The 93420-nt window shown below is 42.1% G+C and carries 77 protein-coding genes, 1 tRNA gene and 1 riboswitch (1 of these 79 cut by a window edge); of the genes, 45 read left to right on the forward strand and 33 right to left on the reverse strand.

The window, feature by feature from the left end; all coding sequences use genetic code 11:
- From U5J89_RS09850 to U5J89_RS09870, 5 genes are all read left to right on the forward strand, one after another.
- Positions 1–2755, forward strand: partial view of an efflux RND transporter permease subunit gene (locus U5J89_RS09850; RefSeq protein WP_322575454.1) — the 3' portion only. Its footprint begins 1019 nt before the window's first position; only the last 2755 of its 3774 coding nucleotides appear in the window; the start codon falls outside the window, past its left edge; the stop codon is at positions 2753–2755.
- A 28-nt stretch (positions 2756–2783) separates the two neighbouring features.
- Positions 2784–4193, forward strand: coding sequence for a TolC family protein (locus U5J89_RS09855; RefSeq protein ID WP_322575455.1), 1410 nt, complete (start codon positions 2784–2786; stop codon positions 4191–4193).
- A 68-nt stretch (positions 4194–4261) separates the two neighbouring features.
- Entirely contained in the window at positions 4262–6103 is a 1842-nt protein-coding gene (locus tag U5J89_RS09860; RefSeq protein WP_322575456.1) for an efflux RND transporter periplasmic adaptor subunit, read from the forward strand.
- 19 nt (positions 6104–6122) lie between these two features.
- A complete protein-coding gene (locus U5J89_RS09865; RefSeq protein WP_322575457.1) occupies positions 6123–8135 on the forward strand; it encodes a copper-translocating P-type ATPase in 2013 nt (670 codons plus the stop codon).
- A gap of 201 nt (positions 8136–8336) precedes the next feature.
- Positions 8337–8822: a DUF4168 domain-containing protein gene (locus U5J89_RS09870; RefSeq protein WP_322575458.1), complete on the forward strand. Its 486-nt coding sequence runs from the start codon at positions 8337–8339 to the stop codon at positions 8820–8822.
- A gap of 56 nt (positions 8823–8878) precedes the next feature.
- Here the strand turns inward: U5J89_RS09870 and U5J89_RS09875 are convergent, their stop codons facing one another.
- Positions 8879–9487 (reverse strand): DNA-3-methyladenine glycosylase, encoded by a 609-nt coding sequence (locus U5J89_RS09875; protein WP_322575459.1) that lies wholly within the window; start codon positions 9485–9487, stop codon positions 8879–8881.
- Between the two features lie 2 nt (positions 9488–9489).
- Positions 9490–10395, reverse strand: a complete 906-nt coding sequence (locus tag U5J89_RS09880) for a YihY/virulence factor BrkB family protein (protein ID WP_322575460.1) — start codon at positions 10393–10395, stop codon at positions 9490–9492.
- Between the two features lie 130 nt (positions 10396–10525).
- Between U5J89_RS09880 and mutS the strand changes: the two genes are divergently transcribed.
- The gene (mutS, locus tag U5J89_RS09885) at positions 10526–13210 is read left to right on the forward strand and encodes a DNA mismatch repair protein MutS (protein WP_322575461.1); all 2685 of its coding nucleotides are present in this window, start codon (positions 10526–10528) and stop codon (positions 13208–13210) included.
- Here mutS and U5J89_RS09890 read toward each other — a convergent pair.
- From U5J89_RS09890 to U5J89_RS09900, 3 genes are read right to left on the reverse strand one after another with little or no spacing between them, the layout of a single operon-like run.
- Entirely contained in the window at positions 13207–14520 is a 1314-nt protein-coding gene (locus U5J89_RS09890) for a M48 family metalloprotease (RefSeq protein ID WP_322575462.1), read from the reverse strand. The two genes, mutS and U5J89_RS09890, sit on opposite strands and share 4 nt — an antisense overlap.
- A gap of 8 nt (positions 14521–14528) precedes the next feature.
- Positions 14529–15314, reverse strand: a complete 786-nt coding sequence (locus tag U5J89_RS09895; protein WP_322575463.1) for an adenylate/guanylate cyclase domain-containing protein — start codon at positions 15312–15314, stop codon at positions 14529–14531.
- Positions 15274–16626: a CHASE2 domain-containing protein gene (locus U5J89_RS09900; protein WP_322575464.1), complete on the reverse strand. Its 1353-nt coding sequence runs from the start codon at positions 16624–16626 to the stop codon at positions 15274–15276. Before U5J89_RS09900 ends, U5J89_RS09895 begins: the two co-directional genes overlap by 41 nt.
- A 300-nt stretch (positions 16627–16926) precedes the next feature.
- Between U5J89_RS09900 and U5J89_RS09905 the strand changes: the two genes are divergently transcribed.
- The 10 genes from U5J89_RS09905 (at position 16927) to U5J89_RS09950 (ending at position 30137) form a co-directional block, all read left to right on the forward strand.
- Positions 16927–17412 (forward strand): GbsR/MarR family transcriptional regulator, encoded by a 486-nt coding sequence (locus U5J89_RS09905; RefSeq protein WP_322575465.1) that lies wholly within the window; start codon positions 16927–16929, stop codon positions 17410–17412.
- Between the two features lie 55 nt (positions 17413–17467).
- Positions 17468–18424 carry an alpha/beta fold hydrolase gene (locus tag U5J89_RS09910; RefSeq protein WP_322575466.1) on the forward strand — a complete coding sequence of 319 codons (957 nt, stop codon included), beginning with the start codon at positions 17468–17470 and terminating at the stop codon, positions 18422–18424.
- Between the two features lie 3 nt (positions 18425–18427).
- On the forward strand, positions 18428–19171 hold the full coding sequence (gene fabG, locus U5J89_RS09915; RefSeq protein WP_322575467.1) for a 3-oxoacyl-ACP reductase FabG: 744 nt from the start codon (positions 18428–18430) through the stop codon (positions 19169–19171).
- On the forward strand, positions 19171–20160 hold the full coding sequence (locus U5J89_RS09920; RefSeq protein ID WP_322575468.1) for a ketoacyl-ACP synthase III: 990 nt from the start codon (positions 19171–19173) through the stop codon (positions 20158–20160). Before fabG ends, U5J89_RS09920 begins: the two co-directional genes overlap by 1 nt.
- A gap of 171 nt (positions 20161–20331) precedes the next feature.
- A complete protein-coding gene (locus tag U5J89_RS09925; RefSeq protein ID WP_322575469.1) occupies positions 20332–21882 on the forward strand; it encodes a sodium/pantothenate symporter in 1551 nt (516 codons plus the stop codon).
- A 3-nt stretch (positions 21883–21885) separates the two neighbouring features.
- Positions 21886–23376, forward strand: coding sequence for a long-chain fatty acid--CoA ligase (locus U5J89_RS09930; RefSeq protein ID WP_322575470.1), 1491 nt, complete (start codon positions 21886–21888; stop codon positions 23374–23376).
- A complete protein-coding gene (locus U5J89_RS09935; protein ID WP_322575471.1) occupies positions 23369–24463 on the forward strand; it encodes an alpha/beta hydrolase in 1095 nt (364 codons plus the stop codon). The genes U5J89_RS09930 and U5J89_RS09935 overlap by 8 nt, the downstream gene beginning before the upstream one ends.
- A gap of 93 nt (positions 24464–24556) precedes the next feature.
- The gene (locus tag U5J89_RS09940; protein WP_322575472.1) at positions 24557–27031 is read left to right on the forward strand and encodes a TonB-dependent receptor; all 2475 of its coding nucleotides are present in this window, start codon (positions 24557–24559) and stop codon (positions 27029–27031) included.
- Between the two features lie 133 nt (positions 27032–27164).
- The gene (locus tag U5J89_RS09945) at positions 27165–28058 is read left to right on the forward strand and encodes a GntR family transcriptional regulator (protein ID WP_322575473.1); all 894 of its coding nucleotides are present in this window, start codon (positions 27165–27167) and stop codon (positions 28056–28058) included.
- Positions 28059–28154: 96 nt separating this feature from the next.
- Positions 28155–30137 carry a DEAD/DEAH box helicase gene (locus tag U5J89_RS09950; RefSeq protein WP_322575474.1) on the forward strand — a complete coding sequence of 661 codons (1983 nt, stop codon included), beginning with the start codon at positions 28155–28157 and terminating at the stop codon, positions 30135–30137.
- Positions 30138–30877: 740 nt separating this feature from the next.
- Here the strand turns inward: U5J89_RS09950 and mnmD are convergent.
- Both mnmD and U5J89_RS09960 read right to left on the reverse strand, forming a co-directional pair.
- Positions 30878–31657, reverse strand: a complete 780-nt coding sequence (mnmD, locus tag U5J89_RS09955; RefSeq protein WP_322575475.1) for a tRNA (5-methylaminomethyl-2-thiouridine)(34)-methyltransferase MnmD — start codon at positions 31655–31657, stop codon at positions 30878–30880.
- Positions 31657–32964 (reverse strand): DUF4097 family beta strand repeat-containing protein, encoded by a 1308-nt coding sequence (locus tag U5J89_RS09960; protein ID WP_322575476.1) that lies wholly within the window; start codon positions 32962–32964, stop codon positions 31657–31659. Before U5J89_RS09960 ends, mnmD begins: the two co-directional genes overlap by 1 nt.
- A 147-nt stretch (positions 32965–33111) precedes the next feature.
- Between U5J89_RS09960 and U5J89_RS09965 the strand changes: the two genes are divergently transcribed.
- The 7 genes from U5J89_RS09965 to U5J89_RS09995 all read left to right on the forward strand — a co-directional run bounded on the left by U5J89_RS09965 (position 33112) and on the right by U5J89_RS09995 (position 40270).
- Positions 33112–34308 carry an amidohydrolase gene (locus U5J89_RS09965; protein WP_322575477.1) on the forward strand — a complete coding sequence of 399 codons (1197 nt, stop codon included), beginning with the start codon at positions 33112–33114 and terminating at the stop codon, positions 34306–34308.
- A 444-nt stretch (positions 34309–34752) separates the two neighbouring features.
- Positions 34753–35850, forward strand: a complete 1098-nt coding sequence (locus U5J89_RS09970) for an FAD-dependent oxidoreductase (RefSeq protein WP_322575478.1) — start codon at positions 34753–34755, stop codon at positions 35848–35850.
- Between the two features lie 192 nt (positions 35851–36042).
- Positions 36043–37011 (forward strand): isoaspartyl peptidase/L-asparaginase family protein, encoded by a 969-nt coding sequence (locus U5J89_RS09975; RefSeq protein ID WP_416208513.1) that lies wholly within the window; start codon positions 36043–36045, stop codon positions 37009–37011.
- Positions 37012–37170: 159 nt separating this feature from the next.
- The gene (locus U5J89_RS09980; protein ID WP_322575480.1) at positions 37171–37386 is read left to right on the forward strand and encodes a hypothetical protein; all 216 of its coding nucleotides are present in this window, start codon (positions 37171–37173) and stop codon (positions 37384–37386) included.
- Positions 37387–37402: 16 nt separating this feature from the next.
- Positions 37403–37921 (forward strand): hypothetical protein, encoded by a 519-nt coding sequence (locus U5J89_RS09985; protein WP_322575481.1) that lies wholly within the window; start codon positions 37403–37405, stop codon positions 37919–37921.
- On the forward strand, positions 37918–39594 hold the full coding sequence (locus U5J89_RS09990) for a b(o/a)3-type cytochrome-c oxidase subunit 1 (protein WP_322575482.1): 1677 nt from the start codon (positions 37918–37920) through the stop codon (positions 39592–39594). Before U5J89_RS09985 ends, U5J89_RS09990 begins: the two co-directional genes overlap by 4 nt.
- A gap of 115 nt (positions 39595–39709) precedes the next feature.
- Positions 39710–40270, forward strand: coding sequence for a hypothetical protein (locus U5J89_RS09995; RefSeq protein ID WP_322575483.1), 561 nt, complete (start codon positions 39710–39712; stop codon positions 40268–40270).
- Here the strand turns inward: U5J89_RS09995 and U5J89_RS10000 are convergent.
- Together U5J89_RS10000 and U5J89_RS10005 are read right to left on the reverse strand one after the other, a co-directional pair.
- Complete coding sequence (locus U5J89_RS10000; protein WP_322575484.1) at positions 40261–42627, reverse strand: cation-translocating P-type ATPase; 2367 nt, start codon at positions 42625–42627, stop codon at positions 40261–40263. The genes U5J89_RS09995 and U5J89_RS10000 overlap by 10 nt on opposite strands.
- A gap of 15 nt (positions 42628–42642) precedes the next feature.
- Positions 42643–43281: a CoA pyrophosphatase gene (locus U5J89_RS10005; RefSeq protein WP_322575485.1), complete on the reverse strand. Its 639-nt coding sequence runs from the start codon at positions 43279–43281 to the stop codon at positions 42643–42645.
- Positions 43282–43681: 400 nt separating this feature from the next.
- Here U5J89_RS10005 and U5J89_RS10010 point away from each other — a divergent pair, with 400 nt between their 5' ends.
- The 3 genes from U5J89_RS10010 (at position 43682) to rdgB (ending at position 46698) form a co-directional block, all read left to right on the forward strand.
- The gene (locus U5J89_RS10010; RefSeq protein WP_322575486.1) at positions 43682–44929 is read left to right on the forward strand and encodes a S8 family peptidase; all 1248 of its coding nucleotides are present in this window, start codon (positions 43682–43684) and stop codon (positions 44927–44929) included.
- 149 nt (positions 44930–45078) lie between these two features.
- On the forward strand, positions 45079–46083 hold the full coding sequence (locus tag U5J89_RS10015; RefSeq protein ID WP_322575487.1) for an adenosine kinase: 1005 nt from the start codon (positions 45079–45081) through the stop codon (positions 46081–46083).
- Positions 46084–46698 (forward strand): RdgB/HAM1 family non-canonical purine NTP pyrophosphatase, encoded by a 615-nt coding sequence (rdgB, locus tag U5J89_RS10020; RefSeq protein ID WP_322575488.1) that lies wholly within the window; start codon positions 46084–46086, stop codon positions 46696–46698.
- A gap of 6 nt (positions 46699–46704) precedes the next feature.
- Here the strand turns inward: rdgB and U5J89_RS10025 are convergent, their stop codons facing one another.
- Positions 46705–47898, reverse strand: a complete 1194-nt coding sequence (locus tag U5J89_RS10025) for an anhydro-N-acetylmuramic acid kinase (protein WP_322575489.1) — start codon at positions 47896–47898, stop codon at positions 46705–46707.
- A gap of 188 nt (positions 47899–48086) precedes the next feature.
- Here U5J89_RS10025 and U5J89_RS10030 point away from each other — a divergent pair, with 188 nt between their 5' ends.
- Complete coding sequence (locus U5J89_RS10030) at positions 48087–49631, forward strand: sodium:solute symporter (RefSeq protein ID WP_322575490.1); 1545 nt, start codon at positions 48087–48089, stop codon at positions 49629–49631.
- A gap of 63 nt (positions 49632–49694) precedes the next feature.
- On the opposite strand, the gene U5J89_RS10035 is transcribed toward U5J89_RS10030, so the two are convergent.
- Positions 49695–50285 carry a transposase gene (locus tag U5J89_RS10035; RefSeq protein WP_322575491.1) on the reverse strand — a complete coding sequence of 197 codons (591 nt, stop codon included), beginning with the start codon at positions 50283–50285 and terminating at the stop codon, positions 49695–49697.
- Positions 50286–50395: 110 nt separating this feature from the next.
- Entirely contained in the window at positions 50396–54088 is a 3693-nt protein-coding gene (gene metH / locus U5J89_RS10040; protein ID WP_322575492.1) for a methionine synthase, read from the reverse strand.
- Positions 54089–54254: 166 nt separating this feature from the next.
- Here metH and U5J89_RS10045 point away from each other — a divergent pair, with 166 nt between their 5' ends.
- The 3 genes from U5J89_RS10045 to U5J89_RS10055 all read left to right on the forward strand — a co-directional run bounded on the left by U5J89_RS10045 (position 54255) and on the right by U5J89_RS10055 (position 57443).
- Entirely contained in the window at positions 54255–55226 is a 972-nt protein-coding gene (locus U5J89_RS10045) for a methylenetetrahydrofolate reductase (protein WP_322575493.1), read from the forward strand.
- A 107-nt stretch (positions 55227–55333) separates the two neighbouring features.
- Positions 55334–56461 carry a tetratricopeptide repeat protein gene (locus U5J89_RS10050; protein WP_322575494.1) on the forward strand — a complete coding sequence of 376 codons (1128 nt, stop codon included), beginning with the start codon at positions 55334–55336 and terminating at the stop codon, positions 56459–56461.
- Positions 56394–57443: a HAMP domain-containing sensor histidine kinase gene (locus U5J89_RS10055; protein ID WP_322575495.1), complete on the forward strand. Its 1050-nt coding sequence runs from the start codon at positions 56394–56396 to the stop codon at positions 57441–57443. Before U5J89_RS10050 ends, U5J89_RS10055 begins: the two co-directional genes overlap by 68 nt.
- An 85-nt stretch (positions 57444–57528) precedes the next feature.
- Here the strand turns inward: U5J89_RS10055 and yaaA are convergent, their stop codons facing one another.
- Both yaaA and U5J89_RS10065 read right to left on the reverse strand, forming a co-directional pair.
- Positions 57529–58290, reverse strand: a complete 762-nt coding sequence (gene yaaA, locus U5J89_RS10060) for a peroxide stress protein YaaA (protein ID WP_322575496.1) — start codon at positions 58288–58290, stop codon at positions 57529–57531.
- 108 nt (positions 58291–58398) lie between these two features.
- Positions 58399–58857, reverse strand: a complete 459-nt coding sequence (locus U5J89_RS10065) for a CHRD domain-containing protein (RefSeq protein ID WP_322575497.1) — start codon at positions 58855–58857, stop codon at positions 58399–58401.
- Between the two features lie 158 nt (positions 58858–59015).
- Here U5J89_RS10065 and U5J89_RS10070 point away from each other — a divergent pair, with 158 nt between their 5' ends.
- A complete protein-coding gene (locus U5J89_RS10070; RefSeq protein ID WP_322575498.1) occupies positions 59016–60029 on the forward strand; it encodes a LacI family DNA-binding transcriptional regulator in 1014 nt (337 codons plus the stop codon).
- Here U5J89_RS10070 and polX read toward each other — a convergent pair whose 3' ends face one another.
- Positions 60030–61796, reverse strand: a complete 1767-nt coding sequence (gene polX / locus U5J89_RS10075) for a DNA polymerase/3'-5' exonuclease PolX (RefSeq protein ID WP_322575499.1) — start codon at positions 61794–61796, stop codon at positions 60030–60032.
- Between the two features lie 144 nt (positions 61797–61940).
- On the opposite strand from polX, the gene U5J89_RS10080 reads away from it, so the two are divergent.
- The 6 genes from U5J89_RS10080 to U5J89_RS15990 all read left to right on the forward strand — a co-directional run bounded on the left by U5J89_RS10080 (position 61941) and on the right by U5J89_RS15990 (position 69130).
- Entirely contained in the window at positions 61941–62474 is a 534-nt protein-coding gene (locus U5J89_RS10080; protein WP_322575500.1) for a nuclear transport factor 2 family protein, read from the forward strand.
- A gap of 126 nt (positions 62475–62600) precedes the next feature.
- Complete coding sequence (locus tag U5J89_RS10085; RefSeq protein WP_322575501.1) at positions 62601–64001, forward strand: M14 metallopeptidase family protein; 1401 nt, start codon at positions 62601–62603, stop codon at positions 63999–64001.
- Positions 63979–65127: a hypothetical protein gene (locus U5J89_RS10090; protein WP_322575502.1), complete on the forward strand. Its 1149-nt coding sequence runs from the start codon at positions 63979–63981 to the stop codon at positions 65125–65127. The genes U5J89_RS10085 and U5J89_RS10090 overlap by 23 nt, the downstream gene beginning before the upstream one ends.
- A 557-nt stretch (positions 65128–65684) precedes the next feature.
- Positions 65685–66329 carry an energy transducer TonB gene (locus U5J89_RS10095; protein WP_322575503.1) on the forward strand — a complete coding sequence of 215 codons (645 nt, stop codon included), beginning with the start codon at positions 65685–65687 and terminating at the stop codon, positions 66327–66329.
- A gap of 200 nt (positions 66330–66529) precedes the next feature.
- Positions 66530–66625, forward strand: a riboswitch (TPP riboswitch).
- A 113-nt stretch (positions 66626–66738) separates the two neighbouring features.
- Positions 66739–68565, forward strand: a complete 1827-nt coding sequence (locus U5J89_RS10100; protein ID WP_416208514.1) for a TonB-dependent receptor — start codon at positions 66739–66741, stop codon at positions 68563–68565.
- Positions 68531–69130, forward strand: a complete 600-nt coding sequence (locus tag U5J89_RS15990; RefSeq protein ID WP_416208515.1) for a hypothetical protein — start codon at positions 68531–68533, stop codon at positions 69128–69130. Before U5J89_RS10100 ends, U5J89_RS15990 begins: the two co-directional genes overlap by 35 nt.
- A 69-nt stretch (positions 69131–69199) precedes the next feature.
- Here the strand turns inward: U5J89_RS15990 and U5J89_RS10105 are convergent, their stop codons facing one another.
- Positions 69200–70225 (reverse strand): DMT family transporter, encoded by a 1026-nt coding sequence (locus tag U5J89_RS10105; RefSeq protein ID WP_322575528.1) that lies wholly within the window; start codon positions 70223–70225, stop codon positions 69200–69202.
- A 3-nt stretch (positions 70226–70228) separates the two neighbouring features.
- On the reverse strand, positions 70229–70774 hold the full coding sequence (locus U5J89_RS10110) for a DUF2911 domain-containing protein (RefSeq protein ID WP_322575504.1): 546 nt from the start codon (positions 70772–70774) through the stop codon (positions 70229–70231).
- Positions 70775–71012: 238 nt separating this feature from the next.
- Here U5J89_RS10110 and U5J89_RS10115 point away from each other — a divergent pair, with 238 nt between their 5' ends.
- Positions 71013–71975 carry a PAS domain-containing protein gene (locus U5J89_RS10115; RefSeq protein WP_322575505.1) on the forward strand — a complete coding sequence of 321 codons (963 nt, stop codon included), beginning with the start codon at positions 71013–71015 and terminating at the stop codon, positions 71973–71975.
- The gene (locus tag U5J89_RS10120) at positions 71890–73752 is read left to right on the forward strand and encodes a PAS domain S-box protein (protein WP_322575506.1); all 1863 of its coding nucleotides are present in this window, start codon (positions 71890–71892) and stop codon (positions 73750–73752) included. The genes U5J89_RS10115 and U5J89_RS10120 overlap by 86 nt, the downstream gene beginning before the upstream one ends.
- A 36-nt stretch (positions 73753–73788) precedes the next feature.
- Here the strand turns inward: U5J89_RS10120 and msrA are convergent, their stop codons facing one another.
- Both msrA and U5J89_RS10130 read right to left on the reverse strand, forming a co-directional pair.
- Positions 73789–74463, reverse strand: a complete 675-nt coding sequence (gene msrA / locus U5J89_RS10125; protein WP_322575507.1) for a peptide-methionine (S)-S-oxide reductase MsrA — start codon at positions 74461–74463, stop codon at positions 73789–73791.
- An 80-nt stretch (positions 74464–74543) separates the two neighbouring features.
- A complete protein-coding gene (locus tag U5J89_RS10130; RefSeq protein WP_322575508.1) occupies positions 74544–74987 on the reverse strand; it encodes a DUF1801 domain-containing protein in 444 nt (147 codons plus the stop codon).
- A 298-nt stretch (positions 74988–75285) separates the two neighbouring features.
- Here U5J89_RS10130 and U5J89_RS10135 point away from each other — a divergent pair, with 298 nt between their 5' ends.
- Positions 75286–76287 carry an aldo/keto reductase gene (locus U5J89_RS10135; RefSeq protein WP_322575509.1) on the forward strand — a complete coding sequence of 334 codons (1002 nt, stop codon included), beginning with the start codon at positions 75286–75288 and terminating at the stop codon, positions 76285–76287.
- A gap of 50 nt (positions 76288–76337) precedes the next feature.
- Here U5J89_RS10135 and U5J89_RS10140 read toward each other — a convergent pair whose 3' ends face one another.
- The 5 genes from U5J89_RS10140 to U5J89_RS10160 form a co-directional block, all read right to left on the reverse strand.
- Entirely contained in the window at positions 76338–77123 is a 786-nt protein-coding gene (locus U5J89_RS10140; protein ID WP_322575510.1) for a M23 family metallopeptidase, read from the reverse strand.
- 296 nt (positions 77124–77419) lie between these two features.
- Positions 77420–79633, reverse strand: coding sequence for a patatin-like phospholipase family protein (locus U5J89_RS10145; protein WP_322575511.1), 2214 nt, complete (start codon positions 79631–79633; stop codon positions 77420–77422).
- 184 nt (positions 79634–79817) lie between these two features.
- Positions 79818–80612: a M23 family metallopeptidase gene (locus U5J89_RS10150; RefSeq protein WP_322575512.1), complete on the reverse strand. Its 795-nt coding sequence runs from the start codon at positions 80610–80612 to the stop codon at positions 79818–79820.
- Positions 80613–80693: 81 nt separating this feature from the next.
- Positions 80694–81032, reverse strand: coding sequence for a tRNA-binding protein (locus U5J89_RS10155; RefSeq protein WP_322575513.1), 339 nt, complete (start codon positions 81030–81032; stop codon positions 80694–80696).
- A gap of 7 nt (positions 81033–81039) precedes the next feature.
- Positions 81040–81489 (reverse strand): acyl-CoA thioesterase, encoded by a 450-nt coding sequence (locus U5J89_RS10160; RefSeq protein WP_322575514.1) that lies wholly within the window; start codon positions 81487–81489, stop codon positions 81040–81042.
- Between the two features lie 138 nt (positions 81490–81627).
- Between U5J89_RS10160 and U5J89_RS10165 the strand changes: the two genes are divergently transcribed.
- Positions 81628–82506, forward strand: coding sequence for a redoxin family protein (locus U5J89_RS10165; RefSeq protein WP_322575515.1), 879 nt, complete (start codon positions 81628–81630; stop codon positions 82504–82506).
- Between the two features lie 64 nt (positions 82507–82570).
- Here the strand turns inward: U5J89_RS10165 and U5J89_RS10170 are convergent, their stop codons facing one another.
- The 3 genes from U5J89_RS10170 to U5J89_RS10180 are packed head-to-tail and all read right to left on the reverse strand — an operon-like array spanning position 82571 to position 83656.
- Positions 82571–82795, reverse strand: a complete 225-nt coding sequence (locus U5J89_RS10170) for a GNAT family protein (protein WP_322575516.1) — start codon at positions 82793–82795, stop codon at positions 82571–82573.
- Entirely contained in the window at positions 82755–83120 is a 366-nt protein-coding gene (locus U5J89_RS10175; protein ID WP_322575517.1) for a GNAT family N-acetyltransferase, read from the reverse strand. The genes U5J89_RS10170 and U5J89_RS10175 overlap by 41 nt, the downstream gene beginning before the upstream one ends.
- A 56-nt stretch (positions 83121–83176) precedes the next feature.
- Complete coding sequence (locus U5J89_RS10180; RefSeq protein WP_322575518.1) at positions 83177–83656, reverse strand: hypothetical protein; 480 nt, start codon at positions 83654–83656, stop codon at positions 83177–83179.
- A 352-nt stretch (positions 83657–84008) separates the two neighbouring features.
- On the opposite strand from U5J89_RS10180, the gene U5J89_RS10185 reads away from it, so the two are divergent.
- From U5J89_RS10185 to U5J89_RS10200, 4 genes are all read left to right on the forward strand, one after another.
- Positions 84009–85238, forward strand: a complete 1230-nt coding sequence (locus U5J89_RS10185) for a site-specific integrase (protein ID WP_322575519.1) — start codon at positions 84009–84011, stop codon at positions 85236–85238.
- 424 nt (positions 85239–85662) lie between these two features.
- A complete protein-coding gene (locus U5J89_RS10190; protein ID WP_322575520.1) occupies positions 85663–86526 on the forward strand; it encodes a hypothetical protein in 864 nt (287 codons plus the stop codon).
- Positions 86527–86610: 84 nt separating this feature from the next.
- Positions 86611–86895 (forward strand): helix-turn-helix domain-containing protein, encoded by a 285-nt coding sequence (locus tag U5J89_RS10195; RefSeq protein ID WP_322575521.1) that lies wholly within the window; start codon positions 86611–86613, stop codon positions 86893–86895.
- A 24-nt stretch (positions 86896–86919) separates the two neighbouring features.
- Complete coding sequence (locus U5J89_RS10200; protein WP_322575522.1) at positions 86920–87804, forward strand: hypothetical protein; 885 nt, start codon at positions 86920–86922, stop codon at positions 87802–87804.
- 358 nt (positions 87805–88162) lie between these two features.
- On the opposite strand, the gene U5J89_RS10205 is transcribed toward U5J89_RS10200, so the two are convergent.
- The 6 genes from U5J89_RS10205 to U5J89_RS10230 all read right to left on the reverse strand — a co-directional run bounded on the left by U5J89_RS10205 (position 88163) and on the right by U5J89_RS10230 (position 93119).
- Positions 88163–88924, reverse strand: a complete 762-nt coding sequence (locus tag U5J89_RS10205; RefSeq protein ID WP_322575523.1) for a hypothetical protein — start codon at positions 88922–88924, stop codon at positions 88163–88165.
- Between the two features lie 198 nt (positions 88925–89122).
- Positions 89123–89680 carry a hypothetical protein gene (locus tag U5J89_RS10210; RefSeq protein ID WP_322575524.1) on the reverse strand — a complete coding sequence of 186 codons (558 nt, stop codon included), beginning with the start codon at positions 89678–89680 and terminating at the stop codon, positions 89123–89125.
- A gap of 475 nt (positions 89681–90155) precedes the next feature.
- Positions 90156–90674: a hypothetical protein gene (locus U5J89_RS10215; RefSeq protein WP_322575525.1), complete on the reverse strand. Its 519-nt coding sequence runs from the start codon at positions 90672–90674 to the stop codon at positions 90156–90158.
- A 312-nt stretch (positions 90675–90986) separates the two neighbouring features.
- Positions 90987–91502: a hypothetical protein gene (locus U5J89_RS10220; protein WP_322575526.1), complete on the reverse strand. Its 516-nt coding sequence runs from the start codon at positions 91500–91502 to the stop codon at positions 90987–90989.
- Positions 91503–91667: 165 nt separating this feature from the next.
- Positions 91668–92720, reverse strand: coding sequence for a sialidase family protein (locus tag U5J89_RS10225; protein ID WP_322575527.1), 1053 nt, complete (start codon positions 92718–92720; stop codon positions 91668–91670).
- Positions 92721–93034: 314 nt separating this feature from the next.
- A tRNA-Leu gene (locus tag U5J89_RS10230) sits at positions 93035–93119 on the reverse strand.
- Positions 93120–93420: the final 301 nt, after the last annotated feature.

Consider the following 93420-nt stretch of genomic DNA (forward strand, 5'->3'; position numbering starts at 1 on the left):
GGAATCAAAAGTTTCCATTGTCCCTTTTTATGATCGCAGTACGCTTATTCAGGAAACACTCGGTACCCTCGAGGAGGCACTTTCGCTGGAGGTATTGATCACCATTATTGTGATTGTGGTGATGGTGCTCAACCTGCGTACGTCGATTCTTATTTCGGGAATGCTTCCCGTGGCTGTACTGATGACCTTTATAGCTATGAAATTGGCCGGAGTGGATGCCAATATCGTATCCCTGTCAGGAATTGCCATAGCCATTGGTACCATTGTGGATATGGGGATTGTGCTTTCGGAGAATATGCTGCAGCATATGGATCGGGCCGACCCGGAAGAGTCGCTGCTGGAGGTTATATATCGGGCAACAAGCGAGGTTGCACATGCTATTATAACCGCGATCACCATGACGATCGTCAGTTTTCTCCCCGTTTTTACAATGGTGGCGGCTGAGGGCAAGCTTTTCCGTCCGCTGGCCTTTACTAAAACTTTTGCTCTGGTGGCAGCGATCATTATAGTGATTACGCTTATTCCACCATTCGCTCACTGGTTTTTCTCTATCAAAATTAAAAGACGTCCGTTTAAAATAGCCTGGAACGCACTGTTGGCAATCGGCGGACTGTTTGTTGTTGTGAATGTGATGACTTGGGCAGGGGTTGTTCTTATTGGTTTTGGATTGATCAACGGGGCGGCCCTGTTTGTTCGGGATGATCGATATCAAAAGTGGTTGCCTACCTTGAATATGAGTTTGATTGTAGTAGGGGTTGCTTGGCTGCTAACGAGCGAATGGCTGCCGTTGGGACCCGCCGTTTCATTTGCCGGCAACTTTATCACAGTGGCACTGTTGCTTACCGTCATCATGGGGAGCTTCTGGCTGGTAATCTATTATTATCGGCCCATTCTGGATTGGTGTTTAACGAATAAAAAGCTGTTTCTATCGATTCCAACGTCGCTGATCGTGTTGTCAATGGTTATTTGGCTGGGATTTTCGGGCGTATTCGGTTTTGTAGCCAGTGGTTTCAACACCGTTGGTCTCAATATTCAAGAAACGTCAGCATGGCAGGCGGCCGAGTCTACTTTCCCGGGGCTGGGCGAAGAGTTTATGCCGCCATTGGACGAAGGTTCCTATCTGTTGATGCCGACAACGATGCCCCATGCCGGCATTGAGGAGGCCAAAGATGTGATGCAGAAGTTGGATATGCGCGTTTCTTCTATTCCCGAGGTGGAAACAGTCGTAGGCAAGATGGGGCGCACCGAATCAGCCTTGGACCCGGCTCCCATCTCTATGTTTGAAAATATTATTACCTATAAAACGGAGTATAAAACCAACGAGAATGGGCATCGCATTCGATTTCGTACAGATTCTGAAGGAGCTTTTGTCCGAAATGAGAATGGAGAACTTATTCCCGATTCCGACGGACAGTATTACCGGCAGTGGCGTGATCATATTGAGTCACCCGATGATATTTGGGATGAAATTGTAAAAGCCGCTGATATTCCAGGTACAACTTCGGCGCCTAAACTGCAGCCAATACAAACGCGGCAGATTATGTTGCAGTCGGGAATGCGGGCACCGATGGGCATCAAGGTGAAGGGTCCGGATCTGCAGACCATCGAAGACTTTGGACTACGTTTGGAGGAGCAGCTTAAGGAGGTTCCGGGCATCAAGCCGTCGTCGGTTTTTGCGGATAGAATTGTCGGCAAGCCCTATCTGGAAATTGATGTCAATAGGGAAAAGATAGCCCGTTATGGTTTATCGATGCAGGATGTTCAGCATTACCTGGAGGTGGCCTTGGGAGGCATTCAGCTAACGAATACCGTAGAGGGACGAGAACGATATCCCGTGCGGGTTCGCTATGCCAGAGAGCAGCGCGATGATCCGGAGAAGATCAGGCGCATGCTGGTACCTACGGGTATGGGATCGCAGGTGCCGCTGGGACAGCTGGCAGAAATACGCTACCGGCAAGGTCCGCAGGTAATCAAAAGTGAAGATACTTTTTTAGTGGGCTATGTAATTTTTGACAGCATTGACTCGGTGGCGGAGGTCGATGCCGTTGAAAATGCGCAAAGTTATCTGAATGACCAGATCAACGCCGGGAAACTAACCGTACCGCCGGGGATCAGTTACGAGTTTGCCGGTAACTACGAAAATCAAGTGCGGGCATCAGAGCGGCTGGCTATTATCCTGCCGATTGCCCTGCTGCTAATTTTCCTGATCATCTACTTTCAATTTAAGTCGGTGCCAACCTCCATGATGATCTTCAGCAGTATTTTTGTGGCTTGGGCTGGTGGATTTATTCTCGTGTGGCTGTACGGTCAGGGCTGGTTTATGGATTTCAACATGTTTGGAACTAATATGCGTGAATTGTTTCAGATGGGTACCGTAAACCTGAGTATTGCCGTGTGGGTTGGTTTTATCGCCCTCTTTGGAATTGCCGCTGAGGGAGGTGTGGTCATGGCTACCTATCTGGATCAGGTGTTTGATCGCGATAATCCCGGCACATTGCAGGAGATAAAATCTGCCGTGGAAGAGGCCGCCGGCCGACGGATTCGTCCCACAATGATGACCACAGCTACAACCATATTGGCACTGATTCCCGTACTTACCTCCACCGGACGAGGCGCGGATATCATGGTGCCGATGGCGATTCCCAGTGTCGGGGGCATGTTCCTGCAAATTATTACGCTGTTTGTGGTGCCGGTGCTCTATGCCATGTGGCAAGAGTATAAGCTCCAGCATAAGCCAGAAAGAAGTGAGGTTTAACATGTTAATTAATAAGAAATTCAGACCCATGAAATTTTCGATGACTGAAATAAATAAGAAACCGTTCCGACGCAGAGCATCGGAACGAGATAAAGCAAGAAAGTACCCCTTCGAAGGTCGCCGACGCTTTATAGCTTTGGCGACGTGTCAGGGATTGAGAGAAATGATTGTACTTTTAGTAATGATGATTATCCCTTTGTTTGGGATGGCTCAGCAAGCAGATACCAGCAGCGTTCAAATTGAGCAGTATATGCAACAGGCTGCTCAAAACAATCCGGGACTTAAGGCAGAATACCGCCAATATTTGTCGGCATTGCAACAATCGCCGCAGGTTAGCACGCTGCCCGATCCTGAACTGTCATTCGGGTATTTTATCAATCCTATTGAGACCCGGATTGGGCCTCAGCAGGCTCGATTTGGAATCACGCAAATGTTTCCGTGGTTTGGTACGCTGGATGCTCGTGGCAATGCGGCAACACAGCAAGCAAAGGCTAAATTTGAAGCATTCCAGGACGTGCGAAATAAGCTGTTCTATGAGGTGCAGAAAAGCTGGTACAACCTTTATAAGATTGAGCAGGTTATCCGAATACTGGAGGAGAATATTGAGCTCCTGGATATTTTTGAATCGCTCGCGATGCAGGAATATGAGACCAACCAGGTTGGGCAGGCTGATGTGTTGCGGGTGCAAATCGAAAAAGAGGATCTGAAGTCGCGATTGGAGTTGCAAAAAGACAATCGACAGGTTGCCCTGCAGGAATTTAATGAACTGCTCAATCGTCAGTCCGATTCAAAGGTGGTAACTCCGGACAGTTTGCAAAAGAAGGTCCTGAAGATGTCGAAGAACGAATTGGAGCATGTGGCAATGCGACAAAATCCACAGTTGTCAAAAATCGATTTCGAAGCTTCGTCGGCGCGGAGTTCAATTAAAGCCGCTCAGAAAGAAGGCATGCCGAAGTTTGGGGTTGGTATCGACTATATGATAACCGGTGAACGAGATATGGCACTTACCGATAACGGTCAGGATGCGATTCTTGCTCGGATGGGTATCCAGATTCCCTTATATCGAAAGAAGTACCGAGCGAAGGAGAAGCAGGCGCAGATTCAACTGCGCTCAGTGCAGGATCGTCAGCAGGCAACCGAAAATCGACTGTTGACGCAGCTCAGCAAAGCATTGCGCAATTATAATGATGGGCAGCGTCGCTTGAATCTCTATAAGGATATTCAGATTCAGCGTACCCAGCAGACCATTGATATTTTGACTGAACAGTATGCGACTTCGGCAACGGATTTTGATGAGCTGTTGCGGCTCCAGCGTAAACTGCTGGATTATGAACTTGCACAGCAGCAGGCGCTTGTGGATCTGAATACGGCGGTTGCGCGCATTGAGTATCTGTACGGCAAGCATAACACGAATCCCAAAGAAATTGAATTGGAGTAAGGCGATTAAATGCATCGCAATGTTACTCACAAGGCAAGACTTATTACCAAATACTAAAATCTGAAATCATGAAATCACCTAACATTAATCAAATTGGAAGATCAGCAGGAATATTAGTTATCGGACTCCTGTTAGGATGGCTGTTTTTTGGCGGATCATCCGCCGATCAGCCGCAAAGCATGGATGAGCACGTTAAAGAAGCTCATACCAATGAGCAGGGCGAAGTGGTGTATACCTGCAGTATGCATCCCAGCGTAAGGCAATCGGAACCGGGCAATTGTCCCATTTGCGGGATGGAGCTTATTCCGGCCGATGAAGAAGGTTCCGAGCAGGGCTCCGAAGCAAGTAATTATGAGTTAAAAATGACCGAAGCTGCTGCCCGACTGGCGGAGGTTCAGACGACAGAAGTCATAAAAGATGTTGCAGTTAAGAAAGTTCGTATGCCCGGTAAAATTGCTGTTGACGAGCGACGCGTATCAAATGTGACAGCCCATTTTCCGGGTCGTATCACTCAGCTCTATGTGGATTACACCGGAGCACGGATTCAGAAAGGAGAGCGTTTGGCTTCGATCTATTCCCCGCAACTTTTGTCAGCCCAGCGAGAGCTTCTTGAAACGCGAAAGCACAAGAAGAGCAATCCTGCTCTGTATCAGTCCACGCGAAGAAAGCTGGAGCTTTGGGAGTTGCCTGAGGAAGAGATTCAAAAAATTGAGAACAGCGGCAAGGTTATCAATGAGCTTGATATTGTATCACCTGCCGAGGGGTATGTGCTAAAAAGAAATATCTCTGAGCAGGATCACGTGATGGAGGGTACGGTAATGTATGAAATCGCGAACCTTTCAAAGGTTTGGGTGACCTTTGAGGCTTATGAAAGTGATCTTGTCGGTTTGGCTGAAGGGAATAAGGTTACGTTTACGGTTGAAGCCTATCCCGGGGAAACATTTGAAGCCGAGATCACCTATATCGATCCCACTTTGGATCCGCAGTCGCGAACGGCCACCGTTCGTGCAGAGGCTGCTAATCCTGATAGACGATTGAAGCCACAGATGCTTGCAGAAGGTGTTGTGTCATCAGAAATTTCGGGTGGCAAAGAGCAGACGCTCATCCCAAAATCAGCGGTATTATGGACCGGTGAACGATCGGTGGTGTATGTATATAAGAGGGTGGATGGTCAGCCTGTTTTTGAATTTCGGGAGGTTGAGCTCGGGGCCCGTGTTGGAGATCAGTATGTCGTTAAATCCGGAGTAAAAGTCGGAGAAGAGGTGGTTACTAACGGCAATTTCAAAATTGACAGTGCTGCACAACTGGCGGGTAAAGCAAGCATGATGAATAGAAATCCCGATGGTACAAAACCGGCGGGACACAATCACGGATCGATGGAGGAGATGAATAGAAGTGGCGAATCGTCAGAGATGGACAACCAGAGTCATGAGGAAGCAACAACAGATACCAGCGATCACCAGCACTCCGAACATTTATCTGAACTCATTGATAACTATCTTGCAATGAAAGAAGCGTTAGCAAATGATCGTTTTAAGGAGGCCAAAAATCATCTCGAAGCATTTAAAAAAGAAGTGACAGAAAGCAAGGAGATGAATGAACATCCCGAGCATTCGGACATGCATCAAAAGCACCACGCTGCAATGGTTGAAGCGGTAAATAATGCCTCTGAAGCGAAAACAATTGATAAGCTCAGAGAATCATTTGCAGAAATATCGAATCAACTTGTGAAGGCTGTGGAAAATCAGGGATTTGATACCAAGGAGTTATATTGGCAATATTGTCCCATGGCACAAAACCAAGAGGGCGCATATTGGTTGGATGATAAAAAAGCAATATCGAATCCCTATATGGGACAGCAGATGCCGGGCTGTGGTAGTACTGAAAAGGTAATATCGAAAAGTAAATAAAAGGTAGACGGATAAGATTATGGAACAAGATCACGAGCATCATCAAGGCAATACCGGGAAATCTCAGGACGGGCACGGCCATCACGATCACCACAAACAGATGGCCAAAGATTTTAAGCGGCGGTTTTGGATATCGCTAATTGTTACGATTCCCATCCTTGCGCTTTCGCACATGATTCAGGGATTTCTGGGCCTTGGGGATAGCCTGCAATTTGAGGGCGATTTGTATATCTCATTTGTGCTGTCGTCGTTTGTGTTTTTCTATGGCGGCTGGCCTTTCCTTAAGGGATTATATGATGAATTGGGCAAAAAGGAGCCGGGTATGATGACGCTCATCGGTCTGGCAATTACCGTGGCGTATGTCTATAGCTCGGTGGTGGTTTTTGGCGTTGAGGGCGAAGTCTTTTTCTGGGAGCTGGCTACACTGGTGGATATCATGCTGGTGGGCCACTGGATAGAAATGCGCTCGGTGATGAGTGCTTCCCGTGCCCTCGAAGAGTTGGCAAAGCTGATGCCGGGAGAGGCGCATCGTATTACTGATGAAGGGGAAACGGAAGATATCCCTCTGGAAGAACTGGAGGTGGGTGATCAGGTATTAATAAAGCCCGGTGAAAAAGTACCGGCTGATGGCCATGTAGTAGAGGGAAGCTCGTCTGTGAATGAATCGCTGATGACAGGGGAATCCAAGCCGGTGTCAAAAAAAGAGGGCGATGAAGTGATCGGAGGATCGGTAAATGGTCAGGGATCGCTTACTATTAAAGTGGAGAAAACGGGCGATGATTCCTTTCTCTCTCAGGTCATTGAGTTGGTAAGACAGGCGCAGGAAAGTAAGTCACGCACCCAGGATCTGGCGAATCGTGCCGCTTTTTGGCTCACGCTTATTGCTTTGGGAGCCGGAGCATTGACCTTCTTTGGATGGACGTATTTTTCGTCGGAAAACTTCATTTTTGCCCTCGAGCGTACTGTTACTGTCATGGTGATTACCTGTCCACACGCCTTGGGATTAGCCGTACCTTTAGTTGTGGCGGTTTCAACGTCACTTGCTGCTCAAAATGGATTTTTAATTCGCAACCGTGCTGCATTTGAACAATCCCGCAGTGTTGATGCCCTTATTTTTGATAAGACAGGCACCCTTACGAAAGGGGAGTTCGGAGTTACCGATGTACTCACATTTAGTGATTTGTATAATGAAGAAGAGCTTTTAAAACTGGCGGCCTCTGTGGAACAAAACTCCGAGCATCCGCTGGCGGAGGGGATTTTAGAAGCCGTCGATGAAACGTATAATATTGAAAACTTTGATTCGATTACAGGCAAAGGCATCAAAGGAAAAGTAAACGGGAAGCAGGTATTTGTTGTAAGTCCCGGCTATGTAGAAGAGCAAAACATGCAATTGCCGAGGGAAAAGTACGAGAAGCTTTCTGAAGAAGGAAAAACTGTGGTGTTTGTTATTGTGGATGATGAGTTGAAAGGAGCTATAGCACTTGGCGATCAGATACGAGCAAGTTCGTACGAAGCCATCAAAAAGCTTAACGATATGGGAGTTCGCTGCATGATGCTTACCGGTGATAATAAACAGACTGCTGCATTTGTGGCAGATAAGCTGGGACTCGAAGAGTTTTTTGCCGAGGTGCTTCCTGAGGAAAAAGCCGATAAAATAAAAGAAGTGCAGGAGCGCGGGCTAAAAGTAGCGATGACGGGAGACGGGGTTAATGATGCACCGGCCTTGGCCCAGGCCGATGTGGGTATCGCTATTGGCGCGGGATCGGATGTAGCTGTAGAAACGGCGGATATTATTCTTACTGAAAGTGATCCAAATGATGTAGCTGCGGTGATTCAGCTGGCTAAATCGACCTATCGAAAAATGATCCAAAACCTATTTTGGGCTACGGGATACAATGCGTTTGCCATCCCATTAGCAGCGGGTGTATTGGTGAGTTATGGCATTATTTTGAGTCCGGCTGTTGGTGCGGTACTGATGTCGTTAAGTACCGTTATTGTGGCTATAAATGCCAGATTCTTATCACTTGAATAATTCTAAAGGTAAAAATTTAATTTAAATAGAATATCGTTCGAAAGTATGCGTTGCCAACATTCAAGCTCTTAACTATGGCTAAGGTATTTAGCTCAATATATGAGCTGATAGGTTATTTTAATTCGGAATAAATAATCTCTATCTTAACAGAGCTTAATTCAAAGCAAGATCTATTTAATTTTAAATCATTCAATAAAATTTATGAAGTTTTTTAAACAATCCGCGGCTTTTGTACTTGGTTTTCTTTTAATGGCCGGTTCGGTTTTTGCGCAAGGCAATCCCATGCAACAGAAAATGCAGCAAACGCAGGCAGACAGTATCACTAATGAAGAACTGAAAAAATTTGCTGCTGTTACCAGCGATGTAAATGCAAAAATTGACGAAAAGATTGACTCGTTGTTAGCTGACAAGGAAATGGATCCCAAGCGATTTCAAGAGATTATGATGAAGCAAAGAAATCCTCAATCTGATTCTGCGGATGTTACAGACCAAGAGCAGAAAACAATTGATGAAGTCCAGCCGAAATTGATGAAAGTTCAGCAAAAAGAAATCATGAACGCAATGGAGAAAAATGGACTCCAGCCACAGCGGTTTCAAGCTATTGTAAAGGCATTGCAATCAAATCCTGAGGTAGTTAAACGCTATCGTCAAATCACACAAGAACAGCAGCAAAGCGATCAGAACTAACGCTCTTTTTTGATAGTACATTTTAAAGCCTGTTTCGCTTAGCGAGGCAGGCTTTTCTATTTTTGGCTCACCCATTTACTTTCTTGGGGATAAAAACGCCACGGTAGCTTCGCATCTTCCCCGGCGTAATCCACCCCTACGCGTTCAGTTGCTACCAGAGAGGATGCAGAAAAACCTATCTCCCGATCTTCTATCCATATTTTATTTTCTGTAAGCGTTGTCCCATCCAATTCTGTAGTGATGCCCAGAGCTTGCGTTAATCTTCCCGGACCTGCGGTTAGTGAAGGGTTAATTTCTTGTTTACTGCGGCGGTGAAGCATTACATTTTTTCCATCGAGTGGCTGAATAGCACGAATAAGAACAGCATCAGCTTTACCTTCTACATTTGTCACTACATTAAACAGGTGATGGATACCGTAGCACAGGTAGATATAGGAAATACCACCTGCGCGATACATTGTTTCGGTTCGATCTGTTCGGGTGCCATTGTTGGCATGACATGCTTTATCACCTCGACCGCAGTAGGCTTCGGTTTCGGTGATAATTCCGCTGGTCAGGGGAGCATTATCAATTTGGGTGCACAATACCTTGCCGATAAGTTCTTGGGCTACGGATACCACATCTTGCCGCTGATAAAATGATAGTGAAAGCTTTGGATTGCTCATCCTTAGGAGATCGTCGTGTATGGGTTTTCCTGGCTACTCGTATCTTCCAGAAATACTTCTTGATATGATTTGGCGATAATGGTGGTAAAAACAAATAGGGCAGCTGAATAGAAAGCCCAAACGCCAATAATAACCAGAATAGTATATCCCTGATAAAAATAGCGATAGGAGCTTAGAGCATAATCCAGGTATAAACCTACTCCCATTTTAGCAACTTCGAAGAGGGCCGTATATACTACCGTTGCCAGCAAAGCTACTTGTGGCTTCATTCGTTTTTCGCTGATATATCGAAAGATGATGTAAAACAAGATAAGCGTAAACAGAATAGGAATCAGCAGATTGAGAAACTCATATACCCAACTAAGTTCAAAAACAATATCGGTGTATGGTAGCGAAAACTGATCGATTGATACCAGGGATACCAGCGAAATACCAAGGCTGAAAAACAGGAAAGCACCTCCCACTAATCCAAAAGTGAAAAAGTTATAAACCATTTCGAGAATGGGATGGCGCCGGTCTTCAAACTCATAGATATCAAAGACAACGTGTTTAAGGGTATGGAAAAAGCCCTGGGAGAAAAAGACCAATATAACAGTACCTACAATACCGAAGATACGTCGTGCTCCGATAAGGGGTTCGAGGAGCGTTTCAAGCGTTACGGCACCGCGAAATACATCACCACTGCGCGATTCGTAGGTAAAACTTGGAAATAGTTCATGCCCATAGCGCAATATTTCGGCAAAAGCTTTTTCGTAGGAAAGAATATAACCGATGATCGAAATCATCAGCAGTATAAATGGGATAGCACAAATAAAGATATTAAAGGTGATGGCAGATGCGTTAAAAAACACATCTTTCTTTTTTACCAATTTTACGATGAGCCGCCAGAAATCCTTATACTTCTGCACTGATCAGTGAAAACTAATTAATAAGATTGCGAAAGTTACACTGTTCGCTTTTGTTATGCTAACCTAATTTGGTCAAAAGTTATCGTACTTTACAAAATTAAATTTTAAGCACAAAAATAACTGCTTGTAAATGAGTACTAAATCCAAATCGCTAACCCCGCTGATGCGCCAGTATCACGAAATAAAGGAAGAACATGAGGGCGCTATATTGCTTTTTCGAGTGGGGGACTTTTATGAGTGCTTTGCTGATGATGCGGAACTGGTCAGTAAAGAATTGGGCATTACGCTTACGAAACGAAATAACGGGGGCGATCAGACCCCGATGGCGGGATTTCCTCATCATGCACTTGATACGTATCTGCCCAAATTGGTAAAGAAAGGATATCGGGTGGCGGTTTGTGAACAGGTTGAAAATCCGTCTGAGGCTAAGGAAGCAGGACGCAAGATTGTGAACCGGGAGGTGACCGAGATTACGACGCCCGGTGTAACGATGTCGGAAAAACTACTGGAACACAAGCGGAATAATTATGCTGCGGCCGTTTATTGGGACGGTAAAACAGCCGGTGCAGCTTTTGCAGATGTATCAACGGGAGAATTTTCGGTAAGTCAGGTTGCCAAAGATCGGCTCGATGACCTGATGCAGTCTATTGCTCCGGCGGAGTTGCTGTTGCCCCAGAATCTAAAGAACAATGTGCCCGAGTTTTTGCTCGATTATAACATGACCTTTATCGAGGAGTGGGTATACGAGGGCGATTATGGATATAATTTGTTGACGGATCATTTTGAGACACATTCACTCAAAGGTTTTGGCGTCGAGGATTTGGAGGTGGCCCATGTGGCGGCCGGTGCGCTGATGCATTATATACAGGAAACGCAGAAAGCCTCACTGGGTCATATCAAGCGGATTCAGAAGTTTGAGAGCAATGATTTTATGTCGCTTGACGGCTCGACGAAGCGAAACCTTGAGCTCACTACGACGATACAGGAAGGAGGGAGCAGCGAGGGTACGTTAATCTCCATTCTGGATGATACTGCTACGGCCATGGGAGGGCGAATGCTACGCAAATGGATCATGCGTCCGCTGAAGCAAATGAAGCCTATTCGTGCTCGATTGAATGCGGTAGAATCACTGAATGTAAATCACGATGTGCGGGATAAAGTGCGCGAAGAGCTTGAAAAGGTAGGTGACCTTGAGCGACTTATTTCGCGCATTTGTGTAGGACGTGCGAATCCCCGTGATTTGGTGAAGCTGAAAGACTCGCTGGCGCAGACCCCCATTCTTAAATCTCAGTTTAATCACCTCGATGAGTATCTGCTTAACGATATTCTGGAGCGCATGAAGCTGCTTATTGAGGTACAGGAAAAGATTGAAGAAGCTATTGCCGAAGAACCGCCTACCAGCTTGCGCGACGGGGATATTTTTAAGGATGGCTATAATGAGGAATTGGATGAACTTCGAAATATTGCACGCAATGGCAAGGACTACATTGCCGATATAAAAAATGAGCTAGCCGAGGAAACGGGTATTGATTCACTTAAAATCGGATATAATAAAGTGTATGGATATTACATTGAGGTAACGAATACCCATGCAGAGAAAGTACCTGAGCATTTTATTCGAAAACAAACGCTGGTGAATTCCGAGCGCTATATTACGCCTGATCTCAAGGAAGTTGAGGAGCGTATTTTGTCTTCCGAAGAACAGAGTAAAAGCCTGGAATATGATCTTTTTGAGGAGTTGCGTGTCGAGATTGCAGAATATGCCGAGGATATACAGCAGGTGGCGCAAGCGATAGCTGAGCTGGATTGCCTGCAGAGTTTTGCAGAGGTCGCCTACCATAATAATTACTGCAAGCCAGCCATTGCCGATGATCAAAAAATTGATATTACGAAAGGACGTCACCCGGTAGTGGAGAAAACGCTTCCGCCGGGAGATCCGTTTATCCCCAACGATATTCATGTTGAAAATGAGGATGAGCAGATCCTGATTATTACCGGTCCCAATATGGCGGGGAAGAGTATCATTTTACGTCAGACAGGGTTGATTGTGCTTTTGGCTCAAATCGGCTGCTTTGTCCCGGCCGAGGAAGCGCATATTGGTTTGGTGGATAAAATCTTTACCCGCGTGGGAGCATCGGATAACCTGGCGGCGGGCGAAAGTACCTTCCTCGTAGAGATGAATGAAGCGGCAAATATTCTCAATAACGCTACTCGAAATTCCTTGATTTTATTAGATGAGGTGGGACGTGGTACAAGCACTTTTGATGGGTTAAGTATTGCCTGGGCGCTGGCCGAGTATCTTCATAACCAACCGTCAGTAGCGGCTAAAACGCTATTTGCTACGCATTATCACGAGCTAAACGAGCTCGAAAATATGTACGATCATATTGTGAATTATAATGTGTCGGTGAAAGAGCACGACGATAAAGTGATTTTCTTGCGGAAACTGGTGCGCGGCGGGGCCGATCACAGCTATGGTATTCAAGTAGCTGATATGGCAGGCTTGCCTTCTATTGTGATTGAACGTGCCAAAGAAATTCTCTCGAATCTCGAAAGTCACAGCTTGGATCTTACTGATAGCAATGGTACGCTCGAAGAGGGGGCCAAGAAAAAGAAGGCTGCTGTTAAAAAAGCTGCTAAAGAGATGGAGAAACAGGATCAGATTACGCAGCCGTCGCTGTTTCAGGCGCAGCTCGATCCCAATACCGAACAACTCATTGATAAGCTTGAAGCCTGCGATCCAAACCGAATGACACCTATCGAATCGTTGATGCTGGTTTCGGAGCTCAAAAAGCTGGTAGAAAAGCGGAGTTAATTATCCAGCGTACTCACTTTTTGTTGGAAGGTGGACTGATAATCATGGCCAAAGTTTTGGGGCAGGTTAAAGTCCTCGGTTTGGCTATTAATTCTGATAATACGGTCGCGCAGTGAGGCTCCCTTCCATTTGGCATGACCAATTCTGTCTTTAAAGTCGCCTTGGTTGCTACGAATTCGTTTTAGCAGATTGAGTGCACCCGCTGGATTATATCCTGCGCGATACATATAGATGATACCCCAGTAGTCTGCTGAGAATTCATATTCCTCAAGCCGATCTTTGATCGTATATTCATACATTTCGTTAGCCAGCTGGGTGAGGTTCTCTTCTGTTTCTTCATATTTTGCTTTTCGATTACCTAACTCTTGATCGAGTTCTTCAAAGCCCTCCTCTGCTTTAATTTTAGTTTCTCGCTTATTGCTTTCCTTAATGCCGTGATTATGCACAATATGAGCTAATTCATGACCAACAAAGAAGGCAAATTCAGTTTCGCTTCGCATGATTTGTAATGCTCCTTTTGAAACGAATATGATACCATTGGGAGATGCATATCCTGTTATTTCGCTGGTATCGAGAATATAAACTCTTGCCGGTGTTTCGTAACGATGAGAATTTTCTGCCAGGACCAAGGCAATATGCGTTAGGTACTGTTGCAGTTCCTTGTTTTTTACCAATCCTTGTTGAGCAATAACATTAGCGATCCCCCATCCCGCTCGTTCTTCTAGTGGGTTTAATTCAGGTACCTTGTCAGGATCTATTTCAAATCGATCCTGAGCTTTTTGCCAGTTCCAGTGTTGGAGTCTGAAATTTCGAAATTCACGGTACTCATCCGGGTCAACAAAATTATTGAAATCATCGAGAATAGCACTTTCTTTTTTGCCGGTTTTACTTGAGGTGAAGTCGGTAGCAAAGCCCTTAACTGCTGCCGCAACCTGGGCCGGTGAGGCGTATGGATCTTGTTTCGTACTGTCTTTTTTGCTCTCAAGTTGGTCAAAAGCCGTTTGTGCTTCTGAAGTGACCTCATCCTGATCGGGAGACATCTGTTTTTTATTTGTTTCTACATAGGTTGCCCGTTCTGGGATCCAGCCTTCTTTTTTATGTGCTTTGACCTTTAACCACTGTTGCTGTTTGTCAATTTTGGCAATTTTGGCTCCTGCATTCAGACGCAGGATAAGTTTATAATACGATCCGGGCCCGTTCCGCATGTCAACAGTATTTTTGACAGTAAGGTTTTCAGTCTTTTCAACGAATGCTGCAATTCCAGTAATGAATAGTATAAGCAGTGAAAATAAGATGTATTTACGTGCCATAATTTTCCCTATTTCGTTTTCAGGTGAAAAACACCTTCCCAATCTTTTGCTGGAGGGTTTTCTTTAAATTTTTGACATCTCTCAATATAGGTTTCAGAAGGTCCGTCTTCTGGTTTTAAGGACAGTACCTCCTGAAATTGCTTGATAGCTTTATCCCACGCTCTATTTAGATAATGATCTAATCCTTTTTGATATGTTGAAATGATTTTTTCGAGTTCTGCTGTTTTGGGATCTGATCGCTCTCCCATCAGTTCATACACGCGAACCGGTTTTGTTTTACCCTTTACAATCAGGAAATCAAGTTGGCGGGCATAGAATATATCTTTGACTTCTTGGTAAGTGTGTTCGGCAATCATAATGCTGCTCCCAAACATTTTATTTGCCGCCTCGAGGCGAGCTGCCAGGTTTACGGTGTCTCCCAGTACGGTGTAATTAAATCGATTGTAGGAACCGATATTCCCGACAATCATATCACCAGTAGCGATACCGAATCGCGAACGAATATTGGTCTCCTGTGGTGCCAATTCTTTGACCTTTTGCATCATTTTTAAAGTGCTCCGGCAAGCCAGCTCCGCATGATTTTCTTGGCTGATAGGGGCTCCCCAGAATGCCATTACAGCATCACCAATGTATTTATCTACGGTACCGGAATGCTCGAAAATAATGTCGGTCATCGCCCCGAGATATTCATTTAGAAAAGAGACCAGTTCCTCGGGTTCTTTTTTCTCTGAAATAGATGTAAAGCCTGCAATATCAGAAAATAGAACGGTTAACCGTTTTTTCTGTCCGCCCAATTTCAGTAGATCGGGCTGGGCAATAAGTTGTTCTACAAATTCTGGTTGTACGTATTGACCAAAGGCTGACCGAATCTCTTTCTTTTGCTTTCTCCTCGGCGAAGTATTTATAAGCCGCCGAACCACTGTAAGCAATAGTTGCGATAACAAGGAAGAGTCCGGTCGAAAACCAGATGCGCTCATAAATGAAAAGTGTTAAACCCATCCCAATGATTAAAAATAAAATTCCTAAAATTATAGCGGCACCTTTAGCAGGTCGGGAATATGCAACAGCGAAGGGAATGCCAATAGAAATCAACAGGAGAATTAATATCGATATCCAAGTAGGAGGTTGGGTAACAAAATTGTTACCTATCAAATTGTTTAAGAGCGTAGCCTGGATTTCCATGCCGGGGAAAGGTTCCAGCGAACTCATGGGCGTACTTTTAATATCACCCAGTCCGGCTGCGGAAGCTCCAACAATAATAATTTTATCTTCAAGTGCCGATGGTGGAACAGATACGTTAGCATCGGGATTGCGCATTTTTTGAATCGCACTTTTCACGATAGCCTGAAATGAATAATAGGGAAATGTACCATCCTTAACGCCTCCTTTTTTGTACCAATTAATCAGGTAGTCGCCATTGTTTTGCAGGGGGATGTTCTGTTTTCCAACGCGGAGCCCGTTGTTGATCCATTCGAGAGAAACAGAATCTGGTTGCATTTCTAAATAGGCGGCCATCGAAAGTGTGGGGACAAAGCCCTTGTGGGCTAAACTGTCAAAAAGGTGAACAGAACGGATAAGTCCATCTTTATCTGGACTCATAACGGTGTTTCCCAGTCCCTCCGCTGCTTTGACAAATTTATCAAGGGGCTTCGACGTTAAAAGGTGTGGCTCTTGATAGGATGGATTGTTTTTTATGTGGTAATGTTTAATTAATGGTTCGTTGTTCCTGGAGAACTCGACAGCAGAATCTTCTTTAGCAGTCGATTTAAAAGCCAGAATCCCTTTATCGCTTTTTTGAAGAGATTGCAAAAAACGTTGATCACTCATTGCTCCTGACAAGTTTCGGCGATCAAAATCAGGGGTATCAAAAAGAATATCATAAACAATTAGTTCGGCTCCTGACTCATGAAAATAATCCGTTATAATCTGATAAAACTCTCTGGGCCAGGGCCAGTACATGCCATTGCTATTAAAGTAGGAAAGGCTTTTTTCATCGATGGCCACCAGTACAATTTTTTTATTCGGATCTTCTTGTTGAAAATATCGGAACTTATAGTCGAGGATCATCCGATCTATACCATTAAATACCCCCGTAGAGATGCTCAAAAGCCCTATCAGAAAGAAGGTTAGTGCCAGCAGTGATAAGGTGATATTTTTATTTAATTTGATAGTAATTCCCTCGTTACTGAATTACGAGTTTGTGTACCTTTGTTCGGTATCCCTACAATTTATTTTGCACAATGTTAGAAAGAAAAAAATGAATAGCAACTACCTGAGGGCTGACAAAAAATCTGAAAGGGAAATAAATTCTAACAAAATAAGTCTCATTCGGTTTGCAAAAATTTCAAAAGTTTCAAATTATAGTATTGCAACTTTTTTACGCAGCAGTAATCATCTAAAATATTTATGGAAAAGAATATAGACTTAACTCAACAAATTGTAGCTGATTTTGCTGAGGGATATAGCAATTTTGGCTTGAACCCATTAATGGGTCGTATTGTGGGGCTTCTCATTATATCCAAAGAGCCCCAATCGCTGGATGATATTGTTGAACAGCTTGAAATGAGCAAAGGGCCCATTTCACAGATTTGCCGGCGCCTTAAGGAGCGGGGACTGATTGAGAAGGTCTGGATTCCGGGCGACCGTAAAGATTATTATCAGGCAGCTGATGATATTTTTGGCAAGGCCTATGCCAATCAAATAAATAAGATGCAGAATAATATAGATATTGCTGAAAAATATCTTTCAATGGCTCAATCAATGGATTCAGAGAATGCTGACTTTATTAAACAGCAGATGAAGCTGATGAAATCCTTTTACGAGCTGATGGATGAGTACAACAAAAAATTTGTTGAAGCGTGGGAAGAAAAGCATGAGGAACTAACCGAATAATTTTTTTAGCAATTAACGTTTGGAACTTTTCAAATATTTAATAAATTAATTTCTAATGACTAATAAGCGGATCATATCGGCCATTTTAGGGATATTGGTTGTAGCTTTTGTAACCAATGCAAGAGTACTACAGGCTCAGGTAACCCAATTTTCTGATCTTAATTATCCGTATTCCGTCCAGTACCAACAGTTAGAGGAAGGGCAAAAGGTAGCTTATGTTGATATAGGCGAAGGGGAGGCTATTATTCTTATTCACGGACTGGGAAGCTACATTCCTGCTTGGAAACGGACGATTCCGGCGCTGACTGAAAAATATCGTGTTATCGCATTGGACTTGCCCGGTTTTGGCAAATCAACCAAAGATGTTGATGCATATTCTATTTCGTTTTTTGCTAAAACTGTAGCTGATCTACAGGATTCATTAGGGATTGAAAAAGCAACTTGGGCCGGTCATTCCATGGGCAGTCAAATTGCGTTGCGGGCAGCGCTGGATTATCCGGATAAAATTAGCAAACTCGTATTATTGGCTCCAGCCGGATTTGAAACGTTTACGGAGCAGGAAGGGGCGATGATGCGAAATTTTGTAACACCCCGATCTATTAAGGCTACTCCAGATTCACTTATTCGTCAGACGTTTAGAGCTACGTTTTTCGATTTCCCAAAGGAGGCACAGTTTATGATAGAAGATCGGGTGGCTATTCGATCAGCAGAAAATTTTGACGGTTATGCGCGCGCCTATGCCGAATCGGTGCAGGCAATGTTAGACGGACCTGTATTTGAGGAGTTGTCAGATATTGATAAGCAGGCACTTATTATCTTTGGCAAGCAGGATATGTTGATTCCTAACCGACAGTTCCACGGCAATTTAAGTACAGAAAAAGTGGCGGAGTCGGGACATAAGCAATTGCCAAATAGCCAGCTAAAGATGATCGATAAGGCAGGACACTTTGTACACTTTGAGCAGCCAGAAATTGTAAATACGGAGATTCTAAATTTTTTAAACAGTAAATAGACTATGGCAGATTTTACAGGTAAAGTTGTATTGATTACGGGCGGTGCCGGTGGCATTGGTCGTGAAACAGCCCGGCAATTTTTAGATAACGGTGCCCAGGTTGAGCTGTGGGATATGGATAAAGAAACCGGCGAAAAGCTGGTGAATGAATGGACTGATGAGGGTCACCAAGTTCACTTTGAAGAAGTTGATGTCACTGATTTTGATGCAGTAAAACAAGCAATGAATGATCTTAAGGAACGGTGGGGACAGTTAGATATACTGATCAATAATGCCGGAATAACCCGCGATGCTACGCTCAAGAAAATGAGTCCCGAAGAATGGCAGCAGGTTGTTGATGTTAATTTGAATGGAGTGTTTTACTGTGGTAAGGCGGCAGCTGAGCTGATGCGGGAACAAGAATCGGGTGTTATCCTCAATGCCAGTTCGGTTGTCGGGGTGTACGGTAATTTTGGACAAAGTAATTACGTGGCAACCAAATCGGGGGTTATTGGTCTTACGAAAACATGGGCTCGTGAATTGGGACGAAAAGGAATCCGTGTAAATGCAGTGGCACCCGGATTTATTGAAACCCCGATGGTAAATACCGTGCCAGACAAAGTGTTGGAAAAATTAAAAGGGCAGACGCCCCTGGGACGCCTTGGTAAACCGGAAGACATTGCCTCGGCGTATGTTTTTCTGGCCTCTGAGCAGGCAGCGTTTATCACTGGAACGGTACTTCAAGTGGATGGGGGGCTCGTATTTTAATGGCACATTCTAAGATTATTGCAAGCGGTTCGTATGCGCCCGAGCGCGTCATTAAAAATGAATGGTTTAATGAGCAACTGGGGGAAGATGTGGATACCTGGCTGCGCGAAAATCTTACTATCGAAGAACGTCGATGGATGGAGGAAGATCAATCAACTAGCGACTTGTGTGTAGAAGCGGGAAAAGCTGCTTTGGAGATGGCAGGATTGGCCGAAGAAGATATTGACTTGCTTATCATTGCCACCGATACCCCCGATTTTATTTCGCCTTCAACAGCATCGGTAGTCCAGCAAAAGCTGGGATTAACCAATGCCACTTCAATGGATACTAATACCGCCTGTGCGGGATTTCCCACGGCGCTTACTTTGGCCAATAGCATGATGGTGACCGATACGGTGTACAAAAAAGTGATGGTGATGGGCGCCTATGGGATGAGTCGCTTTTTAGATCTAAATGATAAAAAAACGGTTACGCTCTTTGCCGACGGAGCCGGAGCAGTAATTTTAGAACCTGCTGAAAATAAAGATGAGGGATTTTTGGCTTCCGATTTACGAACCATGCCAGAATATTACAAACACATGGGCATTTATGGTGGTGGGGCAGCAAGGCCAGCGGCGCGAACGGATGATAAAGATGCAATGCAATGTCTTCGTTTTGTTGAAAAGTTTCCCAAAGAAATCAATCCCCAGGTATGGACGGATATGATTCGAACGGTAGCGGAAAAAGGAGAATTTAGTACTGATGATATTGCTGGTGCTTATATGACACAGATTAACATCAATCAGATTTGGGAGACGATGGATAATCTCTCGTTGCAGCGCGATACGGCGCCGACTATTATGGATAAATACGGCTATACCGGATCGGCTGCTATTCCTATGGTATTTGATAAAGCTCTGCGCGAAGGTTCAGTTGAAGAAGGAGATATTTTGGTTTTTGTGGGCTCCGGAGGCGGGCTTCATTTTGGGGCTTGCGCATACCGATGGTAATAGGAATTTAAGTATGGTGAAATTTAATTTTTCTGTCATTTCGAGCGTAATCCCGAGTATTCGGGATGGAGTCGAGAAATCTCAATGAATGTCAAAAAGATTTCTCCATTATGAGCAGAAAAACTCTGCTCTCCAGTCGAAATGACAATTAAGTTGTAAAGTTAACTGATTATGGAAATAGCTTCATCTGAAATGGTAACAGGTGGTTGGATTCTGATACTCTGCTATTCGGCGGTTATCCTATATTTTGTGATTCGGGGCGCCGGCCAGACCAAGGAGATGGATGATTACGCCCTTGGCAGCGTATTGTTTTCTCCCACTGCTGTTGGACTTTCATTAGCAGCCTCAATCACCAGTGCCGCTACCTTTATTATTAATCCGGGTTTTATAGCGCTTTACGGTTTTAGCGGCGTTATTGCAATGGGACTGGCACTTCCACTGGCAACGCTGGGCTCGCTTATCCTGTTTACCAAGGGATTTCGGAATTTCGGTACCAATGTCAAAGCCTTGAGCATGGCCGATTGGATCCGAAAAATGTATGATAGTCGGCGTTTTGGTATTCTGTTCGGATTCCTTTCGCTGCTGCTGATTACTTTTATCGTGCTTATTTGTGTGGGACTCACTAAAGTATTGGCAAGCACCCTTAACATCAGAGAATTTTACGTTTTGTTGGGGATTGTCATTTTTATTTTTGGATACATGATGTATGGCGGCGCAAATTCAATGGTTTATACTAATACGATTCAGGCCATACTTATGGTGATTGTGGCAATTATGTTGCTGGGATCGGGATACGATCATTTTAGCAATGGTGTAACCGGTTTCATCAACAAGTTAAATGCGATTGATCCCAAACTTACCCAGCTTACCAACGATAGCAGCTTTCTGTTTCGGGATTACTTTGAGATTTTTGTGGCGCCATTTATTGTGGGTATTGCCATCGTTTGTCAGCCGCATATTTTAACAAAATCGCTTCTCCTAGATCGCGAAGAGGACGTAAATCGCTATTTGGTAGTGGGCATTACGACCCAATTCCTGTTTTTTCTGGTCGTTATTGCCGGGCTTTATGCACGAATTAGTTTCCCCGACCTAACGGTAGGTGGCGAAGACCTTGCCATGGATGGGATTGTATCAGCTTATGTAGTAAAAGAATTTACGGTAGCTATTGCACTTATCATTGTGTTGGGATTGATTTCGGCCGGTATATCCACGCTCGAAAGTTTGATACAATCGCTTTCTACTTCTATTACTAATGATATTATTGAACCGCTGGCCGGCAAAGGGATTTTTGGAAAGGATATTTTTGGTTTGCCTGCGAAACTGGTTTACAATCGCTTTGTAATTGTAGCCATGGGAGTGATAACAGTGATCCTGTCATGGCAACAGCTTGTAAATCCAAAATTAAGTGTAGGCATTTTTGCCCAAAACGGAGTGTATGCCTACTTCTCAGCAGCATTTGTACCTATTTTGATGGGTATGTTTTTTAAGAATGTCCCCAAAGAAGCGCCTATTTGGGCTTCTCTTGTAGCTGTTACCGTTCATTTTACAGTGTACTACGGACAGATTCGCGTACCGTTTTCTGAGGCTGATGGTGAAAATCCGGCGGTAGCGGCGGCTTTGGCAATTACAAGTGCGGTAGTGGTTGGATTTACCATTTATGCGATAAAAAACAGAGGTATTAAACTTCGAAGTGACAAAGAGAAAGCAACAACTTCGGTGTAGATTATGAATTACAATAACTGGCTAAAAAAACGAGAACGATATGCTCCGCAGAAAGAGGCGGTGATTGATACCAAAACAGGAGAGCGCTATACGTATCGGGAGCTTAATCAAAAAGCAAATCGTCTGGCCGGTTACTTGCAGCAGGAATGTGGATTGAAGGCTGGAGACCGACTGGCGGTTGTATCAAAAAATAATGTAGAATATGTAATCTTGTTTTTTGCCTGTGCCAAGGTTGGAATCATAATGGTACCGTTGAATTATCGATTGCCACAAGCAGGGCTCAATGAATTGCTGGAGGACGCTGATCCTCATTTAATAGTCTATTCTGAAGAATTTTCTTTTGTTGGAGAAGGTGCTGTAAATGTGCTTTCGATTAATTCGATTACAAAGGCTTTGGATCGCTCACAGCCGGATCCTGAAATATATGAGGCAGATGCCGAAGATATTGCGATGATTCTGTATACTTCGGGCACTACGGGGAAATCGAAGGGAGCAATGATTTCATGGCGGCAGATTCACTGGAATTCCATTAATACTGAAATCAGCCTTGAGCTTACCGGACAGGATTGTGCTTTTGTTAATACCCCTTTTTATCACACCGGTGGATGGCACGTACTGTTGACTCCGCTTATCCATCACGGCGGTAAGCTGGTATTGCAGCCAGAATTTGATGCCCACGAATGCAATGAGCTCATTGAAAAGGAGGGGATCACTATTTTATTTGGGATTCCCACCATGCTGCGGATGATGATGGAGGAAGACAATTTTGATAAGGCGGATGTAAGCAGTGTACGCTTCGCTATTTGTGGCGGAGAGTCATGTCCCATTCCGATTATTAATCGTTACAAACAGAAAGGCATTCCCATCCGACAGGGATATGGATTGACGGAAGCAGGTCCAAATTGCTACTCATTGCCCGCCGAGGATGCCATTCGCAAAAAAGGATCGGTCGGCTTTCCCAACTTTCATATTGGCGTTAAAATTGTGGATGATGATAACGAGGAAGTCCCACAGGGCGACGTAGGCGAACTGCTGATGAAAGGTCCGCATGTGTTTTCCGGCTACTGGAAAAACCCTGAAGCTACCGAAGAAGCCCTTGATGATGGCTGGGTACATACCGGGGATCTGTTTCGGTGCGATGAGGACGGCTACTATTATATGGTGGGACGTAAGAAAGAGATGTACATCAGTGGTGGAGAAAATGTATATCCGGTGCAGGTTGAAAAAGTTATTTACGAGCATGATGCGGTTGCGCAAGTGGCAGTCATTGGTGTGCCCGATGAGCAGTGGGGCGAAACCGGATGCGCTTTTGTGGTTCTCAAGAATGGTGCTTCTTTAACGAAGGATGAGCTGAAAAGCTATTGCCGGGAGTATTTGGCCGGTTATCAGATGCCAAAGCATATCTTTTTTAGGGATTCACTGCCGATTGGAGATTCAAATAAAATCCAGAAGCGTGATCTGGAAGAAGAATTTAAGGAACTATCACATGAATAAGATTAACCATCTTCCCGGAATATCGTCGCAGTTTGTGGAGACCGACCGGTTGCGTATGCATCTTCTTACGGCAGGTAGTAAGGAGCATACCCCGATGTTATTCTTACATGGTAATACATGCACTTCCACGATTTGGGAGGAGTTTATGCTACAATTTTCGGATGAATTCTATTGTGTTGCACCCGATTTGCGTGGATTTGGCGACACCGAAAAAAAGGTTATCGATGCAACCCGAGGTATCGAGGATTGGCTGGATGATATCACTGCACTTATAAAAAAATTAGATATTCCTTCTTTTCATCTTGTGGGTCATTCGTTAGGCGGATTTGTCTGCTGGGGACTCATTGCACGTCATGCGGCAGATATTTTAACGGTAACGCTTATTTCTCCGGGTCCACCGATGGGATTTGGGGGCATTCACGGTGAGCAGGGCAAGGCCAATAATCCCGATTACTCAGGATCAGGTGGAGGTATTGTTGTTTCGGCATTTTCTGATAGACTTATTGCAGGCGACCGTTCGAACGAACATCCATTATATTCGCCCAGAAATATGATGAATCGACTTTTTTGGAAACAGGGATTTGAAGCAGATCGTGAAGAGGATATTCTTACGGCGATGCTGCAGATTCATACCGGGGATAAATATTATCCTGGCGATTATGAAGAATCAAAATACTGGCCGGGCGTTGCTCCGGGCCGGTATGGGCCGGTGAATGCTCTTTCCCCGAAGTACAACCAATCGCTGCTGCATGAATTTGCAAATGCCGAACCCAAGCCGCCACTGCTGTGGATACATGGCAAGGACGACAATATTATTTCGGATGAGTCTTTTTCGGATCCGGGATACCAGGGTAAAATGAAATTGCGCGAAGGCTGGCCGGGTGAAGAGAAATTCCCTCCACAGCCGATGGAATCACAGATTAAGTATAGCCTTGCTGAATATCAGTCGATGGGAGGAAAGGTTTATCGTGAGAAAATAAGTGACTGCGGGCATACGCCCTTTATTGAAAAGCCCGCCTTAACAAAACGAGCACTATTGAAACATATCCAGCAAAAACGGAAGGCAAATAAAAAATTTCAGCAGTAGTATTTGAAAGTTTTAAAAACTTTGATAACCATAGAAATAAAATAGATGGATGTTTAACCTTAATAATAAATCCCAACAAACAGGGGAATACTTATGAAAATACAAACAATAACAGCAGTATTTTGCTTTCTGTTGTTCTCAGGGATGGGAGCGGCAGCACAAAATACAGGTACGATAGAAGGTACGGTAACAGACCAAGAATCGGGTGAGGTGATGCCGGGTGTAAATGTTGCTCTGATTGGTACCACAAAAGGAGCAGCAACGAATGAGGCCGGTGTCTATGAAATAACAGATATTGAGCCGGGTACATATACCGTAAAAGCAACGTACTTAGGTTATGCCACATTCGAGAGCGATGATCTAACGATTGAAGCTGGCCAAACCATTACGCTTAATATAGGTTTGGAGCAGACGGTTTGGCGCGGTAACGAGGTAGTGGTTTCCGGATCGCGTAGGCCGGAGAAACTGCTTGAGTCGCCAACAACCATTGAGCGTGTTTCGCTGGAGGATATTGAAACCTCGGGGGGATCGACGTTTATGTCTACGCTTTCGAATTTAAAAGGGGTTAATTATACCAATGCCGGCATTAATACGCAGCTGATTTCGGCGCGTGGATTTAACAGCAGCTTTAATACACGCATGCTGTTTTTAATTGATGGTCGATTAGCAACACTCGGTGGTACAGGATTGCCGCAAGGTAACTTTTTGCCATCAAGTAAGATTGATCTAAAAAGCATAGAGGTTGTGTTAGGGCCTGCTGCTGCACTGTATGGTCCAAATTCAGGGTCGGGTGTAGTTAACGTTACGACCAAAGATCCCTGGGACCAGTCCGGTGTAACTGTCGAGGCACGTGCGGGTAATCAGTCGCTTCGTGATATCAATTATCGAATAGCAGGTACGGTAAACGAGAATTTTGGTTACAAAGTTACCGGGCAGTATATGAAGGCTGTTGATTTCAAGCCTCAGCGCGAAGATAGTCTGCATTTTTATCAAGCGGCAGGAACAAAACCAACCCCGGCAAATACGGTATTTGAAACCGATGTGGTTGAAGATTACGACGTGGGGGCCACTAAGATTAATGGATCGCTTTATTACAAATTGGGTGATTGGAAAATGAGCGGTACCTACGGGTGGTCATCGACCGATCAATTTTCATTAACGGGTAATGGACGTAATCGTATTGAAGATTGGCAGGTTGATTATCAGACATTCCAAGTGAGCCATACCAATTGGTTTGCACAGGTTACACGAACCGGGAATAAAGCGGGTAGTTATCAGCTAAACCAGGTAGTACCTGCTGTGCAGGCGATGGTTAATAGTGGTATGTCCCTGGACCAGATTGATATTGAAAGTATCCGTGAAAGTGTTGCCTTTATTGATGATACAGAAATTTATGACTCTGAATTACAGTATAACAACCAGTTCGGCGATTTAAACTTAGTAGCGGGAGTGAATTACCGTAACTACTTGCCGGAGTCTCAGGGAACTTATCTGGAAGATGGGCAAGGGCAGGATATCAGTCGGGAGCTGTTTGGCGGATACGCCCAGCTCGATTACGATGTTGTGCCTGATAAATTGCAGTTGGTAGCAGCGGCACGAGTAGATGCCAATACAGATTACGATACGCAGTTTAGTCCCAAAGGATCGGTTGTTTATACGGCCGTACCGGGGCATAACATTCGTGCTACGTATAACAGAGCATTTACAACGCCAACTATTCTGCAAAGTCATGCCTATATACCGGTTGATTTGAGTGCTGTTGCACCGGGATATGCATTGTTGATTAGCGGTAATACCGAAGGATATACTATTGAAGATCCTTCAGGCAGTGTTGTAAATACCATTGATCCCACTTCACCGGAAGAAGTTAACTCCATGGAATTAGGCTATAAAGGAGCTTTTGGAGAAAAACTTTTTATCGATGTGGTAGGATATTATTCTTGGTATAAGAATTTCATTGGTACTGATGTTGTTGCTGATGGTATAAATACGATAGCATATCGCAATGGTGAACAAGTGATGGTAGATGGTAGTACTTTTACAGCTTTACAAACCTATATCAATTTTGGTGAGGCGGAAGTACAGGGTTTCGATCTTGGATTAAATTATTATTTCAACGATCGATACAGCATGAATGCTAACCTGTCAACAATTAAGTTGGTTGATTTTACCAATGAGACCACTGATGCACAGCTGCCACTAAATACGCCCCCGTTAAAGATTAAGGGCGGATTTACGGCTAAAGATCTATTTGATAACGACACCTTCCGCGAGCCGTTTGTCAAAATTAATGGTCGCTGGCAAGACAGTTACCAATTCCTGTCAGGATATTGGAATACTAATGTATTGTTGGATGATGATGGAGATACAAGTGATAAGGAAGAGTTGCCCTCTAAATTTGAGCTCGACCTTTCACTGGGTTTTGATATCATGGATACTGGACTTGCACTGCAAGCTAGCGTAAATAATGTGTTTGATACCGAGAAAGTAGACCAGTTGGGAACTCCACCAATGGGACGTACATTCTGGGTATCTCTAAAATATAATTTTGATGGCTTACAGTTTTAACCATCAGTTAACCTTGATGAAAAGTCTGCTTCGGTAACGGAGCAGGCTTTTTTATTTTGAATTCATCTATGAGAAAGAGTACTGAAACACCTATCTTCAGTACATTGTTATTTTTAAAGCTTTACCTTTTTCTGTGAAAACCTCTGCCAAATATATTGCCGACCGTATTCGGCTGATGATAGCCACCAAGCAGTTTCAGGTGGGCGAAACGCTGCCTTCTACTCGAGAGCTCGGTCAGCAGCTTGAATCGAGTTTCCATACGGTGCGCAAGGCGTACCATATTTTGGCCGATGAGGGACTCATCCGCGGTGAGCGTGGCAAAGGTTTTATCGTTGAACGTCAGAACACAAACCTTGATAAGGCCGATCGGCTTGAAATTGGTGCCGATAAAATGCGTAAACTTCTGGAAGAGTTAATTGGCTATGGGTTGGACGAATCAGAAATTGATGAGTTGTTCCAGGAGCAGCTTAGCTTTATGGATTGGCCCGACCGCATTGAAACCTGTGCCAGTATTGGTGAAACAAATGAGTTGGGACGCATGCTGGCTGATGCGATTAAAAAGGAAGTGGGCGTCCGCAGTAAAATTTTAAATGTCAACCAGTACAATAAAACGGTTAAATTTGATGCCCTTTTTGTTCCGGTGCAATTGGTAAATAAGTTCCGTGAGTTTGCCGAAAAGGGCCGTCTGCTGCCCATTGTTTACACTATCAATCCCGATACGTTACTGTCTATTGTAGATCGGGCGGCCATTGATACGATCGGTTTGGTAACCGCCGATGATCAGTCGATTCCAAAAATTATCGACGAGTTGAAAGTGAGTATTAATTTTGGGGGATCTTTTGTGGCAGGAGCTACTTACGGAGAATCGTTACCCCTTTTTGTCCGTGAAACCGATTTGATTTTATATACTTCAGAAAGCGCTAAATTGGTAGAAAAAAAGATTCCGGAGCGACGGCGTATTATGTTACGATATAGTATATCGGAGCTAAGTGCTGATACTATTCGGGCCGAGCTTTGGGATCAGTAGTACTAAATGGCAGATGGTAAAAGTGAAAGGAGGAATTGTCTAACATTTGCCGTTTGCCATTTTATTATAATTGGTAAGATTTTAGATAGATAGTAGATGACTGATAAGAAAATAAAAAAGCTTATAGATCGTGCAATTGAGGCGGTATCGTCAGAGATTGAAACGGTACGCGAAAAACCGGCCCGTGATGTGCTCTTTGATGGACAGCGACGTGACGATCATCCCCCAAACAACTTCTATTACGAATTTGAGACGCGTAATACCTCTCTGCGTTTTGCAGAAGTGATCAAGGGGGAAATGGAAGATTATGATGATGAGCTGGAGCTGTATCCGGTATCGGTGGACGATGATAAAGTGGTGCTGGATTTTCCGCATAACTTTGGATCTACTCTGCCCAAAATACAGTTGGAATGGGAAAATGATTTTGTATTGCGTCGGCTGCACATGGAGCTGGAAAAATTGCTCGATGCTAATAATAAACAAGCCCGTAAAAGGATGGGGCGTTTGTTTTATCCCGATCCAAAAAAACACCACAGGGATGATGAAAGTACGCGAGTGCTGGATGATAGTCGTAGGAACGCATCGCAGCATGAATCACTAATAAAATCCCTGCAAAATAAGGTGCTTTACGTGTGGGGACCGCCGGGTACAGGCAAGACATCTACACTGGGATTTATGGTTGCCAACTATCTGATTAAGGGTAAGCGGGTGCTTTTTGCGGCCAATACTAATCGTGCTGTGGATGTGGGATTGTTAAGTGCATTACAGGCTTTAACGTCAGTAGAGAAGGAACATCTCGAAGAAAAGGTTACGCGGTATGGAGAGATAGCTTTGGATAGTGATCGCTTGGCAAATGTACTTTTTGATGAACATGTAGAGCAAAAGAAACAGGAGGGCAAAGAAAAGGCCGGAAACCTGGATAACCTGCTGGGTGAATATCAGAAGCTGCAAAAAGAGATTGACAACCTGATGGAGCACGGTGAATCAGTGCCCGAAGAGCTCGAAGAACGAATTAGTATGCTTGGCGAAAGAGTGGATGAACATGGCGGCGAAGCTGCTCTCGAAGAAAAGATTGATCGATTGGTAACAGTTAATGAGCGGGTTGAGTTAGAAAAAAAACAGCTGGTTTCTACAACCTTGGCAAAGGTCTGCACCTCGGATCTTTTTGACGGACAAACGTTTGATGCAGTAGTTATTGACGAGGCTTCGATGGCTAACTTGCCCTATTTAATGGTGCTTGCTGCCAAGGCGAAGTCGCATGTTGTAGCGGTGGGTGATCCTATGCAGCTGCCTCCTATTGCGTTGACGGACGATACCCATGCCCGAAAATTCCTGGAAGAAGACATTTTTACCTTTGCATCGGGAGCAGATACTACTGAAGATCTGTTTGCATGGCATGATGAGAATCGTCCGCTTACCACATTTTATGATACACAGTATCGATTGAATGAAGATCTTGCGGAGGTGCTGAGTACGGTTTTTTACGAGGGGCGTTTGAAAACGGCAGAAGCGGATCAGAATTTGGATCCGGCCATTACCCCGCAGGAGAGCAGTGCGCCTACGGTTAATGTGATTGACAGTCAAAAATATGGGCCGGTGCTTACCCAAAAGGATGAGGGTCGAGGATTTTGTCCGGTCAATGAGGTACACAGCCATATTTTAATTAAGATGGTGAGGCGACTGGTTTTAAAAAATCAGGTGCCGGTGGATGAGATTGGCATTATAGTGCCCTTCAGAAGTACGGTGTATGATATTCGAAATGAGCTGTATGAAAATGATTTCGGGATGATCGAAGTCGGGACCATACACACTTTTCAGGGACGTGAAAAGGATGTGATAATTTTTGATACGGTGATGAGCGGTGAGCAGCAATATGGTCGGCGCCGTCATTATTCTGTACGTCCGTTTGACGAGGATAAAAATGGATTGGCAGTACCACGATTATTAAATGTGGCTTTCTCGCGCAGTAAGGAGCGGCTGGTGTTGTTGGCTGATATGGATCACATCAACAAGGTATATGCCGATAAGTTTTTGGGACGATTGCTCCGGCGGTTCCAGAACCAAGAAAAAGGCCAATAGTTTTTGGTCACATGTTGGGTTTGCAGTCGGATGGATGAAAGAGCGTAAAAACCATCCGATGGTGAGCCCAGCCAGTGGATGGGTTATAAATTCTAAAACTCGTACCGTAGCTCTGCGACGGTAAGGTAAAGCACTGTTTTTATGCTTTGTTAAGTTTAGTTGAGCTTTTAATTTGGGCAAAATTGATGTTCATTTTTTGTGACCAAAACATTAGTAATGTCCCTTTTACCTTGATGTAAAAGGGACCAAAAGATCAAGACTTAGAATTTTGCAAACGTCATCGCTCGGCAGCTGGCGTGTTTTTTAATGGTCCTTTTGCTGTTGCTATATGTATAACAGGCGTCACCGGTACAAAAAACACATAGCCTGCTTTGATCGCCGCCGCGAAATTCGTAGGTCTAGGATTTAAACCGTAAAGCTGATATTAGAAAGATGGTCATCCGAGCGCTGGTTTTGCGATCGGATGAATGAGATAGAAAAAGTTAGTTTTGTAATGCGATAAATGAAATAGGTTCCCGATTGCAAAGCAAATGCTCGGCACTTATGGTAAAAAAATGTTCTATCGAAGAGCTATGGAATGAAAAATTTGATACAATCAAATTTCATTTAAAAATCTTGTGATGATGCTTCTGCGTCGTTACAAAAAATGGATAGGTCACAACGCAGAAAGTTTTGAGGAAAAAAATAAAAGATATTGAAAGCCCATCCGATGGCAAACGCAACCAGTGGATAGAAAAGTGTTAATTAAAATCGCCTTCCTGATAGCGTTGGGCGTAGTGTTCCTCATTAATTCGTTTAAGATGAGAGAGTGGTTCCTCACTTAGGGAGGCGACAATCATTTCTCGTTTGCCCAGTGCGCCTTGTGTTTTAGCCACTTTCCATCCGGCCCACGCCATTGCACCCTGGGCTTTTGAGGCGGCGCAATAGGTCGTGAGTATTACATCGTCATTACTGAAACTAGCCAGCGTTTTAAAGGTGTCTCCGGTCCAAAGTTTGGAATTCACATCCGGGGAAAATGCATCGTGGAATATGTAATCAGCTTGCAAATTGTTCGGATTAAAATTACCGAACATCCCATTGAATAGATAAAGGGAAATATTAGAGGTGATGGAAAACTCATTCATCCCCTCGGATAAATCATCAAAAATAGTAGGCAGGTGATCGGCCACACTTGGATGTCTAAGATGCTGTTCATAGTTAAGGTTTCGAGCAGTTTCTTCACTGATAGGGAAACCTTCAATAGAATAGTAATTAATTTGGGCCTCAGGATTGAGTTTTTGGCAGTAATCCATCAACAAAAGAAGGTTGAGGCCGGTACCGAAACCAACTTCCAAAATGGTGATAGGATTGGAATTGCTAATATCATCCAGCAATGGAGACTGCTCAAAAAAAACGTGCTTACTTTCCGCTACGGCTCCGTTGGGGTTGTGATAATGTTGGTCAAATTGAGAAGAATAAATCGTATGAGAGCCGTCGCGGGTGGCTACGACTTTTGATTGTTGTTCCCGGGATTCAGTCATTAATCATTAGTGCTGATATTAACATTTCCATATCCGCAGTTGATAACGATGGGCAGTCCGCCACCGTTTAAAGTACCAGTGATACTGCCTTTATTTTTTGTGCCATTAAAATTGAATGCGTCATCTAAATTTATCGACGTGCTGGATACATCCAGATCAGCAGTGATATCTTTTGGCAATGACAGCGAAACATTACCTGCAGAAGTAGAGAAGCGCAGCTGATCTTGAGCGGATTTAAGTGAAGAAGAAATATTGCCGCCGGAAGTTTTTGCAGAGATGCTGCCTTCTCCGTTCTGTATATCAATATGACCACCGCCTGTTTTAACTTCAAGATTGCCACCGGTGTCCTGCATTTTTATATGTCCACCGCCGGTGCTCATCGTTATATCGCCAAAAATTCGATTGGCTGTAATATGACCACCACCTGTTTTTGCATTAGTTGTTCCCTCAATATCTGAAAGGGTGATATGTCCGCCCGAAGTTTTTAATTCTTGGGAATTCTTTAATTGACTTGCGGTAATATGTCCGCCGGATGTTTTAGCTAAAAGTGCAATATGCTGGGGAACGGACAAGGTTGCTTCCAGATTTATTTGTTCGGAAATAGAGCTCCCATCGGCAGAGTTCACTTCAAATTTAGCATCAGCATTGTTAATACTTTTTTGAATGTTTAACTGTTGCGCAATAACTGCAGGATCATCAATATCACCGGTTGCGCGAAGGGTTATTTCACTGCTTGATGAACCATTGCCGATAACGTTTAGGTTGCCAAAGTCGACTGAAAAATCCAGCGATTTTAAATCAGTGGCAGAAAACGAATCCTGATAGACAAAAACGCCGGAACTCACTTCGGTCCATTTCGATTCATCTAAATCGTACTTTCGGTTGATATACAGTTTTTGGTCCTGAAGCTTGACGTTAAAATCATTTTGGTTAATTTTTTGAAGCTCCTGCTCAAGTTGTTGCAGTTCAACTTGTAAGCTTTCCTCATGGATCTCTTTCTGGGCGTGCTGCTGTATAAATTTGTCGAGGTTTTTGATTTCGAATTCAAGTTGTTTGAGGTTTTCCAGATTGTTGATGTTGCGAAGCTTTTCAAGGTTTTTAAGCGATTCCAGATTTTGAAGATCGATCACAATAGAGCTCGGCATCGAAGAGGGAGTTGGGGCCGATCGGACACTCCTTTCTGAATGTGATACAGAAGCTTTTGATGATTGATTAGAAGAAGAAATATTAGAGAGCAGATAAATAGCAATGCCGATAAAGGTGATACCTGTTAATACAATTTCCCAGGAAATATTACGCTTAATCATGGTTTTCTGGTTAAGTCATTGGATAGTGCATTGTTTAACTTAAACTCTATACGAACACTTCATTAATAATGTTGCAGAATTATCTTCATACACTTTCAATAAAATTTCTATTTTCAGGAACAATCCATTCCAATTAAAACAGGACGTATGGAAGTAAATAAATTTAAGGAGAAGGCAAAAGCATATCATAGCAAAATGGTGGATATTCGTCGCCACCTGCATCGCCATCCGGAGCTGAGTTATCAAGAGCATGAAACCACTAAATTTATTATTAACCAGCTTGATGAGCTCGATATTCAGGTAGATCGACCGCTCGAGACCGGATGTGTTGGGATTATTGAAGGAGGAAAAAAATCAAAAAAAGTTGTTGCTTTGCGTGCCGATATTGATGCGCTGCCTATTAATGAGGAAGGCAATCATAAAAAAGAATTTATTTCTGTAAATACAGGCGTCGCTCACTGCTGCGGACATGATGCCCATACCGCGAATTTGCTGGGCGCTGCGCATATTCTTGCGGATTTGAAAGATGAAATAGAGGGAACGGTATTGCTGATATTTCAGCCGGGCGAAGAAAAGCTTCCGGGCGGCGGACGGATGCTTTGTGAGACAGGTTATTTGCAAGAAAAAGGGGTAGATGTCATATATGGATTGCATTCTTACCCTGAGCTAGAACCCGGGCAAATTGCCATAAAGGAGGGACCCCTGATGGCGCGTCCCGATGAATTTAAGATTGAGGTAATTGGTCAGGGCGGGCATGCGGCTGCCCCGCACCAAGCCGTAGATCCCATTGTGATGGCGAGTCAGATTGTGAATCAAATTCAGACAATCGTCAGCCGAAATGTAAATCCTACCGAGCCGGCTGTGGTTACGGTGGGCAAAATAAGTGGTGGTTCGGCCCATAATATTATCCCCGAAAAAGTAGAGATGTTGGGCACGGTTCGAACGTTCTCGCAGCAGACGGCTGATAGTATTAAGGATAGGATTGAAGCCATTGTAAAGGGCACAACCGAATCGGCAGGCGGAAGTTATACTTTTGATTTTGACTATGGATATCCAGCCGTGATCAACACCGATTGGTCGACTAAAAACTTGGTTGATACTGCTGAAAAATTACTTGGAAAAGAAAATATCTCTGTTTTAGATGATCCTATTATGGCGGGCGAAGATTTTGCCTTTTACCAGCAAGAATTCCCCGGTACGTTTTTCTTTTTAGGATGCGGAAGCAATGAAGCGGATTCGAAGTACGGATGGCATCATCCCCGGTATAATATTGATGAGGAATGTCTTAAAACCGGGGCCGCACTAATGGCATCGCTTGTTTTTGAGCCTATTCCAAACTCTTGATATTTATTCGTATTAATACTGGGTTTATAAGTAGGAGAAGTAGAACATTGTTAGATAACAAGGAAGACTTAATGATTTTGTTTTTAAGTTATTGAAGGGAATTAAACCAAATAGTGGAAATTTCTGTTCGACCAGGTGTTGCCGGTGTTTGTAATCAGCGTTAATAAATGATGCCAGCACCGAGGAGTAAAATTTCCATAGATTTTTTACTAGCCTTTTGGATCATGCCAAAAGGCGCAAAAATTAGAACTAATGTTATAGTTTGAGTGGACTTACTTTTTTGAATGAGCAAAAAAGTAACAAAAAGCTCACCGGGGGAATCGTAGATTTTGTTCTGGTTAAAAAATTTACATTACTTATTGCTCTGATACATTAGTTGATACTATTTAAATTTTTCCCGCGATTCGCCCCGGACCCCATGAATTTTATCTTAAATCATATTTTATGAGCTATTCATCTTCTTTTTGGGAACAAGATTCCTTTTTAAAGGCTTATGATTTAGTCATTATCGGTGCCGGCATTGTGGGATTGTCCTCCGCTCTGTTTTACAAGCAGAAGCATCCCGAAGCGCGTATAGCAGTGCTGGAGCGTGGATTTTTACCACAGGGCGCCAGTACGCGCAATGCCGGATTTGCCTGCGTGGGATCGATTGGAGAGCATTTGGCAGATATGGAAAAAGAGTCCGAGGAAAATATAAAAAAGCGAATAAAACGTCGTTATGACGGATTGCAGCTGTTGAAAAAAACGCTCGGTGAAGAGGCTATTGGCTATAAACACTGCGGGGGATATGAGTTTTTTCGAACTGAAGAGGAATTTAAAAAAGTAGCCGGAGAGATCGACCGCTTTAACGGTTGGATGGAGGAATTAGTTGATGAGAAGGGGGTGTATTCTGCCGATGAACTTGAGGGATATCCCGTAATTCGAAATCGATTGGAGGGTGCATTGCATCCCGGAAAAATGATGCAGGCTTTAGCACAAAAAGTGAGTGCTATGGGAGTGGAAATCAAATGGAATAGTAGGGTTGAAAAGGTGGCAGAGAATGGCGCTATTGCTATTGCTGGCGGACCTGAAATACAAGCTAATAAGGTATTGTTTGCCGCCAATGGGTTTGTGCGTCGCTTGCTCCCTGATGTGAATATTAAGCCGGCGCGCGGATTGGTAATAGTATCCAATAAACAGGAGAATCTTCCGTGGAAGGGAATCTTCCATCATGATAAAGGATATATTTATTTCCGAAATGTGGGTAGCCGACTACTGATTGGTGGGGCACGAAACCTGGATATGGAGGGAGAAGAGACCGATGAATTTGGTGTTAATGCAGTTATTGAGGATCATCTTGAAATATTCGTAACAGAAGTCCTGAAACTTCCTAAAGATTGGAAAGTTGATTATCAGTGGTCGGGCATTATGGGATTTTCGCCTACCAAAACGCCCATTGTGCAGCAACTTGATGAACGACGATACGTAGCTGCAGGTCTCAGTGGAATGGGAATTGCTATTGGGATGGAAGTGGGTAAATCTGCTTCGGCCATGATCAGTTAAGGCGAATAGGCCAACTACTACTCACCTTGAGGTTTCATCTTGGCATCCACAATGGCGATAAGCATATTTATCGGTACGGCCATAGGGCGGTCTGTATCAGAATCAACGACTTCGGAATAATGAAATGTAATTTGTGCTCATTTTTTGTACCCTTTTGAACACACTCTTTTTTAGTCATTGCACAGAATACCAATGATAAGTCGCAAAAAGTTTTTGAAGATCGGTGTCCTTAGTGGACTTTTACCTCTAAGTAAATGGTCGGGAGGGAGTAGTATTAGTCATCCTAAAGGACGTAAACCGGTTGTGCTATCAACATGGAATTTTGGGAAACAGGCCAATAAGGCGGCGTGGAATGTTTTAGCTAGTAATGGTTCGGCGCTGGATGCCGTCGAGGCCGGAGCCCGTGTGCCGGAAGGGAATCCCGATATTCGGACGGTAGGGTATGGCGGACGTCCCGATCGCGATGGATTTGTAACGCTCGATGCCTGCATTATGGATCATAATGACCAATGTGGATCGGTGGCAGCTTTGCAGCATATTAAGCATCCTATATCGGTGGCGCGTAAAGTAAAAGAGGAGTCTCCGCATGTAATGCTGGTGGGAGAGGGAGCTCTCGACTTTGCGGTTTCGCAGGGATTTGAAAAGGAAAATCTGTTGACCGAAGAGTCGCGCAAAGACTGGGAAGAGTGGAAAAAAGACGCTGAATATGAGCCCGAAATAAATATAGAGAATCATGACACCATTGGTATGATTGCGCTCGACAGTGCAGGAAACGTCTCGGGGGCGTGTACGACCAGCGGTACAGCGTGGAAAATGCATGGACGCGTGGGCGACTCTCCTCTTATAGGTTCCGGATTATTTGTCGATAACGAAGTCGGTGCTGCGGCTGCAACGGGCTTGGGAGAAGAAATTATTCGCGTGAGTGGAAGTCATCTGGTGGTAGAGAATATGCGTCGCGGCGATTCGCCTGAGATGGCTTGCAAGCGTGCTGTTGAGCGTATCGTTAGTAAAAATGATTCAGTGGAGGGGATCCAGGTTGGATTTATTGCCGTTAATAAAGAAGGTGCCTATGGAGGATATAGCATGCAGGAAGGATTCAGCTTTGCGGTTCGCAATTCTGAAGAAGATCGGTTGATAAAAGCACAATCCTGGAATAGATAAAATGTTAATTCATCGCTAAAATCAAGCTTTGCATTAGTGGTGTTGTGAGCCTAAAAAAAATCAATATAAATTTGAAATTTAGTTTGAACTTATGGCAATTTAATACTTAATTGTCTCAAAACATCTCGGCATGTTGAATCCATAATTAAGTTTAGTATTATGTCCGAAGATTTAAGCCAATCAAAAAATAACCCTGATTCTGCAAAGAGTTGGGAAGAGCGAGATCCTGATATCGAACGTGAAATCACGATCGATGAATTTCAGCCTTACGGTACATTAACTCTCACATTAATCTACTTTGCTATTGTAGTATTGATGTGGATTTTTATGTATTTCGTTGAGTTCGCAGGTAATGCTCCTTCCATTATAGAATAGTTAACAAACTAAAAATATGCATATACACAAGTTCGAGCAGTTCTGGATAAGATTATCCTTTGTACTGATTGCCTTCTTTATCGCTACCGTAGTGTATGGTTTTGTAGCGATGGATTTAAAGGTGATTGGAGATCATGCAACCATTGATCCACAAAACCTGGAAGAAACTCCGTTTGGTAATCCCGGTGTGCGCGAAGTTACTCGTAACGGTCAGACTGAGTATGAAGTTTATGTACAGACCATTCAGTTTGCCTTTAATCCGGGTACTGCACAGCCCATTGAAGTACCGGTAGATACCAGGGTAACGTTTTATATAACAAGCCCTGATGTCTTGCATGGTTTTGATGTAGCGGGAACCAATTTAAATACGATGTCTATTCCGGGACAGGTAGCAAAGTTTACGACTATCTTTCCCGAAGTACGAGAGTATGGTATCGTCTGTAATGAATATTGCGGACCGGCCCACCATGTGATGGAGGGTAAAATTAAGGTAGTACCTAAATCTGAGTTTGATAAAAGTAATCTGGTAGAATGACATTTTTACACAAATATCCGAAAGCTGCAAAAGTTGCCAAGGCGAATTTCATTGTTGCTTTTATAGCGCTTGCTATTGGGGGTTTCTTTGGATTTGTACAAGCCCTACACCGTACCGATGTATTTCGCGGATTTTTTAATTCCGGGGAATACTATACCCTGTTAACGGGTCACGGCGTATTGCTGGCGCTTATTTTCACTACATTTTTCATTGCTGGCTTGTTTGTATGGGGAGTGACGAGAAGTCTTGACCGGGAGCCGGAAAATATGACTTTTACTTGGTCATGGTTTTGGCTGATGACCATTGGATTGGTAATGGCGACCGTGGCTATTTTGGGTGGTCTTGTTCCGGATAGTTCGATCCGGGCTGCTGTGCTCTATACTTTTTATCCGCCTCTGCAAGCCCATCCGATGTTTTACATTGGATTGGCACTTGTGGTGGTAGGTTCTTGGATGGCTGGAGCAGACTGGTTTTGGTCTTACCGTAAGTGGCGGGCAGAAAATCCCAATGAACGGATTCCGATTCTCACTTTTATGGCCCTCTTTACCATGCTGATGTGGTATGTATGTACCATTGGCTTAGCGCTTGAGGTTGTGGGTTTATTAATTCCCTGGTCGCTTGGCTTGGTTACCGAAATTGAGCCTTTATTGCCGAGAACGCTTTTTTGGTTCTTTGGTCATGCTGTGGTGTATTTTTGGTTGCTGCCGGCTTATTATGTGTGGTATGCGATTCTTCCCAAGCTTTCAGGCGGTCGCTTGTTTAGTGACTCAATGACCCGGATTGTATTTATAATCTTCTTACTGCTTTCTACTCCGGTGGGATACCATCATCAATATGCTGATGCAGGAATTTCTGTTGGATTTAAATTCTATGCGATGGCAACAACGCTCCTGCTTCTATTGCCAAGTTTAATTACCTTGTTTACGGTTGTAGCCAGTATGGAGCATGGGGCACGTCAGCGTGGAGGAAAAGGATATCTAAAATGGATTGGTAAACTCCCTTGGGATAGTCCTGCTTTTGTAGGATGTGCTTTTGCCGGTATTATGTTTGCTGCCGGTGGTTTTAGTGGGATGATTAATGCCTCGATGAACATTAACCTGTTAATTCACAATACTTTATGGGTACCTGGGCACTTCCACTTGACTGTGGGTACAGCGGTAGCCCTCACCTTTATGGCCATAACATACTGGTTGCTTCCACAGCTTACCGGTAGAAAACTCAAGCATAAAACGCTGGCACTTATTCAGCCCTATACTTGGTTCTTGGGAATGACGTTGATGTCAAATGCAATGCACCGTGCCGGTCTTGCGGGTGTACCTCGTAGAACTGCTGAGCCCCAATACTCAGGTTTCGATTTTGAGCCTATTTTCGGGACCATGGCTGAAATGAATTGGCAGATTGCTATCGGTGGAACGATACTTACTATTTCCCTGATACTCTTTTTATGGGTTGTGGTTGCTTCATGGCTTGCTGGTGAAAAATCTGATAAACCTGTTGATGATCATATCCCCGAGCCGCTATCTGGAGTAGAACATACGCCGGCTATTCTGGACAACATGAAGCTTTGGTTCACCTTGGCGCTGATACTAGTGGTTCTGGCCTATGCTTTCCCACTTTGGGAGATGGTAGCTGATGGGATCTTTGAGCCAGGCGCACTGCCAAGACCATCTTGATAAACTTAAATTTGTTAGATGTAATAAAGTCCTTGTCTGTTATTATTTTGAACGGACAAGGGCTTTTTGTTTTTAAGGAGGTATTATTAATGATTAAAGGGTTCAACTAAAGGTTATGGCTGAAGAAAAATCCAATAATTCTACCAAGCGATTGGTGAAAATTTTAGTGATTGTAGGAATTGGTATTCCTGTATTAGTGGAATTAATGACTCTTTTTAACCTGATTAATGTTCAGATTTTTGAAGATGAAAAGGATGCCAGTAGTCAAGGTTTTGATGTAGAAGAGGTGCGTGGTTTTGGTGAAGGTGATACCCTTTTTGTTGGCCAGAAAAAAGCGATTCTTATCAATCAGCTTCGTGTCAAAGTAAGTGCTCAGGAGTGGCGGTTTGCTTTGGGTATGACTTCAGTTGACAGCATAAGTCAGGATAAACTTCAAATTGGTGTGGACAGCCTAAAATTACAGAGTGGCCAAGTATTATTGGGCAATGAAAGTAGTAGTTGGGAAGTAAAGCAATCTATACCGGCTCACGTATATGGTGAATGGATATTACCCAATGGTGATATTCCCACAAAGCTGTTTATAAGTTCGTATCAACAAGTAGCAGAAGATTCTACTCATCAGGTAAGTCAAGAAGTGCCTTTGGATAAGATACCGGTTCGTTATAATCAAGAATAAAACTCTTTATCCATAAGATCCATATCCCGTGAAGAATTTCCTACAACCAGCAGACTGCTGGTCGCCATGGCAACGGCAGCAAAAAGTGGATTTATGGCACCCGCAATAGCCAGAGGGATGGTAATGATATTATATAAAAACGCCCATCCCAGGTTTTGCCGGATTCGATTCTTGGTTAATTTAATGGCATTAAATACAGCCGGAATTACAGTTAATTCTTCACGTGGAATAACAACATGAGCCGAATCAGCGGCAATGGCCGTTAAATTACCAAAAGCTATCCCAAGATCGGCTTGCGCAAGTGCCGGAGCGTCGTTGCTTCCATCACCAATCATTGCAATTCGGCCAAGTTTTTGCAGCTCTTCAATGATATTTGATTTGGAGTCGGGGCGTGTTTCCGTAAATAAAAAATCAGGTTTCAGCTTATCGCGTATTGCATCTCCGGCTTGTTTGCTGTCCCCCGTAATAATCGCCACTTTTTTTCCGGCTGCTTGCAGTTTTTTGACGATGTTTGCTGCCTCCGGCCGAATTTGATCACCGACAACGAGTATGCTTTCTACCTGTCCATTCCATCCTACTGCAACGGGTACATTTCCCTCATTTCTACTTGAGTTAATTTTGTGCCATTGGGATTCAGTAATTTGTAGTTGGTTGCTAATCCATTCAGGCTGACCGACAAAAATATGCCTTCCATCTATGTGTCCTGAAATTCCTCTTGAATAAGAAGTAAAATCATCTACGCCATTTTTATTTGTTGCATATGCAGCAATAGGTTCTGCAATGGGATGAGAAGCATATTGTTCTAACTGGGATGCATAACCTATAGCTTGTTCACTTTCTCCATCATCAAGAAGTTGCATGCTACCTGTTGTTAAGGTACCGGTTTTATCAAATGCAACAGTGGTAGCGTCCATTTGTTCTTCAAACACCGCTGCTGTTTTAAAAATAATCTCGTGCTCCAATCCGCTTCGAATGCCCGAAGCAATGGCAAGGGGAGTGGCTAATCCCAATGCACAGGGGCAGGAGACAATGAGTACAGCCAGTGATGAAAGCATTGATTCTGTAGTGGTGGCACCGCTTATCATGTGGTAGCCAAAGGTGATGATTCCAAGAAGGATAACAGCAGGAACAAACCAAGCAGCTATACGATCAGCAAGCCGCTGTTGCCCGGGTCGGGCCGACTGAATATTCCACATCATACGCATCAGGTTGTCGATGGTACTTTCAACCGTATCGCCAATTTCGATAGTTAGGGCATTTTGTGTAAGAATAGTACCACTGAGAACAGTATCTCCCACCGTTTTCGAAACGGGTATCGATTCTCCAGTCATCAGGGCTTCATTAACTACACCCCGACCATCAATTACAGTGCCATCTATGGGGATGCGTTCACCGGCTTTAATCAAGATACGATCACCGGGATTAAGATTTTCAACAGCTACCTCTTTGGCCTCACCATTTTGGAGTACTCGTGCTTGTTGGATACGTTTTTCAGTAAGTTTTGCCAGCAGATCTTGTTTTCCCGCTCTGATCTTTTTCTCGTAATAATTTCCAATTGATACGACCAAAATAATGGCCATAGTAACGTCAAAATAGACTTCGGCGGAGCCAGTAAGCAATGCGCCCACACTATATAAATAAGCACTGACGGCTGCTATGGTAATAAGGAGATCCATGTTTGGTTTAAGCACAGAGAGCGAAACCCATGCCCCGCGTAAAATGGGAAAGCCGGTATATCCCAAGACAAAGGTGGTCATCACAAAAATGTTTGAAATGAAAAACAGTTTTTCGAACTCCGTGAGTGGAACGATTCCACCTCCGCCCAAATAGGTAGGATACAGAAAGAGTACGTATAGCATCAGTCCAATGATTCCAAAAAATCCTCCGATAATAATACGGGCGATTTCATTTAGCTGTTCATCTTTTTCTGATGAATCTACCGGTTTAACTTTATAGCCCAGCTTGCTCAACTTATCAGGTAAGCTTTCGGGTTTTAATGATTTTGGATCATAGTAAACCTTTATCATTTCAGAAGCATAACTGGCCTCGCTTTTATAGATACCCTCTTGTCGATCTGCCAATGTTTCCACAAACGATTCGCAGGTTGAGCAGTGCATGCCATTGACTTTAAAAAAAGCCTCTTCGTAATCTTTGGGAAGCGAATCTTGCTCCTGCTCATTGCGTCTTTTTTGGATGGTTTGCCGGCGAAGTTGCTCGGCTTGTTTACCATCCATATTTTGTAGCAGTTTATAAACATGCAGGCATCCCGAGCAGCAAAAAGCGCCATCTACTTCGGAATCTGTAACGGGCGGGTCTGGGGTTTCAAGTTCGCAGAGGGTACAGTGTTGAGCCTTCATTATTGAGCAAAAGAATTAACTGTTTTTATTCAAAAATTCTCTATAGAGATCGAGGAATTCATTTAGCATCATAGCGGTGGCACCCCAGAGAGGGACTTGATGGATATCCCAATAAGGAACCCGGTAGGTATACGAGTGGAGGTCCCAGTTTTCAATGGTAATATTTTTCTTATGCAGAAGTGAATGCAATTCTATTGCAAAAACTTCTTCTACTTCTGCGGGATTTATATTGAACTCAGGCCTTGTATTTGTGAAGCCAAGAACGGGGATAACGAGATTATTGGAGTGACTCACATATAGTTCGCTGAGCTCTCCAATAACTGTTATTGTATCCGGTGACACCCCAATTTCTTCTTTGGCTTCGCGGAGCGCCGTCTGGTGCAGAGATTCGTTTTTTTCGGCACGTCCACCCGGAAAGCTAATCTGTCCACCGTGATCAATATCATGGCTTCGCAGCGTTAGAACCAATTCCATTTTCTCATCTTCGTTAGGGAAAAGTAAAATCAAAACACTGCTTGCATTGGCCTCCGCCGAAGGTTCCATCTCCTGGATTTCTCCTCCATCAACCGGTTCCGGGGCCATCTTAACCTGGGCCTTTCTGCCGGGTAACCCTTGGGACAAGCGGTCTTCTAAAAACTGGATAAGCGGGTGCATTATAGCACAAAAATATTAAAAATTAGTAGCAGTCTTATGAAACAAAATTGATCTATGTGCTTCCTGTTAAGGAAACCTAAAGGTGTAAAATAAACAAGTGATTGTTTTTAATTTTATTTGCAATAATGGCAGGGGTCATATAACTGAGTGTGTGCAACTGCAAGTGGTTTAGAAGACTGATAGAACATTGTGAAGGGGTATTTATTACTTAACATTAAAATATTTTAATATTTATTTCTTGATAAATTTGTAACGAATGGGGTAGTTGGAAATCTTAAAATTCATAACAGGATTATTTTGATCGCTTAATTTCTTTAGGGTAATTGATCAAAAAAGATAAATCCTGTTTCATATTCACTAAAATGGTGAATGTAACTTTAATAAAAATCAGGGATAAATTATGCAAAATGCATTCTTTAGAGCAACCTTGATTGTAGCATTAGTTGTCTTTGGAATCACTGCATGTGATAAACCAACCACTAATGTCGATCAGGAAGATCAACAAGAAGAACTGAAATCAGAAACCACACAGCCTATCGAGGGTCAATATATTGTGGTCTTCAAGGATGAAGATACACAAGGTAAAGCCATCGGTGATGATCTCTCTAAGTTGAAAGAGGTCCGAAATAAGATGTATACGAATTACAATATCGAAGAGAATTCGGTATTGAGCGAGTATAACGTCGCGTTAAAAGGATTTGCTGCAAATCTGACTGACGGACAATTGGCTGATCTTAAAAATGATGAACGGATTGATTATATCGAAGAGGATCAGATGTTTACCTTGGCACCTCCGGGGGCATGTTCTCCATGGCCGGGTTGTCGAGATGATGATGAAGAAGATGATGATGGCGGTGATGATGGAAGTAATCAAGTAACTCCATGGGGTATCGACCGTGTTGGTGGAGCAACAGCCAGTAGTGGCACCGCTTGGGTGATCGATACCGGTATTGATTTGGATCATCCTGATTTGAATGTGGATACTCAAAATAGTGCCGTTTTTGTATCAAGAGGTCCAGGATCAGGTACTGCCGATGATGGTAATGGTCACGGAACGCACGTAGCCGGCACTATAGGTGCAATTGATAATGATCGTGATGTCGTCGGTGTAGCAGCAGGGGCTAATCTCGTTGCTGTTAAGGTGCTTGATGATCGCGGTAGCGGTTCCTACTCTAATGTCATTGACGGTATCGACTACGTTGCTCAAAATGCATCTGCCGGTGATGTTGCTAATTTGAGTCTCGGTGGCGGTACTTCTGATGCTGTGGATGATGCGGTACGTAATGCGGCTGACCAGGGGATTTATTTTGCGATTGCTGCTGGCAATGATAGCGATGATGCCAATAATTATTCGCCTGCTCGCGTAGAATACAATAACGTGTGGACGGTATCTGCGACTGATGACACTGATACCTTTGCCTCATTTTCTAACTGGTCAGGACCAACCGATCCGCCTGTAGAGTTTGCGGGTCCTGGTGTTGATATTTTATCGACTTGGCTTGACGGTGGTACAAATACCATTAGTGGAACCTCTATGGCAAGTCCTCATGTTGCGGGAGTGTTATTGGTAACAGGTGGCAGTCCAACAAGTAACGGATCTGCATCAAACGATCCTGATGGAGATCCTGATCCCATCGTATCGCAATAAGATTTATTTAGCATTCATTTCTGGGCATCTGTCTAAAAAGGCAGGTGCCTTTTTTATTTGCAGATGAACTTTATTAGCCTCCGCAGAGTTCGTATTTTTTGCACAATATTTGATAGGTATAATTTTAGTTTGAATAATCAGAATCTTTTATGAAAAAGAAGTATAACGTTTACGGTATTGGCAATGCGCTCGTGGATATGGAATTCGAAATTGATGAAGAGTTTCTTCAAAAGCACGATGTCAAAAAGGGAGTCATGACATTAGTGGATGAAGAAACTCAGTCCCAGCTCATTAGTGATATCAATCGCGAAGAGACTGCAGAAAAGCCGGGTGGATCGGCAGCTAATACCGTTTTTGCAGTAAGCCAATTCGGTGGCAAGGCATTTTATTCCTGTAAGGTGGCTAATGATCCATTTGGGGATTTGTACTTGGAGGATATGAAAGAGGCTGGCATAGACACTAACTTCGATCGTCAGGAACGAGAAGATGGTATTACCGGTAAATGTCTGGTGATGGTTACCGACGATGCTGAGCGAACGATGAATACTTACTTGGGAATCACGCAAAACCTCTCTACGAATGAAGTTGATGAATTAGCGATTCGCGATTCGCAATACGTATATATCGAAGGGTATCTGGTAACTTCAGATAATAGTTTTGAAGCAATGAAAGAGACGAAGCGAATTGCCCAGCAAAATAATGTCAAAACGGCACTCACTCTTTCTGATCCTGCAATAGTTGAGGGATTTAAGAATAGATTTGAAGATATTATTGGTGCCTCGGTTGATCTGTTATTCTGTAACGAAGAAGAAGCTAAAATATATACTGGAAAAAATAATCTTAAAAAAGCACGTGAAGAGCTTAAAAAGGAAGCTAAGCGCTTTGTAATTACACAGGGAGCAAATGGGGCTATGATTTACGACGGTGATACCTTTATCGATATTGAGCCCTATAATGTAAAAGCCGTGGATACCAATGGCGCGGGAGATATGTATGCCGGGGCCTTTTTGTATGGCATCACAAATGGAATGGGTTTCGCCGGGGCCGGAAAGCTGGCCAGTCTTGCTGGATCAAAAGTCGTATCCCAGTTTGGTCCGAGATTAAAATGGCACCAAATGCAGGAAATATTGAATGAGGCAAAAGGCGCTGAATAAATGAAGGAGATAGTCAAGGAAATGGATACGATTGTTTTAGCTTCGCGCAATAAACATAAGATCAAAGAGCTTCGCGAAACGTTGTCACCTTTGGGTATTGAACTGAAATCAACCTATGACTTTCCCGATTTAGAAGAAGTTATTGAGGATGCCGATACGCTGGAGGGGAATGCCCTGAAAAAAGCCCGATATGTTTATAATCAAACGGGTCTGCCTGCATTATCTGATGATACAGGACTTGAAGTGGATGCTTTGAATGGTCGACCGGGGGTATTCTCGGCGCGCTATGCCGGAGAAAATGCCACCGATCAGGATAATGTAGATAAGCTGTTAGAAGAACTGTCGGGGATACCTATGGAGCGGCGGGGAGCCCAGTTTCGAACGGTCGCTGCCTTTGTAACTGATGATGACAGTTATACTTTTGAGGGGATTTGTCGCGGGATGATCATTTCTGAAGAACGTGGTTCAGGTGGATTTGGATATGACCCGGTATTTCTTCCCGTCGCTTATAAAAAAACATTTGCTGAGTTGGATCCAGGGATAAAAAATAAAATCAGCCATCGTGGAAAAGCGATACAGAAATTTTATGAATGGCTTGAAAATGAAAAGCAGTAATAGCAGCTAATCCGGGAATGAGATCTTACCAAAATTAACTTTCTCATTACTGTCAGTATTCATCAAAAACCCTTCTCCGGCAAGCATTTCGTTAGCTAATATTGCAAAAATGACTGCCTCCTTGGCATCGGGATTAAAACCGATTTTTGCGAAAGAGCTAACAGCAAAGTCAGGTAATAAATCTCGAAGCCATTGCATAAGCACGGGATTATGAAATCCACCCCCGCTTACATAAAGTGAGGTATTTATAACATCATCTGAAATATTTTTGATTGTTTTAGCAATGGTTTCTGCGGTTAGCCGGGTTAGCGTAGCAACTAAATCATTTGAAGAGAGATTTTGGATGCCCGATTCAGATAGTCGAATGTCAACCAAATCGAGATTAAACTTTTCAGGTCCGGTGGTTTTGGGGAGGGGTTTTTGGAAATAGGGATCCAATTTTAGTGCCTCAAGAGCGGCCGCATGGACGGAACCCCGCTTGGCGATACGACCGTCTTTATCGAAATCCTGATCAAAATATTTTTTTGCAGCCTTATCAATGAGGGTATTGCCGGGCCCGGTATCTGTGGTAATTGCTTTTTTATCTGATGTACGAGGTGGCAGATAGGTAATGTTGGCAATACCTCCGATATTCAAGAGAATACGCTCTTTATGGTCATGGGTAAAAAGCATTTGATCAACAAAACCAGCCATGGGAGCTCCTTCGCCTCCGGCAGCCGTGTGTTTTTGACGAAAGTCACTGACGGTGATAATACCTGTCTTATGAGAAATATGGTCCGCATCCCCAATCTGAAATGTAGCATTGGGCATGTTGGGCTGATGGTGCTGCCTTTTTGGAGCATGATAAATTGTTTGACCGTGACTGGCAATACAGTCAATTTCGGAATGATCGACTCCCCATTTGTCCAACGCCTTGAGTATTAGTTCTCCGTGATAATTGCCCAGAAAAGAGTGTAGAACAGTAATTTCTTGAAGTGAAGCCCTGGGAACGGAGGTGATTGTCTTAAGACGATTTTTAAAGTTGTGATCATAAGAAATAGTCTCGAAGTTTTCTAGCTCAATCTCTGTTGTTTTGCCACTTCCCTTAATTTGACATAATGCAATATCAAGTCCGTCCAGTGAAGTTCCCGACATTAAACCGATGAGGGTTCTGCTTGGTTTTTGGGCAATCTTATAAAGTGTTTTTATAGCTGAATTCATGGATTATAGATATAAATTTTTGATGACTGGCGAACTTTTTAATCAAAGATATCTGATGATATATAGCAATCAATAGGCAAAATAAAGACTTGGAACTATAGAAAAGCACTTCTGTAATCCTAAAAATAAATCACTATAATGTCGACTTTAAAATGAAACCGGTTAATACTTAATAAGAGAACGCCAAGGTGGAATTTTCCGTAATAGATTATATTGTTATTGCAGTATACCTCGTTGGGGTAGCTGGATTAGGGATCTACGCTGCGGGTCGTCAGTCGTCTACGTCCGATTATTTTATGGGAGGAGAGGGGCTTCCTTGGTGGGCGGTTATGTTTTCCGTAGTGGCAACCGAGACGAGCACGCTTACTTTTATTAGTATTCCCGCAGTAGCCTACGGAGGAAATCTTACATTTCTTCAAATAACGCTCGGTTATATAGTGGGACGCATTTTGGTTAGTAAACTTTTACTACCTGCCTATTTTAAGGGTAAGCAGACTACGGCTTACCAGTTTTTGGAGCAGCGGTTCGGCCCCTCCATGCGCAATGCAACCAGCACTACCTTTATGATTACCCGTCTGCTGGCCGATGGCGTACGCCTTTTTGCTACAGCTATTCCCCTTGCGATTATTCTTCGGCTTGGGGGTGCTTTTACCGGATGGACTGATTTTGAAGTGTATCTGTTAGCTATTGCGGCAATATCCATCATTACACTTATTTATACGCTTATTGGGGGAATCAAGGCCGTTGTTTGGATGGATGTAATGCAGATGGGCGTGTATATAGGTGGTGCGGTTCTGGCTATAGGAATTATCATTGTTGATTTGCCGAATGGTCTGAGCGGTGCAATGTCGATTGCTGCTGATGCGGGGAAGTTGCAAATTCTTGATTTTGGATTCGGACAGCCGTTCTCGGATTTTATTGCCCAGCCCTATACCTTTTTCACAGCGTTGATTGGCGGCGCGATATTTTCAATAGCTTCTCACGGAACTGATCAGCTTATTGTTCAACGACTTCTTACCACACGAAACGTGGATAACAGTCAGCGCGCATTGGTTTGGAGTGGGGTGGTAGTAGCTCTGCAGTTCGGATTGTTTTTATTCATTGGCCTGTTGCTTTATGCTTTTTATGATGCACAGTCTGCCCAGCAATTAGGATTGGCAACCACCGATGAAATTTTTGCGAAATTTATTGTTGAGCAACTACCGGTTGGCCTGTCCGGATTAATTATTGCTTCTCTGTTTGCAGCAGCAATGAGTAGTCTTAGTTCGTCGCTAAACTCGTTAGCTTCCTCAACAACGCTGGATTTGTATAAACCCTATTTTGGAAAGAACAATACCCAAGCTGAAGATCTAAAAATGTCGCGTGTCATCACAGTGATATGGGCCGTTATCTTAACAGGTTCTGCTTTCTTCTTTGCCTTTTTACAGCTGCAGGGAGGAGAGCGTCCTGCAGTGGTAGAGCTTGGACTCGGAATTGCATCGTACACCTATGGAGGATTGCTCGGAGCATTTTTACTCGGACGATTTTTTACAGCGCCCGACAGAACAGATGCGATGATTGGCTTTTTTGTGGGGCTTATTTCACTGTTGTTTATGGTTGAAGGCCCTATTCACAATATGCTCCCCGGCGAACCGCTCTCGATAGCTTGGCCGCTTTATACGGTAGTGGGCAGTGCTATTGTGATACTGGTTGGTAATATCTCGAATTGGGTGCGGAATAAATTTGATGATTAATTAATTCGAGGAAGCCTTACGAAACCTTGGAAGTTTCGTAAGGCTATTATAGTCTATCCCACTTTACTCGACAAGCAAGTGATTAATCTTATTGTAATTTTTTATTGATTTATGGGCTTTTACAAATTTATTTATGCTCCCGAATACCTCTAATACATTTTTACGCTCAACTTTTGTGGAAGCGTTACTTACTATGGAATTATATGAAGAGTAAGTCCAATCCTTATAATCATTTGCGAAATTATGATGTATAGGATTGTGATGGATGTAATGTATAAGGGTGAGCAAATAGTTTTGAGAATTTATTTTGACTCTTTTAAAGCTCTTTTGAAATAAACTCCCCGTTCGATCATAAACTTTATTGAAAGAAAGCGTATAGCTGGAAAGAAGTCTTTTAAATTGGCCTTCAAGAAATTTATTTATTTCCTGACCATCTTTGAAATGGGTATTATCTTTGACCTTAATTAAGAAATGAAAATGATTAGGCATCAAGCAGTAGGCCCATATTTCAACATAATCTATAACGTATTTATCCCACTTTCCTAAGAAAAAGTTATAATTTTTATCTTCTTTGAAAAGATTATCTGAGCCAATTGCCCGATTATAAACATGATAGAAACAATTCGGCTCAAAATAGCAATGGTAGTCTCTCATGATGAATAAGATTAGGTTTATAACCTTCTGAAGGTTACTAATCCTGAAATAAAAAGAAAAGTGCTAAAAAGCCTTACGAAACTTCCAAAGTTTCGTAAGGCTTTAATTTCCTACTCCGGGTCGTAATTCAGATTGGGACCCAGCCAGCGCTCAACTTCTTTAACGCTCATATCTTTGCGTTCGGCGTAGTCCTCGATCTGATCTTTTTCAAAATCGCCCACGTTGAAGTAATCCGATTCAGGATGAGCAAAATATAATCCGCTGACTGAGGCCGCCGGATGCATAGCAAAGGATTCTGTTAAGGTGATGCCTGTAGTATCTTCTACATCCAGCAGATCAAATAAAATACGCTTTTCAGTATGATCGGGTTGGGCCGGATAGCCCGGTGCGGGACGAATGCCATCATATTGCTCGCGGATCAGTGACTCATTACTATAGCTTTCATTCGGCGCATAGCCCCATATTTTTTTACGCACTTTTTCGTGCAATAGCTCGGTAAAAGCTTCTGCCAGCCGGTCAGCCAATGCTTTTGTGAGGATAGCATTATAATCATCGTGATTATCTTCGAATTGTTTGACCAGCTCGGGAGCACCAATGCCGCAGGTTACGGCAAAGCCACCCATGTAATCTTTGATACCTGATGATTTTGGAGCTACAAAATCAGATAGCGCCTTGTTAGGCTGACCCTTTCTCTTCTTAGCCTGTTGACGCAACATGTGGAATGTGGTAAGTACTTCTTCGCGATTATCATTGGTATACAACTCTACATCATCGCCTACCGAGTTAGCCGGATACAATCCCAAAACCGCACGGGCTTTCAACAGTTTTTGGTCGATGATTTTATCGAGGAGCTCATTTGCATCGTCATATAACTTTTGAGCTTCTTCACCATATTTTTCATCCTCAAGTATGTCAGGGAATTTACCCTTCATCTGCCAGGCAATAAAAAATGGACCCCAGTCAATGTAATTCCGGATTTCTTCCAGCGGATAATTATCAAATTCTTGGGTGCCCAGCTGGTTCGGTTTTACGATTTCGGACGATTCCCAATCAATGTCAGTAGCATTTTCTCGGGCTTCTTCAATCGGCAGATAGGTCTTGCGGCTGGAACGCCCCTCGTGACGTTCACGCAGCTTTACGTAGTCATTTTTTATTTTCTTGACGAATTCATCATGCAGCGTTTTGGATACCAGATTACCCGTTACCGAAACGGATCGGGATGCATCCAGCACATGTACGACGGGTTGATCATAATTTGGCTCAATTTTTACGGCCGTATGCGTGCGGGAGGTCGTGGCGCCTCCAATCATCAATGGCTGCTTAAAATTTTCGCGCTTCAATTCCTTGGCTACATGCACCATTTCATCCAATGAAGGCGTAATGAGACCGCTCAATCCAATAATATCAACATTGTTTTTACGAGCCTCCTCCAGGATTTTATCCGCCGGAACCATTACGCCAAGGTCGATCACATCAAAGTTGTTACAGCGGAGGACTACCGAAACGATATTTTTGCCGATGTCGTGGACATCGCCTTTTACCGTAGCTAACAAGACCTTTGCCTTAGGTTTGCTGTTTTGATTTTTCTCTTTTTCTTTCTCGATGTAGGGGATGAGATGGGCCACACCTTTCTTCATCACTCGGGCACTTTTTACCACCTGCGGGAGAAACATCTTGCCCGATCCAAAAAGGTCTCCAACCACATCCATGCCGGACATCATCGGACCTTCAATGACTTCTATAGGCTGATCGTATTTTTGTCGGGCTTCCTCCACATCATCTACAATATGATCAACAATGCCCTTAACAAGTGCGTGTTCAATCCGTTTTTCGACGGATTTGGTACGCCATTCCTGCGTTTTCTCCTTTGTTTCGGTCTTATCATCCTTAATCTCCTCAGCATAGTCCACCAGTCGTTCGGTAGCATCATCATGGCGATTTAAGATGACATCCTCTACAAGTTCGCGCAGTTTGTCGGGAATCTCTTCATAGATTTCAAGCTGTCCGGCATTGACGATAGCCATATCAAGTCCCGCCTTGATGGCGTGATACAGAAATACCGAGTGCATGGCCTCACGGACTTTATTATTGCCGCGGAAAGAGAACGAAATATTGCTGAGTCCGCCACTTACTTTTGCCAGCGGAAGGTTTTCTTTGATCCATTTAGTAGCTCTGATAAAATCTACGCCGTAATTGTTATGCTCTTCGATGCCGGTAGCTACCGTCAGGATATTGGGGTCCAAAATAATATCCTGCGGAGCAAAACCAACCTCCTCAGTGAGGATATTATAGGCTCGTTCGGCAATTTCGATGCGCCGCTCATAACTATCGGCCTGCCCTTTTTCATCGAAGCCCATGACTACAACGGCAGCTCCAAAGTTGAGAATTTCTCGTGCGTGCTCTTTGAACTCTTCTTCCCCTTCTTTAAGTGAAATAGAGTTTACCACACACTTTCCCTGGGCGGCTTTCAGGCCCGCTTTAAGCACCGACCATTTTGAGGAGTCGATCATGATAGGAACGCGCGAAATATCGGGCTCTGCGGCAATGAGTTGAAGAAAGTCGACCATTACTTCTTCGGATTCGAGCATGCCCTCATCCATGTTGATGTCGATGATCTGGGCACCATTTTCTACTTGCTGGCGTGCAACTGAAAGGGCTTCTTCGTACTCTTCATTTTTGATGAGCCGCTTGAATTTCCGCGATCCCATTACATTGGTGCGTTCGCCGATATTCACAAAGTTAGTCTCAGGACGAACAACCAACGGTTCTAATCCACTGAGTCGCAAGTAGGGTTTTTGCTCAGGAATTTGTCGCGGGTTACATTCTTTGGCTGCTTCAGCAATAGCTTCGATATGTTCGGGTGTTGTTCCGCAGCAACCGCCTACAAGGTTTACAAAATTTGATTCGGCATAATCACGAAGCTGATCGGCCATAAACTCGGGCGTCTCGTTGTAATCACCCATTTCATCGGGCAGTCCCGCATTGGGATAGAGACTCGTATGACAATCCGCAATATTAGCCAGCTCCTCGATATAGGGACGCATCTGTTTAGACCCCAGCGAACAGTTCAGTCCAACACTCAATAAATTCTTGGTATGGGATACCGAAATCCAGAATGCCTCGGTTGTTTGTCCCGAAAGGGTTCGCCCGCTTTGATCCACAATGGTTCCCGAAATCATAACCGGAATTTCATTGCCCGTTTCCTCCACATATTTGTGGATGGCATAGATAGCGGCTTTGGCGTTGAGCGTATCAAAAATCGTTTCCACAAGCAGTATGTCAGCTCCGCCTTCAACTAAACCGCGAATCTGTTCGCTGTAGGATTCTTTGAGCTGATCAAAAGTGATAGCGCGGTAGCCGGGGTCTTCAACATCCGGCGACAGCGAAAGCGTTTTATTGGTGGGACCAATGGCACCTGCTACAAAGCGAGGTTTATCAGGATTTTTATCTGTAAACTCGTTGGCCACTTCTCGGGCATTTTTGGCGGCTTCCACATTGAGCTCATAGGCCAGGTCTTCCATGTGATAGTCGGCCTGCGAAATGGAAGTACTGTTAAACGTGTTAGTTTCAATGATATCGGATCCGGCGGAAAGGAATTGCCGGTGAATATCTTTGATGATATCGGGCTGGGTGATGCTCAGTAGGTCGTTATTGCCTTTGAGATCTCCCTTGTCGTAGTTTTTAAAGCGTTCGCCGCGGTAATCTTCTTCGGTGAGTTTGTGATTCTGAATCATGGTGCCCATGGCGCCATCCAGAATCATGATGCGATCTTTTAGCAGATCGGTTATTTGATCAAATTTCATGTAAAAACGTCCAGGTAATTGATTATTAGGTACTTGTGGTTGCACAAAAACTTTTCAACTAAGCTACGAAGTGATTACCTTAGACACTATTAGATTTTCAATAAGAAAATCGTGTAACTTGAAGAAAAGTTTCAGGATATCAAAGGTACAAAGAAAAGTATAGTAAATGAAAGTAATTGAACATTACAGTAGAGCAACGGAACCATTAATCTCATTTGAGATTATCCCCCCAAAACGGGGCGGATCAGTAGATGCCGTTTTTGAGTCATTGGACAAGGTGATGAAGTATAATCCGCCTTTTATTGACGTGACGTATCACGCGGCGGAATCCTATTACGAGGAGCTGTCCGATGGAACTATAAAGCGGCACATCAAACGAAAGCGTCCCGGCACGATTGGGCTTTGTGCGGCAATCAAGCATAAATACAATGTTGATCCGGTTCCACATTTAATTTGTGAAGGATTTACAAAGGAAGAAACCGAAGATGCCTTGATTGAGCTTAATTTTCTGGGGATTGACAATGTACTGGCTATTCGCGGCGATTCGCCCGATGATAATACTCCGCGGATCAAAAATGGTACCTATAATAAATATGCCATCGATCTGGTAAGACAGATTAAAGATATGAATCGGGGAGAATACCTCGAAGATATTGTTAATGCCCATGAGACGAATTTTTGTGTGGGAGTTGCAGGATATCCTGAGAAACATTTTGAGGCACCTAATCTTGATTTTGATATTGCGCGGCTGAAAGAAAAAGTTGATGCTGGCGGTGATTACATCGTTACACAGATGTTTTTTAACAATGATGCCTATTTTCGTTTTGTTGAAAAGTGTCGGGATGCGGGTATTGAATGTCCGATTGTACCGGGTTTGAAAGTTCTGACACGTGAACGACATCTTAATTTCCTGCCAAAATTTTTCCACCTGAATATACCGGAAGCCTTATCAGACGAGGTACAAGCCGATCCTGATAATGCCAGAGAAATAGGCGTTGAGTGGGCGGCCCAACAGTGTACCGAACTGTTGGAGGGCGGCGCACCGGGCATCCATTTTTATATCATGGGAGATCCTACTCCTGCGCTTGATGCGGTGGATAAAATTCCATTGGGCAAGACTGCTAAAGCCGGAAGCTAAAGGTGCTTCAACTATAGCATATTTTTACCTTCGAATTAATTAAAAAAAGAATTGTCTCTTCATAGAAGGAATTTTACCATTAGGTAGTTTGAAATAAAAATAATTGAATGCCCAAGCGATTAATGCGTTTTAGCTTTTCTATAATTTTGTTGGTACTGGTGATATTGTGGTCACACGCACATCTTATGGCACAAGATTATCAGCAAAAAGATGTTAAAATAGAAAACTCTGAATCTGATAGCGCAATCGTTTATTCATATCTGGAAAAAGCTGATGAAGCCAAGAAGCAGGGAGAAATTCGCAAACTCCGTGATATTTTAGGTAAAGCTCAGCAAGTTGCTAATTCATCGGGGAATCCCCTGTTATTACAGAAGGTTGAAAAAGATCTTGGTGATTACTACTTGGAAACAGGTAGCTACGATTCGGCACAAGTAGTACTTGAACGGGCCGCCGAACGTTCTTCGGGTAAAAAAATGCAAACCCAGGTTTTAAATTTATTGGCTACTGCTTATCGCTATCAATCAAAATATCCCAAAGCGATGAATACCTATAATCTGGGGTTATCGCTAATTGATTCCTTAGAAAGTCCGGATATTTTTGCAGCAATTAGTACAAATAAAGCGGCAATATATGAGAATTTAGGTAATCTTAGTGAGGCTATTTCGCTGTATCAGGAAGGGATTACATTTGCTGAGGCGGTTGGTGATAGCAGTTTCTTAGCCACGGCGTTAAATAATTTGGGCAATCTTTATTATGAGCAGTCAAATTATAAAGACGCCCAGACGTATCTTAAGGAGTCAATTACTGTCAGTGAAGAGCAGGGATTTTATAACACCTTATTGCGGGCTAAACATAACTTGGCCAGCACGGAGCGTGATCTTGGTAACTATGATAAGGCACGGAATCTGTTTAGGGAAGCATGGAAGTTACACAATAAGGTTCGTCCTAATAGTCCGCCCATTCAGCTTTTATATAATATGGGCCGGTTACATCTGGAGGTCTCGGAACTGGACGAAGCAGAAGAACATTTTCGGGAATCGCTGGAGTATTCGCGAAAAGGAGGAATTCCTGCGGGACTCTTTTATAACTTTATTGGGCTTGGCGATGTAGCTCTTGCGCGGGGAAACTTTTCGGCTTCTATCGATTTTTATAATGATAGTTTTGAGATTGCCCGTAGAGGTAGATTCGCCTCCATTTCGTATAACTGTTTCGGAAAAACTATACGAAGCATATAAGAAAGAGGGTGATTTTGAAGAAGCTCTCAAGTATCATGAGATGGCTAAACAGGTGTCAGACAGTTTAACTGAAGCTCAGCAGAACGAGCAGTTAGCCCTTGCGGAAACGGAACTGGGGTTGCGGCAGCAGCAGAAAATAAACCAGCTTTTGCAAGAGCGGCAGCAACAGCAAGAGGCACGTATTACCACGCAGAACTGGCTTATAGGAATGTCTGTATTTGTCATTATTGTGATATTAATTTCTACCGTTGTTTTGTATCGATCCAACAGGGAGCGGCAACGAATAAATAGAGAGCTTGAAGAGCTCAATAAGGTAAAAAATAAGATGATGGCGATTATAGCTCATGATCTCCGTTCACCGATGACTTCTATGCAGGGAATTTTTTACCTGTTGAAAGATGAGGATTTGCAGATGGAAGAAATACGGGAAATTGCTTCCAATTTGGAAGTAACTGTCCAGCAAAATATAAATATGATGGATAATCTGCTAAGTTGGGCAAATAGTCAGATGAGAGGTTTGGAGATAGATGTTGAGAGTGTATCGGCTTTCGATATAGTTGAAGAAATATTCGAGAATTGTTCATTTCAGGCCGAGCACAAATCACTGAAACTCGTGAATAACGTAGATCCCAAGCTGACGGTTAAAGCCGACGTTAATTTATTTAAGCTTATTATTCGCAACCTGGTAAACAATGCAATTAAGTTTTCCCACGAGGGAGATACGGTTACGGTATCGGCCGAAGAAGTAAGTGAAGAAGTGGTCTTCAAAGTTAAAGATACCGGTATTGGTATTCCCAAAGATCAGCAGGATAGTATTTTCTCGTTTCAGGGGCATTCACGATCGGGAACCAATAATGAAAACGGCAGCGGGCTTGGATTGCAACTTTGTAAGGAGTTTGTAGAAAAACAAAATGGAACTATAGACTTGGAGAGTACCGAGGGAGAAGGTTCCACATTTTATGTGAGCCTTCCAAAGGGATGATTTTCAAAAGTTGAACTTAAGGAAGAGATTTGAAGATATTGAAGGACACTGCTCTGGGGTGTCCTTCAATATCTTGAGATAATTATTATCGCACAAAGACCGGCTTGGTTTTATCATCGGTATGGTCTTCGCTGTAGCTGTAATCATTACCGTTAAAGCCAAGTAAGCCTTCGTAACTATTAACTTCATTTTCGATAAGATAACGCGCCATAGTACCACGGTTCTTCTTAGCGTAAAAGCCAATTGTTTTTAAATTTCCGTTTTTGAAATCTTTGAACTTTGGCTTTATGACATCCACCTTTAGCTTATCGGGTTGCAGTGCTTTGAAATATTCTTTGCTAGCAAGGTTGACGAATAGTTCATCATCCTCAAGCTCATCATTTAAAGCTTCGGTAAGGCTGTCACCCCAGAAGTCGTATAATCGGTCATGGCCGTTGATCTGTAGCTTTGTTCCCATCTCCAGGCGATAGGGCTGCATTAGGTCCAGCGGACGGAGGATACCGTACATTCCAGACAGAATACGTAGGCTATCTTGAAGTGTATCAAGATGTGAATTATCAATAGAGTAGGCATCTAATTCTTTGTAGGCCGATCCGTTAAATGCATAGATGCAGGGACGAGCGTTATCTTTGTTAAAAGGAGTGGAAAACTTTTGATAGCGCTCGTAATTCAGGTCAGCCAGGTTTTGGCTGATATCCATAAGGTCTTTCAGCTCGTCTTTAGATTTTTGAGCCAGCTCATTATTAAGGGTTTCTGCTTCATCTAAAAAGCGAGGTTGCGTGGCTTTATCTGTTGGCAGTTCGCTTTCGTAGTCCAATGATTTTGCCGGTGAAATAACAATCTTCATAAAATAATGTTGTCAACGTTAAATATTTGTTTTCTGATATGGGTACGTATAACCCGTTTTATAAAAAGGATCATTCCATGTTATTGAAAACTGTGGGTTTAGATGTGCTTACTTTCCCAAAGGTCCAATATTGCCGCGCAGTTCTCCTTTTTGATTATCAAATGTGCTAATATTTATATAGAGATCTCCCTTTTTCAATAATGCTTTTTGCGCCGGTGAAAGCACAAAATGATTTTCTTTGCAAATTAGTTTTCCTCCAGTTTTTTCTTCGTTCAGTTCTGCTTTTAAACGATATAGCTGGTTGCCGTCATGACCTCGAATACTCACCATTAGGTAAGCACCGGAATAGTTGGCGCTTAAGTCTTCAAATTTCCCTTTTACTGTTAATGTATCACCATGCAGCGTAACAGTGGCCATCCCCGATCCGGTTGTGGAAACGGGAGGATTATGCTTATAGCCCGCCAAAATAATCTTTTGGGATTGTTGTGCCTTAACATCCGTTGAATTACTCAACATCCAGAATATCCCCAGCAGTAACGCAAATGTATAAATAAATAGTCGTTTCATAATTTCAAAGCTATATGATGGTTTGTTATATAATTAACTCGAAATATGCCTGTTTTATTTTGTAGTTTTAATGGTTCATCAATAATATATACACTCTGTTTTGTGCTGTAAGATAAATAAGGGAACAGATTTTTTTAAGTGAGGTCACTATTTAAACCATGGCTAAGAAACCTACTATTTATGAAATCGCCGAAAAGGTTGGGGTAAGTACGGCTACAGTTTCGCGGGTGCTTAATGATTCTCCTCGCGTTTCAGATAAAACAAAGAAACGTATTTTAAAAGCAATGCGTGAGATGAATTATGCTCCGCGGCTAACGGCTCGAAAGCTGGCTAGCAGTAAAGCGGAGCTTTTGGGAGTGGTGGTGCCATCATTTACAACGCCCTATTTTAACGAGGTGCTTAAGGGGATTAAGGATGAGATTGCCCCTACGGATTTGGATATGATGATTTACAATACCGGTTCTGATTCTCCTCAACAAGGACTGAAAGAGTTTTTCGGACGAGGTATAGCCGATGCGCTGATTATTATTTCAATTGACATCCCTGAACGCATTCACAACCAATTGAAGGCTACAGAAGTGCAAACTGTGCTGATAAATGCTACGCATCCAGAGCACAGTTATTTCCAGGTTAATGATTATCGTGGTGGTTATATGGCGGCTGAACATCTAGTGAGTCAAGGATATGAATCTATCGGTATTATTTCGGCAGCTGAAGAATCAGCTATGACGAAAGAACGTACTGGAGGATTTCAGGATTATCTTAGTGAGCAGGGCATTGAGGTGAAAGATGAGCATTTTGTCCGGGGATCAATAAGCAAGCATGCCGGATTTTCGGAAGAGTCGGGCTTTGAAGCTATCCAAAAATTCTATAAACAGGGAACATTTCCGGAGGCTATCTTTTGTTTGAATGATACACTGGCTACAGGAGCTATGTACGCATTATCGCGCCTAGGTATTGATGTGCCCGAAGAGGTGGCCGTAATGGGATATGATAATATAAAATTGAGCAAATACCTTGATCTGACAACAGTCGATCAAAAAATGTATTCCATTGGGGTTAAGGCAATAAAGCAGATGACCAAATTAATTGATGCGGATAATAGTTCTTTAGTTCAACAGGTTTTTGATCCTGTTTTGGTCAAGCGTGGCTCGACGGAGAAACACTCGTAATTATTGCCGCTGGTTTTGGAACCACGCCATAAGCTCTTTGGCAGTTTTGGTATTTAGGATGCGCTCTTTTTCAAATTTGGCTTTGCGGGCAGTTCGCACGCCGTAGTGAATATGATCGATGCCTTTTTTACTATGGGCATCGGGGTTAATAGCTGACATCAAGCCTACCTCTTTGGCTTTGTTTCCATGGCGCCAGTCCAGATCCAGTCGACGGGGATTAGCATTAATTTCAATAGCGGTATCATGTTCGGCAGCCACTTCGATAAGCTCGTTCATATCAAGATCGCTGCCGTCGCGCTGAAGTAAAAGCCGCCCGGTAGGGTGACCCACAATATTGGTATAAGGGTTTTTAATGGCGTTACGGAATCGTGTCATCATCTTATCGCGTGACATATCCAATCCATTATGTACGCTGGCGATCACAAAATCGAATCCGCTAAGAATATCCTCTTCATAATCCAGGCTTCCGTCACTCAGAATATCCGATTCGATTCCCTTAAAAATTTTGAAGTTGATATCATTATCGGCGAACTCTTTATTGAGCTGATCAATCTCGTCCCACTGTTTTTTGATCTCATCTACCGTCAATCCGCCGGCATAAGCCGCTGTTTTAGAGTGATCACTCATTCCCAGGTACTCATAGCCGCGTTCGATACAGGCCTCGGCCATCTCTCTTATAGAAAACTTGCCGTCACTGTAGGTACTGTGGGCATGGAGTACACCGCGAATATCATCCTCGGTCACTAAGTTCATGGATTCATGAGATTCATAAAACTCGATCTCCCCGCGATCTTCGCGCAGCTCAGGGGGCACAAAATGCAGATCCAAATGTTCGTAGATGTCTGTTTCTGAGTTGTAATCAATAGGTTTGTCGAAGTCGGTGTTGCCATCTTTATCAAGCTGGAACAAACCGTATTCATTAAGTGAAAGCCCGCGCTCTCGGGCGCGCTGACGCAGTACAACATTGTGTTCTTTACTTCCGGTAAAATACATCAGCGCAGCCGGGAATTGCTCGGGCTTAACGATGCGAAGGTCAACCTGCCGGCCGTTTTCGGTTCTGGCAGAGCTCTTGGTTTCGCCGCGACTCAGTACTTCAACAACTAAGTCGTGATCAACAAAAACATCAAATAGATTTGTAATATGTTTTTCATCGGCCCCAATTAAAATATCTACATCTCCAATGGTTTCTTTGGATCGTCGCAGCGAACCGGCCACTTCAATTTCTTGTACGCCTTCCTGATTTTTAAGAAAGTTATACATGGGCTCTGCAATTTCAGTAGCTTCATCCAGTCTACAGCGTTCATCGAACTGTTCCATCCATTCAATGGATTTTAAAATTTTCTTTGCTGATTTTTCTCCCAGCCCATCGAGCGATGCTACCCGACCATCTTGGCAGGCTTCCTTGAGCTCATCAAGCTCTGATATTCCAAGCTGATCGTGAATTTTAGCGATATTTTTAGGTCCCAAGCCCGAGATATCCAGCCATTTAATAATTCCCTCGGGAATGCGGTCGCGCAGGCTTTCGAGTACTTCAATGGTTCCCGTTTGAGCATAAGACTTGATATCCTCGGCAATAGAATTACCAATGCCTTTTATATCGGTCAGCGAATCATTTTCTATATAATTACTGATATCTTCATTCAGTGATTCGATAGTTTGTGCGGCGCGATCAAAAGCAATGGCACGGAATCTATTTTCGCCTGCCAGCTGCATCAGTTGGTAAATTTCGCGCAGTCGCTCGGCAATTTCATCATTTGTTACAGACATAAAAAGCGAGTAGTTTTATTCTCAAATTTTTGATGGATAAAGGTAATAAATCACAATCTTCTTTAGCAGTATTTGCCCGGATTAATTTCTTCCCTTTGGCATTGAATTTTTCATACATTCCACAAAACAAATTCACTTGGTATTATGATAAATAAAACGCTCGTTTATATCCTGATCATTCCTGCTCTTTTTATTCTCATGGTAAGTTGTTCCTCAGGGAATGAGCAATCCCGTCAGGTACAAAAGAAAGCTATAAATACAATTTTGGATGACTGGCACTTGGCTGCAACCGAAGCCAATTTTGAGCGCTATTTTATGCACTTTACAGGCGACAGCGCGATATTTATGGGAACGGATGCCACCGAACGCTGGACTGTTGCAGAGTTTAAGCCTTGGGCAAAACCTTATTTTGATGACGGTGAAGCTTGGGACTTTACCCCTGTAGAACGTCACGTGTATCTCTCGGATAACAGACAAACAGCATGGTTTGATGAATCGCTGGATACGCCCAACTTGGGACCGGCACGTGGCTCGGGAGTACTTGTGAAACAGGAAAAGACTTGGAAAATTGCTCACTATAATTTGTCAATTCCTATACCAAATGCCCTTGTGGATACTGTCGTGAAGCAGGTTGAAAAGGTATTGGAAGATTCAGTTTCTGAAGAGGTTGATGACTGATCTTATCTCTTAAACTAAAATACTACATTAATGTGATACGTAATGAGTAATTCTTGATAAAACGACAACCTTACTTATCACTCATCACGCGTTAATTATTATGGATTATACTTTAAGATAGATATTATGAAAAAAATACTACGACTATTTGCTGTTATACTTTTGTTTATTACGCTTGGTTCTGCGGAGAGTATTGCTCAAAATAGTGTTCAATCGCCTACTGATTTTTTGGGATACGAGCTGGGTTCGCAGTGGACTCCTCATCATAAAGTGATGGATTATTTCTGGCATGTAGCGGAGGTCTCACCGTTGGTAGAAGCTAAGCAGTATGGCACTACAAATGAGGGACGTGAGTTGATGCTGAGCTTTGTGTCGAGTGAGGCAAATATGGCTCGGCTGGAGGAGATCCGCATGAACAACTTGAAGCGTACGGGATTATTGGATGGGGAATCTTCGGCGGATACCACGGCAATAGTCTGGCTCAGCTATAATGTGCATGGCAATGAAACTTCCAGCAGCGAGGCGGCCATGAAGACGATTTATGAGCTGGTTAATCCCGATAATACAGAGACTAAATCGTGGTTGCAGAACACCGTTGTGATTATGGATCCGATGTTGAATCCGGATGGACGTGATCGCTATGTAAATTGGTATAAAAGCGTTGTTGGTGATGACATAAATGTACATCCCGATGCGCGTGAACATCATGAGCCCTGGCCGGGTGGACGAACCAATCACTATTATTTTGATTTGAATCGCGACTGGGCGTGGCTAACGCAGAAGGAGAGTCGCCAGCGGATGAACGAGTATCAAAAATGGATGCCGCATATCCATGTTGATTTCCATGAACAGGGCGTAAACTCTCCCTATTATTTTGCTCCGGCTGCTAAACCGTTTCACAATGCTATTACCGATTGGCAATCCGAATTTCAATACACTATTGGCGAAAATAATGCGAAGTATTTTGATGAAAAAGGATGGCTATATTTTACTCGCGAAGTATTCGACCTTTTTTATCCCAGTTATGGCGATACATATCCGATTTTTAATGGGGCTATCGGTATGACATACGAACAAGCTGGGAATGCGCGGGCCGGATTGGGAATTACTACCGAAGAGGGTGATACATTAACGCTTCACGACCGTCTGACTCATCACTATACAACGGGACTTTCAACCATTGAAGTAAGTTCGCAGAATGCCGAGCAACTGGTCTCTGAGTTTGCGAATTATTATCAAACGGCACAAAACAATCCGAAAGGGGATTACAAAACATTTGTAATCAAGCAGGATAATAATCCTGATAAGTTAAGTGCACTGTTTGAGTTATTGGAGAAGCATAAAATAGAATATGGGCAGGCAGAGTCAGGCGCAACGCTAAGCGGGTATAACTATAAAACAGGAGATACCGAACGCGTTCGGGTTAGTGAAGGAGATTATCTGGTTAGTGCCCATCAGCCAAAGGGAGTGATGGCGCGCATTTTGTTTGAGCCGCGTCCAGAGCTTGAAAGATTCTGTGACCTATGATATTACCGCCTGGGAACAGCACTATGCGTATGGGCTTGACGGGTATGCGCTGAGGCAAAAAATTGCTGTTGAGGAGCAATCATACGAAAAGCCTGAACTTGAGCATGAATATCCCGAAAAACCTTACGCTTACCTGGCGCGCTGGCAGGATTTGGATGACGTGCAGCTGTTGTCAGATCTGCTAAAACATGACGTTAAAATTCGCTTTACGAGTAGTCAAATTAAAATTGATGATCGCATGTATGATCCCGGCACGTTGGTGATTACGCGATCGGACAATAAGAATATGTCGCAATTTAACGAAACGGTTCAGAAGCTTGGTAAAAAGCATAAGCAGCCATTGCATGCGGTTGAATCTGGATTCTCACAATCGGGAACCGATTTAGGATCGTCGGCTGTACGTTATATGGAGAAGCCTAAAATTGCTTTGTTAGGAGGAGAGGGTACCTCTTCTAATCAGGTAGGTGAAATCTGGCACTATTTTGACAAGCAGATTGATTACCCTATAACCATGCTGGATACCGAATATTTTGATGAGGTAGACCTCAATAGTTATGACGTGTTTATTTTACCATCCGGAAATTATAATAGTCGCATCGACAGTAGCCGTATTGCTGATATTAAAGAATGGGTAACTGATGGCGGAAAACTAATTGCCGTACAAAATGCGAATCACTTTTTGGCAGAGCAGGATGGGTTTGATCTGAAGTCTAAAGAAGGTGACGATGATGACAGCGAGCCAAGTAGTCAGCTTGATACGTATGGGGAACAGCAGCGAAAAAATATATCTGACTTTAACAGTGGCTCAATTTTCAAATTGACAATGGATAACACTCATCCGCTGGCTTACGGTTATGATGATGCGTATTTCTCCTTGAAATTAAATGCCGATGCGTATCAATATCTTGATGATGGCTGGAATGTGGGTGTGGCTAAAGAGGATGCACATATGAGTGGATTTATTGGATATAAAGCTAAAGAAGAGTTAGAAAATACGCTCACATTTGGTGTGCAGAATATGGGATCAGGCTCGGTGGTTTATATGGTTGATAATCCCCTGTTTCGCGCTTTTTGGTATAATGGCAAGCTGCTGTTTGGGAATGCCGTATTTATGGTAGGGCAGTAAATACTTCCATGGGATGACTGAGTTTGCCATCCTATGGGTAAAAAAGTGATTCTTGATTGTTTTAAAGATCAGGTATAGTGCCTCTGTTTTGTCGAAGTATCCTCTCTATCTATTATCGCATTTTAATCAAAGAATTCCCTGCAGGTTCTGCCTCGGAGTCAAGGAGAAAAGTTTGAAAACCTAAGGTTTTCATTAAGACGAAGGCTTTGCAAAACCATTCTGTCATCGCGAATGTAATGTGGCGATCTCGTTTAAGAAGCTTTGATCGGGAGATTGCCTGCCTATGCCGAAGCTTTTGTAACATGTTAAGCCATATTTATAAAGGCTCCGCGCAGGCAGGCTTCTCAGGTTCGCAATGACAAGCTAAATTTTGAGGGTTTTGCAAAGGCCTCTAAGACAAAAAAGAACTTTTCCCTGGTTAATACCTCGGAGCAGAGCCCCGAGGATTATTTGGTCTGTCTGCATTCGGTAATGGTTAGAGCAAGCATTAGTTGCTTGAAAGATCCATATCTTATATTTATAATACTATCTAATTAGTACTAATAAGGTAATAAGTTATGGATTATAAAAAGCCATCAGTAGACTTACGCAATTACTATAGTGTATTCCTACAATTATCACTGGTAGTTGTATTGGGAGTTTTTATTGGAGCCAGTAAAGTTCAGTTTGTTTCGGAAGAAAGTGAGGTAGACTTAACGCAGGAGCAAGAAGTGGTAGAGATGGAAGAGGTGACGCAAACTAAACAAGAAGAAAAACCGCCTCCTCCACCTCGTCCGCAGGTTCCGGTAGAAGTTCCAAACGATGAAATTATCGAAGATCAGGATATTAATATCGATGCTGAAATAAATATGGATGAGCCACTTCCGGAACCCGAAGAGCCTGAAGGCGAAGAGGAGGAAGATTTCTTTGTTGCAGTGGAACAGATGCCTAAAATGATAGGGGGCCAGGAGTGGCTCTACGAGAATATCAATTATCCTGAAATGGCTAGAAAAGCTGGTATTGAAGGACGCGTTATCGTACAGTTTGTGGTTGGCAAAGATGGTCAGGCTAAAAATATTAACGTGTTGCGAGGTATTGGCGGGGGCTGCGATAAGGCAGCGATTGATGTGATTAAGAAAGCAGAATTTGAGCCCGGTCGACAGCGGGGGAATGCCGTACCGGTTCAGATGGCTCAAAACATCACCTTCGAGCTACAAAATTAAAGACAACAAATAAATTGTATCTTTTTTTGATATCAATTCTATTAACTATTCATTGGAAATAAGTTGTTATCTCTAATAATCCTACTTTGATCCTTTTATGGTGCAAGTGGTAAGCATAGAGACCTTTTTGTAGCTATTAATTTCCAAAACTTATTTTGAAGATATGAGGCAAGGCCCTTATCTTGGAATTGAACAAAATCACCCAAGGTTGGGGGTGCTTGCAACAGCAGGCTGAGATCATACCCTGAGAACCTGAACCGGATAACACCGGCGTAGGGAAACCAAGGCGGCGATAAATAATATCGCTGCTGGATTGATCAGCATTTCTTGCAAGTTCATCTCCCGCTCTTATGAATCTAATAAGACGGAGGAACTTATGTTTTCCAAACTACTAAGAAGCACGATACTTTTGTGCTTTGTATTTTTTTTCAGCACATCTCTTTTTGCCCAAACGATAACCGGAACGGTGACTGATGCCCAAAGCGGGGAACCGCTGGCCGGGGCAAATATTGTACAGGTTGGCACCTCAAATGGAGTTTCGACTGAAGCCGACGGTCAGTTTTCACTTAACTTGATCGAAGAAGAAGCTCAAAAGATTTCCGTTTCGTTTGTGGGATATAAAACCAAAAAGCTTGATGTCTCAGATAATAAAGACTCATACAATATTTCGTTGGTTTCGAAGACCATTATGAGTAATGAAGTTTTTGTAAGAGCGTTGCGCGTTGATGAGGCATCACCCATGGCCTATGAAAATATCAGCCGAGAAGAAATTGAGCGGCAGAATTTGGGTCAGGATATGCCCTATATGATTAGCAGCAGCCCATCAGTAACCACCACATCGGATGCCGGAACAGGAATTGGTTATACCGGCCTTCGCATTCGCGGAGTAGACCAGGGGCGTATCAATGTTACGGTAAACGGAATTCCCATTAATGATGCGGAATCTCATGGCGTTTTTTGGGTTAATATGCCCGACCTGGCCTCATCGGTAGAGAATATTCAGATTCAGCGTGGCGTGGGTACTTCAACCCAGGGTGCTGCTGCTTTTGGCGCAACCATGAATATCCAGACTTCGCAAATGAGACCGGATGCCTACGGTGAAGTCAATACGTCGGTAGGGTCTTTCAACACACGCAAAGCAAATGTGATGCTCGGTTCGGGACTGATGAAAAATGGCTGGCAGTTCGAGGGTCGACTTTCAAAAATTGAATCCGATGGATACATAGATCGTGCCTTCTCTGATCTAAAATCGTTTTACCTGTCCGGTGCAAAACACGGTGAAAATAGTTTGTTACGTGTTGATGTATTTTCGGGAGCGGAAAAAACCTATCAGGCGTGGTATGGCGTATCTGAAAGCCGATTAGAAAATGGTAACCGTACATACAATCCTGCCGGTATGGAAAAGCCGGGCAGCCCGTATGATAATCAGACGGATAACTATCAGCAGGATCATTATCAGCTGCACTATTCCTATCAATTTAGTGATAACTGGAATGCCAATGCCTCGCTGCACTATACCTATGGACGCGGTTATTACGAGGAATACAAAGCAGATCAGGCATTACCGGAGTATAACTTTAATCCCATACAACTGCCGGGTACGACTATTACGCAGAGCGACTTAGTTCGTCAGCTTTGGCTGGACAATCATTTTTATGGAGGAGTGTTTTCTTCTCAGTATAAAGCCGATCGCTTGTCATTGACAGTGGGCGGCGGATATAATGAGTATGACGGTGATCATTTTGGCGAAGTTGTTTGGGCCGAATTTGCAGGGAATACAGATGTTGAAAATCGGTATTATGATAACAACGGCTTTAAAACAGACTTTAATAGTTATGTTAAAGCTAACTACAGTATTACGGATAATTTAACTGCTTTTGCCGATGCCCAGATTCGTCATATTACTTATGAGTTTTTAGGTAAAGATCGTCAGCCGGCTCCGGGCGGTGGACAGCAAGTAGTGAATGTACAGCAAACCGATCGGCTAACATTTTTTAATCCCAAAGCGGGGTTAACCTATAACTTTGAGGATAAGCAGCGAGTATATGCCTCAATGAGTGTGGGCAATAAAGAGCCTACTCGCGATGAGTATGTAAACTCAACGCCCGAAAATCGTCCGGAGCACGAAACGCTCTACGATTGGGAAGCTGGTTATAAGGGAACATTTCGATCGCTTTTTCGTAGAAGCCAATTTGTATTATATGGATTACAAGAACCAGTTAATTCTAACCGGTGAAATTAACGACGTAGGAGCTTATATCCGTCAAAATGTACCCGACAGTTACCGAGCCGGTATAGAATTACAGGCAGGCGTCCAGCTTCTTGAAAACCTCGAATGGTCTGGAAATGCTACGTTTAGTCGCAATAAGATTGAGGAGTATACTTATTATCTCGATAATTTTGATACCGGCAGTCAGCAATCCACCACTTACACGGATACTGATATTGCCTTTTCTCCGAACTTTATTGCCAATTCTAAATTGCGGTTCACCCATAAAGGATTTACGGCAGCACTCAATACCAAATATGTTTCCAAACAATATCTGGATAATACGCAAACCGAAAGCAGAACGTTAGATCCCTACTTGGTAAACGATCTGCGGTTGAGTTATGATTGGAACGCCACGCCGCTGCTGAATAGTCTGGAAGCAACCTTAAAAGTGAATAACTTATTTAATGAGATGTATGAGTCCAACGGTTATACCTATGGATATATCGCTGGAGGAGAGCGGCAGTTCTTTAATTATTATTACCCTCAGGCAGGGCGCAATATTATGCTGCAGCTATCGTTTAATTTCTAGATAGTTATGTTTAGATGATTAGTTAAAAGGCGGGTCACCAGATCCGCCTTTTTTATTTTAATCGTCAGATTAGCTTTCCTGTTTGGTTTCAGTAAAGAACTTTAAGTCTTCCTCTTTTTGCGTACGTATTGTTGATGTAGCTCCCGCCTCACTGTCGATAACTTGAATAAATATTGCACCGGTGATGATAAATACCGCTGAAATTATTTCCATCAGACTGGGATTTTCTCCGATACTAAGCCAAGCTATTCCTAAAGCTGCAACAGGAACCATATTTCCATAAAGTACTACCTGGGTTGGTCCCAGTATTTTTAATGCTCGTACCTTCACCCATTGACCAACACCCACTCCAATTGCTCCACCGGCTAAAATGGCGATCCAGGTCCAAACACCTAACGAAAGCCATGTTACTTCAATTAGATCTGGTGCAGCTATAAGGATATACAGTGATCCGCCAATAGCAGTACGTAACGCTACGATAGAAACGGATCCGTATTCGCGTGCCAAAGGTTTTATTGCATGCAACTCTATAACGGTGAGTGCCAGTGCTACTATTAGGATGAGGTCGCCCAGCCAGTAACCCTGTTCCGGGCGTAAGCCATCCCAAGCCAAAATAACAGTACCTACAACGGCAAGCAGAACTCCGGCGTATCCGAACTTTCCCATTTGTTCGGTGCTAAACAGGTATCCGATGCCTGTACTGATAGCCGGACCGAGAGCCAGCCAGAGCGAAGCGCGGGCCCCGTGCGTTAAACCTAATCCTTCGATACCCAGCCAAGGTGCAAGCGTGGCACCGATTACAGAAACAAACAGGAGGCGGGGCCAGTCATCCCTCTTTATTTTAGGTAAAAAAGGAACCTTAGACGTCGTGTTGCTGCATTCAGTTCGGTATTGCAGGTACATCACCAGAAACATAGCAATGCCCCCCATCGCAAAGCGTGATACGCTGAATGAGATGGGAGACATCTCGGCAAGGGCAATTTCGGCCAGTATAAAATTGGCGCCCCAAATAAAGACGAATAATACCAGCAGGCCGTGATGGGGTAAAGCTTCCCCCTTTACTGATTGATTTAGTGGTTTAGCGTTCGAAATAATAGATTAAATACTAATTGTAAAAGGCACTTTGGTATTATCCCAGTGGAGTACTACAGTAGCCGATTCATTTGAAACATCCTCAAAATAGAATAACAGGCGCTCTATAAAGTCCGCTTTTTGAGGTTCTACCGTGAACCGAAATACGTCTTTGGATTTGTCGTACTGGGTACCCCATGAAAGCTTGGAATTAATAATGATGGTCCATTCATCTTTTCCGGGAATAGTGTAGAGCGAATAGGTACCGGCTTCCAGCTTATTTCCCTCAATGGTTACATCTTTAGAAACAACTAAAGCGGTAGCCTCATTGGCTCCAGTTCTCCAAACCTCACCGTAGGGTACCAAATCTCCAAAGATTGTCCGGTCGTTAACGGCGGGACGTCCATATGTAATGGTAATGTCAGTGGTGCCAATAGTTTGACTCACCGTTGCATTCGGACTTGTTCGCGGTTCATCATTGCCACGTTCTTGTGCTAATGCGGTTGTAGTTACGCATAAGCTCATTAACGCAATAAGCGAAATCTTGAAAAAAGCTGATTGAATAATTTTCATAATAGTATCGATTAGTTCAGGATTGATATTGCATAATTTTAACTTAAAATGGAGGAAGATCGTTTATTTATTATTTACCTAAAGTTTTGTGCTTAAACAAGCTGTTAAATTAAATATAGAAGTTTACATATACATCAATATACTTTCTAAAAAGTTTTGAATTGCTTATATAGGAACAAATAATAGTTTGGTTTCCAGCGCGTAAAAATAATACAGATCTAGGGCTATATAACAACTAATGGAGAAAAGTGCAGGTTCTCGTTTTTCTGATGATATAGAAGAGCTCTTTAGCAGTGGGACGGTAATTTTATTTATCTGCGCAGCTACTTCAGATTTTCCTATTCTCTCAGTCAGCCAAAATGTTGAAGATATTTTGGGATTTCCACCTTCTTATTTTAGTGAACAGGAGAACGGTTGGTCAGATCGGATTCATCCTGATGATAAAAAGGAGGTTTTTGCTCAGTTTCGGAGCGTCCTAAATGAGGGTGGGACAGCAATCAATGAGTATCGTTTTAAAGCAAAAGGAGGAGAGTATATTTGGTTGCGCGATGAAATAAAGGCTATTGAAAATGAAGATGGCAACGAGCTTATTTATGGTTCCTCCATAGATATTACCGAACGGAAAAAAGCAGAAATAGCCCTCAAGGAAAATAAAACTGAAGAGCTAAAACAGGAGGTTACACGACGTGAGGAAGCAGAAAAAAAGTTACAGAAGCGCCTGGAATATGAAAAAGTGATCTCTCAATGTTCAAAATTACTGCTGGAAAGCAACTCTTCAAAAGCCGTAAAAAAGAGCTTGGAATTGCTTCAGGATGTTACTGAAACCGATCGAGTTTTTCTCTACAAAAATAGAGAGATTGATAATGAGCTGTATTTAGAACCGGTATCAGAAGTAACCAAAGCTGGAGTTGAACCCATCGTTGAAAACCTGGACCGAAAGTTCAAATATTCCGATCTTCCCTGGTTGCATGAGAAGCTGTCATCTCTTAAAAAAATTCATGCCCGGACTGATGAATTGCCGGATCCCGAACAATCTATTTTACAAGATCAGCAGGTAGAGTCAATTTTAGTTATTCCTTTCAGCGTTGAGAATGAGTGGAAGGGATATATTGGGTTTGCGGATACACAGAAGAAAACGAAAATGGGACGAACAGGAAATTTCGTTACTAAAAACAGTTTCCCGAATTATAGCTGCTTTTGAAAAACGGAAAGTTATCGAGGAATCGCTTGTTAAGCAGCGAAACTATACCACTACTATTTTGGACAGCTTGCCGAGCATCTATCTGCTGATGGATGAAAATTTACAATTTGTAGAGTGGAATAGTTGTGCCGAGCGCTACACCGGTTATTCAAGTGATGAGATAAAATCGAAAACAGCTTTTGATCTTATCAAACCTGAGCACCATGAATTATTAGAAAAGGCAATAGATCAGGTTAGAGAACAAAAGGGAAAAGGTACGGAGTTAAATCTGCTGACTAAGTCGGGAGAAACGATTCCCTTTTTCTGGCGTGGCTATTTTATAGAACTAGATAATGAACGATTTTTCTTATGTGTTGGAATTGATATCACCCAGCAAAAAGAAACGGAGCAGGAGTTGCGACATGAGAAACGATTCAATGAAGCTCTGTTAGAGAGTTTGCCCGGGATCTTCTATATGTTTGATGAAGAGGGAAATTATATTCGCTGGAATGAAAATCAGCTGGAAGTAACAGGTTATACTAATGAGGAAATGCAAGAAATATCACCAGCTGCTTTATTTGATGATGAGGAATTTAAAAGAATAGAAAAAAAGATAGAATCGGTATTTAAGACAGGGCAAGCTGAAGTAGAGGCGAAACTAAAAACTAAAACGGGCGAAAAAATTCCGTACCATTTTACTGGTAAATTATTTGAGGCAGATGACGAACAATATATACTGGGTGTGGGATATGATATTTCTGAACAAGTAGAAGCTCGTGAAAAATTGAAGAGAAGTGAAAAGCTTTTCCGGAATTTATTTCTGAATGCACCGGCTGGTATTGTAATGGTTGATCCTGAGAATAAGGTATTAAATATCAACGAGAGCTTTGAAAATATGTTTGGATTCAGCCAGGAAGAGCTCAAGCACAAAGATATTGATGAGTTTATTGTGCCAAAAAAAGAACGGGGGGAAGTGCCCCGAATGCCGTTGAAAGAGTATGCCTTTGAAAGGTTCCACAGAGAAGCAAAGCGCCTGACTAAAGAGGGAGATCTTATCGACGTATTCATTGCTGCTATTCCGGTTTATATCGACGATGAACCCATTGCTGGGTTTGGAATGTATATCGATATTACAGAAGAGAAACAGCATGAACAAGAGATTACAAGCTCACTGAAAGAAAAGAAAGTGATGCTGAAAGAAATTCATCACCGGGTTAAGAATAACCTGGCTATTGTTTCTGGATTACTTCAGCTGCAAATGTATGAATCGGACGATCCATTGATACGTGATACGTTGGAGGAGAGCGAGCGGCGTATTCAAACGATGGCGCTCATTCATGAGCAGCTCTACAATTCTGACAGCTTGGGTAGCATTTCTTGTGACACTTATATCGGTGATCTAGTAGAGACCATTCGAAATACTATTGGTTCCGATCAGGATGTTAATGTGAATACTGAAATTGAAAGTATAGAATTGGATATAAAACGAGCAGTGCCATTTGCACTTTTAATTAACGAAGTAGTTACAAACTCATTCAAGCATGCTTTTGATGACGAAAATGACAATTCCATTACTATTCGGATAACCGAGCAGGACGGGCAGGTTCAAGCACATTTAAGCGATAATGGCAAAGGACTGCCTGATGATTTAGAGCCAGGAATGAGTGATACGCTGGGAATGAATCTCATTGAAAACTTTGCCCAACAGTTAGAAGCGGAGTGGGAGATGGGCAGTGATAATGGAACCTATGTGAATTTACAATTCAGTATTGATGAAGAAAATACAGGAGCTGTGTAAAGATTCCTGATAACTGTATTTTGGCTCAACTTAGAGCTATTCTTTCACCTTATCTTTAAGCAGGTGAGAAAAATCTTTCCGAAACTTTTTTAGCTTGGGAGCAATAACTACCTGACAATAACCCGCATTGGGATTATTTTCATAATAATTCTGGTGATAATTCTCAGCTACCGAATAGTTTGACAGTGGTTCTATTTCGGTAACAATGGGATCTTCCCAAAGATCAGACTTATCAGTCTTTTCGAGCGATTTCTCGGCAATTTCTTTCTGTTTTTCATTGTGATAAAAAATGACCGATCGGTATTGGGGGCCTACATCAGCGCCTTGCCGATTTTTAGTAGTGGGATTGTGCGTGTGCCAAAAAACTTCGAGTAGCTGTTCGTATGTAATAACAGAAGGATCGAAGGTGATACGTGCGACTTCGGCGTGGCCGGTTTGTCCCGATGAAACCTGCCGGTAGGTGGGATCGGGTAGCTCGCCGCCCGCATAGCCGGCAACAGCTGATTTTATGCCTTTGACCTCTTCAAAAACCGCTTCGACGCACCAAAAACAGCCTGCCCCAAAAGTTGCTTCTTCCATAGTTTTTGAGTTCATGGTGTCAGTAGTATTATTGGATTGAGCCTGTAATACAGCCGATGATAGTATTACAAAAGAAATAGCTGTAAACAGTAAACCCGGTATTTTATTGATCTGTGAATTGTGTGTAATCATAAGTGATACGATTTAATTACACATATCAACACAAAAGAAGGCCCAACCGTTTAAAAAAATAGGAGCAAACTTCAGAGTGACTACTTTCGTATCTCTTCGTATGCTTCTATAAACTCATCCGGCGTATGTTTGCCTATAATAGTTGCAATTGCCTCAAGAGGCAGATCAGTAAGCATATTGAAGCGGAGACAAGAGCGCCCCATGTCCATTTTTTTGCCGGCCTTTTCAAATTCTTCTTCCAACCAATCCTGTAGTTCTTCATCCTGATATACCGACATTAGGTAAAGAGCATTGTGATTTTTCTGTGCGGCCAGACCTATGTAGCTAAGAGGTTGATTGTTATAAGTGTCGGGATATTTTTCAAGAGGAATTTCATAGCTGATCATTCCCCAATTGATCGTTTCTTGATAGCCCTTGGGAATATTATTGAGAATTAACTCCCGCATCTCTTCAATTGGTTCTCTGCGATATTCGGGAAGTTCTTCAATGTATTCTTCTACAGTTTGAGCCATACTCTTTGCCATGACAGAAATTCGTTGGTTAATTTTTGAACATTAAATATGTATCGTAAAATAATTGAGTTCAGCAAATTGTATTTGCTGATAATGGTATTGTTCTTGCGATTATATAAAAACCGGATTTCTATCACATAGAAACCCATTCAATCCGCCCTTAATATAAGTGCTATTAATGCCAATTTCCGCCCCAAAACAGTTCCTGTCTAATTAGGTAATATTTAAACGATTTTACTTTAAAAAACCTTGTAGTTATAGATTGGAAAAAAACTATTAATCTAATTGTTAAAGAACTGACAACATTATTATGGAATATCGATTTTTAGGACGATCAGGGCTTAAAGTTTCTTCTCTGTCATTTGGGTCATGGGTTACGTTTGGCGATCAGATTGATGAAGATGTGGCTTACGACTCTATGAAAGAAGCCTTTGATGCCGGAGTAAACTTTTTTGACAATGCGGAGGCGTATGCCGGAGGGCAGTCAGAAATTATGATGGGTAATATCATTCAAAAAGCAGGATGGAAACGTACGGACCTTGTACTGTCCACCAAAATATTTTGGGGCGGTGAAGGTCCCAACGATCAGGGGCTTTCATTCAAGCATATCAAGGAGGGTACCGAAGCAGCATTAAAGCGCCTGCAAACCGATTATGTGGATCTTATTTTCTGCCATCGCCCGGATAAGCATACTCCAATCGAGGAAACGGTTTGGGGAATGAATCAGATGATAAAAGAGGGTAAGGCTTTATATTGGGGAACCAGTGAATGGTCGGCGCGCCAAATACGTCAGGCGTATGATTTTGCTCGTCAAGAGCATCTGCGTCCACCGCTGATGGATCAGCCCCAATACAATATGTTCCGGCGCGAGAAGGTAGAAAAGGAGTTTGCTCCTTTGTATGATGAGATCGGTCTGGGCACAACTATTTGGAGTCCCCTGGCCAGCGGATTGTTAACCGGCAAGTATAACGATGGCGTGCCGGAAGGGAGTCGTTTGTCAATGGATAAATACGACTGGCTGCGCGAAAAATTACTTGAGACCGAAAGCGGTCGTCAGAAGCTTAACAAAGTGGAACAACTCGCGGAAGTGGCCGATGAAGCGGGAATTCCGATGCCGCAGTTTGCATTGGCCTGGTGCCTGAAAAATGAAGATGTAAGTACGGTTATTACCGGGGCATCAAAGCCTGAGCAGGTTGAGCAAAATATGAAAGCAGTTGATGTTGTCGATCAAATGACGCCGGATATTATGGAACAGATTGAAGAGATTCTTGATAATAAGCCGGAACCGGAAGCAGATTATCGTTCGAACTAGCCGGGAATATAACCACCCGGAGCTATCTCGTTTCGGGTGGTTACTTCTTTTTATTCCCGATGTTCATAAATTAGACCTTCATAGAGAATTGAATATTGGTTTTTAAAATAAATCGGTACTGATCGTTCTCCTGCCGTAACAACAAAATGAAGATGAGGGAATGTGGCATATCCCGTGCTGCCGCTGAATCCTATAACCTGACCGGCATAAACTATGTCGCCCATTTCTACAATGGCCCCATCTTTTTGAAGGTGGGCATACGTTGCTACAGTGCCGTCATCATGGCAAATCATTATTTGATTTCCTTTATCTTTCAGGTCCGGATTATTGCCTCCTTTGCTATATTTTTCTACTACATGGCCTACTACTCCACCTCTTGCTGCGGATATAAGGCTGCCTTCAGGCATTGCAAAATCAAAGGCGTACTTCGACATAATCTCATTATGAGTATGTTCTGATTTGTTGCCCTGGGCAAGCTTATAAGATTCTCCTTTTGGATAAGGGAGCTCATATTCGTAGAGATCGTCGTGGACAACATGGGGATTTCCCAGAATAAAGTTGTAATCAAATAACTCTCGATAATTTTGCGAAAGTACTTTAGGAGGATCGTGCCACTTGAATAATATTCGTTTTTGTTTTTGGGGAATAAAAGTTTGAAAGGAAGTATCGAGTTCCGTGGATTTTACAGTTAATATAATAGGGCAGGGAAACGTGTTATAAACTTCCGCAGAAAAATAATTTTGTTCCTTGTCAATATCGGGTTTGACAATCAAATTCTGTGCATCAGCGATTCCACAGGTACTGAATAACAATAATATGCTAAAAAGTAGTCGCATAACGGCCATTATTTCTTAGGCTCACAACGTCATTTTGTTTTTGTTTAAGAATCTTTGCAAAACTGTACTGTCATCGCGTCTTGTCCCGCCATGCGGGGAATGTAATGCGGCCTGCCTGCGCGGAGCCTTCCTTAAAAATCTACACTACATAATGTAAAAGCTACGGCATAGGCAGGCTTCACGGGTTCGCAATGACAAAATTAATATTTCGGGTTTTGCAAAGCCCTATTTAAAAATAGATGAATTTTTATCTCCTATTAATTAAACATTTTTTTGACAGTGTAGTTGCTTTTTTCTCAGAAATGATATCCCATATTCAGTTTTACAGCATAACCGCTGGTAAAGTCTGGGGTTGAAAGTGTAATTTCAATAGGTCCCACAATAGATGTTGCTCCGAAAGAGAGGGAATACCCCGTTTTCAGTCGTTCCTGGTCTATATTAAAAGTCCACTGATCGGAAAGGTGTGCAAGGTTCATACCTCCGCCAATATAGATATTTTTATTAATTCTGATCTGTAATTTCGAACGGAGTGCTTTTATATTTGCGGCGCGAAGCTGTTGGGTAGGGTAGCCCATAAAGGGTATCTGCCTAAGTTCAAAAACAGGATTTTGGGACAGGCCTCCCGCATAATAGTAGTAATGAAGCGGTAATTCAGTAGAAGAAGAATATCCGGCAAAAAGCTCGTTGGAGATATTAACTCCGCTCATGAGAGGAATGGTAGAGAACCATCTTCCGGAAGCCTGATAAAAGCTTGCCGAGCTTCCCCATCCGGGTTCAGAAAATTCAGTCTTTAGACGCAGAGATTGTCCTCGGGTTGGGAAATAGGGGCGGTTTAGCGTATTAAAATCAAAGGCCAGAAAAGGATTGAGCAGGAAGGTGGTATTACCTAAAACAAGGGTATTTCCGATAGCTTCATTTAAATTATATAATTCTGTTTCGAGGCCGATTTCAAAATTGGCCTTTTGCCATAACTGTACGGCGATTGACGGTTTTATAGTTAGCTTCTCAACATCTATGCTTGACAAAGCCTGATCTTGATCATAGTAATTGATGGGAGAACGCTGCAAGTTGAACTCTGCTTTAACATGAGCCAATGGAGCAAGACTAATGGGGATTCTGTAATCTGAAGTAAGTTCCAATATTTCTCCGGCTCTCAGCTTCATGGTTATCCGATCATTTATAAAGATATTATCGGTAAAAGAAGCCCCAAATAGCAGCGCCGCTTTATATTGGCTGTCGTATCGCATGCTAAAGCCGGCATACTCCTGTTCTTTGTGCTGAAATTCCAGAACAAGTTTGTTGCCCTTCGCATCCTGATTTTTTTGCAGCCGGTATGATATTTGGCTAAATAGTTCTGACTCGTAAAGTCGGGTTATCTTTTGTTCGAGCTGTGAGAGCATAAGCTTTTCCGGGAGTTGTATGTCGAGAGCAAGAAATACCTGTTGCTGTTGTATTAATCCTTTAAGATTGTTGAGTGAAATATCTGAGACAAGAATAGTATCTTGCCGGGTTGATTCAATTGGTTTAAATGCAGAAGGTGCTGTGTTGTGCTTGGCCAGTCTCTTTTTAATTCTTGGAAGTGCCTGGCGGGCGGCCTGCTCTCCACGTCGAATAATTTCGTCTACCTTTTCATAGCTAAAGGTAGAAAACTCGCTGATATTCGGACGAATATAGATATCCGTTTTCTCTTTTTGGATAATATCTGACTCCTGTTGATGAAACCCCACAGCCTGAAAAAGTATGTCAACAAATGTATTTAAGCTATCAAGTTTTCTAATGGGTTCCCCTACATCAGATGCAATTACAAAGTTGGCACCAAGGTTTTGTACGTCTTCAACCGGTAAGTTTCGAGCAACACCCCCATCGATATATGATTTTCCATCAATATTAACCGGTTTAAAAATGCTGGGGATGGCAATGCTGGCGCGAACGGCATCAGGCAGGTAGCCGCTGGAGAAGGTTTTGGGCTCTCCCGTTGCCAAGTTAGTTGCCACCGCTGAAAAGGGGATGGGCAGCTTGGTAAAATCTCTTACATCATGAAAAGGAAGCATCAGCCTGTAGAGCATCATAGATATATTTTGACCATCAATGAGGCCGGCAGGAAGCGAAAGCTGTCTGTCATTAAAGGGAAAAGTAACAAGGTATGTATCCTTTTTTTGGATACTATTTGAAATTTGTTGAGGATTAATCTGATAGCTGTCATTTAAAAGAATATTCCAGTCGGTAGTTCGAGCTATCTCTTCGATCTCTTGGGGCGAATACCCAATAGCATATAATGAGCCAATGATAGCTCCCATGCTGGTGCCGCTGATCATATGTACAGGTATGCCTTCTTCCTCAAGTACTTTGAGTACCCCGATATGAGCAAATCCCTTGGCTCCTCCTCCACTTAAGGCAAGTCCCAGTTTTGTTTCTTCGTCTGTGTTGTTTTTGATTTCTTGCTGTTCTTGCTGGGCAACTCCTAAAAAGGGTAAGGATAAGAAGAGTATTAGCAGTAAGGTCCTACGCATGTCGAATTTGTTCAAGGTTGGACCTTCCATATAAGTTGGATTTGATGCATGTGTTTAAGGATAAATATATGATAATGTAAAAAGATCAGCGAATGGGAGAGATTAATTTTTCGTAAGTTTTTTGTCAAAATATTAGATAGAAGTTTGGAAATGGAAAAATATTTGAAGACGAATATTAATCGACTTAAAAATTCAAATTTTGTCCGTAAGAGAATCCGCTTTTAAGGGTATCGGGAAGTTCTGTAAATTTTACTGGAACAGATTTTGATCCGGCCAGAACAACAAAATGGAGGTGGGGCGTGGTAGAATATCCTGTATTTCCACTAAAACCGATAATCTCTCCGGCGTAAACTTTTTCACCAATATTAACGATTGCTCCCTTATATCGCAGATGGGCATAAACACCTACGGTGCCATCATCATGACAGATCATAATTTTATTGGCTTGTTTTAGGTAATCTTCCTTGTCGCCGCCTTCTTTGTTGTTGGCACTTACAAATCCGACGGTGCCCCCTCGTGCAGCACTAATCAGGCTATTTTTGGGCATGTCGAAATCGAAGGCATATTTTGAGTTTGGCAAGTTATGGGTAAAAGCTGAGTTGTTTCCCTGGATAAGCGTATGTGATTTTCCCAGGGGATAGGGTAATAAATATTTATAGCTGGAATCGTGAATAGCGTCGGGATTTCCAAGTGTGAGATGATACCGTATTTGGCCCTTGAATTCGGCGGGAGAATCTAGCGAATCGATGGGGAGTTGTATGAGCCTATCCTTTCTCCCCTTCGGTACAAATCGTTCAAATTTCGTATCTATTGAATCGGGTTCAGCTTTTAAATAAACGGGGCAGGGTAAATTGTTTTGAGCCCATAGCGTGAATTCCTTGTCCGATATGTCATCCCAAATAAAGACAGCCTGGGCATTGGAATTCTGTATCATCCCCAGCACTGCGAGAAAAGTTAAAAGTGTGACAATTATTCGCATGGGATCGTTTGGAAAATAATGAATAGTTCACCTACCCAATTTAGACTATATAACAGTATTATCTATTACGAAGTTTATACATTAACTAAGTTTGCTGCCATTTGGAATATTTTTGTCGGGTACTGCCAGTACTACGCTGCCATCATCCCTGTGAAATCCGGTAATGAGACATTCCGAAATAAATGGTCCAATTTTTTTAGGCGGAAAATTTACTACGCCAACGACTTGTTTATTAATGAGTTCAGTTATTAAATACAAGTCAGTAATTTGGGCGCTGCTCTGTTTAATACCAATTTCTTTTCCAAAGTCTATCCACAGTTTATAAGCAGGTTTATTAGCTTCTGGGAATTTCTCGGCTCTAATGATAGTCCCGGTCCTGATTTCGACTTGCTCAAATTGTTCCCAACTGATTGTTGACATAAATTATTTACTGATTTTGCCATTCAAATGATTCTGTTCGGGGAAATTGCATAATAACGTCCAATAGCTTTTTGGGAGGGGTGGCCAGCTTTCGTTTCTCCAGATTTAGCCAAGCTCCTTCAACGATAATTTGCGCTGCTTTATCGCCGTTCTGTTTAAATATTTGGTGGAGAAAAGTCCATCGGGAACCATCTTTACGCATCGTTGCTACCTGACAGCTTACCGTAATTTGCTCCGACAGTCCGATCTCCTTAAAGAATTTTGTTTCTTCCCGAAATAATATAGGTCCAAGAGACATCTCGGAAATCTCTTTGATGGGTAGTCCAAAATCCTGAAACATAGCAACACGTGTTTGGGCGGCGTAGTCGTTGTATACCGAATGCCGCAAGTGCCGATTGGGATCCATATCAGCCCAGATCACTTCGTACGTTTTCCGGTAATCTGTATTACTACTCATAAAAAGTTCATTTGCTTTATTGGGAGAACATAAGCTGTTACTGGTATTACTTTTATTCTATTAGTGTAACACTAAGAATAGATACTCGTATTTATCACTAGACGCATTCATTATTATGGTAATAGAAATTACTTTGCTATGCGAACATTTTTAAAAGCTTTGTTAGCCTTATTAAGTGGTGTAATTACGCTTTTTGTTGCAGGTTATCTCTTGTTGATGATAAGTACAACGGCAGGGTTTACAGGCATTATAGTTCTGTCTTGTGTTTTTGGGATGATCTTTAAATCAACGGGGAAATATGGATTGGTGATTTATCCAATATTGGTTTCAGCTCCCTCCATGGTTGTTTTGGGGATGCTAACTTACAATACAGGATCTATCGTAGGATTTATTTTTCCTCCTGCAGGATTGTTATCTGCGATAGTGGGTAACTATATCGTTTATCATACTGATGGTTTGTTCAGCCAAACTTCACTTCGAATAGCCGGAAGTTTTGCAGCTGCCTGTCTTTTACTCTTGACAACGGTCATCCCAAATATACATGTGCTGGATACTTCAGAATGGGTTGATGAACCGCTTCCCAACGCAGAGTTGACATCCATTACGGATGATAGAGTTGCAGTATCGGAATTGGAGAGCGATATCGTAGTCCTTGATTTTTGGGCAACCTGGTGTGGAAAGTGTATCCAATTGATGCCAGAGCTGGAGCGATTGGATGAAAAGTATGGCAATAATCCCGATGTGACGGTGAAGGCCGTAAATACCAGTCAGGGAGATTCATTTGATGAGGTGAAGGAGTTTGTTGCAGAAAAGAACATTGATATCGAAGTTTTATATGATAATGACTCCCGGTTTACCGATAAAATGGACGTTGGGGGCGTTCCCTATACGGTGGTAATTGATACGAGAGAAGAGGAGATAAAAGTACGAAAGCATGGTTTTGCTCCGGGTGAGGATTACGTGAGAGTAATGAGCGATCACATCGACCAATTACTGCAGGCTTCAGATCAATCTTGAAAAGGATTCTTTATTGCTTGTTTCAGAGGGTTAAGAAGGGCAGTACGCAGTGTTAATGATCGTGTTAAGCAACATCTTCCCATTCTGATGAAAGGACGCGGTAAATCACCCGATCTTTATACTGGCCATTCAATTGAATGGCTTCTTTTTGGATTGCTTCTTTGGTAAATCCCAGACGTTCAGGAATTGCTCTGCTCTTTTTATTGTCGATGGCACAGTGAATTTCAACGCGATGCAGGTCCAGCTCATCAAAAGCATGCTGGACAACTTCGGCACAGCATTTCGTCATAATTCCGCTTTCCCTGGTAGGATTTGCCCAGCCAATATCCCAGCGAGGTTTTTTGGTTTTGCCAATCTATGTTATGGTGACCAATAGTTCCTGCAATGGAACCATCTACCAAAATTGCAGCCTGAAAACCTTGATTGTTAATCCATTGCTGTTGGGACTCTTCTATGAAATGAGCCGTATCTTTTGGCTCTTGCACCGAGTCCACCCACGGAAGCCACTCGGCAAGGTATTCCCGATTCTGTTCCGTCAATTGAAACAGCTCCTCGGCATGTCGAGCTTCCAGTAGCTCGAGTTGTATATTACTATCTATTTGCCGGTTAAACATGCGGATGTGTGCTGAATAACTTCAGAAATATTCCCGAAAATAAGTCCAGGGTAGCTTTATGCAGCTCTAAAACGATCGGAAAACTCCAGGCAAAGCAATAAGGTGATACCGTAACCCAGGTGCATAATTAACCCTGCAAGTATATTGAGTACGGGGAACCAGGTATCCATATAGAATATGCCAAATGACTCTCCTCCGGCCATAGAAATTGCAGGCGATACAATAACGGCGGCCACAATTGATATTATAACACCATAGAGAATCCCTTTTACCAGCCAGTTGCCGGGAAGTTTATTGTCCAGAAAAACGACATAGATTAAAGCCAGTAATATTCCGCCAATATAATAAGCAACATTTCCCCAGAGAATGTTATAGGGGTCCTGTTCATGAATATGGTTGAAGATTTCCTTCAGCATGTATCCCACATCAATAACGGGGAGGCCAATGCCGCTCGATAGAAATGAAAGCATTGACATCATAAAGGTAGCGATAAGACCGCAAATAACGGTTTCCGTAAAAGAATATGTGCGTTCCATAAGAGATGTACCCAACGTAATTGGTTGAAAAGTTTATTTATATATAGATAGTATGAGGCACAGAAACAAATAAGAACTGTCAGTTGAAAGGTGGTTTTCAGGTACCCACCAATAAATAATATCCTAAAAACAAAAAAACCCTTGCAAGTCAATAACTTACAAGGGTTGTGGTGCCCTGGACTGGACTTAAATATTGTTTTGCCATTCTTTCCGTTTCCGAAAAAACCTCCCTTAAATCGTTTAAATAAGCACATTGTATTTTTATTCTTGCCTTTCCCGCATAATAATTCGATAATTGTTTGTACCAATATTTGTACCAACTTGTTTAACTCCAATCTTTGCCCGAATTATTATGAGTCTTACTATCAACCTGGTTCAACTCAAGAGAAAGAAAAAGAAAGACGGCACTATACCAATTTATATTCGATTAACGGAAAACGGAAAGTCACGCTATAAAAGTACAGGTGTTGCCGTATTACCGAAATACTGGAATAAAGAACGTCAAGAGATTCGAGGATCTCATCCAAGATCAACAGTTTTTAATGATCGATTGGAAACCCAACTATTAGAAGCAGAAAAAAAGAAGAACAAACTTAAACATGAGGATAAGTTAGATCTTGATTCCCTAAAGAATCATATAAAAGAGGAAAAGTATAATAGCTTTATCAGTTATGCTGAACGGTACCTCGAAGAACTTGATCAAGATGATAGGTATTGGGAGCACAAGCGTTTTAAAGTGTTACTTGGTCAACTAAAAGATTTTATAGGAAATAGGAATGTACCAATAACTAAAGTTGATGCTGGCCTGATAGAAGAATTCCAGGAATATCTTTTAACAGAGCCTAAGAATAAGGAAGGAAAAAAGGTCGGTAATAACCCAAATACCGTTCGCAGAAAATTGCGAACCTTAAAGGGAATGTTTAATAAGCTGATCAAGTCAAAAAAGATTAAACAAGATCCCTTTTTAAGTGTTGATAAAGTAAAGGAAGTTCCGGCAGATAGGACAAAACTTAGTTATGATCAAATTAAGTCTATTGAAAGTCTTAATTTAGAAAAAGATTCATCGCTTTGGCATACAAGGAATTATTTTATGTATAGCTTTTACAATGCGGGTATTCGATTTGGTGACTTATGCACGCTTAAATGGGAAAATATTGTTGATGGGAAATTAACTTACAATATGCGAAAAACGGGTACCCAAAAGAGGATAAAACAGCGGAAGCAATCAAATAGGATATTAGATTTTTACAGAAAGAGTGATGTAGCTCCTGAAGATTATATTTTCCCCATTCTTGATGAAAAGATCACAAAACCACGAGTTTTACAGCGTAAAATTAGCAGTAAAAATGTAATTGTTAATCGGAATTTGGATACACTTGCAAAGAAAGCAGGAATAGAAGCAAAAATAAGTTTTCACGTATCCAGACATTCATTTAGTCAATACGCTCTAGAAGAAGGATTGGATCTTTATCAGATTTCAAAAGCGTTGGGACACAGTAAACTTAAAACGACTGAGCGTTATCTAAAGCAATTTGATGAAGAATTATTAGAGGAGGGAATGGATAAGTTATTTGAAAAGTAAAAGCGTTAGAAATACGCTCACTATCGGAAAATCTGTTATCAAAATATTGCTACTATGTTAGTCAACGCTTTTTAACGCTTTTTTATAAAACTGAACGTAAATAAACGCTCTTTTAAAAAGCGTTACAATCCGTTATTAACGGATCTTTTTAAATCTATTGAATAAGCAAAAAACCTATTCCATAAGATTTACGCTTTAAAATAAAACTGAGCGTAAAACTAACGCTTTAAGTTGTACGGAAAATTAACGCTTTTAGATTACGGGATTTTACGGGAATTAATGCTTTAATGAATTTTGATAAAGCGTACCAATGTGATTTTAATCCGTAAAAAAGCGTTTAATTTTAATCTGAGTAAGACAGAGAGGTTATAGCAAAGTAAATTGATTCAAAAGAATAAACGAATTTTAAAACTTATATAGCGAAATGATTAATAAAGTAATTTCCATAAATCCCAATGAAGGGGTTTCATTAAAAGTTACTAAACAAGTCATCCAATTATACGATTCAGCAGAGAAAAAGAATGGTAAAATAGTAGCCTTTAATGAGTTAAAATCTTTTGCTCTCCATTTAAAGGATGAAAGGGAAAAAGCGTTAGATTCGTTAAAGGAGAGCGAAAAATGGTTTAAAAAAGGAATAGATTTTCTGGACAAGTGGGAAAGACCATATCGAGTTGGTGAAACAACAGAAGAGGACATGGATAAAATTAGCCAATTGGTCAATTCATATCCAAATGTATCATTAGATGATATGTGGGAAAATCATGACAAGCTAGATTCTTTTAAGCTAGGTAGCTTGCTTCATTATATTAAGGATAACGAAGAATTTATTAATGAAGTTGATTCTATTGATTTATATGGTTCAGCAATGGAGGTATATGAGAAAATATTACAATTAGATTATCTCCATCTAATGTTAAAGCGAACTGAATTCGCGATACAATTATTAGTTGAAAAGAGGTTTAGCGAAAAGTTAAGAGAGAGAGATTTTAAAAGAGGACAACAAATAGAAAATAAATCAGGATCAAAGCCTGGACCAGATACTCCAGCAAGATTAAGAAATGATATTAGGTTAGTATTAGAGAAAATTCTGGATAAAAAGAAATTTCTTAACAAAAAAGGAGATGTCATAATAAAAAGAGCTGTTGACTATGCTGCTGATAATCCAGACTTCTATAAAGAATGGATTGATGAAAAATCACCGCACAAAGATGGTGGATACAGCATAAGGCATTTGCAAACACTTTTTTCTGAAGAATATGGAGAAATGAAAAGTTCTAACTCTTCATGAAGAAATAGCATCACTTCTTAAAATAGGTGAAAATTCTAAACTAATTGGAGTGTTCAAGAAACCGTAACCAAGAACACTTCAATTATGAAACATTATATATCATCTAAAGAAGAGCTGAATGAAACGGTTAAAAAAGCCGTAGAAGAATTATTACAAAAAGAACTTCCTTCCATACTTCGAAAAGCCAAGCGTAAAGAATGGATCAATACCAATGAGCTTATGGAGCTCACCGGCTGGTCAAGGCGTACCATCCAATATTTGAGGGATGAAAAAAGGATTCCCTTTAGCCAGGAGGGACACCGCATACTTTATCCCATGGATGGTATTGAAGAATACCTAAGAAGCAATCAGGTAAATCCCAAAGATTAGCTTTTAGGGTGGTTCGTTATGGAGATGAAGCATTACAGACATTTTTCTGATGCTACTATTACCCTTATAGGGAATAGTTGTCAAATAAAGGATAATATTTCAGGTCTTTCAGAAAAAGAGAAAAGATCTATAAAGTTTTATAGAAACATGGTTGGGTTGGGTCGATTCAAGAAGGTCAACCAACCTCCTAAAAGAGAAGCTGGTGATATAAAAGGATTTTCAAGGAAATCCAGGCTTCGGCTGTTAAAAAAAACGAATAGGGTTGATCATGAAAATAAGTCTAAACCTTATTTTGTTACGCTAACCTATCCAGAACGATATCCAGTCGATCGAGAGGAGTATAAAAGTGATTTAGATACTTTTTTAAAACGGTTGAAAAGGGCGGCAGGAGATGTAGAATATCTTTGGAGGTTAGAAGCTCAAAAAAGAGGAGCACCTCATTATCACTTACTTCTTTACATAGAAAGAGATATTAACTTATCTCTTTTCAAAAAATGGGTATCACAAAATTGGTTTGAGGTTGTACAACGAAATTGGGATATCAAAGATGGAAAACATTTAAGAGCCGGTACCAACTGTAAACGCATAAATGATTTCAGACAAGCTAGCTATTATGTATCAAAATATATGGCCAAAACTGATGATGAAAAGCTAAAGAACCAAGGCCGATATTGGGGAGCTTCAAGAGGTTGGGAAGATTTTATCGCTGAAGATAAGTTGGAAGGAAAAGAGCTTATCATTTTTAGACGGATTATAAGGAACTATCTTAAACGCAAGAGTCCAGCAATGGCAAGAAAGGTAGCTAGGGGCGGTAGTATTGAAATTTGGGCTCCTAAGAGCTTTATAATACGAGCTTACCTATACAGTAAGATTGCTGCTGAAGAGAATTCACCTTTTGGGAGGGGATAGGTATATCTAATTCATAAGTTAAAACAATGTTGAAAAAGGAGTGTGTCGAGAGATGCACTCCTTTTCTTTTTGGTGCATTGGAGTAAAAAATGAGTGTAAAAGAGAATTCTCAACCTTTTTCAGGGATGAATTTGATTAACGGCAAAAGGTAGGTTTGAGGTTATTTATAGAGAATAGGGCACCCCTGGGCTTGTTTATAGTCCCATAACTCACCGTTTTTGATATAATTACTTTTTGTCGTTTTAGCTAAAAATATGGCTCACAACATTGCGCATAATCAGCAGGCGAAACAGTGTTGAAAATGAAAGGGAGGTAAGAGGATGGCGAGGCACGTCAGAGTTAATGCGCGGGTTAGCTGCTAAGTCGTACGCAATGTTTGAATTTTCATCTTTTGAACTGTTGGATTAGAGCCTATTTCCATGAGTTCTCTATGTCCCAAAACCATTACCTGATCAGAAATATCATCCTCAATTTCCTCAGGACTAGTGACAATTTTAGGATGTAATTTGGATAACCTTTTGTAATATGATTTTAGCCAACTAGTATCAAAACCCTCATCTTTGGAAATTTCTTTGTCAGCAACCTTTTTCGAATGATTACTTTTAACTTCCTCTAGGGCAGTAACAGCCTTTTCTAATTTCTCATAAGGAAATGAATTGTAAAAATAGTAATCTTTGTCTTTGTATCGTGGATCAAATGGTAACAAAGAGAATTGTAAATATAATATCAGTTCTTCGCATTCTTCATTAATAACAGCCATCTGAGGCAGCATTTTCTCTCCCAACCCTGATCCATATAGTGCTAGTCTATTGGAAAATTTTTCTCTCTTTCTTCTTACCTCGTCAACAAAGTGATTCATAGTATTAATGGATTCAACATCCATATCATAATCTGGATCTTTTTTTAGGGCACTTCGGCAAGAATGAAATATTAAAAATACTACTAAGTGTGCTTGTTCAAATATATCTTTTCTCAATGGCGCCCATCTTTTTGAATCACGCCACGATAGAATACTATTTATTACTACGAAAACAATAAAAAGATCGAGTAGTAAAAAGAGAAGACTGTTAATGATGTTGCCAGGGCCAATTGTACTAATTAACTCTTTAATGGTTTGCAAAATAACTCTCTTTTAGACTTATCTATTCTACTTTAGAAAAACTAGGTTAAAAAGACTTACAGCTAACAACATTGCGCATAAGCTGCACACGCATTACTGTTGAATTAGCAACTAACGAAAGATGGACTTTAAAACCAAGGGTGGCAAAGAATTGGCGAGGTGTGTCCGCTTAATGCGCTGGTTAGGTGGCTGGGTTATTTAATTTAGATAGATTCCAACTTTTAAACCTATAAGAGGGCTAGACGGCATTCCAGAAAAGAATGGTTCATCCAAATACCAGCCCAAGCCATACCCTAAAAACAAATCTAAGTGTGCTACATCACTTATCTTTCTTTGAATGCCCCAAGTAGGCCCTATCCAAAATTCATTTTGGTTGTTTATATAGTTAGGCTCACCAACACCTTGTAAATCTAATAAAGTATATAAACCGATATAATTTCCACTAAATCCAGAAATTGTTTTATTCTCTTTTGAACGTTTGTCTAAGTTGTAATAATATCTGGGGAAAACCTGAATGTATGGATTAGAATCTTTGAGAATATCTATCCCTGAAATACCTTCTTCAAATAAATTAAACCCTGCAGCATTCATTACAGAAATTGATTTACTAATTGCCAATTCCATTTCAACTTCTATTGGGTAGGCATTGATACGAAATGATGGAGACTGATTTCTTTCATTTTCAGTTTTCTGTTGAGCCAATAGGAGGATTGGAAATAATACTAACAATAGTATAGTTGTTGAGTAGCGTTTCATAAGTCTCTTGTTTTAAGGTTTATTTTTAAATTATGTAACTTGAAAATCTATTTTCTCAAATATTAATGAATAGGTCAAGCATTTTCTCGTAGCCACATAACCTAGTCTTATACGTATGAATTAATCAATATGTAGTGTACAGATAATATTGCAAATCCTCCAATAAAGAGTTTTGAGGTTGTTATGTACGGAAATCTAAAAAAATAAAAATCAGGATGGCGAAGGTGGGGGTAGGCTATATAAACAAGGGGGTATACTTTTCTAAAGGGCGAATTTTCAATCAATATCGCTTGGTGACCCTGGTTATTTAAAGATGGGGGTGCTTCGGGAGGTTCATTTTCGGAAGATCTGAGTTAACCTCCCATAAGAATTTTCAGAAATTATCAAAGACCATTTATCGGCAACTAATTTCTTCAATTGAAAATATTGCCTCCTACTGCCGTAACAGAGATTAATGTAAATATATTGAATAATCCTATTCGGGCTTAATAGCATTGAATCTGCCAGTAATTTTGATAAGTCCTGAATCGGGTGGGGTTAATGTATCTGTTATACTTATTTTACCAGATATTATACCTTGCGAATAGTCCTCAATCGTAATAGTACCTGATGACAAAACATATGGAGTAAAAGGGAAGAAACTGCTTGGACTTATGAAAAGACAATGTGAGTTTAAACCATCAAGTTCAATATTTCCACTAGAGTCCCAAGGCACATCAAAAAAAATACCATAGCCTTCGGAAAAACTGTCGGGGACAAAGGGAACTTTTCCTGCTTTAAGGTTCAAATGTAAATATTGATAATCCCTGTAATAGGTAGTTTCGTCTAAAGTGTAAGTTGCACTGCCAGATAAATTATCTTCAAAGACACCCGACGTTGACAACTCAAATTTACCGTGTTCTAGTTCATTGGTTTCAGATTCTGAAGGAGAGGAACAGTTGCTCAGAATTGTAACAAGCAATAGGAGCCTGATTACCTTGGTTGGGAATTTCATGATGAATGAATTTAATGTTCCGCCGGCGTAATATTTCTAGCCAGATGTAGTCTGTATTTCTATTTTCTGAAAATAATTACTCAACTGCAATTAAAAACTGCTACTGGAGCCATTATTAATTTATCTGAGCAATTTCCTATCTGCTTTTAGTGCTAATTGCAACTCAGATTTTTTCACCTAACGACATTGCGCATAAGGGGCGTGCAAAACAGCGTAGAATTAGTTTTAAAATTTACTACGGAAACTGACTAAATCGAAACTGGCAGCCAACGGCGAGGCACGTCCCACTTAATGCGCTGGTTAGGTATAGTGTCAAAAGTTTAACGGATCATCTGTTTTTTGTGCTTTAAAATCTCCTTCTACCAATACTTTTTCTGAACCTGAAGGTATATTACTTACTTCTAGTGTTCCTGATATTAAATTAGCACTTTGCTCTGTGATAGTTATTGAACCATAACGAATAAACATTATTTCTAAACTATTTGGAACCACATAGAGACTATTAGAATCAGAATTACCAAGGTACAACGTATTTGAAGAAGTCATAGGCGTAACCAATAAGAGACCATAATTACTTGCAAAAGAACTGTCAGCTGAAGAGGTTCTTTTTCCACCAGTTAAGCTCAAGCGAAATTGTTTTAACGAATCATTAAGAGTTTGAAAAGTGAACTTAGCTTCCCCATCAAATTCATTTTCAATAGCACCTGTCGTTTTAGCTACGAACGTACCCGGATCTAATTTACTATCTCCAGAAGTAGAAGAAGATGAACAGCTGATGAGCAAAATAACTACGATTAGAGCAAAAAGTAATCTTGATGAAGTATTCATAATTGACATGAAAAGTTTTAGTTTTGTTTAACTATACCTAACGACATTGCGCATAACCTGCGCACGCATTGATATTGAATTAGCAACTAACGAAAGAAGAGGCTTAAAACCAAGGCCAGCAAAGAATTGGCGAGGTGCGTCCGCGTTAATGCGCGGGTTAGGTGGCTATTCTTTTTCTCCTCGAGTTATTGTTTTATAAAGTTTACAACCGAAAGTAGCATAAGCGATTTTGTCAGTTATAAATTGAATATTTTTTCCACATCCATCATTTTCCTCCGACTTTTGAACAGTCCAAGTTTCTCCGCCATCTTTAGTACTTAAAACAGTGCCACTACTAGTTATTGCTAAAGCATTTTGTTGGTCTAAAAAGTCAATTGCAGATATTGCATCTGATTTAGACTCCTCTTCTGTAAGGGGATATTTGAGTGTCCATGAACTTCCACCGTCAGTGGTATAATACATATGTCTAAAATCGCCAACTACCCAACCTTCGTTATTGCTGAAAAAATAAGTATCGTAAGCAGAAGTATTTCCAAAGTTTGAAAAGAATTCGGGTAAGGAAATTTCTTGCCAAGAGCTGCCACCATCATTTGTGTTAATCATTTTTTTCGGTCCGACTATCCAAACCAAATCTTCGTTGACTGAGTGAATTCTTTCAAAGCGAAATTCCTCGTAACCAAGATCTAGATATTGCCAACTTCCTCCTGTATTGGTTGTATAGGCAACGGCACCAAATGGGCCAGCTGCCCAACCATTTGATTGATTAACGAAAGAAACCGTACTAACACCATAACTCGGCTCATCAGGTCCTATCATCCTGTGTGACCAACTTTGGCCTCCATCTGTTGTCTTGTGAATAACACTACCTGTTACAATTCCTGTTTGAGAATCAAAAAAATACAAATCACCTGCCCTAGTGTAATTTTCAATAAAACGAAATTCCCAATTTCTTCCACCGTCTGAAGTTAAAGCTACAAATGCTTTGTCTGGGCCGTCCCGAAAAATTGATCCTGTGGCCCAACCATTATTTTCATTCAGAAAATGTAAGTTTGTAACTCTAATTTCTTGAAAGGCCTCATCGGTTTCGAAATTTACATTCGAGTTTGATAGTACTGTAAACCACCCAGCAGGTTCTTCGTAATTATCGTCATCACTGTTTAAAAGGCTACAGCCTCCAAGAAAAATGATTAAAACGAAAAAAATGTATTTTTTAGACATATCTCTTTTTTAGAATGTTAGCCACCTAACTTTATTTATCGCAACTAGGTTATTGTATAAATTATTATAATACAATTGTTTAGTGTCTTAAATAAAGCGATAAAACACAAGATTTGTATTATTTGGCCATGTTATATCACAGCTAATTGATATAATATTGAGTCATAATATTCGGCCGTTATACTAGAGCGCGAAGAGAAGTAAACTTTTAAAGATTGTAATATTGTTTGTACCAATCTTTGTACCAATAAAAAAGCCGTAAGGGTTAAGTTGTTGTTTCTTAACACCTTACGGCAATTATTTATTGCTAATTGTGCCCTGGACTGGAGTCGAACCAGCACTCCCTAAACGGGAACTGACCCCTCAAGCCAGCGCGTCTACCAATTCCGCCACCAGGGCTAAACTACGCTAAAGCTACGTTTAGCTTTAGCCAAATTGCTGGAAGCGGATACCCATTAATCCTCCGAAGCTTTAGCGTAGGAGGGTTCCGCCACCAGGGCATAGGTTTAATCAATAAGTAAAATTTGAGCCAATTTTTTTAGCCTAGTAGTTTTAACTTGTCCTCCGTAGCTTAATGCGAAGGAGGGCTACCAGCACAAAAGTCAAATTTTCAAGGCCTCAAATATAGGAGTTAATCCCGATAATTAGAAACAAAAATTGATGTAACATGCCGGGTTTATATCTCACCGAGTTGTTCCTG

It is taken from the genome of Fodinibius sp., assembly GCF_034521915.1.
In the GTDB taxonomy this organism is placed as follows: domain Bacteria; phylum Bacteroidota; class Rhodothermia; order Balneolales; family Balneolaceae; genus Fodinibius.

Excerpts from the sequence above, each read along its gene's own strand:
- U5J89_RS09855 (WP_322575455.1), top strand. The coding sequence starts at position 2,784 with ATGAAATTTTCGATGACTGAAATAAATAAGAAACCGTTCCGACGCAGA.
- U5J89_RS09860 (WP_322575456.1), top strand. The coding sequence starts at position 4,262 with ATGAAATCACCTAACATTAATCAAATTGGAAGATCAGCAGGAATATTA.
- U5J89_RS09865 (WP_322575457.1), top strand. The coding sequence starts at position 6,123 with ATGGAACAAGATCACGAGCATCATCAAGGCAATACCGGGAAATCTCAG.
- U5J89_RS09870 (WP_322575458.1), top strand. The coding sequence starts at position 8,337 with ATGAAGTTTTTTAAACAATCCGCGGCTTTTGTACTTGGTTTTCTTTTA.
- U5J89_RS09875 (WP_322575459.1), bottom strand. The coding sequence starts at position 9,487 with ATGAGCAATCCAAAGCTTTCACTATCATTTTATCAGCGGCAAGATGTG.
- mutS (WP_322575461.1), top strand. The coding sequence starts at position 10,526 with ATGAGTACTAAATCCAAATCGCTAACCCCGCTGATGCGCCAGTATCAC.
- U5J89_RS09890 (WP_322575462.1), bottom strand. The coding sequence starts at position 14,520 with ATGGCACGTAAATACATCTTATTTTCACTGCTTATACTATTCATTACT.
- U5J89_RS09905 (WP_322575465.1), top strand. The coding sequence starts at position 16,927 with ATGGAAAAGAATATAGACTTAACTCAACAAATTGTAGCTGATTTTGCT.
- U5J89_RS09910 (WP_322575466.1), top strand. The coding sequence starts at position 17,468 with ATGACTAATAAGCGGATCATATCGGCCATTTTAGGGATATTGGTTGTA.
- fabG (WP_322575467.1), top strand. The coding sequence starts at position 18,428 with ATGGCAGATTTTACAGGTAAAGTTGTATTGATTACGGGCGGTGCCGGT.
- U5J89_RS09920 (WP_322575468.1), top strand. The coding sequence starts at position 19,171 with ATGGCACATTCTAAGATTATTGCAAGCGGTTCGTATGCGCCCGAGCGC.
- U5J89_RS09925 (WP_322575469.1), top strand. The coding sequence starts at position 20,332 with ATGGAAATAGCTTCATCTGAAATGGTAACAGGTGGTTGGATTCTGATA.
- U5J89_RS09930 (WP_322575470.1), top strand. The coding sequence starts at position 21,886 with ATGAATTACAATAACTGGCTAAAAAAACGAGAACGATATGCTCCGCAG.
- U5J89_RS09935 (WP_322575471.1), top strand. The coding sequence starts at position 23,369 with ATGAATAAGATTAACCATCTTCCCGGAATATCGTCGCAGTTTGTGGAG.
- U5J89_RS09940 (WP_322575472.1), top strand. The coding sequence starts at position 24,557 with ATGAAAATACAAACAATAACAGCAGTATTTTGCTTTCTGTTGTTCTCA.
- U5J89_RS09950 (WP_322575474.1), top strand. The coding sequence starts at position 28,155 with ATGACTGATAAGAAAATAAAAAAGCTTATAGATCGTGCAATTGAGGCG.
- mnmD (WP_322575475.1), bottom strand. The coding sequence starts at position 31,657 with ATGACTGAATCCCGGGAACAACAATCAAAAGTCGTAGCCACCCGCGAC.
- U5J89_RS09960 (WP_322575476.1), bottom strand. The coding sequence starts at position 32,964 with ATGATTAAGCGTAATATTTCCTGGGAAATTGTATTAACAGGTATCACC.
- U5J89_RS09965 (WP_322575477.1), top strand. The coding sequence starts at position 33,112 with ATGGAAGTAAATAAATTTAAGGAGAAGGCAAAAGCATATCATAGCAAA.
- U5J89_RS09970 (WP_322575478.1), top strand. The coding sequence starts at position 34,753 with ATGAGCTATTCATCTTCTTTTTGGGAACAAGATTCCTTTTTAAAGGCT.
- U5J89_RS09975 (WP_416208513.1), top strand. The coding sequence starts at position 36,043 with ATGATAAGTCGCAAAAAGTTTTTGAAGATCGGTGTCCTTAGTGGACTT.
- U5J89_RS09980 (WP_322575480.1), top strand. The coding sequence starts at position 37,171 with ATGTCCGAAGATTTAAGCCAATCAAAAAATAACCCTGATTCTGCAAAG.
- U5J89_RS09985 (WP_322575481.1), top strand. The coding sequence starts at position 37,403 with ATGCATATACACAAGTTCGAGCAGTTCTGGATAAGATTATCCTTTGTA.
- U5J89_RS09990 (WP_322575482.1), top strand. The coding sequence starts at position 37,918 with ATGACATTTTTACACAAATATCCGAAAGCTGCAAAAGTTGCCAAGGCG.
- U5J89_RS09995 (WP_322575483.1), top strand. The coding sequence starts at position 39,710 with ATGGCTGAAGAAAAATCCAATAATTCTACCAAGCGATTGGTGAAAATT.
- U5J89_RS10000 (WP_322575484.1), bottom strand. The coding sequence starts at position 42,627 with ATGAAGGCTCAACACTGTACCCTCTGCGAACTTGAAACCCCAGACCCG.
- U5J89_RS10005 (WP_322575485.1), bottom strand. The coding sequence starts at position 43,281 with ATGCACCCGCTTATCCAGTTTTTAGAAGACCGCTTGTCCCAAGGGTTA.
- U5J89_RS10010 (WP_322575486.1), top strand. The coding sequence starts at position 43,682 with ATGCAAAATGCATTCTTTAGAGCAACCTTGATTGTAGCATTAGTTGTC.
- U5J89_RS10015 (WP_322575487.1), top strand. The coding sequence starts at position 45,079 with ATGAAAAAGAAGTATAACGTTTACGGTATTGGCAATGCGCTCGTGGAT.
- rdgB (WP_322575488.1), top strand. The coding sequence starts at position 46,084 with ATGAAGGAGATAGTCAAGGAAATGGATACGATTGTTTTAGCTTCGCGC.
- U5J89_RS10025 (WP_322575489.1), bottom strand. The coding sequence starts at position 47,898 with ATGAATTCAGCTATAAAAACACTTTATAAGATTGCCCAAAAACCAAGC.
- U5J89_RS10035 (WP_322575491.1), bottom strand. The coding sequence starts at position 50,285 with ATGAGAGACTACCATTGCTATTTTGAGCCGAATTGTTTCTATCATGTT.
- metH (WP_322575492.1), bottom strand. The coding sequence starts at position 54,088 with ATGAAATTTGATCAAATAACCGATCTGCTAAAAGATCGCATCATGATT.
- U5J89_RS10045 (WP_322575493.1), top strand. The coding sequence starts at position 54,255 with ATGAAAGTAATTGAACATTACAGTAGAGCAACGGAACCATTAATCTCA.
- U5J89_RS10050 (WP_322575494.1), top strand. The coding sequence starts at position 55,334 with ATGCCCAAGCGATTAATGCGTTTTAGCTTTTCTATAATTTTGTTGGTA.
- yaaA (WP_322575496.1), bottom strand. The coding sequence starts at position 58,290 with ATGAAGATTGTTATTTCACCGGCAAAATCATTGGACTACGAAAGCGAA.
- U5J89_RS10065 (WP_322575497.1), bottom strand. The coding sequence starts at position 58,857 with ATGAAACGACTATTTATTTATACATTTGCGTTACTGCTGGGGATATTC.
- U5J89_RS10070 (WP_322575498.1), top strand. The coding sequence starts at position 59,016 with ATGGCTAAGAAACCTACTATTTATGAAATCGCCGAAAAGGTTGGGGTA.
- polX (WP_322575499.1), bottom strand. The coding sequence starts at position 61,796 with ATGTCTGTAACAAATGATGAAATTGCCGAGCGACTGCGCGAAATTTAC.
- U5J89_RS10080 (WP_322575500.1), top strand. The coding sequence starts at position 61,941 with ATGATAAATAAAACGCTCGTTTATATCCTGATCATTCCTGCTCTTTTT.
- U5J89_RS10085 (WP_322575501.1), top strand. The coding sequence starts at position 62,601 with ATGAAAAAAATACTACGACTATTTGCTGTTATACTTTTGTTTATTACG.
- U5J89_RS10095 (WP_322575503.1), top strand. The coding sequence starts at position 65,685 with ATGGATTATAAAAAGCCATCAGTAGACTTACGCAATTACTATAGTGTA.
- U5J89_RS15990 (WP_416208515.1), top strand. The coding sequence starts at position 68,531 with ATGGATTACAAGAACCAGTTAATTCTAACCGGTGAAATTAACGACGTA.
- U5J89_RS10110 (WP_322575504.1), bottom strand. The coding sequence starts at position 70,774 with ATGAAAATTATTCAATCAGCTTTTTTCAAGATTTCGCTTATTGCGTTA.
- U5J89_RS10115 (WP_322575505.1), top strand. The coding sequence starts at position 71,013 with ATGGAGAAAAGTGCAGGTTCTCGTTTTTCTGATGATATAGAAGAGCTC.
- msrA (WP_322575507.1), bottom strand. The coding sequence starts at position 74,463 with ATGATTACACACAATTCACAGATCAATAAAATACCGGGTTTACTGTTT.
- U5J89_RS10130 (WP_322575508.1), bottom strand. The coding sequence starts at position 74,987 with ATGGCAAAGAGTATGGCTCAAACTGTAGAAGAATACATTGAAGAACTT.
- U5J89_RS10135 (WP_322575509.1), top strand. The coding sequence starts at position 75,286 with ATGGAATATCGATTTTTAGGACGATCAGGGCTTAAAGTTTCTTCTCTG.
- U5J89_RS10140 (WP_322575510.1), bottom strand. The coding sequence starts at position 77,123 with ATGCGACTACTTTTTAGCATATTATTGTTATTCAGTACCTGTGGAATC.
- U5J89_RS10145 (WP_322575511.1), bottom strand. The coding sequence starts at position 79,633 with ATGCGTAGGACCTTACTGCTAATACTCTTCTTATCCTTACCCTTTTTA.
- U5J89_RS10150 (WP_322575512.1), bottom strand. The coding sequence starts at position 80,612 with ATGCGAATAATTGTCACACTTTTAACTTTTCTCGCAGTGCTGGGGATG.
- U5J89_RS10155 (WP_322575513.1), bottom strand. The coding sequence starts at position 81,032 with ATGTCAACAATCAGTTGGGAACAATTTGAGCAAGTCGAAATCAGGACC.
- U5J89_RS10160 (WP_322575514.1), bottom strand. The coding sequence starts at position 81,489 with ATGAGTAGTAATACAGATTACCGGAAAACGTACGAAGTGATCTGGGCT.
- U5J89_RS10165 (WP_322575515.1), top strand. The coding sequence starts at position 81,628 with ATGCGAACATTTTTAAAAGCTTTGTTAGCCTTATTAAGTGGTGTAATT.
- U5J89_RS10170 (WP_322575516.1), bottom strand. The coding sequence starts at position 82,795 with ATGACGAAATGCTGTGCCGAAGTTGTCCAGCATGCTTTTGATGAGCTG.
- U5J89_RS10175 (WP_322575517.1), bottom strand. The coding sequence starts at position 83,120 with ATGTTTAACCGGCAAATAGATAGTAATATACAACTCGAGCTACTGGAA.
- U5J89_RS10180 (WP_322575518.1), bottom strand. The coding sequence starts at position 83,656 with ATGGAACGCACATATTCTTTTACGGAAACCGTTATTTGCGGTCTTATC.
- U5J89_RS10185 (WP_322575519.1), top strand. The coding sequence starts at position 84,009 with ATGAGTCTTACTATCAACCTGGTTCAACTCAAGAGAAAGAAAAAGAAA.
- U5J89_RS10190 (WP_322575520.1), top strand. The coding sequence starts at position 85,663 with ATGATTAATAAAGTAATTTCCATAAATCCCAATGAAGGGGTTTCATTA.
- U5J89_RS10195 (WP_322575521.1), top strand. The coding sequence starts at position 86,611 with ATGAAACATTATATATCATCTAAAGAAGAGCTGAATGAAACGGTTAAA.
- U5J89_RS10200 (WP_322575522.1), top strand. The coding sequence starts at position 86,920 with ATGAAGCATTACAGACATTTTTCTGATGCTACTATTACCCTTATAGGG.
- U5J89_RS10210 (WP_322575524.1), bottom strand. The coding sequence starts at position 89,680 with ATGAAACGCTACTCAACAACTATACTATTGTTAGTATTATTTCCAATC.
- U5J89_RS10215 (WP_322575525.1), bottom strand. The coding sequence starts at position 90,674 with ATGAAATTCCCAACCAAGGTAATCAGGCTCCTATTGCTTGTTACAATT.
- U5J89_RS10220 (WP_322575526.1), bottom strand. The coding sequence starts at position 91,502 with ATGAATACTTCATCAAGATTACTTTTTGCTCTAATCGTAGTTATTTTG.
- U5J89_RS10225 (WP_322575527.1), bottom strand. The coding sequence starts at position 92,720 with ATGTCTAAAAAATACATTTTTTTCGTTTTAATCATTTTTCTTGGAGGC.